Genomic DNA, 115,343 nt, shown 5'->3' on the forward strand with positions numbered 1-115,343 from the left:
ATGTCGAGCACCCGTGCTCGGGCTTCGATGCCGTGATGCTCGTTGGAGGCGAAAACTGATGGATTCATGCTTATGTCCTATCGACCGCTCGAGGTGTTGAAGCTAGGGGTTCGTGTTTGAAGTCGTTTTACGGGTCGCCTTCTTGAGGATTTGCTCTGGCGTTTTGGTCCACACGAATGGCATTGCGCGGGCATTCCAGCCATTGATGAAGGCACGAATCTTGGTGGTGAGATCGGTAACGGACGTGAGACACCGCACCTGCGTGCGATCTCCGAGTTCGAGACTCCGTGCGCACTGAATATCTGTGGCGCAGCGAATATCTGTGGTGGTTAATTTAGGCCGAAGCGTAGGCGGCTGCCGACTCACTAGACGTGTTTGCCTGCGCTCGGTGACGGCTGAATGGCTGTCGGATCGGCAGCCACGTCATAAATTAAGCGAAACTCTGTGATGAGTGACCCCATCTCGTCGTTCGTGATACTGATCGCTGGGCGTCTTGCGCGGAGGTGGCGGACCAGCTCCGTTGTCGGCCACTGTAGTTCCGCGTAGAAGCTCGTGAAGGATTTTTCGCTCCGAATAGCGTACTCGCGTACCTGTGAAATCCAGTCGTCATCGTTGCGGCGAAGCATGTCGATGGCGACGTCCACGTCACCGACGTGGGTGCGACCCGGGTCAAGATAGCTACCGAATACGTAAAGCCGATTCACAGTTAGCAGCTTGCTCGGGTCGGCGTTGTATTGGCCCGCGCGGTCCACGATTTCGTGCACATATTTATCCGCTGTCGCGCGGGTGATTGGTCGGGAGAAAGAAGCCTGCGCCAGGGCGTTGCCTTGAGTTGTAGTGACCCAGAAGTCCTGTCCGTCGGTGGTCGCGCCGGATCGTTCAAGGTAGCCGGCAACGGCCAGGGCGCGGAGGGCGGACATGGCTTCTGCGTCGGTGATACCTAAGACCTCGGCAGCGACCCCGGTGACGTGGGGGACGCGGTACCAGCGTGCCAAGGTGCGGGCTGTGGTGGCGGGTAGTTCGGCGATCTCATCGTTCTTGCTGACACGCACCCGAATACCCTTTCATACCCGATGCCACTTCAAATGCTGTGAGTGACCAACCGGATGGCTGGGATCCTATGCGGCGTGGACGTGCGGATGATGTCGATCGGTTCCGCCTCGGCCGGGGTTGCGATGGGGTTCAGTAGCCGGCGGATGAGGGAGACCAGTTTGAATGCAGCCCACAGGCTCGATCCGACCGCGATCAGGGTCGCTGAGTTAACCACGCCAGGTATGTGGCCGACGCCGAAGACGAGAGCCGCGACGATCAAGGCGAGGTTGATGGCGACGAGGTCGCGGCGTAGAGAAGGCGCGGTTGTACGTGAGCTGTGTGTCATGACGGATCCGTTCGTGGTGAAGGGGCGGCTGGCGCAGGGAACGAAGCAGCTGCCGACTATGTGATGCCGTAGTGCTGTCGAGATCGCCTCTGGCGGCGGCTGTGCCGCTGATGTGTCTGGTCCTGCAACGACAAGTACGGCACCGCGTACATCCACGAAAAAGACCCTGTTCCACTTCCGGTAAAGGAAGCGGAACAGGGTCTTCGGCTCGGCCTGGCCGAAGGTCCGACTACTCGATCAGCGGACGCAGGCCGAGCGCGAGTTCTGCCGCGGCAATGGCCTCGTTCTTGCGGCCTTGCCAATCCGATGGATCACCGGCCTCGATTCGTACAGTGCTGCTCAGTGGGAACTCGTACGGGAGAGTCCCGGCACCGGCCGAGATCCACAGATGAAATCTCCCGCCCGTCTTCCAACTACCGTCGGCCTTGAGATAGGCCGCGCGGTCGTGTGTGGCGTTGACCCACTGCACTTTCCCGATGCCGCCGTCGTCGTAGTCGTAGATCGGACTGACCCGTTTGTCGGGACCCCGTCCTTTGCTATACGCCTCCTCGGGTGTGACTGCGACAGGGAATCCGTCCAGCCAAAATCTGTCGATGTCGGCTGCCTCGTGGTCGTGCAACTGAACCCAGCCGTCGGTGTATACCTTCATGAATTCCTTTCGTTTGTCGTGGTTGATCCGTCGTCGATGATGAGGTCCGGATCGACATCCCCCTGAGCGAGGCCGCCGAAGTTCACGAGCTCGAACAGTTCCCGCTCGGCGTCCATCGAAGCCATGCGACCCTCGCAGACTCCGATGGTGAGGTGTTTGAGGCGGCGCTGCGTCGCAAGGTCCAGGTCGGAGTGGAAGACCCATCCTTCTATCGGACGGCCCGAATCGGCATGGGTGAACCATGCTCCGTCGAGTGAGAACCCCCCGAGAAGAAAACCGGTGATTGCGCTGATGCGCTGCTTGCCATCTACGATCGCGAACCACGCACAGGACTCTCCTCCTGTGTCCGGGAACTCCGCGGAAAGCCGGTCGTTGACGACCAGTGCAGGGATCGGGATCCCCGACAGAAGCGAAAACCACAGTGCGCGTTTACGTTCGAGACCCCAGACCGTACCGCGCTGATAGGGAGGGTTCGTGTCCAGGTGGTCGAGATAGTGCGACAGGAACTCGATGGGTCGATTTGTCACCGTGAGCGAGGCACGTGGCAGGTTGATGGGCATTCGGAGGACCTTTCTGTGCGCAGTGGCGTCGTACAGAGTGGGAACGGTCAGCCGGTTGCGGTATCGGCCTGGTCTGAGGATGCGACCGCTTCCCATTCGGTGGATCGAATCAAGACCTGTCGGGCAGCGGGGCCATGCACGGCTCTCAGAGTAGCGATGTACCCGAGAAGCGCCTCGAAGCCGGACATTTCCCTTCCGGCGCAGTGGTCGGCACCGTCGACGGCAAGATCGGAGATCAACGTCAGTGTTTCGGTCTCATCGAGACTGCGTTGGAAGCGGTGGGCGATCGCGAGGGACCACACGAGCGAACGCCATTGGTGCGCAAGCGCGTCGGCATTACCACCGGTGGCTGTCCATCGGCAGAGGCGAGCGGCTTCGTTGCAGAGAGCTGCGAGTGCGGGCACCTCGGTAGCGACTCCCCAGAGGGGATGGTCGAGCATGTCTGCGAACCACGCCCATCGGCGGACCGGACAGTCGAGGACTTCGGGGAGGTCGACGTGGCCGAGGCTGAGGTCGACGACTAGATCGACGAGCGGGCAACTGTAGTCTCGCAACTTCTCGGCGAAAGTGGGGTGGTGGACGTGCGTGCTGGTCATGGTGGGCCTTCCAAGAGTGAAGTAGGCGCGCATGCGAAGTCAGGCCCTGAGCTCATCGGGAGCAGGGCCGGGGTACATGCGGGGGAGGAGGGCTAGCAGGTCAGAACGGGACTTCGACGGCGGCGTCCGCGAGGCTGATGGAGTGGGCAGCCAGCCGAGAGTTGGCTGTTGAACCGGCGCTCTCGCGTGCATGAAGAAAGCGCAACGACCAGTGGGTGGTGACCATCCGCGCTGTTGTGTCGTCGGACCAGAAGAGCCGGAACGGTGTTCTCTGGCCGCCGTCCGGGCTCCACACGATGAGGGTGGGGATCCCCGCGCGGACCGCTGAGTCGACGCAATCCCAGGTGCCTTTCGACCGGCCGAGCTGCGGGGCTTGATTCCTGGACACGGTCGGCATTGCCAATAGCAGTTTGGGTGCGAGAGCGATCATTGCCGCGTTGCGGCGATGTCCAGCCATAACGCACACGTCGGTGCCGACGTGCCGAGGTGGACACAAGCTGACGCGCTGCTCCGGATCATCGGCAGCGAAGTTCGGCATGGTGAAGATGTGGGTGCCCCACTGGGCAGGGTGGCAGACGGTCTCCCACCCCGGCGTAGCGTCGCCGGCTGCCTTCCACACGGCGGTATCCGCTCCACCGGCACCGCCGTGATCGAGCAGTAGCGGTTGGGAGTCGGAGACGGTGTCATCGTCGAGCAGGATCCGAGCAGCGATCAGTGCTTGTGCGCCGGCGGCAGCCTGGGCTTCACTGGTGGCGTGTCTACATCCCGAGGTCAGTACACGCCGCCGGCCGGCATGTTGCGGGGGAATCGAGTAGATCCGATAGTCGGACATGGGGGCGCTCACTTTCGTCAGGGACGGGTCCTGGCACGTGCGTTGCTTCGTGCTCCTGTGCGTCCTGTCAGCGGCTCTGCCGCTGCGTCGCCGACGGTGAACTGATCTCGTTCTGTCGGAACAGAAACGCCCAGCTCGTCCCACCAGAGATGAGACGAGCTGGGCAACAATCGGCTCAGTCGACTGTCTTCAGGGCGGTGAGTGTCAGAGTCCGCCCAACACAATGGTGAGATCAATGACGGTGTAGCAGACGACCACCGTGAGCAGAATGAGTACCGCGCAGCAACCGACCAGAATCTGGCGTTCACGGCTCGTAGCCCTCAACCGTCGAATTTCTTCGAGCAACAGATGCTCAGCGACGCCAGGCTCGTACTTCTGATCGTGCTCGAGCACAAGGGTTTCCACGGCACTCTCTCGCCGGTTGCGTAGCAGCAGGCCGAGGAGAAGCCAGCCACCGAGAACACCCACCACGACGAGCGCAAGCATCAGTGTCAATGTGGTCGGATTCATCACCAGGGAATTTCCGCTTTCTTCTCGAATGGTTTGGTTTGCAGCGCTTGCGTGTCGGGGGCGTCGATTATGATGGCGAACAGACCGGCTCACCCGTCCCCCCGGGGGAAGTCGGTCGAGTGGCGCAAGCCCTCGAAAGTGGCCGCCCTGAGCCCCCCGCACAGGGCGGCCACTTTCGTCCTCCACGATGAAATCTCAGAGCCGGACACCCGTTCAGGGTGTCCGGCTCTGAGGTATCGAGATCGTTGTCAGGCGAAGGGCCCGTCGGCGTTCTCAGCGGAGGCCTGCTCGACGGGACCGGTTGCTGCCGCGGCAGCATCGGTGCCACCCTCGGTCTCGGCGTTGCGCTTGCGCCGCGCTGCGGTCTCGGCCTTGCTCTCCTCGAGCACCACGTTCTTGATCTCGTTGGTCGCCTCGTAGACGGGCTTGCCACCACGGGTGAAGGACTGCGTGTAGGGCTCGTAGAAGATGCCCACCTTGGATCCGCGCGTGACGTAGCTGTAGACGCCCTCGCCCTTGCCCTGGGGGATGAACCCGGTCAGGTCGACGTAGCGCGGCTTGGCCTCGTCCTCGCTCTTGCGCACGAACTCTTCGGAGTACGCGAGCGTGATCTTGACGGTCTTCGAGCCGTCCTGGTTGTCGAAGAAGACCGGGTCACGGGTCAGGCGGCCGGTGACCTTGGCGAAGTTGTTGGCGTTGATCTGCGTCATGATTTTCTCCTGAGGTGTGTCCAGGGTGGCCCTGGTTCGATTCGGATGGTCGACCCCTGCGACTGGTGTGTCAGTGGGGGCTCACGGCTTCTCCGGCGAAGGCTCTGCCTGTCGCGGTTTGTAGCTCGTGATTGTCCGTGCACTTTCTCTCGAAGTGCATCGGTGCTATCGCATTTTTCTCGCCAGCGGCTTCGCTGCTGGATTTTTGTGAACTGCTCACTTTCCACACCGAGAAACTCTGACTGATACTCTTTCGGCAAGGACACTACGCGCCATCACCGATCTGCACTAGCTCTGACCAGTGTTGATGACCGCGATCGAAGCGCAACGAATGCAGACTGGAGTTTCTCGGTGACTAAATCGACACGCACGATCGCGGCGGCCGCGATGGTCTGTACCGCGATCCTTGCGTCGTCGGGATGCTCGCTTGTGACCACCAGCGGTATCGACTACTCGTCGGCGAGCGCCGAGCAACCCGCGGGCGCGCCCAGGATCGTGGAAATGACGGTGACCACGTCGTGGCCAATGAGGAACGCGAGCAGGATCCGAGGCATGGATACGCTGGCCGACGGGAAGCTAGTGGCGATCGCGGCACCCGACGTTCCGAATGGTGCAGCGGGGGCATTGTTGTCGATCGACACGGAAGTGAGCACCGATGTCGATCCGACGACCTCGCTTCACCCGATCGCCTTCGGTACCGATTACGCAGCAGCTCAGGCGGCGATGATTCAGATCGCCAGAGGGTGGGCCGTTGCGGTGGGGCCGGACGGACACACGGTCATCAGTGCGGGCACTCGCTACGGCGTTCTGGGAGACCTGGGGTTGTCACCAGACGAACCGGGGAACTTCTTCGGGATCGCCACCGACAAACCCGGATCGCCGATAACACCTGTCACGGGAGCATGCTGGTTCCCCGGCATCGGTGACGAGGCCGCCGGCACATTGACCGCAGACGGGTCGAACACGCTGGAGCGTCGTATCGCTTCACCAGCCGGTCCTGGGGACGGGCGACCCTCGCGAGTACTCATGCAGACAGGGCCGCGGCTCGGCCTCCGTGAGGATCAACAATCCATCACCGATCAGAAGGGGCCAGCGGCACCGCCGAGACTGGCTCCCGCGCAGGAACTCCTCGTCGGTGGACTCGCCGATATGGCCTGCTTGGACAGCACGCAGGTCGAGGACCTGCGTAGTGCAGGTGTGACGGAGGGACTGCGGCCCGGGCGCGGTGCTTCGGTGTTGGCGGTCATCGACCGTCAGCTCGCCGACTCGTGGTTCGACAGCGGCGTCGACCTTGCGAAGAAGACGGTCGAGTGGCACCCCGAGGGAACACACAGCAGTGGTGGGTTGGTCGGTGAGGCAACGGCTGCCGGGCCGGATCGGCTCGACGCGGTGGCGATCGACACCGGAACCGGTGTCGCAGTGGCCGGGTTTCACCTTCAGGGCGAGGGTGTTGCCGACGACGCGCAAATCACGAGCCTGACACTCGACAAAAATGATGGTGCCCGAGGTTGGGTGACGATCCAGGGCCAGGACAGACTGTATGAATTCGTTATTGGTGTGAGATAGTCAGCTTGAAACTAGAGAAAGAAACTCCGCATATAGGACATGAGCAGACACACCACCTGCAGTGGCCAACACTTCCGAGCGCTCATGTTGCGGCGGGGGATATACGGAAAGACGAACTGATGACGACGCCGAACGGACCCGATCAGCCGGGCGCACGCCCTGGCCCGCCCTCGCCTGAGCCGCCGTACAACCCTCGGCCCAGCGTGCCTCGGTCCGTGATTCTCGGCGGGGCTGCGGCAGTCGTCGCAGTGATCGTCGTGGTCATCCTGGTGGTGTCGCTCAGCGGCGGTGAAGACGAGAGCCCGAACGGGGCCTCGGACGGGGCCGAAACCAGCATCAGCTCCAATACCGAGACGCCGAGGTTCGCGCCCGTCCTGAGTAACGCAGCATTCACCCGGTCCGGTTGGTACGACAAGGCGACACAGGAGCCTGTCGCCCCGCCTCAACGGATCACGATCACCGGCAGCATCGACCTTCGGGCAGACGTCGAGTCGATCGGCTACGGCCCTGTCGAGCAGAGCATGCCCAAGATCGCGAAGTATGCGGACACCGATTCGAGCTTCCCTCGAAACCCGGCAGTCACACTTCTCGTCGACGACAAAGGGGCGCTTCGGATGTTCTGGTCGTGCGAAACCATGTACGACAAGCCCGTCGGGGCCAACTGTGGCACGCCCTACAACCTGACACTGGACATCTCGGGCACCGAGCCGGTCGTCGTTTCCAAAGCGACCGGCTCCGTGGACTACGGCAGTGAGTCGACCACTTCGTCGCGGGAAGAAGACGGGAACATGTCGGTATCGAATCCCGACCGGCTTCCGTCGTCCACACTGGCCAGTGACGAGAGGACCGGCGCGACAACAGCAATGGTGCTCGGGGCAGTGCAACCGAACGAGAGCCGCAGCAAGGTCTACTTCGTAGTTCCGGATTCGCTCGAACTCTTTATCGGAGAGCTCGAAAGCAGCCGATAGGACCCGGCTGGAAACAGAACCCCGCATCGGATGCCGACGCGGGGTTCTGTTCTTGGCGGTGAAATGAGCGAGCAGGCAGGTCTGCTGAACTTTGTTCAGCCGGCGGTCGGCGCGACGAGATAGTCGGGATCGCCGGGTTCGAGAGCGTGCGCGCCGTTGTGCTGATCTGCCGCGTCCTCGGGGGTCATTCCCCGTGCTCCGGGGCTCAGCGTTCCGGCTGCGATCTGACGCTCGGTCCAGGAACTGATGGCGTCCTTCATGTCGGTCATGGTTGTCCTCTCTCGATGCTGTGTCGAGGGCGCATCCGCCACCGGCTCCGCCGGAGGGCCAGGGTCGACTGGAAGACGATGCCGTGCGCACACAGCCGAGGCCGGCGCACCTGAATGAGAAGTCCAGAAGTTATTGTCGACCGACCCAAGCGAGCGACTATGCGCAGGTGAAGTGCTGTACCGTAAGACGTCATAGCGCGTCGTAGGAAAACTACGACGACATATACGAGAAGGTGGAGCGATCTCAAGTGGCAACCGAAGGCAAAGAGAAGGTGTCCGTCGCTCGCCCTACGATCAGGATGAATCTCCAGACCTACGAACGTGCGAAGTTCTGGGCGAGTCGAGAGGCCGAAGCGGCCGGAACGACGCCGAATTTCAATGACTTCGTGAGCGCGGCGGTGGAAAACGAGATTGCTCGCCGATCGGGCGTCGAGATCGATGCTGACAACATCTTGACCGGCCGTATCAACCAGATGGCCGATGCCGTGAAGTCCATGGAGACACAACTCGATGCCATGAGCTCGATGGTGAGGACGACGTTCTCGACGTTGATCGAGCTCGCTCGCGGCGACAGCATCCTCACCGATGCCACCGACGAGGAGGACGGCGAACTGGACGGGGTGCGGAAATGAGCGCCAGCGAAAGCCAGAACGACGCAACCGCCGACCCGCTGGTGAGCTGGGAGTCCATTCCTGGGGCAGGAGGATCGCGAGCGGAGCAGGACGGAGCCGACACCGAGCATGCAGGCAGCGCGTACGAGCAAGTGCGCGGACTACTCGCCGAGCCAGGACCACGGGTTGGTACCAGCCGACTCAGCGAGAAGATGGCCGAAGAGATGGAGTCGTTCGACCAGCGATGGAGCGAACGACCTGTGTCCTCACTGGTCGCAGCCGGCAAGAAAATGGTCGACACCGGACACACCGCCGGCCTCGATCGCTTGCTGGGGCTGGCCTCACCCCCAGCAAGCGTGCCGGACGGCGTCGACGAGATGGCAGTCGCGACACCCGATGACGAGGACACCGCGGCTGAGCCGTCCACAACGTCAGCGCTCGACGTCGAGGTACCCGATCAGTCGACCCCGCCTCCGGTCGAGCAGGTCGCGAGCCAGGAGCGTTCGACGGTGGCGACCGCGAACCATCGGTTGGCGGCCGCGCAGGAGGCGTACCGATCGCTCAACCCGGTGGAAGTCGAGATCTTTCTCGACGAGGCCGAGTTGCTGCATCGTCAACAAGCGGCGGCCGCAGCCTCACGCTCACAACGACTGGCGCTCGACAGCCTCAACGAGCAGGAGGGTCGCATCCTCGCCCTTCAGCGAGACCTCGAGACAGAGCGTGCCCGAGCCGATGTTGCGACACAGGAGGCAGCGGCCGTCAACGAAGCCCTCGCTGCTCAGGTGGCGATGCTCGAGGGGCGACTCGAACTTGCGGCAGCCGAAATCGAATCGCTGCGTCGTATAGAAGGAGACGATTCCGAGGGCGGCGCGGGACGGCAGTTGATCAAGGGTTCGGACGATCTGCGCCCGGCGGACGCCGACGAGCCGCACAGCTCTGCAGAGACACGCGAGAACGCCGACGCCGACGCTGACGCTGACGAGACAGTGGACGACGCGTACACCGCGCTGCCGATTGAGGTTGCTTCGGAACAGCCCGATGACGTGCTCGCAGCGGACGTGTCGGTCGACATCCCGGACGAGAGCAGCAGTGTCATGCGCGAGGCCCTGCAGCGCCTCGCCAACGGCGAGCACGAGCACTCAACGCAAGAGGCTTTCGGTGAGTAGAGAGACGACAGAACATGAATGAAGCCCAGACTTCTGCTGATCGTCAGCTGCTGCTCGATCGCGCCGGGAAATTGTGGGATCAGTTCGTCAAGGCCGAGCGCATTCTGTTCGACACCGGTTTCAGCGGGTGGAGCGCACCCGAGAACGGTCGGGTGTGGCAGTCGGTCTCCGCCTCTCGGGGACCGCGTTTGATGAAACTGATCAAGGACGTCGATCCCGACCAGCTAGAGAAGGCGATCGATACCTATCTGATGGGAATCGACGAGCTCCACGCGTTGCGCGACCAGATAAGGGCGATCGACAGCGGCGCTGCCGATGCGGACACCAGTCCAGACGGTGACCATGCCGGGGCGCTGGCGACGGAGCTGAGCAAGCGGAGCCAGGAGCGGCTCTCGGGGTCGAAGCCCGGTCTGCTGGTCAGCAAGTTCACGGGCCGGAAAGTGTCCCTCAGTCCGAAGGTTCTTGCGGTCGGGCCGGAAGCGGGAGCCTGCATCGGCGTCAGCGCACCGCGGGCGCAGGCCTTGACCGCAATGGCGGGGTCGGTGAAGAAGGTCGACAGAGTCGACGAAGCCCTACTGGAGTTGCTGCGTGAGCGAGCCAGCGTCTCGATGCGGGCCGCCGGCATCGAGCCCTCCGGCGTCGGAACGGAATTGGGTACGGTCTCGCGCACCGCTGTGGTCACCGCAGCTCTGGCAATGGTCGTACGGGCAGCAGGTGTAACAGGCATTCGCCTCAACGAAGAAGGCGAACTACTGGTCGAACTACTCGGTGACACTGGGGATCTCGCGCGAACGGCGAGCATCGATGCGCGCCTGGCACTGCTCGGGGACCAGCTCGACAGAGTGGAGGCCACAGGCAGAGCCACACACGCCAAAGCGGTCCAGATCGAGAAGCAGGGGTTCCTCACCAACTTGATCGCGAATTTCTCACTGGCCGAACGTCTGCGAGTGGTCCGACCCGGTACCGACAGGCCCGAGACGGAGGTCGACGTTGCGGATCCGAAGGCACTCGGCCTGCTCGACACGATTACAGGTCAGGCGCGACGAGAGTTGACGCGCCGCACTGACGCCAAGGGCCGTCCTGGTCCGAACCGGCCTGGCCACCCGGCCGAGTTGTAATACTTTCAAAACTACTCGACCTATATTATTGGAGCCTCGACGCATGGCGAATCCCCAGGTCCAGTGTGTATAGTCGCAAATCAGAGAATTATTTACCGGGCCAGACGGTTATTCGTCGAGTTTTTTCGACATACTGTGTGACCTATACGATCCGGGCGCGCGTTCCGGGGAAGACACGAGGAGTGGCACATGGGTTCCGATGACACGACGAGGCTCGACGTCAAGCAGTTGCTGGCGGACATCCTGAAGAAGCTCGGGTCTCTCGAGGAGAAGATCGACGGGGAGATCGAGGCCCGCCGTGACCTATCCGAGAGCGCGACCGAGACACTCACGAACTACGGCGCGGCCATCGCGGGCGTTCAACAGGGGACTTTCGCGATGTTGAGCATGCACATCGACATCGTTGGGCCGCGGCGCAAGCATTCCGACCCCGAGGTGGCAGCGGAAGCGGAGACTCACGCGCAGATGGCGATGGAAGCACAGGCATGGGTCGCACCCACCTTGTTCGAGAACCTCTATGGCGTCAGCGCTGAAACGGGCGAGCCGCTTCCCGGCCGCGTGCCCGGCGTCGCTCTCAAGAGCGCTGATGCTGGCGTCGCCCTCGAAAACGTTTGAGCCATGCGGAGTTGCGAGGAATCCAGGGTAGCTGGTAGCCTCGTCTTTACAACCGCAGGTATTCGTACCTGAGAGAAGCCCCCCGGGAAACCGGGGGGCTTTCTTGCGTTCTGGGGTCCACTGGCATCGGAAGGGCAGTGAGTGAGATGTTGGTTGTGGTGGGGTTGGTCCTGTGGGTAGGTATCGGCGCGGCGTTAGGTCTGGTCGCTACCTCCGAGGCCTTCGCAGAGGGATGGTCCGAGGCCTCCACGCAAGACCAAGAGGCCGTACAGAAAAAAGGAGTGGCCGACGATCACAAGGATCGCCGGCCACTGGTGGCGGGGACAGTTGCCGCGGTGGTTGCCGGCGCGATCTCGATGGTGGCGATCACAGGCGAAAGCGTTGTAGGACTGATGGTTTCGATACCTATTGCGGGCATCGGTGCCGCAGTAGTGCTGGTGATCGTGTCGGCGATGAAGCTCGTGCCGAACGACGAGTCCGGTCAGGACCGCAATCAGACACCCTTCGACCAATAGGCGATCCCGGCGCGCTCATGAAGAGCGGCCATCACTGTCTCGTCCGGCATCTCGGCAACGGCGTAACGGAAATCTCGGTCCGCGTCGTACAACACGATCGAGGTCCGCACGTCGAGGTTGCACCGATTGATCAAGTCGGCGTTGATGAACGCGACCATCTGCCCGCGGTTGATCTCCCGGCACATCGGACTCTGTTCGGTGAGCTCGGAGACGATGCGGTCGAGGTCGGCCGAATTCGACTGGGGTAACTCCTGTTCGGGCTTCTGCGCAATCCCGCTTTCCTGATTCTGGATCGTCACGGTGGTTTCCTTTCGAAAGGGAGGCGGTGGTGGTTGACGGTCGTGAACGTGGATCTCGGACGATTCGGTGGCGGCTTCGCTGCCGCGTGTGCCAGGCGACCGAGCCGGCAGGTCGCGACAGAGATTGCAGCGAAGATGGCGCTGTCCGGCGGTGATCGATGAGGCTCAGTCGTCGGCTGGGACCCGCGAGGCATGAGCCGTCTAGAGTGAGTTGTGTGACCGGCGTGGAAGCATTCAGAGAAACAGATGGTGTCGCCGCGAGCGGAATCGTCCAGTGGGGGCCGAGGACACGCACGATCAGCGCCGCAATGCAGTTCCGCGGTGGATGCGTACGTCGGCATCCGCAGGTGTATGACTTCACGATCACAGCTGTGATCAACACTCCGATTTCAGCGCAGGGCGACGAGGGAACGTGCAGTCCCGAAACCCTCGAGAACCTGCTCAGACAAATCGCACAGGCGCTGGGGCATCGCATGCTGTGGTGGCCCGAAGACGAAGACACCGAAGCACTGGGCCGAACGATCCAATGGCCTGCCGGGGTATGTGGACCGATGCTGCCGTTGCTGCAGTGGCAGATTCGACCGAGCGCCGAGAACATAGCGATGTGGGTCGCCGGTCGGCTCAGCTCGCAAATCGAATCGTTCTCACTGGACACCAAACTGGTGGCCCTGGAGTTGCGTGAGTCACCGCATCTCGCCGCGGTGGTTCGTGGGGTGGACATCGCAGACTGCAAGGGGTTCCCCGGGCCGATTGCTCGGATGTGAGGAACGGATCTCGCCGATGACCGGTCGACAGCATGGCACCATCGCTCGGCACGCCCAGGTCGATGTGACCCCGCACAGCCCGGCCGTCGGGTCGGACCCCGCCCGCCGGGCATCGGCATCCGTGTCCGCTGATGTAGCTCCGCTGCTGATGATCGACGGCGCAGGATCACGCGATCGCGACGACGCTGTCACTGCGGTCGCGCTCCCCGGTGGCGGTTGGGCCATCGAGGTACACATCGCAGCGGTAGCCGATGTCGTACGAATGGGTTCTCGCGCGGACGAGCAGGCCTTCTTGCGCGGCGAAACGCGCTACCTGAGAACTCGTACGATCCCGATGCTTGGGCCGACAGCGGAGGCCGCGGCGACACTCACCAGCGACGAGAACCGCACCACCATGTGTGTCAACGCCGTGTGCGGAGCGGATGGGACATGGCGAGAAGTCGACATAGCCCGAGCGTCCGTGCCGGCAGGTCGTTGCGTGGCCATCGACCACGAGTCGGTGAAGGCCGCCCTCGACGCCCCTCGGCATCCGCTGCACACCACAGTGATCGCGGTGCAGGATGCGGCGCACGCCATGCTCGCCGCCAGGCGTGACGCTGGAGCGCTCGCGATCTACGACTTGAGTCGGGGCTGGGCCACAAGCGAGGAGGGTGCTCCCGTGGCAGTGGCGGCCGCAGAGCGCACCGTCGGGTATCTCATCGTCCAGGAGTTCATGATTGCAGCGAACCGGGCCATCGCGTATTGGGCTGCCGGACGGGGCGTGCAGATCCTGTTCCGCACCCACCGACGAAACCCTGTCGAAGACAGCGCATCCGCCGTAGTTCGCGAGTTCATGGCCGCAGCCGGCGATCCGGGATTGTCCGCGCAGCTGCGCGAACGATTGTCGGCCACGGCGCTACCTGCTCGCTACGAAGGAGTTGTGGCAGCCCATCACGGGCTGCGACTCGCCTGCTACACGCACGCCACCTCGCCGCTGCGTCGACTCGCAGATCTGATCACCCAGCGGGCGGTGTTCGCATATCTCGATCGCGACAAACCTCCCTACACCTCGGAGCAGCTCACGCTCATCGGAGACGACCTCGATCGTCGCGCACGCCAGCGGCGGGAAAAAACCGCCGCTCACCACAAGACCGTCGCTCGCGCGGGCATCGAGTCGGACGCTACCGGTGACCTCGCAGCTCTCGACCCCGCTGCGTTTTCCAAGGTGCTTGCGGTTGTGTGCACTCGGCCGCCCCAGGACACTCTCGCTGAGGAGGTCACCGCTCGGGCGAAGACCGAGCGGCTGACCATCGTCGATGTCGTCGCGCTGTTGTCCGCGGATCACACCGAGTGGCGCCCCGTGGCCGCCGACGTCGTACGCATCGTGGCGCAGAGACACCCGCACTGGTCACCGAGCGTCACTTCCGGATGGAATCAGTCCGTCCCGGACGGAGTCGCAGTCGAGCTCGAGGACGATCAGTCCGGACCCGCGCACGCTCCCGAGTTCGCGGCTCGCGGTCGGATCGCAGGCACCTCAGGTGCCTGGACCCTGGCAGCAACGAAAAAACGCGCCAGGCAGGACGCGCTGTGGTCCGCGCTCGAGGCGTACCTGGACGGCATCGACGGCCCTGACGATGCGCCGACCTGGTCGCATGCGGTACCCGTAGAGAGCGCCGTCGCGTCGACCGGCACGCCGCTCACTCCTGCGCACCCCCCTCACGTAGATGAGGGCGCCGCCGCCCGGGTCGCTGACGCCGTCGCCGCCATGAGCGAATCCAGACGAGCGCGAGCGTCCGGCAACCCAGTGGCATGGCTGATGTCGTTCGCCGCGAACACTGGTGTGCCAGCACCTATTTACGACACAACTGCCGACGGCCCCTCCCACGCTCGTCAGTTCGTCACAGCTGCAACCTTCGTCGACCATCACGTCACCGCGAGTGCCGCCGTCAAGAGCGTCTCGCGGACTGCTGCCGCAGATGCCCTCGTGGCCGTTCTGTTGGAACGGTCACTGCCCTCATCCTGATCATCGCGCCGCCCAACAAGCGCTGATTCGCAACCGTCGTCGATCCGACGCTCGCCCGGACGACGGAGACTTCGGGATCCGGACTCTTGTCTGACGAAGCAGGGGCGCATACGCGCCCCTGCGATCAAGGAACGTCCAACTCTGAACCGATGTTGGCATGCCTCCTACTGTTATGCTCAGTTTTAATCGGAAACTAATACAAGGTTTCCCGTTAGAGGCCCGTACCTGCACAAACAAGGCCTTGGTGAGTAAGGGGTAGATATTATGGGAAAAGTCGGAATTCTTACTGAGAAGCCCTCGGCCGCTCGCAACTTCGCGGCTGCGTTGGGAGGGATGAGCGGCACGTTCGACGGGACGGAGTACGTCATCGTCAATGCTCGCGGTCACCTGCTCGAACTGAAGGATCCGTCAGCGATGGTGCCGTCGTCCCTCGCTGAGAAGTACCGGAGCTGGGAGCTCGAACATCTGCCATGGAATGCCAGCGACTTCCGATGGGAACGCGAGGTCCGACGCAAACTGACAAGCGGCAAGCTGGTCACCGATTCCGATGCGAGAAGCTTGCTGCAGGACCTCAACAAGGTGCTTTCAGGCTGCGAGACGGTCTGCAACGCAGCCGATCTCGACCCAACCGGTGAAGGCTCACTCCTGGGCTGGGAGATCGTGGAATACCTGGGCCTGGAGAACAAGAAGCTCGAGCGGATGGAGTTCCTCGACGAGACGCCGGCGTCTCTGCAGAAGGCCTTCAGGACACGTCGAGCGGTCACCGCGATCCAGGCGGAGGGCGACTACCGCAAGGCCGACTTCCGGTCGAAGTGGGACATGCTCTCGATGCAGTTCACCAGGCTCGCGACCAAAACTGCGGGCGCGAGCACCGTACTGCGCAATGGGCGGCTCAAGTCTGCGATGGTCGTGATCGTGGGTGACGGTCTCGATGCGCACAACGGATACGTCAAGAAAGCGTTCTACGAGAACCGCTTTCGAGACGAAAACGGCGTGACGTATTCCGACCCAGAGGTAGATCGATTCGAGAAGAAGGACGATGTCCCCGGCGGCTTGCAGTCGTCAGCGGTGGTCCACGACGAGACGACCCGAAAGAAGACCGGGCCGCCGAAACTGATGGACCTCGCCGGACTGTCATCTCTGTTGTCCAAGAAGAGTTTCGGGGCGAAGAGCGTACTGGACACGTATCAGAAGATGTACGAGGCACAGGTTGTCTCCTACCCGCGCACCGAGGACAAATTCATCTCGATCGAGCAGTTCAACGAGCTGCTTCCACTGGTCGACAAGATCGCAAGGGTGGTCGGCGTAGATCCGGCGGCTCTCAGTCACCGCGGTCCGCGTAAGAGCCACATCAAGTCCGGCGGTGCCCACGGTGCCAACCGCCCGGGGCCCACGGTGCCGGCGAGTCTCGATGCAGTGGAGAAGACCTACGGTGAGCTCGGTAGGGAAATTTACGAACTCCTGGCAAAGAACTATCTGACGATGCTCGCTCCCGACTACGAGTACGACCAACATCGTGGTCATGTCGAGAAGTACCCGAGCTTCGTCGGTTCGCTGAACGTGCCGGCAGTGCTCGGATGGAAAGGCGTGTTTGTCGTCGAGGAAGAGGACGGCGGCGAGCGAGACGAGCAGCCCGCGGATGCGACAGCGCTGGGTACTGTCGCGAACCCGTTCGTTCACGAAGGCTTCCCCGCACGGCCGCCGCATCCGACGATGGGGTGGCTGATGAAACAGCTGGAGAAGCGGAGCGTGGGTACCGGTGCCACCAGGACGAGCACCTATGCCGAGGTGACGAACAACCGCAACGGCAAGGCCCTGATGGTCGAGAAGCGGGGCAAGATCACCCTCAGTGTGATCGGCGAGCTTAACCACCGGATCCTGCCCGGCACGCACATCGGAGATCTGACGATCACAGAGCAGGTGTTCGAACAGATGGCTCAGATCGAGGCGGGGACCGGCGCGGCTCCCGACTATCTGTCTTTGGTGGCAGATCTGGTTCGCCACGACCTCGAGAAGATGAAGGCCAACGCCAGCAGGCTGCCCCGCGAGCTGAAGGAGCGGATGGGCAACGCCGGGGTAACCCGCGAGCCGGTGGAAACCTTCGACCTGCCCGCGGCACTGCAATTCAGCCATGCCGGAACAGTGGTGACACGCGCGAAACGCGTGTTCGGTGGCCATCGATTCACCGAGGCCGAGGTAGCGAAACTGCTCGCCGGTGAGGTCATCGAGATCGTTGCCACCAGTGCAGCGGGAAAACAGTTCGACTGCAAGGGAAAGCTCGAATCGGGCGTGATGGAGAAGAACGGCAAACAGTATCCGTACGTGAGCTTCAAGCCGCAGTTCGAGGAGCGTGTTCCCCGGACCGATCTGGTCAGCGGAGTGTGGAAGGGGAAGCCGGTTTCGTTCAAGGGCAGGGGGTGGGGTGCCAACGAACATTGGCCGGGTAAGGACTTCACCGAACAGGAGCTCGCGAAGTTACTGGCAGGGGAGACCATCGAATTCGATGCCAAGAGCAAGACAGGCAAGACGTATCGAGCCAAAGGTGCGCTGGCCGCAGGGACCTATCAGGGCAGTAAGACGTTCGGGTTCCAGTTGAAGTTCGAGGATCGAAAGACACCGCCCGGCAACAAGAAACGCGCCGTTCGCAAGTAGGAGGACAGCCACCGGACCACTCCTGGTCCGGTGGCTGTATTCGTGGTTCAATGGTGTCAGACTGTCGGATCATCCGACACGCAAAGAGAGAGGGACCCCGGTTGCCATGACCGAATCGAGCACGCTCACCGAGCGCGAATTCGTCGATCTACCCGATGATCTGCACTACTGCACCGAGTACGGGACCGCGACGAGGTTCAACCGGACATGGGCCGGCCACCGATTCACCGACGACGAGGTGACTGCCCTGTGCGCCGGCAAGAGTGTCTCGTTCGTGCTTACGCGCAACGATGGGAGCAGCGAGAGCGTGGTCGGACATCTCGAAGGCAAGATGTTCGAGCCCGACGACGATCCCGATCGGGGACCGATCCCATACGTGGGCTTCACCAAGGAGGCCAACAGCGCCACTCATGCCGAAGGTGTGTGGGCGCGCACCGGAACGAAGGTGAAATTCAGGCGCTCTTTCGGCACCCACACCTTCAGCGAGGGCGAGGTAAGGGCGCTGCTGGCCGACGAATTCGTTGGGTTCACAGCAACATCGAGGGCAGGTAACGAGTACGAGGCCGTCGGTCGACTCCAGCCCCAGACGTTCGAGGCAGGAGACGGCAGGGTCGTGCCGTTCGTGGGATTCAAACCGGATTTCGGAAACTAGTGTTGCCACGGCCATCTCGGTCGAGCGCAGCGACGAGAAAGGAGCGGGGAATTGGCAAAGAGTTCGTACAAGATTCCGGTCAGCATTGATCGAAGTCGACTCGATCACAAGATCACGCTTCAGGCCTTCCAGCTCAAGAGCAAACCGCTCTCGATCAAAATCATCTTGTACTGGGTACTGTTCGTGTTCGTCACGGCGTGGGTCGTGCTTCAGAGCCCGTTGTCCGCCGCGCCGTGGATAGTGCTTGTGTTCCTGGTGATCTGGATGACCGTGACCGCCGCGGTGCTGGGTAAGCAGACGAAGACCGGCGACATGAAGTTCATGCAACTGCCAGCGCTACTGGAGTACATACCGACGCGAAAACGCAAGGTTATGACCCGCACCAACTCGAAGCCGTACGGTTTCCTGTCCATCGTGGGCATCAAGGACGTCGAGGCAAGCGGGATCATTCGGTACGTCAATGGCGATGTGGCGCAGCTGTACTCGATTGTGGGCAGCGCCTCGGCACTGCTGTTCGAGGGAGACAGAAACGCGATCATCCGCAGGGTGGACAACTTCCACCAGAAGATCGATAGCGGGCCGTCGTGGTGCTACATGACGACGAAGGAGTCCCAGCGGGTCTTCCAGCAGATCGCAGCCATCGAGCATCAGAATCGAGAACTGCGGCACCGCGATCCGGAGTTGCTCGCGCTCGAACAGGAGAAGCTCGACGTCCTTGTCAACGATGTCGGCGGGCAGTTCAGTTCACTGCACCAGTACCTGCTGGTCCGAGCCACGAGCATGAAGGAGCTCAAGGCCGCGCATCGAGTACTGCGCGCAGAACGAGAGAACTCATCTCTGATGTTCAGACGCTGCGAGCTGCTCAATGGTCCGGACGGGCTGGAGGTCCTGCGCTCGGTCTACCAGAGCCCCGGTAAGGACAGGATCGAACCGATCAAGTAGGTCGCCGTTGGCGAAAAGGCCGATAGGACAAACGATGTCATCGACAGTAATGGCTCCGGAACCATCCGAGGCCCAATGTAGGATCATCCGCATGGGTAAGCACGCGATCGTCATTGGAGCGGTCGGCCACATCGTGGCCGACAGGCTGGTGAGTCGACGCGCCGACCTGGGCATAACACAGACCGACCTAGCTCTGATCGTCACTGAGGCGGGGCGTCGGATGGGCCGACAGGCGATTGCAGAAATCGAGACCCGGCAGCGTCGTGTCGACGTCGACGATGTGGCGGTTTTGGCGGCCGTTCTCGACACCACCACGGCCTACCTCATGGGTGAGCTCGACGATCCCAACCAGAAGTACACCCCTGCGCGCAGGCGGTAACAACGGTTGACCGCACGCAGGTCAGGCCGGAGCGGCCGGACGGCAGTCGTGATCGAGTCTGGAGGCGGCACGGTGGCGACTACCTCGCGTGCCGGTCGAAGTCAGAACAGCCGCAGCAACACCGGCGGTATCCGACATAGCGACATCAACGGTCGAAACCAACACCGCTGCAAGGAAAAAGAATTCAGGCCGACAGTGTCGGCTACGTCGATCCGCGACGCATCCGTGAGAGGGAAAGTCCGATGGCAGCAGGAGCAGAAGTGATGACGGGGACCGCGCTGGACGTCGACGTCCCGAGGCCCCCGGTCGCGCCCGCGCCGACAACCCCACACCTCACGCTCAGCAACGAGCAACAAGCCGTGATCGACGCCGTCGTGGCCGGCAACGACGTCATCGTCGACGCCAGCATCGGCTCGGGCAAGACCAGCACGATTCAACAACTGTGTGCGCGGCTGAGCCCGAGCAAGAGGATCCTCTACCTGACCTACAGTCGCCTACTCAAGGCGGACGCCCAGGATCGAGTCGGCGGCGCGCGGGTGCAGAACTACCACGGAGTCGTCTACCCACATCTGCTGCGGCTGGGTGTGAACTGCGGGGTAGGAGAGTCGGTGCAGGCCTTCAACGACCACTTCGCAGACATCCGAACGGAGTTCGAGCAGTACGACCTCCTCGTCGTCGACGAGTACCAGGACATCAACACCGAATATGCGGACCTGTTGCGCAACATCAAGAGCACCAATTCTGGCATGCAGGTCGTGCTGGTCGGTGACCTGTCGCAGAAAGTGCGCAGCGACACCACACTCGACGTCCAAGCATTCGCACGCGAGTTCTGCGTCGATCCCACCATGCTTCCCTTCACACAGAGTTTCAGAATGGGCCCGATGATGGGCTCCCTGCTGGGTACGGCATGGAACAAGCCCATCGTGGGCGTCAACGACAACCAGCGGGTACGTGTGCTCGACCATGCGGACGCAATCGAGCTCATCGCCGCCACGGAACCCGGGAATCTGTTGTGCCTCGGTAAGCGGACGGGGGCGATGGTGCACGCACTCAACGAAGCGGAAAAGCTTGCTCCGGAGCGGTACAACAAGTCGACGGTCTTCGCATCGATTCGCGACGGTGACTCCACGATCCGGCCGCAAGACGGAGTTGCCGTCTTCACCACGTTCGACGCCTCCAAGGGCATGGAGCGGCCGGTGTGCGTGATCTTCGACTACAGCCTCGACAACTGGAACATGCGGTGCAAGTTCCCGAACACCGACTACGAGGTACTGCGCAACGTCTTCCTCGTCGCGGCGAGCCGGGGCAAGTCCGACGTGGTTTTCGTGCGTAGCGGCGCGATGCGCAAGAACCCGCTGCCGACCGACCCCGGCGCGGAACCGATGATCGGCCAGCTCCCGATTCGCCGCTTCACCGCGCTTCCGAGCGCAACGCGCCCGCAGTACACCAGACCCTTCGCGGCTGCATCGGCATTTGGGTTCAAATACGCCGAGAACATCGCCGCTGCAATGCAACTGATCAAACGCGAACGTCTCGATGACGGTACAGAGAACGAGATCGTGATCGATCGCGCAGACGGGCTGATCGACCTCTCGCCTGCGGTCGGCGCATACCAGGAGGCCCTGTTCTTCGATCACCACGACGCGACCGCGCAAGCGGTGATGATGCTGCAGACTTCACGTTTGGCCGCGAGCCTGGTGACCGAGATCAAGGGGGAGCCCTGGAAGGACTCCTTGGTCCTGGCGGCGATCGAGACGCAGCAGATGCGCTATCACAACCAGGTGAGCGCGACGATCTCCACGGAGGTCGCGACTGCGCTCGTTCAGCGCCTGAGTCAGCAACTTCCTCGTAACTGCCAGGTCCAGGTCGGCTTGAGTCTGGCCGGCACCGCCCGAGCAGGCAGCACGAACTGGAGTCCGATCACGTTCTCGGGAATCGCCGACGCCATTCATCACCGCCAGATTTTCGAGCTGAAGTTCACCAGCGCCCTCGACCACGAGATGTTTCTGCAGACTGCCCTGTACGTGACCATGGCCCGGTATGCCGGTATCGACATCGATTCAGGGGTGCTGTGGAACACGCGCACCGGTGAGAGATGGTCTGTGCAGGTCCCGAACCCGGCGAGCTTCATGAACGCAGTGGTGAAATGCGTGACCAAGCAGAGTTACCGGCATTTCGACCCAAGCGGGACGGAGCAATCGTGATTCCAGCTGTGGTGAGCGATCCCCGACTCTGCCCCCGACCATGTGGCACCAAGGCGACCGTGCCGTGTGGATCCAGTTCGACTCGGGCGGGATCTGGGAGACCGGATGATCACCATGGACCGAAGGGATGCGAGGAAATCCCTTGTGCCATCAGGAATGAAGTGAAATGCGACATTGTGACACCGAAGGGACGGGACGAGAACATGAGTAGGACGTCGAACGCGGAGCTGGTTCTGCGATGACCACAGTGATGCGAGAGTTGTGGACCAGTCGGCGGACCTTGTTGCTGACGGTAGTGGGGGCCGTTCTGGTTGCGGTGGTCGGTATCGTCGCGCTGCTATGGCTGCTCGGCCGGGGAGCCGACTCGGCCGACGATGCGGCCGAGATCGACAAGATGCTCGATGCGAGACCGGTGAGCGAGGGCATTGCTGCCGCCGGCGGCAGCTGCGAGGCGTCGGGTGCGATCGACCGCCGGAACTGCACCCTGGAGGGAGTGCAGTTCCAGCTCGCAGAGGGAACATGGGTTCGGCAATCAGGAGAACGCGAACGTGAGTGCAGCCAGGGGCAGGCTTCACGCGATACCAAGGTGCTGACCAATCGAAGTTGGATGATCTACGCGGACGACGAAGCACAGCTGGACAAGTTGCGCGGGTTGCTGGCGAGCAACGCCGTGCCCTCGGAAGTCATGGGCTACTGCGACTGGGACCAGTGACTGAGCGGTCGCAGGTGGTCCACCTCCGACCGCGAACATTTCGACTCAGATCGACACAGAGAGCCTCGCTGCATTTTCGCCTGCAGCGAGGCTCTCTGTGTCGTAGCAGGCGGTGTCTCCCACTAGCCGGATCATAGTTCTCGGGATAGTTCGAGAAATTGGACAAGAAAGTATCCAAGTCCCACATTAGGCCTTTGAACAGGTACTACATCGCTTCTTGGGACGGTCGCAAAAAAACTCACCGTGTTAGACTCGACCCAATTATCGACTCTAGGGTGGGATTGCGAAGATGGGCCTGTTCAAGCGGAGGAACGACGCTGACATCGACTACTCCATCTTCGGTATCGAGCCCGACACCGCAGATGAGACCGACGCGGATGTCGACGGTGATCTCTGGGGTGAGTCATGGGGAAAATCGACTCGCGGGCAGGAAAGTCCACTCGGCCAGATCGACGTCGCAGACGATGGAGGCCGCCGTCCGTCAAGCCCAGACACCGAGGACATCGATTTCGAGGACGTTCTCGGTGACGAGATCTTCAATGTCGTCACCGAGGACGTGCAATCTCGGGTGGAGAGCCTGCGCCGCGGAGCGCCGGAGGCGCACGGAGCGTCGCCGAGTCGGCGCTCTGGTCGTTTCAGCACGAGTCGACTCGACGAGATCACCGCAAAGATTGCGGCGGAGCAGGCTGCCAAGGCCGATGACGCCTCCTTCGACGTCGAAAAGATGTCGAAGGAGCAGCGGAAGCTCTACATCGAAGCCCTCGGAGAGTCGCTCGAGCTCTACGCCCATCTGGTGGCCATCAAGCCGCGAGAGCGATACGTGTTCCGATCCGACTACTACGAGATCGACGGTACGGGGGCCGTGGCCTGCGTTCTGGCGCTCTTCCACCGCGACGAAGCTCGCGACGAGTTCCCGAATTTCTGGGGAGTGAGCCGGATCCCCGCTGACCTGCCGGATGGCGTGTCGGCGATTGTGTTCGAGCAGATCGAGCGCAAGGACGAGAAGTGGGTGGAGGGCGCGCTGAAGCGAGCTGACAAGCTCGATCGACTCGAAGAGCGTGAACAGGCTGACGGCGGCACGATGAGCACGAAGCGGACGGCAGCCAAGGCAGCAGACGATCTGTACAGCACGGTGGCCGAACTGCAGGACGGTGCGTCGTACTTGTCGGTTCAGAACCGACTCCTGCTCCATGCGCCGAATCTCGCGGCGTTGGACCTGGCCATCGACAAGTTGGCCCGCCAATACATCGACGCGTTTTCGTCGTTGCACGCCGCGCCGTACCACGGGGAGCAGCGTCAGGAGCTTTCGACATTGTTTGCGCCCAATCAGGACAAGCGAGGCGACGGATTCCACATGACCTCAACGGAGTACGCGGGGTCGTACTCGCTGGTTACCAACGGGCTCAGCGATCCTGCCGGCGAGTTCGTCGGCCAGATGGGCGGGGACTTCAACAACTCGGCAATCCTGTTCGAGGTCGACCGTTGGCGGCATCACGTGGTCCTGGCTGATCAGGGGCTCAACCACGCACTTGACCGCGCCCGGGTGGTCGACATGTGGGGGAGCAAACTCAGCCAGGCCGCACTGTTGAACAACCACCGGGTCGTGCACCTGGTGTTGAACGGGGCCGAGTTGGAAAAGCTCGGGCCACCGCTCGAGAATCTGACCGCGCGGTTGGACATGACGCGCGGTGACGTGAACATGTTCGAGCTGTTCGGATCACGCGAGGATCAACTCAGTCTGTACGGCATCCATCTGACCAAGTTGGTCCTGATGGCCGAACAGGCCTTGGGCGCAGGCGATCCGGCTGCGATCTCGATCATCCGCAGCGAGCTCAAGGATCGATTGACCGAGTTCTATATCGACCAGAAGATGTGGGCACGGTCGGCAGAGAAGAACCAGGAGAAACTTCGGTTGGTCGGCCTCGACCACAACGAGGTCCCCCTACTCCAGCACTTCGTGCCGTACCTCGACACGATGCACAAGAAGCTGCTCCAGCAGGGCAACCAGGACGCAGACGCACAACGCGCGATCAAGACGCTGCAGGGCGTGTTCAAGGACATGCTGCATGCGAACTCGGACTTGTTCAATCAGCCGACGTCCTCAGCGATCAACTCGGCGATCTCAGCGCGCAGAGTGATCTACGACTTCTCCGGACTGGTCAATCGGAGTAAAGGATTGGCGATGGCACAGCTGGTCAACGTGGTGGGGTTCGCCGTCGCCTCGTTGAACGAGGGAGACGTCCTGCTGATCCATGGGGCCGACCAGATTGTCGACGATCAGGTCCAGGAGTACCTGGTGTCACAGTTCGAGCGACTGTTTCGACGGGGAGCTCGTGTCGGATACCTCTACGAGAATCCCGACGCGATGTTGGCGAATCAGCGCTTCAATCAGTTCGAGCGAGCCGACTACACGGTGCTGGGCCCGATGGCGAAGGAGACAATCGCCAACTACGAGATCGCATTGCACACAGCAGTGCCGCGCGAGCTCAAGACACTGCTCGCGGCAACCGACCTGGCGATAAATTACCTACGGCGCGGTGCGGTCAACGTGGTGTTCAGTACGAAACTGAGCCTGGGCCTGAAAATCGCTGCAGGACCCGGCGAGAGCGGCGAGAGCATCGCGGCGCGGGTACGCGAAGTCGATCGAGCCAAGAAAATTGCTGCCAACAGCGAACTCGCAGCACTGGAGCGGGCCGAGGAAGAGCGTGCGAGGGAACGACGTGAGGCGATCGACGGGCACCCCGCCCGTGACGGAGGCAGGCCCTCAGGGCAACTGTCGGCGGATCGGACCAGCAGATGAGAGCGAGTACAGCTGCAGCGCCGGGCGTGCAGGTTCAGGGAAGTGATCGGCGCTCGCGTCGAAGTACAGGGACGACACGACGGGGACGAGGTTTCACGATGGGGGAGGTGACGACATCTCGAGCGTGCGGTCGCAGGCTGCTGGGAGGCCTGGTGGTGGTCTTACTCACCGCCATGGTGGCGGCCGGCCTGATTGCGTCCGCCGGCACGGCCAACGCGGTTCCAGCTGATGCCAGCGCAAAATACGGGCGCGGATACACCGAGCTGGCAGAGAAGAACATCGCCAAACTTTGCCCAGAGAGCGGAGCCGACAGCGGGTCGAGTTCCACCGACGAGGCCACTGCCGATCCTGGACTCGACGAGCCGATCGTCGGTGGGACAGGCTGCTCGATAGAGGACCCGGCGCTCTGGGAGGCGGTCGGTGTCTGCGCGGATCCTGAGAAGAAAGCCGAGCCGGATCCGGCGAAACTCGACGAGGCCGACTTCATCAAGTGCATGGCGGGCAAGGGATTCGGTAAAGAAGAGAAGGAGGCCGAGGACAAGGCTGCGCCCGGCGACGAGGCCGTTGCGAACCTGTCACTCGCTCGTCTGAGCTCGTCTCTGACCAGCTTCTACGTCAACGCGTTGTCGCCACTGGGCGCAGGCAACTCGTCTGGAGATACAGAGGCAGCCGATTCGGAAATCGAAGGTGCGGCCGGTACGGAGACCAAGGAAGGTCTCGACGCATGGGAACCGATTCTGAGCCAGCCCGGCAGCGCCGGATCTTTCGTCGGCAGTCCAGACAGAAGCAAGCAGGAAAGCACGGATTGGCTGTTCAGTGCTGCGGATGCGGCCAATGTGTCCAGCGTGAACTATTCCGCGTTCAACAGAGACAACCCTGAAGCGAGGGGGACAACCGCCGAGACGAACGCACCGGTGGACGGCGGCGTCGAGGGATACCTGCTCTACGGCGCGATGCTCTCGGGCATGGGCTTCGATACGGTGATGGCCGCTGACGGCGGTGCTGCGGCCGGGCGCGGCCTGTCCGGAATGCTGATGATGGCGGGATATGCCGGAGCCGGGTTCGTCGACGTCGCGTTCGATTCGGTGATGTCAGTTCTGCAGTGGACCAACCCTTTCCGGTTCATGGTCGACGCGGTCAGTGACAACACCGACCCCAGCTTCACTGCAGGCATGGAGGGCAGCGCTGAGGAACCACCTGGTGCCTTCGATGGTTTGCGTGAGTTCTTCGGTCAGATCTATGGCGCGATGGTCGAACTCGGCTGGATGGTGACCATCCCGATGTTCATCGCGACAACGGTCGCCGGGATGCTGCTACTACGCAAGTTCGACAGCGGCAGCAAGATGAAGGCTCTGATCATCAGGATCGCCTTCCTCGTCGTCGGCCTCCCGTTGCTGGGAACGAGTTACACCGCAGGTCTGGACGCGATGAAGGGTGCCTCCGGAGACGCCGCCACCGCACAGTCCACGAAGGTCGTCCTGAGCACGTACGTCGATTTCGAGGCCTGGGTCAATGGGCCTCGACTACAGCCACCGACAACCGCTCAGAGTAGGGGTGAGTTCTGGTGGAACGAGGACAACGACGCCCCGAACGGTGCCACCGCTGCGGTGGCTCGCAAACTCGCGTTGAGCATCAACGCCGGAAACAGGCCTGTGTGGGCAACTTTCGGCGAGGACAGCTCCACCTCACCCAACGGAAACGACACGAGTTGGGCGACGTCGGTCAGCGGCAGCAGTCCGACAGGAGGCACCACAGGCTCCGCTGACGTGAGTGATCCGAACGTTTTCACCTCAACCATGGAGTTGCTCAACAAATTTCGCAACGGTGACACCGTCAGCGCCGGCGGATTCGAGTCGAGCATCAAAGCGGGCTTGATCCAGGAGATGGACAAGTACAAAGGGACGCCGCTCGAGCAGGAGACACGAGAGACGATCGCGTCGTGGTTCCAGGACCTGTCGTCGCCGGAGGCTTTGCAGTCGATGACCGGGACCGATGTGGGGAAGATGAAGAACCCGCTCATCGAGGTGGCACCGGGCGCGAGTTTCAAGGCCGAGAGGGACCCGAGCAACGACTACTCGATCATGACATTCGCGAAGGGCGACAGCAGTGGTGCGTGCCTGAATTCGACAGTGGTCAGTCGAGACTGGGATGGCAAGGCGGACAGCGAGGCTCGGACGAAGTGCAACATGTCTCCACTCGCCATGTACAACTACCTGAACACCTCGTTCGGGCCGACTGGCATGCAGGTGTACACGCCAGGTCAGACGACCAGCTCGTGGGCGCGCGAAGCGCATGCCAGCGTCACTGCGATCGGCACTGGACCGGCGCAGTTCATGTATTGGTTCTCGGCGATGACGATGCTCTTGTCGTTCACGATCATCGGCCTGGCCTACGCGATGATGATGATGATCTCGTCCCTCAAGCGAGGTATTCAGCTACTGGGATCGGTACCGTTCGCGACGCTAGGTTTCGTCGCTGGTATCGCGAAGTGCGTTATCTACACCGCCGCGATGTTCTTGGAGATCCTGGGCACGATCTTCATCTACAAGGTCGTCCAGGAGCTCATCGTCGTCGTGCCGACCATCCTCGAACGGCCGCTCGCCGAGAGACTGACAGACGGAGTGTCGGAAGGGACGAAGGTCGCGGCGGGAGCCGGTGCCGCCGGATTGCTGAGCCTCGCTGGAGAGAACAACCTTCACACAGTCGTACTGATCATCACTTTTGTCAGCTCATTGGGCCTGATCATCTTCACAATGATGGCGCTCAAAATCCGGAGGTCGTTGCTCGACGGCGTGGATCAGGCGGTAACCCGGTTGGTCAACAAATTCATGGATACCCAGGCGTCCGGCGGTATGGACCCGGGCCAACCCGGAGCACTGCGCCAGGGCGTTGCCCGCGGGGGCGGTATGGCCGCCACGTCGATGCTGATGGGCGGAGGTGGTTTCGGCGGTGACGGCGGTGACGGCGGCGGCGATGGCGGCGGTGGAGACATAGGCGGAGATTCGGACGGAACAGGACCCGACGGCGGCGGGAACGGTACGCCGGGCAAGCCCGGGGCCGGTGACGGCTCGATGAGCATGGACAAAGACGGAAACCTTGTCGACGGTACGGGCCAGTCGGTCACCGGCAGCGGAGGTCAGCCGCTGACAGCAGCAGACATGATGCCTATCGACGCCAGTACCGGCAACGTCCACGACGGCACGGGTGCACCGATTCTCGGCGAGGACGGCTCGCCGCTGAGCGCGGACGATGTCGCAGGGTTCGACGGACAAGGCCGCATGCTCGGCGACAACGGCGAGGTGCTCACAGACGCCAACGGTCAGGAACTGACGAGCCAGCCCGCTGCTGCAGCGGCATCGCGACTGGCGGGTGACCGAGCCGTAGCAGCGAGTGTGCTCAGTCGCGGGCTCAGCGACTTCCCCAGCGGTGCGCCGGCAGGATCCCCGGCGGGAGCGATTGTTCCTGTGTCCCCGCAGAATCAGCCGGCCGCCTTTGATCAGAGTGGACAGACTCGTCAGGTCGGTGGGCCTCTTCGTTCGGACGTCATCGCCAATGGCGGGGACGGCGGCAACAGTTCGGCCCTCAGCCACACCGCGGCGCTCACCGCGTCCTCGATGGTCTCGCAAAGACTCGCGGGCCCGCCGCGACGTAGGCCGCCGGAGGCCATGGGTCCGTCGGGCAAGGGCGCAGCGCCATCCGGGAACGGCCACGGCGGCGGGGGCGGCGGTCAGACAGGCGGGCAAGCGCCGCAGCGGCGGGGCACGGGTACAGGATCGGCGATGACCACAGCGGCGATGAGCGCGGCAATGCATAACCAACGGGGAGACAATCCAGCACCTCGACCCCCGGCCACCGGCGAACGGGGCGAGGGCCCTCCGACACCGCGGCCGCGGGAGAACTGATCTCGACCTTCTCACGTCGAGCGCCATGGTGCCGGTCCGTTCACCGGGCTACCGCCGTCACGAGTAGGCCGGACCGACACCGCAGGTACATCTCGATAAAGATATTTGTCGAGAGTTATTCTCGACAAGGATATTGACGTCCTCACCTGGACAGAGGGCTGATATAGTTTTTATCAGGGAGTTATACAGGCGCGATCCGAGTCGCCGACACGGATACGTCGGTGACGTCACCAAGACCACAGACACGACCCCGGCACTGCCCGGCGGACAAGGAGAGATCGCGGATGAGCTTCATGCAGATGGTGACTTCGGCCGAGAGTGCTGGATCGACGTTCTTGGCGCAGACCGGCGCAGACGAAACCGGCGGTGGCAGCAGCGGCGGGGACTGGGACCTCATCGAGTTCTTCACCAACGGACAGAGTTACGCAGAAAAGGCCGGCGGCGCGTTCCTGGGCCTGGTCGGCGTGTTCTGCCTCTTGTTTGCCGCATGGAAAGCCTTCCAGAAGCTCACCAACGAGCAGTCCCGGGAGAGCTGGGGCAAGGTCATCGCACTTATCGCACTCGGTGGCGTGCTGCTCTTCGGTGGCTACCAGTTGATTGCCGATCTGGCAGAGGGCGGCAAGGACACCGTCGACAACTTCGGGGACAACGGTGGCGGTGCGATCACCGTCTCCCAGGGTGCCGTCGGGCCGAGCCTGCTCGATCTCGGCACCGGAGTTGTGGCTCAGCTCTAGGTCTGTGACGGAAAGCGAACCCCTGAACTTGCACCCATGTGGACAAGTTCAGGGGTTCGCCTGCTTTGCAGCGGTTCTGCGAGAGCCGCGAAGAGAAGACACTTGAGGGGTGAGTGATGGCCAATTCGACGGAAGACGTTTCTGTCGTCGGCGACGAGACGCGGCTCGAAAGCTTTCGGAGAGTGTGGAAAACGTTCTCCGATCGATTCAAGCTGGGCTCGCACTACACGATCGAACGGTTCGGAGTGATCGTGGCCGCATTGTCGGTGTCCGGTGCGTTGGTTATCGGAATGACGGTGTGGGGCGCTATCAGCGCAGGTAACACAGTTCTTGGCCAAACCGCGCTCTACACAAACAGTTTCGTCGCGTCGCGGACCGGCGTGCAGGGCACCGTGGAACCGGTGTACGTCAACCGGGAGCGCAATAGGGCGCTCGTTCTCATGAAGTTCGAGATCCCCTCCCAGATGAGTTCGGACGCTGCGGACTATTACGTGTACGGGACTGGCATCGAGGGCGGTCCAGCAGGCGGCCCGACCAAGCTCGAGACGCCGTTGGCCGGCGCGGTGTACTCGTTCGCGAACACCGGATACCTGGGAATCATCCTCGAAGCGCCCGATGGTTTCGCCTCGCAGTTGATCAACTTGACGGTGCGTGCGCGCAAAGAACTGATGACACCTCTCAACCGTCCCAAGGCGGCAGGAATGGACAATAGTTTCATCGAGCACGACCAATGGCGGATCGTGGTGAACCCTGGAGCAAGTGGCGCAACTCCTTTGCGCGCGTTGGATTCCGACCGCATACCTGAGCCCGAGGACATCTTCGCCGACGCAGTGACGTGGCGGAACGAACAGGCCAAACGGAAGGTGCTCGACGGCAAGTTGGCGGACATGAAAACACAGCTGACGCGGATCTCGAATTTCACCTCGATGATGGCCCAGACAAGTGTGCCGGTGGGCGACGATCCCAGCGTGCGCCTGCTTCCGCCGGCGCTGCCGTCCTCCATCGACGGCGACTCGATCACGGGTATGTCGTCGACCGAACTGCGCAAGGCGCTCTCCGAAAAGCCCGCCAGCGAGGTCGAGGGTGTCGGATCGAAGACAGAGCGCGCCAGGCTGCTCGACACGTTCTCCAACGGCTACTGGGTCAACGGGTACACCCTGAACTCGCCGGGGGCGATGTCGGGCGGCACCGACTTCGACTGGAGGCAGCGCTCTGTGGCCGACGGCTACTTCGAGACACTCGGTGCCCGGGAGGGCTCGATCGGCGAGTATCTGGCGACGCTGTCGAGCCAGCCGATCCCGTCGATGAGCTCAAGGGATCTGCGGTGGCCGCTGAGCAACGGCCAATCGATCAACGACCTGCGGCCCAAGGACACCGCCTCCAAGCCATTGATCGAGCTGCGGAACAACGCGATGGCCGCCTACGACAACTACTTCACGCTCAAGCGGTCATATCAAACTGTGGATCTGCTCGAGTTGCTCGTGATGGAGCAGACGTTGGACCAAGTGGCATCAGGCTCGACTAAGGCGTCGGGTCCCACAACGGCGAGCTTCCGCTCGTGACCGCGGCGTTGGTGCGCCGATGAGCAAAGGCGATATGCCGCCGGTACAGCCGCGGCGAGACGACCAGGGCTCGGGAGAGGACGACAGCGGAGCCAAAGCGAGTGAGGCTGCGCTGAGTAAAGCGGGCGCGGCCACGGGCAGTGGCGCACTCTCAGGTGCGGGGCTCGCGATGAACGCCGCGCGGGGCGGTTCTCGATGGGTAGGCGCCGGGGTACGCAAACTCGCCATGGCGGGTGTCCAAGCGGGAGCAAAGGTCTCAGGTCTCACCGGCGGGGCGCTCTCGGTAGGCGCAGGCACGGGCGTCGCAGTGGGCGGTAGTGGGTTGATATTGGCTTTGGTGTTGTCTCTGGGCGGACAGGTCATCGATCAGAAGGGACAGCGGCGCGAGTCGCTGAGCGAGATCTGCCAGGAGTTGACCGAGTCTCCCACGACACGGGCACGCAGCGGTGATGCTGCGACCGTCGACGCGAGTATGGAGGAGCAGGCCAAGAAGGTCTACTCGGTTCTGAGCTACGCCGGAATGAACGATCAGAACATCGCTGGGGTGCTCGGCAACTTCCAGACCGAGTCCGGCATCGACCCGACGTCGATCCAGAACATCTTCGACGAGCCGTACAAGGTCGGGCCGAAGAAGCAGAGCAAGATCGATGCGGGTGGATTCGGAGGTAACTCGACTGGTCTGGGTTTGGGCCAATGGACAGGGTCCCGCGCGCAACAGCTGCTCGATTACGCCAAGGACAAGGGCGGTGACTGGCACGACATCGAGATCCAGCTGGCATTCGCGATGAGTGAGGACTCGGGGGCACCGATCTTCAAAGACATGATTGCTGGGAAGAATCCCGGTGCCGACGATCCTGGCGACGCTGCCTTCTACTACCTCGACGAGTGGGAGAACCCAGCAGATCAGGCCCGGGGTGGGGCCAACGATGTCACGCGCCGCGAGCAGGCCGGAATCTGGTACGTGAAAATGAGGAGCTGGTCGGCTGACAGCTCGCTTGGGTCGTCGGTTCTGGCCCTTGCCGGGCAGACCCAGCGAACGGCCGACAACAAAGCGCTCGTGGCGGAACTGCTGAACTGCCCGGGCCTGAGCGGAGGCGGCGGCAGCGCCGGTGGAGGGAACAGTTCAGCGGCCGAAGCGATGGTGTCATTCGCGTGGCCGTTCCTCGACGACAGCCGAGGAAACGACGGCACGGACCTGTACATGTATGTCCACGACCAGGTGTACACGGGTGACCCGTACTACGCCAGCTGCGACCGAGGCGTCGGCTCGGCTGTGCGCTGGAGCGGAACCGACGACGCGTTCCCTCCCGGCCCTGTCAGTGCCCAGGAGCAGTACGTCAACGGAGAGGGCCGGGACAAATGGGAGAAGGTCGGATCCGCGATGAACGAGGCCGATCTCAAGCCCGGTGACGTGCTGATCGCCCCGAACCACATCGAGATGTACGTGGGCGAAGACGCGGTGAAGAAGGTGTGGCCGAACGAGTCGGACCATGAGCCAGACGCCGTCATCGGGCATGCCTCGCTCAATGACAGGTCTCCGGCGCTCGACAGTTTCGGAGCGATCAGCGATGACGGCCGCAGTTTCGTCGCCTACCGGTCCAAGAGCAAAGAGACGGACTCGGAGTTCACCGACGTCAAAGCTCCCGCCGGGATGAAGCCCGGAAAGGGCGACAAAACAGCGGCTTCCACGACGCCGGGACCGTGACAGCAGTGCGGAGCCAGGTGTCGATTCGGTTTATCGTGATATTCTCGTGTCTCGGCCAATAGGCGCTTTCACCTGCATCGATAGCGACTTTTGAAACTAGTCAGAATTACTTTGAAAATACTCCGAATGAGAGGATGTTCTCCATGGACGAGGACACGCCGACCGAAAATCGCGGGACCGAACCTACCGAGAATTCGGGACATCGCCCCGAGGCGGGCATGGCCGATCGCATGCGCAAGGCCCGTGAAGCATCCCAGAGAAGCCGGATCGACGAGGCGCGCCGGCGTGCACCCAAAGCCTCGGTGATTCGATACACCATGGTGGTAGTTCTCGCTGTCGCAAGCCTGGGCATGGTTGTGTACTTCACCGGCACGAGTTCCGCGCACGAGAGCGCCGTGCGCTCGAATCTCGCGGAGATCAGAGAGCTGGAGAAGGCGCTCGCCGAGTCCGAGGTCGCTGCCGAGTCGGTGCCCGATGCAGATGAACTGCGGCCGGCGTTCAGCACTGCAGCGGCCAAGGGCGAGGAACTCGCCACTCTGCAGAACGAGATGGGCGGCCTGAACTTCGAGGTGCGTGACCGCAGTGCGGCTCTCGGGGAATACGGGGGTCTGGTCGACGAGGCAAAGAAGTACTTCACCACCGGCTCTCTTAGCGGCGGCGCTTTCCTTCCGCACGGACAGTGGTATCAGCCGCACGAGCCGGGAAAGAACGAGAAGGGCCAGGCAGCCTGGATACGGGTGTCGGGAGACAGTTGGGAGTGGCGCTCGATTCCGACCAAGACCGTCGATGGCTCGGGCAGCATCACTGCGCTGTGGGAGGCCAGCTTCGTAGGCGGAGAGAACGACGGAATGCTGCTCGCCTGGGTGACCGGCAAATTCGACCCACAGCGTGGCGAGTTCTACGACATGAAGCGCGGCCTCACCACGGAGGGCAATGCGCGGCTCGGGGCAACGACGAGTCCACCGGAAGGAAGCACGGAGAAGTCACTGGTCGCCGCACCGAACGAGAAGGATTTGATCGATGACGCCCTGAGCGCGACGCCGACGACAGGATCGAGCAGGGGCACCGGAACCACCAGCGCCACACCTACTCCTACGCCCACCGGCACGGCGGGCTCGACCACAACTCCGGCGCCGACGGATGCGCAGGACCCCGAGATGGCCGACCCCGGCCTGGACGGAGTGAACTGAGCGATGAGTAACCAGAAGAGCAGAACCGCGGGGAGCTTTCACGCCGACGCGTCGGACTCAAAGCAGGAGCGGTTCCGTAAATTCTTGATGCGCAACGCGCTTGTGATCGTGACGGCGGTGGTCTTCGTGACTGTGTATTTGGTGTTGGGCGGGATCTCATCCGACCGAGACGCCGACCTGGCCAGCCAGAGGTCGGAGATCCTTTCGCTCCAGGGGCAACTCTCGATGAATCAGGACCAGGTGCACAGCGAGCAGGGAGCGGCGGTCGAAGAGGCGACCAACGGCCTCGAGATCGACCACAAGGATGACGACGATCAGACCATCACAGAGTTGATGAAACGTGCCCTGACGTGGAACGGCCTCAGCGAGTACCTCGATCAGCGCGACAAGGTGATGAAAACCTACGGATTCGCCGAAGACAGTCAATTCATGCAGGTGTTCATGCCGGGGGAGGACCAGGGTGCGCAGCGTACGGCCCCATCGGGCAAAACATACGGCGCGTTCGACAAAGACATGAAGAGCGAATTCGTCTCGCTCAACAGCTCGGTGACCAGCATTGCCGGTGATGTGTACGGCTACTTCTCGATCGTCGAGATGCGTGTGGCCTCCGGCTCCGGCGCATCGAGCTCCACCGCCTTCGTGTCACTGAGCTACGACATGATCGACGGCAAGCCAGGAAATCTCGACGCCTACACAATCCCTGGAGGGGTCCAGCGGTCAGGCTAGAAAAGTCTGCAAAGAAAGTCCCGAGTCCGGCAAATTAGGGAAACGCCGCAGGTAGAACTCATGTTCACCTGCGGCTTTCTTGATGATAAGATTTATTCCAGATAATAGTCTGCAAGGTACGCAGGACGGTCTTGGACCGCCGACGAGGGACCGTGGTCCACGCACGGCCACGGGAGGACGAGGTAGGAACATGACCGCGAAGAACAAACGCAGAGACGCCGGAACCGGAGCGAGCGACGCTCGTGCTGAGATCGGTGTCGCGCTCGGTGAGATTCGTCAGAGCGTGGCGCGGAACGCTGCCGCGAGGCAGGAGGACCTGGGCCCCCTCGGCCTCGCGGTGGTAGACGCGGGTGCCCCGGAGTGGACCGTGCGCGCACACAATCGTCTGGGACACGTCGGCGGTTTCATCTTGTTCGTGTGCCTGATGGTGATCGGATGGCCGCTGCTCGTGGTGTTGGCGAGCACGCTAGTGCGCATCGTAGGCGTCAACGTGATCACCCGGATTCCAGCGTCAGTGCTCGGCGAACTAGGTGTTCCGGTCGAACTGGCGGCCAGCACCAGCGACCGCTTCTTGTTCACCTGGGTAATTCCCGTGGTCTTCTTCGTGCTGGTACTTGCGGGGTTGACGTGCCTCGCCCTTCGACGCGTGGTGCTGTGGTCGTGGGAATGGACCCGTCGACTCGCACTCGGTCTGTTCGCCGGATACGGCACCAGCGTGCCCGCGGACAGACGTGATCGCCGCGCGCAGAAGATCGACAGCGACAGCGCGAAGGCCGCAGGTCGGAGACAGCGAGCAGGGGACGACAAGGCGCACGCGGCCAGGGACACTGCCGCTACCGCAAACAGGTGATCGGGGGCGGTGCGCCCGTCGACCAGGCCGGAAACCTTCTGAAGTCAGCCTTTACGAGGAGTACGCAGTATGGACAAGCCCATCAAGCTCGCAGGATTTTCGGCAGCGACGCCTTTGGCCAGGCAGCTGGTTGCCGCGAACCCTGCCGGCATGATCAGCCTCGAGCAGATCCCCATGCTCGCTGTGTTCACATTGCAATCGACGACGTTCGACTATGTCGGTCACCAGCACGTACCTCAGCTTCGCCTCATCGGTCGTTTGGACCGACTCATTCCGGAAAATCCACAGGAGATGCCCTACAACATCGGTGAGATCGGGCTCAACGAAGAAGAGTCGATCAGGATTGTCGGGGACTACCCGTTCAACGCGGAACAGCTTGCGACGCTGCTCGACAAGGGTATGTACATGGACGGTTTCGGTCCGCCGGAGAAGTTGGTGGGCCTGCCGTTCGAGGTCGACACCCGGATCGATCTTCGGATCCTGCCGCCGAACCAGGAAGGCGCGCCGCCGTTGGCGATCGCGGACCTGGGACCGATGCGCTTTTTCGATATGCGTTTCGAGACGTCGGGATACGAACTCGCTGAACAGTTCCCGGACCATCGAGGCCCGCTGATCGAGGCCGGCAAGATCACGGGGCACGAGGTATTGGGCGTTGATCAGGAATTGACCTCGGAACAGGCTGACCTGGCCGACTTCTCCTTTGGCAGGGCAGGAGAGGCAGGCGATCCGAGGATGACTGCCGGCTCTGCGAGCAAGAACCTCGTCGAGCGGCTCACAGCACTGTTGGACGTCGACCTGGATGCGCCGAGGGCGTTGCGCGGATTGCGTGAGGATATGCGGGCGGTGCGGTCACGGTCCGATCGTGTTCGCGCGAATCTGTTGTCTCCCGGACTGGCCGACGATTCTATCGAGAGTACCCCGCCGGCGACCGACAGGTCGACCACGAACGACGATGAATTGGGCAGGGCCGCAGCGCAGTTGCAGAACATCGACCTCGACGACCTCGATTTGAGCGGCTTCTCACTCGAGGACGACTCGCAGGATGACGACACCTCGCTGCCCACGCTCACGCTGTCCACACAGGACCCAATCGTTGCGTCACTGATTGCAGAGCACGAGGACAACGGATTCTCTTTCGGCGAAGCAGCAGAGGATGATTCGGCGATCAAGGCTCGTAAGGCGCGACAGGCCCGCGAGGCGTCGGCGCGTCGGGCCCGTCAGAATCAGCAGACCGAGGCGACACATCACTTGTCCGAAGGAAACGCCCCTCGGACGACGGACCACGACGGCCCGCAGCTAGGCGGCTGAGTGCCCGAACGGGGCTGACACCGAGCATATTTCGGTAGCAGCCCCGTTCTTAGTAGCGAAGGACACTGATGGTGACACTGAAGCAGTCGATCATCGTGGTCAACGAATACACGATCAAGACCGATACCGACAAGACCAGCGGCACCCGTGGAGGTAGCCCTGGTGCCTATGTCACGCGGTACATGGCGCGAGAGCTGGCGACCGAGCCGATTGCGCCTGTGCAGCGCGCGAGTCTGGATAACTTCGTCACCAAATACATGGCGAGGGCGGATGCGGTCGAATCCATGCTTGCCGACCACCGAACAGGCGAAGCGAGTATTGCCGGCGCGGAACGTACCTCAGGATACGACGCACCGACGCTCTCAGGGCGACGCATCCAGCGCAGCGCCCGCAGAGCGATGGAGAAGGTGCGACGGGCAGTCACCGGAACGGGGAGAGAGCAGGTGGGCCCGGCCGAATTGAAGTCGGAGTTCGCTGCAGCGCAGGGCGACGGCGGTGTTGCCTTCGGACACAACGGAGTTTCCCTCAGCCACGAGCGCCTTCACGGCGACGCCAAGCAGATCCAGGAGCTGTTCGACACCGGCCACACCGTGATGAAAACCGTCCTGAGCTTCGATCACGATTACCTGCTCGAACACGGGCTGGTTCCGGCGAGCATGGAAGTCGATGCCAGCACGGGAACTGCGCGCAGAGGGGCGTATCGAGGTCAGCTCGACCAACTCAAACTGCGGCTCGCGGTTATGGAAGGGCTTACCCGAATGTGCCGGGTAGGGGACTTTTCGGACCTCAAGTATGTCGGGGTCATTCAGGTCGACACCGCTCACGTGCACGTCCACCTGGCGATGGCGGATGCGGGTGCCGGTCGCCGCGCGGGCGACGGCACGCAGAAAGGAAAACTCACTGCGCGGGAGATGGGGCTGCTGCGCAGTGGGCTACATTCGTCCCTCGATCGCCATCGCAGGATCGAACACCTCTCGAGCGCCGTCGGATACCAGCGCCGCAGTGTCAGTGCGTTCGTGCGCCGATGGGCGTACGAGTCCCTGAGCGTGAGCGCCCGGGCACAGTTCGTTCTCGCGTGCCTTCCCGAGAACCGAGCACTGTGGCGAGCTTCGACAAACAGCAAGGAAATGTCGAAGGCCAACAGGCTCGTTCGCGAGTTGGTCGAGGACAACCTCGCACAGCCGGGTTCGCCCATGCCGGAGGCACTGACGCAGATTCGAGAATACGCAGAGCAACGACGGACGAAAGAGGGGCTGAGCCGAGCCGAGCACGACCGACTCGTGGCCAATGGCCGCGAACGGATCGTGCTCCAGGCAATGAACGGGGTCTACTCGGTGCTCTCGGCCGTAGCCGATGACGAACTGAGCGTGCAGACGCCGATGATGCTCTCGATGAGCGAGGACTTGGGTCAGTTGGTCGAGCAGATCTCCGCAGAGCAGCTCGACGCGACGGCCTCGGGCCGCCAGGTTGCAATGAGCGCCGGGCACTTTGCACTGCGGCTGCGCGCATACACCGAGAGATTGGACCGACACAGCACGCTTCGGGAGCAGATGCTGCTCAAGGCGCGGTCCTGGGAAGAAGCTTCCGCGGTCGGCCGCACCGCGCCAGGGTCAGAGGCGATGCATCGCTTCTATCTCACCGAGGCCGACTATCACGGGCGATGCGTGAGCAAGTACCAGCACTACCTGGACATGGGAGGTGCGCGGTTCTCGGAATGGTCGCAGCAGTGGCAAAAGGTCGAGGCGTACGGACGCAAGCTCACGGGTTTGCGGGCGCTTCGCGCGGATAGATCGATCCCCAAGATGAACGACCCACACGCGGCCGAGAAGGTAGGCCGCGAGCTGTACGGACAGGGCGGCGGCGCTCGCTTGGCCCAGAAGGGGGCCGAAGGCAAAGCTGGACGGGCCGTCATCGACGGACGCCTGGAGCTGATGGCCCGTCGTTACTCGACGATGGTCGACGATCTGGTGGAGTCATGGCGCGTCAGCGGGTCGGCGATTCGCGTAGCGACCGTGGAGCCGGGCACTGTCGCCGAAGCCGGCCAGATGCTGCTCACGGGCGGCGCGCCCGATGGGCCTGCCCTCGACATACATGAACCAGGAGCTCACGTGGTGGTCTCGGCCCTTCCCGAGCACCGATTCGAGCTGGTCAAAGGTGTCGATATGCACGAGCTGGGACTTGATTGGAACAAGGACCAGAAGGTCGGTCCGCGCACGGCCGCCCGATTCGGCAATGTGGCCGAGTCTCGCAGCATCGTTGTCGAGGCTGCCGAGGAATGGATGATCGCTTCGGGACAGAGCGCCGAGGTCGCAGCCGAGCTCGGTACTGCCATGTCGGACATCGGCTCTATGCGTGAGCACGCTCGACAGATCCGTTCGAGCGGTCTACTGCCGTCGCTGCTGGCGACGGCAGCCGACAAGACCCGCAGACTTCGACGACGTATCCGAGCGGAAGTCGATGCAGTTACTGCCGCCGAGAACAACACCGCGGGCCGCGATGCCGATCAGGAGGCTGCCGCGAACGAACGAGTTCGTAGCGATCTCGAGACGCTGCTCGTAGAGCAGTCCCGGGGCCGCAAACCCAAACGCAGAGGCACGACAACACGGATCGACACCGGGCTCGGCGGCGCGATCAACGCGTCGATGGAGGTCGCGGTACGCGAGTATCGGCTAGACCACACCGACGACGGCCGGGATCCGCAACTGTGATCGGCGATGACACCGAAAAGCTCTGTGCCGCTGCGGTGGACAAGGTTCCCGATCCACAGCGGAGTGACCGTCGACATCGACTGTCGACGCGGACTGAGGGACCGACCGGTCCCGGCAAGTGTCGAGTGAGGGAGGCGTACAAGTGGCGCGAGTGAAACAGACCGTGGTGGCCGTGGTGCACGGCAACGACGACGGCAGCGGTGTCGATGTGGAGGTGTACCCCTACGCCACTGAGTCCGCGACCGGCCGAAGAGCACAGCAACTGCTCCAGTCGTGGCGACCACAGCCTGGAGAGCTCGACGACTCGTCGCGGGTGGGGCGGCGTATCCATGCGCTTCAGACCGCACCGGGCCATAGCCGCAATCCACAGGACCGCGCAGCAATGGGCTTTTTGACGCGTGCCGTCGAACCGGACTTGGCGTGGGCTCGAGCGATGTCCGGCTCGACGAACGCCCCTGTGTACGACGCCGGCTACGAGTACGAAGTCGGCGAGGTTCTGCTGTTCGACGCGGAGGTCGACACCGAGCGTCTGGAGATCGATTGGAGTACCGCTGTCCCTCATCCCTCCACGAGCCCAGAGACGATCCCGTATTCAGGCCAGGTGGAGCGCGTCGATGGAATTGTCATCGACCCCGAGGCGTGCCGGGAGCGACGGCATCTGGTGACGATGACAGACGAAGGCACTCTGTGTCCGTTCAACGAGGCAGGACAGCTCGTCGTCGGCCTCAGCGATGAGGAGAAGTACAACTACGAGGTAGCGGATCGCTCGCAGATCCCGCACAGGGGTCCGCTGCTGGTTACGGTCGATTTCGGCAGGCCCGTAGGGGCGAACCCGCGGCTGCGGGCCGAGCCGGCCGATGCTGCCATCGGGAGGGGCGCACTCGAGAGATTGGAGCCGACCGACGGGGTCCGTTTTCGACCCGCCGATCTGGAGGCGCTGCGCCTGGCGGCCGGAGATCAGCAGGTACACATCACCGATCCCACAGGTGCAACGGTGGGCGCGGTGTACCTGGTGGAGGCCGACTACGGCACGGAGCTCGTGAACGGCTCGGTGATCTTCGACGGATTGGGTGCGTCCAATGCTGCGGACAGCGGACTTCGCGTGAACTTGAGCGGAGTTCGCTTTGCGAATCACGCTCAGGCTGTTGGGGATACGACTCGTGGATCGGCGTTCCTCGGCGGAAGTGTGTCGAGCAGTCGACGTCAGGGAGCAGGCGCGGTGTACTCGCATACGACGATCGGCCGCCGGGAGGAAAGTCTGGAATCGGCGCTCGACCTCGCGAGCCCGAATCGGACAGCCGACTCGAAGTCCGGTGGTCGTAAAGCGCTCGCGGCGGTCCAGTCCCGTACTGCTTCTCTGGTGCGAGCACATGGCCCGACAGTAGTGGCGGCCACCCGATCGAAGCTGAAGGATCCGGCTGTTCAGGCGGTGCTGCGGAATACGTTGATGACCGCGGTGGAGATCGGACTGGCGGGTAAAGGCGGCAGCTCGATGAGAATCGCACAGGCTGCAAGCACGGCTATGCGAGTAGGAGACATGGTCGCGACAGCACAGACGAATCATGGCGGAAGTAGCGCGGGATTGTCGAGATGACCGAACGCATGCCAATTTGATTCTCTCGCAACGCTGCTCCGAGCCATGGACCGATAAAGTTTATCGGACTATGCTATTAGTATAGAGCAGCCTAAACCGAGAGGGATCGCCCGCGGCACCTCTGTCCGGGTGACAAGTCTCGACATCGAGGGGACATCAGACATGGCATATCTGCGAGGCGGTTCCACCAAGAGCGTGGTTTTGGTCGGGAAGCTGTACGACAACGCAGCGTTCGAGGGCAAGCCCAAGGACGACGGCACGGCGACCAAGAGCGGTCAGTTCGTCGATTTCGAGATCGCGCGCTTCGTCGACGCGAACGACAAGAAGGTCAACGACAACCAACCACCCCAGTTTCAACCCAGCCTGCGCAATACCAAGTCGAAGACTCGCGAGAACACCTTCGACAGGGGCGTGGCGTACAACCAGGACGAGTTGGCGAGTTTCCTCGCGGCGGCCGGACCGAACGTCGAAAACATCCTCAACCACAACACGGGCGCGCAGGTCGGCAAACTTATTGTGCTGCAGGCCGACTTGTTGCCGAGCAAGGCCAACGACGGTCAGTCGTACCTTCGTGTCAACCACAAGAGCGCCGTACCGATCAGCGGAATCGAACTCCCGGAGAACGTCCGTGAGGCCCAGTTCGAGGGGATCCAGAACGACATCGCCGGTCTGCAGGCCGAGAAGAAGGCCAAAGACGATGCATCCAAGGCCCCCGAGACCGAAGCAGCCGTGAGCGCACCGGCGGCCGAAAAAGACGCCGTTCCGAGCTTCTGATTCGTCTACATCTCCCGACAACGGGCACGACACAGGCGCGGTGAGGGCAATCCCACCGCGCCTGTGTCGTTGATTCCGAAGATTTCACAGAACGAAAGCGAGGAACACCGATGGCACCAGCAGCAGTCGCTCTACCGCTGATCGGCAAGGGGGTGGCGGCAGGCGTGGCCAGTTTCGGGGCAAGCAAGGTCCTCGGAAAGATGTTCGGCGACGACGAAGACGAGACTCCGACACCCGCCGCGCCGGCACCCGCTCCCTACGGGCAGCAGTACGAAGGACCGAACCCGTACCAGCAGGGATCACCGGCAGGGCAGATGAGCCCTGCCGGTCTGCAGCAGCCCGCGGCAGCAGGTATGGCGGGGGCGGGCGGAGCGATGATCACAGCCGCGTCGCCCGTCACTGCGCCTGCCACCGGAACGCCCGGTACCGAAACCCGAGAGCAGGAAGACGGGTTCCTCGAATCCGCAGGCAAGGTCCTTCTGGCCGCAGGTGCCGGTGGCATCGCGGGCTTCGCGCTCAAGAACAAGGAAGCTCAGGAGGACGGTCTCGAAGGTGGAGCGAAATTCGCCGAGATCGCCAAGGGCGTTCTCGCCGGAGCCGGATCCGGCGCGTTCACCAAGATGGGGTACGACGCGATCCAGGAGGAAGGCGGTGGATTGAAGGCCGGTCTGAATGGCGGTATTGCCGGAATGCTGGCCTCGACACTCAAGGACGGCGGGCCCGGATTGGGAGCGAGTTTCGCAACGGCGTTCGGTGCTGGCGCGGTGAGCAATCTGGCCCACGACAAGCTCGAAGAGCACGGCAGCAGCAAACTCGCCGACGCGGTCGCAGGTGGCGGTGTGGCCACCGGTTTGGGATATATCGGCCTCGGCGACGGCAAGGCCGCAGGTCTGCTCGGACTTGGTGGTGCCGGCGTGGGCACCGCACTGGGCGCGCTCGGCGATTCCGGAGGCATGTCCGGCATGGTCACGGAGGACGGCCCCTTGGACAAGTTGAAGGATCTCATCGGAAACGATGCTGAGCCGCAGAAGAATTCAGAACAACAGCTCGACTGAACGACTCTCGACAGATGCGGGTGGCGCACTGACACCCGCCCGCAAAGCCCGACACACAATCACAAGGTCACTGACACAAGGAGAATGACATGGGACTTCCCAATCCGATCACCGCGGTCGGCACAGGACTGGAAAATATCGGCAAAGGCTTCGGCGGTGCCGTGACCTCGAGCAACGATTGGCTCGAAGATCGCGCCAAGGATGTCGTGCGCGGCGATACCTTCGGCATCCAACGCCGCGAAAGCGATGAGCTGCGTAGAACTTTCGACGAAAAGCTGGGCGAGAGCAATTCAACGCTCGCAGATCTGCGTGAGCAGATCGAGAAGACCGGGCTCACCGGCAAGACCGGAGGGGCGGAGATGACCAATGCCGCCACGTCGTCCGTACACGGGGAGACCTCGTCCACCGGTGCATTGGCAAAGAGCCTCGACGCCTCGTACACGGTCGCCGATGGCGACACACTGTCGGGGATCGCCGAGGGCAAAGGCAAAAGCGTGGAGGAGCTGCTGGGGCTCAATCCCGAACTGGGCGATGGAAACCTCATCCATGCGGGACAGGAGATCAAACTCGACGGCCTTGTGGCCCAGGAGTCCCCGGCAGCGCAGCCCGAGCCTGCACCGGCTCCCGCTGCCCCTGCTCACGAGGTCGGCTTCCAGACGTAGCACTGGCGTACGGCGTGTGGCCGTAGTACCGACTCACTCAACACCCCAGCGGGGCGAACCGCTGGGGTGTTGTGCGTTGTTGTACGACACACCAGTGGTGACGTCACAGGCCTGTCATGACGGGGGTCGAGACCTCATTAGTTCCACCCTTAGGAAGTCCCTGAATAACGCGCTAGACTATCCAAAAGGCACGAATTGCCGCGTCACAGGGCCTGTTTGCAGGTTCTGAATAAACTGTGGGGACTATCATGCGAGACATTTCAGAACAGGATCTGCGGTCGTGAACAGTGACAGTTCCGGGTTGCCGAGCGACATCGGCACCGACCAGACCGCACGTCTTGGCGAACCTGTGGCGTCGAACTCCAATCGTTGGGGACGGGCCGGGGAAGAGACACCTGGAGGCGTTGCGATCCTGGAAGACGGGTCGATCAATACCGAGCGGTTCTCGGAGGGGCCAGACACCGAACTGGAAGTTTCATGGTGGAACAAGCGGATGCTGTGGCAGGTGCGGCGTGAACCAACCGGACATCGTGTCGTGGTTGCTCGTGTGGTGGAGAACATCTGGCGTATCCACATCATGGTCGCAGGAGCGATCACCGTGCTCGCCGTGTTCGGCATGGTGATCATCGGAGGCCTGCCGCTGCTCTACGCTGCTGTGCTCGGTGTCGTGATGGCTTTGATCGGCTACGGGGCGCTGGCGTGGGAACGTCGCGCCGGCGACGAGAATGCCGGGATCGAGGAGATCATCGAGATGGACTCGGTGATGTGGGTCGGGGTGAGAAACAAGGTTCGCTCGGAGTACATCGCGTTCACCGAGGAAGGTCAAAAGCGCAGTTACAAGGAGGCGGTTGCTCACGCACGCACTCTGTACGAACGCAAATACGCCGACCCAGCGACTGGCAAGGTCGGCAAGACCTACGCCGCCGGCGGCAAAGTCCTTCCGGTGAAGAAGTTCGTGGTGCCGAAGCAGATCACCGACGAATTCCTTGACAAGAGAACGCGTCTCGGACCTGACACGGTCGTAGACAAGATCAAGGGTCATTTGGTGCCCGCCCGTTTGGAGGGACACCGGAGGACCTTGCTGACGAGATACCGGCGCGAGCCCAAGCTCGTCGAAGCCATGGGGCGCGGCGTCCTGCGTTGCGAGTGCGCTGCGTGCGTGGTGCAGGCCGAACTGGGCATTGTTCCCGAATTGTCGGGGGCCGAGGCATCGCGGCGTCGAGCCGCGGCGGCGGCGGCGGCGAAGCAGGCCGATGCTCGCCCTGCCGATCCGGCCACGCGATTGGAGCAGCTACGTCAGGCGGCCGGACTTCTGCGCGGGACGGATCGTCAGAGCCCCGAGCCTGGAGTGAGCGCGGACGTCGCCAGGGCGCGCGAGGCGCTGGCGAAGACGGAAGAGACTTCTCGTAGACGCGAGCAGGATGAAGCCGCGCAGGAAGAGAAAGGGCTCGAGCGCGAGCGACGGGACGCTTCGCGCGCTCGAGTATCAGGGCGGGCCAAGGAGACCACGGGGCAGAACGAGGGTGGAATCGCCGACCGTCCGATCAAAAAGAAGAAGGGCAAGGCCGCAGTCCTCACGGTGGCGGGGGTGGTCAGCGTGATCGTTGTGGCACTGGTGGCGGCCATCATGCTGTCAGGCCAGCCGGATGAGACAGAGGTACCGACGATCTTGTTGCCCGAATCGTCAAGGCCCTCAGCTGCTCCGACTACGACACAACCGTCCCCGTCGACACCGGCGGCACTACCGACAAACGGCGAGGTGGTCGGCGTTGCGGTTCCGGCCGGGCCCGAGGACCCCGGTAGCCAGAAGGGCGGCGCAGCGGTGATCGCTGCATACGACTACGCCTACTACGTCAAGCGCTCCGGCACGGAGGCTGTCGCGATGTATGCGCCAGGCGCTCGCCCCGACGCTGGATTGGCACAGAACGCGATCGACGCCAACCCCGAAGGGACGCGCTATCAGCTCGCAATCACCCCGGTCGTCGTCGGCAAGGAATACGACGTCGTGTTGAAGGTCATGTGGCCGGGCCTACCGGAGACAGAAGCCCGCCAAAAATTCTTCACGACATATTCGGATGGAAAGTACTTTCTTTTGCGCCAAGCCTCCTGAAGGCCCTCGGAGCTGCGGCGATACGGTTTCCGACGTAACTCTCCAGAAGCATATAAAGTTTGTCCTTATGCTATTCTCGACCTCGGGTCTGGGTGCGCAACCGCGTACCGAAACGTAGTGGTATTGCCGGGGTTGGTTGATCTCGGCGTTCAGCGGGAGGAAACAGAAGATGAACGAAGCCGGAAACTCCGAGGCGCGGCCGAACCGCCACGCTCGGCGAGCTGCTGGCCAACGGGGGATGCACCGATTGAGTGCACCGCCTCGTCGAACCACTCTTGGTCTGGTCGGATTCGGAACGGCGTTAGCTGTCATGGCTGGCGGCGCAGGCACCGCCGGTGCAGACCCAATGTTCAACCCGGTTCCGCCGAGCGCGAGCAACCCGATGCCAGGAACCTCGAACCCCACGCCGCCGCCCACTGCTGATGTTGGTCCGGGAGCGATCGCGGATCCGCCGAGTGAGTCCGGATGGCGTCCGAACCCGTACTCGAACAACAAGCCCACCTATGTTCCGATCCAGAACTGGGCACCGGCACCCCAGCCCACATTCATTGGACCGGTTCAACTTCCGCCTCCGCCGCCCATGATCATGCCCGAACCCGGCATGGTGCGAGTCGGTAAGTACCAAGAGGTCAAGCCTCCGTGGATGACCATGGCCGAGATGAATTCGATCAACCGCTGGGCGGCCTACACCGAGTCTCGAGTGGCACAGTTCTGGCTCAGTCAGGGCTTCTCCGCAGAAGAGGCGGATCGCCGGGCCGCGTCGATGACCGTCGGTGGAATCATCGGCGGAGGAGTCGGCGGCGCTGCAGGCTTCGCTGTCGGCGTGGTCCCTGGAGCGCTTGTCGGGGCAGGCGTCGGCGCTCTCGGCGGCCTGGCAGCAGGTGCGGGCACCGCGGCTGCATTGGGTCTTCCGCTCAACGCGTTGTTCCCGGTAGCGGGTACAGGTCTTTACGGCTCGTTCATTGGCGTCGGCGCTCTCGCGGGAGCCGGAATCGGCACCGCAGTAGGAGCATTGGCGGGCGGTGTAGCAGGTGGTCTTCTCGTCGGAGTTCCCGCTGCAGCTGCGGGTGTGGGCCTGGGTTCGTTGTTCGGCGGCGGAGACCCGAATGTCCCGATCGATCAGCCTTGGACCTATCGCGACGGGCAGGGTGTCATCACGCCCAAGGCAAACGCCCTCGAATTCGATTGGGATGCAACGAAGTCGAATATGCTTCCGGGCGGCTGGGTTCTGCCGGAAGAGGCACACGTCAATGTCCAGATCAAGGACGACAACACCTACGTTCTCAAGCTCGGCGAAGAGCGGTGGCTCGGCGCAACCGAGGAACAGCGTGACCAGTTCTTCTACGGCGAGATGGACAAGACGCTGCCGGGTGCCGGCGACGTGGTCAAGGACTTCCTCGAAAACGAGAACGGGCCGGTCCAGAACGGCCTTCGAGCGGTGTTCGGTCAAATTGCCGGGGGTGACCCCGCGACCGCGCAGTACAACCCCGATGGCGACATTGCAGATCAGTCGGTGCGTGCCGAACGGACTCCATATCCGACCAGCTCGACACCCGATCCCTGGGATGAGCCGAACCGCGAGGGCGTGGACCAGCAGAACGAGATCAACCGAGTTGGCGAGCCGCTGCCGGGGCTCGGCGTAGCGCCGACAGTCGTTGCGGCACAGTCGACTCCCGAGATCGCCACCGTACCGGCATCGAAGGCCGTGAGCGCACCGGTTTCCGTGCTGCCACAGCCGGCACAGGCGGCACTGGACACGGCCCCCGAGCCCGTCCGTCAGGCAGTCAACGATGCACAGGCTGCACTCGGCGATCTGATTCCGGGAATCCTCGGCGCCTGAGTACCAACCCCGCACCAGCAGGACAGCCCCGCAGCGCGATCGCTGCGGGGCTGTCCTGCTTCGACAGGGCGAACACGAGAAAGACGAGATGACATGACCGCACGTACTGCCGAACGCACACAGTTCCTGTCGAGCCTTCTGAGCTGTGCAATCGAGAGCGGCCTTGATAAGTGGGCGGAGGTTCACGAGTACCGATGCGGTGGTCTCGATACAACAACCGGACCTACGGCCACGATCCACGAGACGGTGTCGGACTGGTCGAACATGGCGGCGCGCGGAAGAGGTTCGGGCCGTGGGACTGTCGCACGGTACGAGGTCGGTCACGAGCTCGACATCGACATCGTGGCCAGGGGTATTCGTCTCATCGCATCGGGCAGGGTGAAGTACACCAACCCTGAATACCCGGCGGATCGCGACACTGAGGCGGTTCGGGGCCATGCACGTTTGCGTTGTCAGAACAGCTCCAATGGAGCGGATTGCGAGTTCGGAGGCTATGACGCCGCCGATGCCGACGCGATCGTGCAAGCAGGGCTGTTCGATGAACTGAAGTACAGGTGAACCGAGTCGTCAACGCTGCTCGTGAGAACCGAATCCAATTATTGCCGGAGATTCTCTGAAGGAGTATCTAGCCTGTTCAGAGCCGGTGTTAGGGTGACCGATAAGTAATTGGGTCCATATACTCCGAAGAAAAGAGAGACGATGGTCGAGGCTATGACTTCGAGCAGAGTGATCGACCCGGGGGCGTATCCGTTGCTGGCGAAATACACTGCGGCTCTGCTACCGCCGGTCGGCCGAATCATCGGCCGTGAGGACGAGCGTCAACAGGTGCTGGCTTCGCTCAGCCGCCCTCGGCTGTCCAACATCCTGCTGCTGGCTCCGGCCGGCGCGGGAAAGACAGTCCTGGTCCAGGACACGATGCTCCACGACCCGGATCGGATCTATCTCGAAGTCGATTTGGCACGAATGAACGGTGGAGTGGGTCTTGCCGATCACATGGCCGGAGAGATCAAAGGACTCTTCGACGAGGCGGAAGCCTACGTTATGGCCGAGAGTCGGGAGCTGGTTCTCTTCATCGACGAGTTTCACCAGATCGTGCAGATGTCTCCCGCAGCCGTAGAAGCACTCAAACCTGTACTCGCAGCATCGGGTTCGCGAGGGTTGAAGATCATCGCAGCGACGACGTTCGAGGAGTGGATCGAGCACATACGGCCGAACAAACCACTCGACGAACGCCTGCAGCGCGTCAATCTGACACCGGCCAGTCGGGACATGACGATCGAAATCCTGCGCAGTTTCGCGGAAGAAGCGGGAGTGTCCGCCCAGTTCGCTCGCAACGACGGGCTCTTCGGAGAGATCCACGACGTCACCAACAGATACATTCCGTCCTCGGTGCAGCCACGTAAGGCGATCGGCATTCTCGACGGCATGATCGGGTGGCATAGGCAGACCCGTGCACCGATGTCCCTGGCGTTGATGTCGAAGGTCCTTCGTCAGTCGACCGGCGTGAACCTCGAGTTCGCGATCGACGGATCGTCGATCAAGGCCGGCCTGGACGAGAAGGTATATGCCCAGGACCTGGCGACAACGATCGTGTCGGACCAGTTGCAGCTGGTTGTGGCGGGACTGCACGACCGCAAACGGCCGAAGGGGCGATTCCTCTTGACGGGCAGCACTGGTGTCGGGAAGACCGAATTGACCAAGCAGCTGGTGGATCTATTGTTCGCAGACGACCTCAACCGGCTCATCCGGTTCGACATGTCCGAATTCGCGCTGGACTCATCGATGGACCTGTTTCGGTCCGAATTGACCAAGAAGGTCGTGTCGATGGGTGACGCGGTGATTTTGCTCGATGAGATCGAGAAGGCATCCCGCATGGTGCTGCGACTGATGTTGCAGGTTCTCGACGACGGACGGCTCAGTGACGATTCCGGTCGGCAGGTGAGCTTCTTGGACTGCTACATCGTTCTGACGACAAATGCCGGCAGCGAAGTGTTCAACACGATCAGTGACTACGCCTCCGACGACACGGGTTCGGGCGAGGGTCTTCAGGACTACATGAAGGCCATCGAAAACTCGATACGCAGTGCGAACGACTTCCCGCCGGAGCTGCTCGGACGTTTGGACCGGATCGTCCCGTTCCAACCGCTGTCGGACGCCACCAAACGAAAGATTCTGCAGCGCGGCCTGGACGAACTGCAGAGGGACGTGTGGAACAAGCATGACGTGAAGCTCGGCATCCATCCTCGGGTGATCGAGTATCTGGCTATCGACGTGGGGGAGGCATCCGCGGACGCCGGAGGTGCGCGCGAATCGATGCGGGCCTTGCAGGGGCAGATCAAGGTCGAGGTGGCGAAATACATCAACGCTCATCCGAAGGACAAGATCCTGTTGCTCGAGATCCACGGTGAGATGCGGGCCGAGAACCTCGAACTCCGTAAGTCCAAGGCACGCCCCAGGGTTCGGGCCGATCAGCGAGGCCGGTGACCGGCGCGGATCACGAACCTAACAGAGAATTAGTGTCGGATCTTCCGACATATCAGTGTAATATTTCAGCAGGTGCTCGATAGGGCCGTTCGCAGGTGTCAGCAGGGTCCGGGTCGACCCTTCACACGGAGATCAGAGGTTTTCAATGGATGACGAAATCGACTTTTTCAGTGACGTCCGCATCGACGAACCAGAGGAAGCGACAGGGGCGGAGTCCGACGCGAGTGCAAGCCGTGGCATCAAATCCACGGTCGGACGCGTGGTCGGAGGGGCACGACTGCGGCTCTCGCGAGGTGACGGGACTGGCGATCTCCTCTCCTCGGACGCCCGGCTGGCCTCGGTGGTCAACGAATCGACGCCGGGTGCAGCACTTGAGTTGCTGCGCCTCAACACAGCTTTCGCGTTTCCGGACCTCAATGCCTATGTCCTGCTTGTGCTTCCCACGGTCGGCGAGTTCGGTGGCCTCAGCCGTAGGAGCAAGGACGAAGCTCGCGGCACGATCATCAACCTGATTGCAGCCGACAATATCCATGCAGTCGTCACCGCGGAACTGCTCGCCGACGATGCACTCGGCATCGTGCCGGATGCGCAGTCGCTGGCACGCATGGACGAGATCGCCCTTCTCACAGAGGCGCGTTACCTGTATGCCGTCGCGTGCGAGGACGTGGACACAGGTGAAGTCAAAGTGTTCGTGGTACCACCGATCTCGGAGGAAACCGCGGTCAGCGGCCAGCTCTACGCGCAGGTCGTAGAGATCGCGGAGGGCCGACTCGACCTCTCGTCAGTGCTCGACAAGACGCTCATCGCCTCGATGCTGACGATCTATCGATCGGCTGAAAGCACTGCGTCTGGAGCCGGAGCGCTGAACAAGGCCGAAGAGATAAACATGGAGTACCTGGCCGGCGCGTTCCAGCAGGGGCGGTATCCGACAGCATCGGAATTGGTGGACAACCTTGCCCGCGAATTCGCCGAACTGGCCGCATACTCGGACGGTCCGAGTGTGGGCGGCAGACACAGTGCGGTTGCTGAGGAGTCGACTGCAACAACCACGGACGAGGACGACAACACGGAGACCGTCGGCGTCGAGGACTTCACCGACTTCGAGATGGGTGAGGACAATGCTGCTGCCGATCTGGTCGACTTCGAGCATGAACTCCACGAAGTCGAGTTCGACAGCGATTCCGCCGATGACGACGCTGTCAGTGTTGACACGGCACCAGATTTCGCGGAATCGGTGGTCGGCGATGAACCCCTGTGGTCGGAACCCGACTTCGCTGACGTACCCCCGAGCGGAAATGTTGACCCCGACCGTTTGACGCAAGCGGTAATCAAGGCGACCGAGGGGCAGATCGATTCTCTGCGTACCGATCTCACGGGTTTGCTTGCAGAGATGCAGAAGACGATTGCTCCCGCACGGCGTTCCACCGAGGGTGGCGTTCCGATAGCCGATGGCGTGGACCGATCAGCGTCGATTGCTGTCGAGCCGGGTGCCGAGTTCACGTATGACCAGGCACTGGAAGCGGCCGGTCGCGAATACAGAGACGACGATCTTGGGCTGGTGGTGGATCCACAGCCATTCAAGGAACGACTGGTTTCGCCGGTCCCACAAGTTCCGGTTCCCAAGGGTTCTCACACCCCATGGTTGGGCGAGCAAGCGGAGACGATGGCCGCAGTGTTCAACGAGCAGCTGCGCAAGCTGCACGTTGACAACGAGCGCCTGCTTTACCGGCAATTCATGCACCTGGCCGACCTTGCGGCCAAGGAGATCAGCTGGGAGTTCGATCCGCAGCGCAATCCCGGTTCCCGTTGGGGCAAAGTGCATTCGGCGATCCAATCGGATCGGGAAAAGATCGCAGAGCGTGCCGCGCCGGCAAAGATGCGAGCAGAAGATGCGGTGCGGGCGATGTGGGAGGGACGAGCGGAGTTGTTCGTCTCCGACGCCGCCGCTCGCGCTCGGCAGGAGTACGAACACCGCAACGGCGCTCATATCGAGGCCGACGTCCGCAAGGCCGGCGAGCAAGTGCTCGCGGATCTCGAAGCGATGGGCATGATGAATCTGGCTGAACTCAACGAGAGTAGAAGCGCTGCAGCCCGTTTGATGATGGACGAGAAGCTCTCCGACATCCTGCATTCGCTTGAGAGCAAAGCCCTCGAACAGCAGGCCAATGAGGCAGTGGCGTTCGAGGCTGCGCTCACCGCGGTGACGTCTTACGTCGAGGACCACCGCAAGGACGACCTTCTCCAGTCGGACGTGGCTGCGCGCAAGCTCGAAACCGACGCGCGGTACGCGCAACTGATGTCCGAGGCGCAGGCCCAGATCGCCGCCGCACGAACCGAGGCGGACACCCGGATCGAGATGATGCGGGTCGAGATGGTGCAGCAGAGCGCCGCTCACCAGCGCGGCCTCGAGCTCAAAACCAGCAACTTCGACCTGGAGATGAGTAATCAGAACCAGCGGGAGCAACACCTGCAGCGCCGTCTCGACCAGAGTCTGGCCGATCGCGACAGCGAACTGCAGGAGGTGGCGAGCATGGCCAACGCGCGCGTGGAGATGGCCGAGAGGGCGCGGGACGAGGCCATCGCCGACAAGGAGACCATGCGCGAGCGCGATTCGCGCATGAACACCGCAGCACTGGTGCTCATCGTTCTGGGGGCGATCGTTCTGGTCAGCCTGGGCATCTTGGCCGGGGCATTTTTGATCTGACCGCCCACCGGACGGGAACGCAGACGAGCCCGTCCGGTCCTCGTGTCACGCGACGAGCTGAACCAGCGGCACTAAGAAGAAACGGAAACTGGCATATGAACGCCAAGAGCAGGCCGGGACGTAACTCGGACATCGACACCGCGCCGTCGAAGAAATACAAGGCGTCCAAGGGTAGTGGCAAGCTCGGTCCCAAGGCCTCGTCCTGGGATCGGATCCGCAACCGGAGCACCAAGGACACCATCGCGAACCGCGACGTGCACGGCGCACAGCAGCTCGAACGCGGTGAGATCGGACGTGTTCGTGGCGAAGGTCTGCCCAAGACGGCCGCCATCGTCATCGGGATCCTCGCTGCCATCCTTGCCTGGTCCGTGTGGGGTCTGGCAGGGGTGCTCACGGGCACCGTGAGCAACCTGACCGACAGAGGGAGCTCGCAGTTCGAGGCAGAACTCAAGCAGGCCAAGGAGCTCGGCGTTCAGCCGTACTTCCGAGTACAGCAGCGCGGTCAGGACAGCGCGGTGGAGAAGACGTGCTATCTGCTTCTCGACCCGAACGGACAGCCTGTCGACAACGACTGCAATTCAGCGTTGGACGAGATCGAGCGCCCACAATGGCACGTAGATGCAACCCAGGCCGCCCGTGAGAGTGCCGGGGCACCGACACCACAGGTAGAGAAGAGCGACGCCTCAGTGGCCTCATGGCTCGGCGGCGGGCACGTGAGTCTGATTCGGCTACTGGCGACTCTCCTGGCAGGGCTTGCTGCCTGGAGCGGCACGAAGGTGTGGCTGCTCCGCAAGCTCGATGCGCAGAATCTGATGTACGAGACCTCTGACATCAACCAGTACGACGACGACCAGCACATCGCTGTGCCCGAAGAAGTGATCAGGCAGTACGGGATCTTCCCTGATGTCGGGGCACACTCCTTCAGCGCACCGTCGTCTCTTCTCGGTCACGCGATGCTGTCGAGCAGAGGGGCGAAGAAAGTCCGGCTGCTGCAGCGATACGAGTCCGACGTAATCGACGAGAACGGAGAAACGCTGCACTACAAGGGTGAGGTGATCCGCGACGAGAACGGTCACGCACTCTTCGATCAGGTGCCGATTCTTGATGAAGCGTTCGCGCACAAGCTGTTCGACGCCTCGGACCTCCCCGCAGACAAGTCGCTGCGCAAGTTCTTCAATCCACAGAACATCCCGTACAACCCGGGTGGTGTGAATCGGGACAAGCAGGGCAGTCAGGCCACCATCGCCAAGCGCATCGACGAGGACTGGGTCTTCCCCGAGTACGAACCACAGCGGCCGGCCGGAGTCTATTTCGTGGACGAAGCGCCTGTGAACACGATGGTGCTGGCGATGACCCGAGCCGGTAAGGGACAGACCTACATCGAGCCGATGCTGGACATGTGGCAGCGCGAACGGCGACCCAACAACATGGTGATCAACGACCCGAAGGGTGAGTTGCTGGTCAAGAACTATGTGCGAGCTAGTGTTCGGGGTTTCCAAGTCGTTCAGTTCAACTTGATCAACGCACTCAAGACCGACATCTACAATCCCCTGGGCATGGCCGCCGAAGCCGCCCGCGAGGGCAACAGCACGGCCTGCGCCCTGTACGTGGAGAACATCGCAGAAGTCTTCTTTCCTGTCGACAACGCTGACGATCCTGTGTGGCCGAACGCCGCAAACAATGCGTTCAAGCGAACCGCGTACGGCATGATCGATTTCTACCTCGAGGAAGAGCGGCAGATGCGCAAGCAGGCCGCTGCCGAGGGGTGGGACCTGAAGGTGCTCGAGACCAAGCTCGATGAGAGCTGGGGCAAGGTCACTCTCTACAACTGCTATCAGCTGTTCGTCCAGCTTTCGGCCAAGAAGCTCAAGGACCCGATCACCAGGCTCAATGCCGAGGTGACTGCCGGCGCATTCGGAGACCTCGAGAACGATCTCGATGCCCAGGCAGCCTTCAACGAGGCCAACGAGCGTGCGAAAGAGCTCATGCCGATGTGGAACGGCGAGCAGGAGGTCGACATGCTGACCCTGTTCTTCAACGCCACGGACAAGCTGCCGGTCAACTCGATGCGGACTCTGGTGGGCAACTCGGACAAAGCACTTCGCGCAATGGGCGGTGCCGAGAAGATGCTTGCTTCGGTGTATGGCATCGCGATCACCGCTATGTCGTTTTTCGTCGACCCGACGATCTCCACACTGACCTCTGGGACGCTGAGCCAGAACATCGACCTGGGGGGAATGAGCTTCCCTCGCCGCTTCGGCGTCCGTTTCGATCAAAATTACGTGCGCCGGTACAACCTCATCGGTATGCAGGCAAAGTGGGATTCGTTCACCGACGCGAATTTCGAGGAGCCACTCGGAAAGGACTACGAGCACGAGGACACCGTCAGTCGAGAGGGTTGGGCACGGGCGTTCTTCGAGGGCATCTACCCGAACGACATTGCATACCTGCGTCTGCGCTTGCTCAACACCGAGTCGGGCACTCTGGTCAAGACGTTCTACTTCCGGTTCACCAAGAGCTATCAGACCGACCTCAAGGGCCGGATCTACATCAAGGATCCGGTGCTGGAGACGAAGATCGTCAAGAACGGTCTGCTGGCGGAGATGGTGCCGGCGGCCGAGTCCAAGATGGTCGTTGGCTCGACGACGTTCGAGCAGGAAGTGCTCAACATCGACCAGCTCACCCTCGATCAGATCAACTCCGGCGACAACGACCTGATCAAGAAGGTCAGGGGCCGTCGCCACGCGGTGCTCAGCACTCAGGTCCACTACTCGGAGAAGCCGAAGGCAGTCTTCCTGGTGACACCGCCACACTTGATGAAGTACGCGAAACTGATCCTGATCCTGCTCAAGCAGCTGGTTGACCTCAATTTCGACAAGTCGTACATGACGAAGTCGACCCAGAAGCCGTTGTACAAGACGCGCTACATGCTCGACGAGCTGGGCAACCTGCAATCCGAGGGACACGGCATCGCCGGGTTCGAGACCATGCTCTCTATCGGCCTCGGCCAGGAGCAGCAGTTCACACTGATCCTGCAGACGTTGCAACAGCTCCGTGATGTGTATGGCGAGTCCGTGGACAAGATCGTGCAGGGCAATGCGGCGAATCTGGTGTTCCTCAAGTCCACGGATGATTCGATGCTCGACACGCTGCAGAAGATGAGCGGTACCCGGCACCAGGTGTACCGAGATTCCAAGTCGGTCACCAAGAACGCAGAGAAGGTCGCGTTCAAGACAGCGGGCACGGTGACGTACAACATGACGGCCAAAGAGATTCCGGTCATCAGCTACAACGATCTGGCATTTCTACCGCCACGAAACTCGATTGTCTTCTCGGCTGGCGCTCCGCCGATCTGGAATCGCAACGAGACGATCCTGCCGATGAGTTTTGCCTTGTTCGGCAACACGATTGCGCAACCTGGCAAGGACTATTCGTTGCAGACCATCCCGACGCTGAGTTCAGCGCGGGACTTCGACGTGCGGCTGAACCAGCCGAACTTCTTCCAGATGGTCGAGAAGCGCATGGCACAGGCCGCAGTGGCACCTGCGGCAGAAGATCTGTACCGCAATGCCTACGGGTACAGCGATTTCGACATGACACGTCTGGATCCCGATGTATCGAGCAACGAGGTTATGGACATCAATGACGTGATCCTCGGTCGCAAGTTGTACGAGAAGGCGCGCGAGAGGAAGGCCGCAACCGACGTCTCGGCGGAAGCCGCGGAACTGGCGGCGATCTTCGGTGAAATGGAGCCACCGGCACCGCCAGTGGAGGATGCAGTGTTCGGCTTCGCAGAGCAGGAGGCGATGTTCGAGGCTGCGGCCGAAGCGACAGTCAGGGCTGCTACCGACGACGTGGAACTCGAACAAGAGCTGATCAGGCTCGAAGCGGACCGTACTGCGAGTGCACAGAAAATCTACGCGGAGGGATGGGTCAGCAAAGACATGCTGATCGACCCGATCGGAGGCCGGGTGTACGAAGCGCTCGACAAGGAGTTGGCCGCAGCGTACGCGGAATGCTGGCGCGACTTCGATCGCGACGAGCTCTTCGCGCTCATGGGAGACAACTTGGTGCTCCGGAGTACCGGTGCACCGATGATCACTGCGCGCAGCGAGTCAGCAGCGATGCGTGATGCTGCACGCGCGGCTGCAGACGAGGGCTCACGAGTTCACATGGAGCAGGAGCCGGACCCCGACTCGATGGCGGCTCTGTCCGCGTACCGGATTCACCCTGAGTTCAAGAAGGTGCTCTCGGAGCAGTCCTCGTGGCGAGGGATCGCCGACGGGCACTTCGAGGCGGAGATGGCGAAGCAGATGAGTATCTCCGAGAATTAACTCGGAGTATTTTCTCGACAAAGGCCGGGGCGGCGAGAACGCCCCGGCCTTCCGCATGTCACGGGGGTGTATCGGTAGTTGTGGAGAATCCGCCGACTTGGTCGTATGTACTACTATAAGAATAGATCCGGTCGAACTGGCTCGTTCGACACACTTCATGAGACGGGGTTCTCCGTGGACGTCAAGGCTCGCGGCATTGGTCGCTACTTAAACGAATACACTTTCCACAGAGCTATCTCGGAGTATCCGAAGTGGCGCACGGCGCGGGGCGAGCAGGTGCCTGCGCTCCGGGCGAGCCAGGGTCGCGAAGCACGCCGTCGACTGGACGTAGCACTCGAACGCAGGGGTGCCACCATCGACAGGCTCGGCGAGGGTGGCCCCTCCGTCTTGATGGAGTCGATCGACGAAGCACTCGGTTCTATGTTCGAGGAGTACACCCCGCTGTTCCCGGACGCCGAGAGAGGCGCGGACCAAGTCAGCTACGCCAAGATCAAGGCGAGCTTCGGTACTTTCATCGGTGCCGGCGGCCAGACTCCAGCAGGTGGGGTGCGGCTCCCCGTGAGCCCATTCGATCCGCGCTGGAGCCGACGCGAGACGGTTCTCGGCCATGGCACACACCTCCTGTCCATCTCCGACGATGACGTACGCAGCGAGATCGGAGATGCAGCAACGGGTTTCGATCGGCTCGATCGTCTCGGACCGCTGGGGGCATTCATGCTGCAGACGCTGGAGTCGGACCCCGAACGCGGTGAACCCCGCCAGGTAGGGGCCGCGATTACCGAGGCCGACGTGACCGGCCTGAGTGCGCTACGTCCGTACATGAGCGCGGCCGAGTACCGCGACCTCGCTCCGTGGGTGCTGGCCGGGGCACGAGAGAAGGGTCCGATGGGCCCAGCGGCACTGGAGCGTTCGCTCGCGATTCTCGATCACTTGGGCGAGTCGGGTACGAGCTACCGAATGGTCAAAGACCGGAACCCCGGCCAGATCGCAGCGTCGATCGTGGGGAGCAAAGCATCGGTGCGAATCGCTGATGTGGCGGCGAACGACGTGTGGGTCGGTCGTGTGTACGACGACGGCATTGCGACCTACTACTCCGACAAGAAGGGGAAGGGTGCAGCAATTCACGCGGCCTCTCCTGAAGAGGCCGTGTCGCTGCTGCGGTTCGCTCTCGGAGAGCAGGTACAGCGACTCGACGGGCAGGGGACCATCGGTGTCGTCGGGCCACGTGACCGGTCGGCACCCCGTCAGCGACAGAACAGCTATCACGTCGGATCGAAGAACGAGTCGATGCTCGAAACACGACAGGGTCTGTGGATACGACGAGATGCGAAGGTAGTCAGCCAGCGCACGACGTGGTTCGAGAGCCCCGAAGCCGCCGAGGAATATCTTCGTGACGCGGTTGCGTCGGCCGCCGAGGGCGTCAGCGCGGCCATCGACGTGGAAGGCCTGATCTCCGAGGCAAGAGCGAACGCCGGGAATCCGGACTACGTGCCGGACTTCTCCGGTGCGCCGGAAGATGTTGTCGCACTGGCACAGGACTACTGGCGACTGTTGACCGATCCCGACTCGGGCGTACTACTACTCGACCCGGGCGCGACGGCCGCGGACTATGCGCAGGCTGTCGCCGACGGTGACGATGCGGCTGCCGCCGCGGTCAGCTCGGCCATGGATGCAGGGCCGCATCCGCAGGACAAGGTGCGTGCTCATGCAGAGCTAGTCGCGACGTCGATGGTCGGTAGCTACGAGATCGGTGACGACGGAAAGCGATTCGATCCGGTACGGGTCGCACAGTTCATGGCAACCGAACACAACATGTGGCGCAACAACGACGACATCGTCGAAGCCTGCGCCAAGGCCGGGATTCCAGCGGAGCAGCTGCGCGGCGACGGCTACTACAACAAGATGGTCGCCGACAACCTCATCAAATTCGACGCGGAGACCGCGGTCGACGTCGAGGAACATCCATCGGCACTGATGCGTGCGATGGGTGCGCGAGTGAAGGCAGCAATCGAGCGCGGTGCCGCCGAGGTGACCAGCGTGCAGGTTGACGACAACGGGATCATGGTGTGGCAGGCCGAGCGACGAGTCGGAGAGGACGACAACCGTTCGATCGGTGCAACCGGCGAAGAGGTCAACCGCAAGAAGCGGTACGTCACAGGCACCATCGGTCAGATCTTCGATCGCGGAGCCAACAACGAGGTCGTCACGAAGTTCGCCGGCGGCGACAACTTCCTGTTCATGCCCGGATTCGAGGCGTCCGTGGTCTCGCAGAAGCCGGGAGAGAACCTGAGCCTAGAACAGCGCACGCGAGTCAAAGGCTACGAGCAGGTGCTCGGTGAAACGATCGAAGCGACCATCGCCAAGGACATCGCGAATCCGCGCAGTGAGGTCGGCCGTGCAACGTCTCTGAACTCGACGATCCGTCGACTTGCGACGAACCGTCACCAGGTCGACTTCTTCGAGCGCTCAGCCGAAGAAGGGCTGTCCGAGCAGTGGCGCGACGCGATTCTGTCCACCGAGGCGCGGCGCGTGCGGTACCCCACCGAGCTGGCCAAGGGCTCGAACGCACTCAAGCACCGTCAGGCGCAGAACGATCCGAAGTTCGACGAGCTCAACGACAACGGGCGTGATCCGCTGATCCTGACGGGCATGAGGAACATGAGTGTCCTCGATCGTGACGCGGGATCCGGAATCTTCGATCCGATGATGACCGGTATGGCCGAGAACCAGGGCGTCGTGCGCTATCTGACTCCCGGTGCCACCATCACCGCGGACGGGTCTCTGCTTCCCAGTCCGACGCCGGAGGCTCGAGTACCGATCGCGGCGCACGAGGGCGCATGGGCGATGGGGTTCGATCCCCACGATCGACAGAACATGACCTTCTCCAACGTCATGCAGGCCTCTGCGGTCGTCGAAGGTGCGAAGACGGCGATGGCGCAGATCGGCGGTTGGAACTTCGAGGACGGCATTGTCGTGTCGCAGGACTTCGCCAGGGAGCATCTGATCCGAGACACCACCGGACAGATGAGGCCTCTGACCATCGGCGACAAGCTCAGCGACTTCCACGGCAACAAGGGCGTGATCAGCCTGATCGTAGATCGCGAGATGGACCTGCAGACGTCCGCGGAGCTCGGACTGACGGAGCAGGTCGAGATGTTCCGGGCCAATCCGGACCTCGACGTCGTCATGAGCCCGTTCTCACCGATCAGCCGTTTCAACGGCGGCACCGCACGCGAGTTGATGCAGTCGCCTGCGGATCTGTTCGTTCGCGATGAGCAGGGCGAGATGACCGCGATCCCCGCAGCGATGGGCGAGCTGAACCTGATCGTCACCCACATGGCGGTCGACGCGAAGACGAACGTGTACGACGCCGAAGCGATGGCTCAGGGCAAGGGCCGCAAAGCGTCCTCACAGCTGGCATGGGCGTTGCAGAGCCAGGGCGCGTACGAGGTAATGCGGCAGTTCTACGGGGACAACACTTCCGGCCTCGCCAATGTCCGCGAGTACATGTTGGTGTTGGGTCTCGACGTCGAGCCGGACGGATCACTCAGGTCCGAGCCGACTCCGCAGGCGCTTGCCGAGCGCAAAGTGTTCGAGATCCCGGCCCCGATCAGATTCGCCCGCAGCAAGTCGTTGCCCGAGGATCAGCTACCGCGCATCAACAACGCGGCGATGGGTGAGGCCTTCGGTGAAGCGATCAGCCGTAGTGGCGGTCTGATGGAGCTACCGTTCGCACTCAAGCTCGCCAGTGGCGGTGCCACCCAAGTCTCGCCGGTGAACGCCGGCCGGTGGGTGTTGCCGGTGCTGAGTTCACGGCTGCGCAGCGAGCAGGACATGGTGGACGGCACGGTCAGTCGGCACGACCACACCAAGCTGTACATGTCGATTTCGGAAAGCGCGACGGCCTACCTCGAGGCGGAACGTCTGCGTGACGAGGCACTCGCCAAAGGCGACACCACCGGAGCTGCACGCCAGAGCGAGGAGATGGGAGCACGCCAGGCCGACGCCCAGCGTTCCTACAACTCGATCTCGGCTGACGTCATCTCTCGCCGTGTCGAATCCAAGAAGAACATGTTCAAGGAATCGATCATGTCCAATCGGCTCTCGCACTCGGCGACGGCGGTGTGGACCGGAGATCCGCGGCTCGAGGTGGATCAGGTCGCGATGAACTCGGCGATGGCTGTCGAGCTCGGAGTTCCGATGATGACCCGGGAGGATGCAGCCGAGACAGGAGTCGAGTACACCCCCGGAACGCCGCGTGACGATGGCTACGTGCTCGTGTGGCGCGATCCAGTTCTACGCGACGGCGGTGTCCGGTACCTGCGGGTGAGCATCGACGACTCGCTCACCGGTGTCGCGGTCAACCCCGTGTCGGTCAAGTCGATGGACGGCGACTTCGACGGTGACTCCGTCGGCCTGGTCGGAAATCTGAGTCCGTACGCGCACTTCGAAGCGCTCGACAAGCTGACGGTCGAAGCCAACCTGCTGGACAAGGGTGCCCGAACCACGATCGGTGTGTGGGAGCGCGACGATCAGGGTCTGATGAGGCGCACGGGCGAGCGTGAGGTCTACCCGCTGAGCTTGCACACCTCGCTCGATGTCGAAGTTGCTTGCTACGAGAACGTCGAGCGCAGAGCCGATCTGGAAGGTTTGATCGGCGAGGCCAACGACAACGAGCAGGCCCGTCGTGACGGTCGAATGAGCGCCGAAGAATTCTGCGACGCCAATCGTGCCGTGATGGCCGCTCTCAGCGAGTCGGTTTACGGAGAAGGCATGGCGGACACCAAGAACCGGGTTGTGCTGCGATTCGGTGACCTCGGTGACCACCTGGAATCGGTGAAGGGTTGCTACGAGCGCGGCGGTAAGGGCAGCGTCTCGAAACTGCGCGAGTATGCCCAGTATCTCGGTACCGATCTCGACATCGCGGACGACGGGACCATCGCACGTTGCGCCGATGTCGGTATTCCCGATCCGAAGGTATTCGATGAGAAGTATCGAGGCTCGCAGGCTGCGACCGCGTTCAAGTCGCAGATCACGGGGATCGCGGGTTCGATCAGCCAGAGCGCGATCCAGCTTGCGAGGGCACAGGGACTGGTCACTGCGGCGTGCGAAATAAGTTATCCCGCAACCCAATCCGTTCTGCAGGCCAAACACGACCCTGTCGACGCGGCATATCGCGCGGACATCATCAGCGGTGCTGCCAAGGATCTGTGGCGTGGCAACAAGATGAGGGCGACACCGGACGAGAACGGGCGACACCGCTGGGAGGTTCTCCGTGACGAACGGGGCCAGCCCTTACAGGCGACGTCGAAGCAGTGGACCGAGCAGTTCATGAGCATGTATGCCGACAAGGCCGGTATGGGTGTGTCCATCGTGCGTGAGCACGTGGAGGCGATGGCTGCGGCACTCAGCGATACGACGGGAACGATGTTCCGCACGGACCGCCAGTCGTGGGAGGACTGGCCTGACGACGCCAGACCACTGACTCTGGATGCGCTCGCATACGGCGGCAAGTTCGACGATCTGCTCGAAGCAGCGCAGGCCCGCGGCAAACTGTTCGAGGGTGTGAACGCGTCGTTCGCGCCGACCACAGTGCTCGACAACATCGAGCTCGATGCCCAGCTGCAGGCTGCCGGCGTCGAACGATCGGATTCGGTGGAGTACGCGGCCATCGGACGAGCCGACACGTACCTCGAACACCGCCCGAAGCTGCTGCGTTCGGAGTGGACCGCTCGGACACGCAGTGCAGCCATGGGTCACTCGTCACGACCGGATCCGTTCCTGAAGCAGAGCGCGAAGGATGCTCGCGCAACACGGCCGGGCATCGACCCAGCTGCCCCCGCAGTGGGGTCGGTGACCACACACACGGCAGTCACGAAGCCCGTGGTCCCGGCCGGTGGCAACACGAAGGACGGACGTTCTGCGACACCGTGGAACAAGCTCGCGGCCGAGGCTGACGCGATCGCAGCAGGATCGGCGGCCCGCAGGATGGAACACGAAGGAATGGGAGCGTAACGGCGTGGCAGTCGATTTCAGCGCCGAACCGAGCCCCGAAGGGCTGGAGCTCGCAGCCCGATTGCGACGGGAAAGGCGGCAACGGGACAAGGCCGCTGAGGACAGACTTGCAGCAGCAGAGGAACAGGCACTGCTGGACGAGGGGCGGGTCAGCGAAATACCCTCCGCTTCCCGAGTGGCAACGGAGTCAGACACCGAGGACGACGACGTCGATCGGGATAGGCCGGATGAGCCGCGGAGGCCCACGCCGTCGGTCCCCAACGAACGGATCGTGGAACCGGTGGCCGGGCCATCCATTCAAGCTCGGCTCGACGAGTTGGCGGCGGTCTCACATGCCATGTCGCGCAAGCGAACCGCTGACAGACAGCGCTGACCGAGGGCAAATCAGGCACGCGAGTACAGATCAGGCGAACACGAACTCAGAAAGAGCGACACCGGGCGCACGGGTGTCCCTGCGAGAAATGGGGAAGCAACGATGACCGCACCGATAGGCTCGCCGAGCCCGATACCGAGACAAGCGCCGGAGCCGACTCCGGCAGCGCAGCCAGGGCTCAAGAAGCGCCAACCACGCGGAATCGAAAAGGCTCGGGCGGAAGCGGAACCCGCCCGAGAGCCGGCGTTGGCAGAGGAAGAGCCGATCGACGGTGTCGACCTCGCGGACCAGGTCTTCGCGGACGTCATTCCCGGACCTCCTGCCCCGAATACCCAGCCAGCCACCGACGAATCGAAAGCAGCCGTCGCGCGAGAAGCTACGGCCAGACGTCAGGCAGTGACGAAAGGCTTGCGAGACGAGGCGGTCAGGAACCGGCTCTTTTCTGGAGAGAACGCCAAGCGCAGCCCGAAGGAGAAGGCCGGCCTACTAAGCGAGCGGCACGACCAGTACACGCAACTGATGGCACTGAACTGCATCAAACCCATGGCGCAGGGGATAGATGCGAGCACATTGACGGAGGCAGTGTCGACCGCCGCTGTGATGTGGGCCCTGAGCCCCCGCTTCCGTGAGCTGATGGCCGACTACAACACCAAGATCAACGACGCACTACGTGTGACTCGATCGAAGAATCTCGACAACAACACGCGGGTTCCACTGGGGAGCAGCCGGGAGACGGTCGAGGCGGCGCAAACGACGGCGCAGCGCGAAGACAAGGCGATGCTCGATCAAGTCGCGGCAGTACTGAAAGGCGCGGAGTCGGTACCGTTCTCCACCGAAGCCGCCGCGATGTCCTTGCTGCAGATCCACGAAGACGCCTACGTCGCGATGCGCGAAGGCGAAGATCCCGACGCGGTCACGGCGAGCCTGAAGGAGACGGTCGACGAGCTCAACGACATTTGGAAGTCGCAGAAGCTCGACCCACAGTTGGTCACCGCGACCGCGCGCACCCTGGCAGGGCGGACCGACGGGGTGGAAGATCTGCGCCTGGCGCAGTTCGTCGAGACTGCTGGCGGCAGCGTCCGCCCGAGTCAGCAGAGCGTGGTTACCGGGAGTGGAGGCGCTGCGGTCGCTTCGTGGGGCGGGCAGTGGTCGATGGCCGCAGGCAAGCTCCTCGACAGTGCCAGGTCGCGCATGTTCGAGGTGCGCAGAGTCGCCGATGCACGGAGCCACCAGGATTCGCTGAGCACGTTGGTCTTTCAGGATCTAGCTCTGGCATCGAAAGCAGGTCCGGCCGAGCTACGCAAAGCGGTGATCGGGCACCTGGCGTCGTGGGAACTGCGGGACTACAACCTCGATCCCAGCGGAATCGGTGGTGCATCGAGGGACAGGTCTGTTGCCTGCGCACAGCGCAGCCGAGTTGCGTACGCAGCGATGGCCGACGACGGCATCGACGAAGGAATTCGCCAGACGGTCGCCTCCAATGCACTGATGAACGGGATGAAAGCCTTCGAGACAGCCGAACCCGAGGCGGTTGCTCTCATGTCGAAGCAGTTCGGGGACAGTCACAGTGAGGCTGTGGCTGAATTGGTGGCGCGGGGGAGGGAGCGAGGCAAACACGTCCCTGTGCGCCCCCTGATCTTCGAGCCGGTCAATCGCGAGCACGCAGCAAAGATGGTCGGGCAGCCTGCAGCGCCGTCGGAACAAGCACGCGAGTTGGGTACCGAGGCCCCTCGACCCAGTGCGCTGGCTCCGTGGGGTCCACGGGCACATCCCGATGTTCTGGCGGCAGAGCGGACGAATCGTCAAGGAAGCGAGGCTCTCGCCCCACGACGTGTCGTCAACGTTGCACGGCCGCAATCGGTTCGGCGCGGAGTCGACAGACGAGAGCCGCTGGACCGAACTAGTGTGGCGACACCCGGGCGGAGTGTCGGTACAGAAAGGCAGGATCAAGCTCCGACACGATCGGAGTCCCCGGGAACGCCGATACCGGAGCACCCTCGTCAGGGGCGGACGAGTGAACCAATCCGAGCCGAGCCCACTGTGGGCCGCCACGCCCGCCGCGACGAGGCCAGCGCCGGGGTTCGAGCGCCGGCATGGACCCCGCCAACATCGAGCGCCCCGCGGTCACCGTGGGAGCCCGGCCCTGATGTCGCAGGTGTAGGGAAAGGTCTTCGGCCACAGCCGGAAAAGCGTGCGACACCACACGCTCTCGGGGGAAATGCTGCAAAGGCAACCAACCGAGAGATGGGGCCTGAGCCGACTACCTGACCGCCAAAGCGACGTAAACCAAGACCAAGAAGCTGATGTCCGAAACAGAAGAACGAGGGGAACACAATGGGAATCTTGAGCAACATGGTCTCTGAGGGAATGGGCACACCCAAGACCGAAGCCGAATCCGCCAGGCAGCAGCGCGCGGCCGCGGCGACAAAGCTCGGCGGGGACGGTATCGAGCGGGCGCTCGCGATGAAAGAGCGCACTCTGTCTCAGCTCGAAGCCGCCGGTGTTCGGGACACAAGCCGTGATGCGCAGAAGCGTGACGAAGAGGAGGCCGGCTCGGCATCTCCGCGAGCGCAGGTGACCTACAGCATGGACCTGACGGGCAACCTCGCGAGGCAGCATGCACGGGACAACGGCTACGAACTCTGACGACGTGAAATACAGCCTATCGATCGCGAGACAAAAGACCCGCGCAGCCTATCGGCTGCGCGGGTTCGATGTTTGTCGAGAAATATAGTCTGCGTCCGTCGGGCCAGGTACAGGCCCTGATTTGATAGGCTCGCGAGAAAGTACAGTTATTTGGGGCGACAATGTCGAGCACTCCGGTCGACAGATGAGGTGGGAGATGTGATGGCGGCTCGTTCGAGACTGAAGCTCGGTATGACCCGAGCGTTGGCGACACTGAGTGTCATGACGGTCGTCGCCGCGGGAAGTGCTGTTACGGGCCTCCAGACGGCAGCAGCCCAGACCCTCGGCGAGGGATGCACGGAATACATGGCCTACATGGTTCCTGGCACGACCGAAACGACCATCGATGCGGATCCGAGCAAGCCGGCTGGGATGCTGGCCAAGGTCGGGACGAAGCTCGAGCAGAAATTCGGCCAGAAGATCACCGTCGTCTATGTCAACTACTCTGCGAGCGCGTTCGACAAGGGCATGACGTACGAGGCCAGCGAAAGCAACGGCGTGCAGGCGACCGCCGGACTGATGGCGAAGTGCCCGACGTCGAAGATCGTCCTCGCAGGCTACAGCCAAGGCGCGCAGGTCGCCGGTGACGTCGCCTGGCACATCGGCCAGGGCCAAGGGCCGGTGCCGGCTGCCTCGGTTCGCGGTGTGGCACTTCTCGCAGATCCCAAGCGCGGATCCGAGAAGTTGGTCGGAGTGAAGCTGGCTGGCAAAGGTGTTGCTGGAGAACGCCCGGGCGGCTACGGCTCCCTCGAAGGGCGCATCAAATGGGTCTGCGACGAGGACGACATGTACTGCAACACCGACTCTTCGAACCCGTTCGTCGGGATCATGGGCAAGGCGGTCACCGGGGCGACCGACGAAACTGTTCCTCCACTCGACGGAACTGTCGGGCCGAGTGCTGGTGGCTTCGAAAACCTGGTCTCGGACTTCGGCGACACGGATCTGACAGCGGTGGGGGACAAAGCATCCGAGCTGAAGAACCGGACAGAGGCGCTCACCCGTGAGGGTGCAGGTCTGCCGAGCAAGGCACAGCTCGACAAGATCGGACAGCTGGCGGGGAGTCTGAACAACACGTACAGCTCCACGGCGGACATCAAGAACTTCGCCGATACCAGCGGCACCCGTGAGTTGCTCGGGGCAGAGAAGACGGGCACACCCGGCGCTCAGACCTCGGACGTGCTCTCCACTCTCGACGGGGTCGATCTCGGTGGTCTGATCTCGAACACGGCGTCCATTGCGGAAACGGTGGCCGGACTGACGTCGGGTGACACCAGCACTACCAACCTCGCCGGCGGCGGAGAGGCTCTCAAGTCTCTGGCGACGATGGGTCTGAACGTGGCCTCGCAGGGTGAGGCCCTGAGCAGCATGGACCGGTCCAACCTGACTGCCGCCACGGGAGTTCTCGGTGAGCTCAAGATCTCGACAGTGGTCGACACGGCGATGATGACGCTCACCACGGTGCTGTCGACCGATTTCGCGGCCATCGCCGCGAAGGTCAATCAGCTCGGGACCCAGCTCGCAGCCATGGACGCCAAGGGTGCACACGCCAGTGCCGGCGACCTGAACAACATGCTCGCACCTTGGGTCGATCTTGCCGCTGCTGGTAACACCAATGTCATGCCTATGGCTGCGAGCATGGTCGAACTGATTCCGGATCCGTCCGGTGGTACCAAGATCGCCGCCGAGGTGATGCGCATCCTCGCGAAGGTCGATGTCAAGAGGCTGGCCGACAATGTCGGTCAGGCCCAAGAGGTGGCATGGTCTGTTGTGGAAGGTAACGCGGCCGAGGCTGTCAAATTGGTGCCGATCGGCATAGACATTGGCATGGTCGGCCTGCAGTCGGTGCTCGGTGGAGTGATGGGCACTCCAGTTGAGAAGACCGGCACCAGCGCGGTCAGCGCCGGCGGGGGCGATCTGGTCTCGATGACATCTCAGCTCGTCAACAGCGTCGGTGGAGCAGGCGGTATCGACACCATCGGCAAGTTCGCGGGAGACATGATGGACTTCGGTTCGTTCATCGCCAGCGGCGTCCATACAAGCGCGTACACGTCGAAGACGTTGGTGGGCAACCTGAATTCGGTCGATTACATGGCCGAGTACTTCATAGTTCAGCTCGGCGGCAAGTCCGACACGAAGACGACGACGACCCCGCGGACGACTGCACCGGCCACCACTACATCGGGCAGCAGTGGCCGATGACGGTGCCACTCGGGTAATCGATACAGCAGAAAGCAACACCCCGTCCGGCTCGCGTGAGCTGGGCGGGGTGTTGTCGTATGTCCGTCTTTCTCTCTTGACCCCAGCAGGGGACCTGTCAGAAAGGAGGCTCTTCGTCCGAGCCGCCGCCGAAGGATCCGCCAGCAGGCGCATTGCTCCAGGGATCGTCATTCGCACCACCGCCGCTGCCCGAGCCGGTGCCGCCACTGCTCCCGCCGCCTCGGTAGGCGCCGCCTCCACCCCCGCCGCCACGAGATGCCTTGTTCACCTTCGCGGTGGCGTAGCGCAGAGAAGGCCCGATCTCATCGACTTCGAGTTCGACGACAGTTCGCTTCTCACCTTCACGTGTCTCGTACGAGCGCTGCTTGAGTCGACCGGACACAACCACCCGCGCACCCTTGGTGAGGGACTCGGCGACGTTTTCGGCGGCCTCACGCCAGATGTTGCAGCGCATGAATAGCGCATCCCCGTCTTTCCACTCGCTGGTCTGACGGTCGAAGGTGCGGGGCGTCGACGCCACAGTGAAGTTGGCGACCGCGGCCCCGGCCGGAGTGAACCGGAGTTCTGGGTCCGCTGTGAGGTTCCCAATGACGGTGATGACGGTGTCGCCTGCCATGTATAAACTCCCTGGATTCGGTTGTGCGAGTGCACTGATCGTAGCTGCTTTCTGCGTGGGTCGACAGGTACACCACCAAGCACTGAACTGTGTTGTCCAGAAACGCGATTCGCTCAGAACTACGTTTCGGCAGTATCCGTGTCGCGTCGTGCCGATCGGCGAGAATGTCTGCCGCTGTTGACGATATGTTCTGTGTCAGCGGATCGAGATACCTGTGTTGGTGCGCACTATCGTGACGACGGTACTCGGGCCGGGATCCCCGACTTCGTGCCGCAGTTCCCCCGAGAACTCGGACATGTCCGCGATGAGGATCTCATCGCTGTCACCGTCGGCGTAGTCGACGGCGACGGTGTCGTCGTAGAAGTAGCCGTTGTCCCATAGATCGGAGGTGATTTCGACTCGCCGAACAGTGCGGCCGGTCTTCTCCTCGATGTACGCGACGATCCGGTCCTGAACCTGTTGGAACGGATACTGGTCGGAGAAGTCGAGAGCTGCGACAACGTCGAGTTCGATCGTGTCCAGGTGTCGTTCCCACGCGCTGGAGTCGCCCGTCGGCAGCCGGTGCAGCATCGCGATCAGACTCGGTGCGATGTCTGCATCCACCGATAGCTTCTTCTCAATTCCGTCGACGTCGCACGCGACAGCGTCTCCGATGCACAGGTCACGAATGATGACCCGAGTCGCGGCGGGATACTGGGCTGTTGCCAGACGAGCGACTGTGTACGCCATGACCTTTCGCTCCTCATCGAGCAGCGAGTCGATCTCGTATTCGAGGTTGTGTGTGTGGCTGCGGATCAGTTGGCGTGTGGCTTCGGTGAACGGCATTGCCGAGGTGGTCGCGGGTGCGGACATGGGTGTACTCCAGTTCGTGTGGTGGGGTGCGGGCCGAAGTTCCCGACCACGCTTCCTTGATTGCTGTGCGGCTTGGATCAGCTATGGGCATGGCGAGCACCGCCCCCCAGCGCTGGGTCAGGGCGCTGAGGGGCGGGCGTTGTGGGGTGCGGGACGGACATGGACGCACCGAGGAGGAGGTCAGAAGGGCGATTCGGGCCGGTCGGTCGCGGCGATGAGAGCTGCGGTTACCTCACGGGCGGAAACGATTTCGGCTATGCGTTCGTCGCGGGTGAGATTGTTCCACCGATCGCATTCACTGCAGTCGTCGCTGTAGCTCTCGCAATCAGGGCAGTTCACGCCGAGGACCGCGTAGGAGTACGACATTCCGCCCGCACCCTCTCTGATCGAATTGCACGAGCACCGAAGCTGTTCTCTGGGTGTGTATTCCATGTCCGACAGGTCCGATTCGGTGATGTCGAGAGTCATTTGCTCCCCTCCACGCGGTAGCCGGCCTTTCGCATGATGTCGGCGATGCTGTCGAGGGTTTCGGGTGTCCAGGTGACACCGTCCATCAGTTCCTGGATTGCCAGTAGTGCAGCGTCTGAATTCATCGGTGAGTCCTCGTTGATGGTGGGCGACGAGCCAAGGGTGCGGCGGTCAATTCAAGATCAGGGCGATGGCCGTGGCCACTGGCCAGGCGCGCAGGTGACGGTGTTCATCAGCGAACTGGACTGCCATCTCGTTGACGCCGATGATGACGCCCGACACTGCGAAGATTTGTTCGTGGTGAGCAAAGAACACCGTCGCACTCACCGCTCCGAACCCGACAGTCAGCCGGGACGAGATCAGCTTTGCGACAACGTGTGGAGCACTGTGACCGTTAACGGCGCGGGCGATCGCGGCGGCAGAGGAGACGATTTGATCGAGAGCGGAGTCGAGCGAGACTGCGGCGGCCGAGTAGGGGCCGAATGCCGGGATGGCCCGTTCGGTGACCAGGCCTGCAGGTTCACGTGTCATGAGGTCCATCGGTGACTCCTTGGGATATCGGTCCAGTGAGAGGGGTGCGGCGGGCTTCCGACACGTACGCAGTCGAGGTGCGTTCAGCATCGGGGCTGCTATCAGCCACGCGTTTCTACGTGCACGTCCGGCCTGGGCGTTGCCCTGGCGGCTCTTCCGGCGATGGCATCTGTGCGCTCGTCCGGTCAGGCTCTCTTGCGGGGATTACCGGGGCTGCTGTCGGTTCTGACCGCCCGCTCGCGACTCTGCGCCTCCAAGGTCTGTTGCCCAGATGTGCTGTCAGAGTGCGCTATCGAGCACCGCAAGGAGCCGTTCGAGGATGGCGTCGGCTCGGTTTTCGATGTCGTCGAGTGTCGAAGTGACATCGGTCAGTGCTTCATGCGCCCGTCGGCGGGCCTCGATACCGGCCTCGTAGTGTCGATCGTCCAGCACTACCTCGGGGTACACGATCGGCTCGTATGCCGGGGCGTCATCGGTCCTGCGCGCAGTCCTGCGATGCGGGTGATGCGTGGCCGCTTGGCCATTCACGTGTGCAGCGAAGACTCGCGCGATCGATTGTGCCGATAGGACCGATTTTCCGAAGGGCGTGTGTCCCCAGCGGTCGATGGGCGTGAACAGCGGATCCGCCTGATGTTTGGCTGTGCGTTGTTCGGCAGCCTCGCTTGGCGGATAGCTGGTCGGCAAGGTGTCGGTGTCGAGACGGTCCGCGAGTAGTCGGGTGGAGGGGGCTCGGTCCTGGAACGCGAGGATCTCCGACCACTGTTGGTAGATCTGCGCAGGTGAGAGCGAACCGGGTAGATGGAACGGGGGGAGAGTGAGGGTGTGAATGCTTTCGACAACGAGGGTGTCATCGTCGATATGCAGGTCACAGCGACGTAGAGCGCTGATGTGCTCGAAGCTCAGGCCGGAGACGGCGAGAAGTAGAAGCAACCCGTCGCGTCGGCCGAACAGTCCCGCTGTCCATCCTGCGGTGGGCAAGTGATCGACGATCTCGGAGATTGTCGATCGAAGTTCCGACAATCGTTGCGCCCGAACCCGTCCGATCATCCGACGGATCGTGTCCGCATTGCCCGGCGCTGGCAGATCCGCGCTGCGATGCACGGTGTTCACAACAGTGATGCGGCGGCGCTGTGTGGCGAGAGCCGCGGGGTTCTCGGCGATGAACGCGCCAAGAGTGAACGGATCGGCGGGGAGGGCCACCATGTCGGCACCGGCGCACCAATCGTCGAACAGCGTCCATACGGGCCGGTCCTTCGTTCCGAGAGCGGGGACAGGACCCATCAGAGACCGATCTCGTTGACGGCGTTGTTCATGAGCGGAGCGTTCTCACGGGCGTAGACCTCGAGCATGTCGGTCGACTTGTGACCTGTCTGGCGCATGATCGAGTGAGCGTCGGCCCCGTTGCGAAAGGCCTGAGTGACGAACCCTGCACGCAGCGAGTGCCCGCCGAGGGAAGCAACCAGGTCTTCGTTGTATCCAGCGGCGCCGGCTCGACGCCGCACAGCGGCGTGAACGCTCGCACCGGACAGCGCGGTGGACGAGAGGTTTCCGTTCTTGGCGATGGATCGGAAGAACGGAGAGGATGCAGGGGTTCGCGGGCCAGTCGTTCGGCAGAGATGTTCGGTGAAGTCGGAGGGTCCGCGTAGGAGCCTGATCACCGCCGGCCGACCGCCGCGTTCGTGGGCAGCAACGACCTCCCACCATCGCATCGCGGCGCACGGCGGGCAGCTCTGGTGGGTGACAGTGAACGGCAGAGCTTTGACAGTGCCGCGCCCGCTCTGGTCGGTCTTGGATTTGCGCAGATGGACATGAAGTCCGTCGAGACGGTTGACGGAGACGTCGGCGCACCGTAGGTCCGCAAGCTCGCTGCGACGAAATGCGCCGGCGAACCCCATCAGCAGGAGAGCACTGTCGCGGCGCTCGAGTACTTCGCTCGCCCAGCCGGCGATGGTCTCGCGGGCGATCCCCACCATCGTCACGATGTCGGTGACGAGTAGTGGGGCCATCTGCTTGCGGGGGCGGTCGCCAGCAGAGGCATAGGTGCGGCGAATTCCCGACAGAGTCGCACGGACGGCCTCGTGGTCGGTAGGGCTGATGTGTCCGTTCGTGCGGTGGGTGTGCGCGATCGCGGCCATCCACTTCGAGAGTGTCGCAAGAGCGAAGACGCGGTCACCGTCGGAAGTGAAGGTGTCTGATGCCTCGACGAGGTAGGCGGCGACGGTGACCGGATGCGCGGGGAGCGCGATGTGCCCGTTGGTGCGGCACCAATCGTCGAATCGTCGCCAGGCCGAGGTGTAGGCCTTCAGCGTCCCGGCCGAGCGCGAGGCGGCCATCGACTGCACGATTCTCGCGGCCACGGCGTCAGACAGCTGCGGGGGGACGGCCGCAGAGACCTCGTTGGTCACGCTGACAGGGGCCGGTACTTCAGGTCGAGACGCCATAAGCCCACCGTACAGAGCCCCACCGACACTCTGTTATGGGAAAAGTGTGCTGAGGTGGGGTTTTGCAGGAGACGCTGCGGGAAACAAAATTCTCCTTAGTGAGCGCGCTTGAAACAGGAGTGACAACCAAGCGCCGATCGGAGGCACGATTTCGGGGGCTTATGCGATGTCGTGATTGTGAAGTGACACGCTAGTTGTCTACTTGACAGCCTTTCTGTCCAATCGTGACTGGAGTTTGTCCAACGCCTGCTCCGCTGGTCAGGCAGTTCCGGTCACGGAGTCGTACCGCCGGAAGGTCTCTAGCCAGTGGACTGTTGTTGTTGCAATAGAATTGACTGTGGCTTCGGTTATAACGAGGTCGAGCCCGCTTGGTCACCTGCAAAGCACCGTTCAGCGATGGTCAGGCCTGGCCTGCACGTACCGCAACGAGCGCGACCTCGACCCGGTTGCGTGCGCCTGTGGCCCTCAAGATCGAAGTCATGTGCGTCTTGACCGTGGCCTCGGCCATGAACAGGTCGGCAGCGATCTCCGCGTTCGAGCAGCCCCTGCCAACCAGTCGGATCACGTCCTGCTCACGAGCGGTCAGCCGGTCGAACAGCGTCCGGGCCTGCTGGGCCTGACCGAACCCGGCGAGCTGGCCTTCTTCCAAAACCCGGCGGACCACAGCTGGAGAGAAGAACGCGCCACCGGAGGCTGCAGCGTGGACGGCCATGAGCAGCTCGCGCGGACTTCCTGCCTTAAGAACGAACCCGTCGGCCCCGAGCACGATGGCCTGAGAGACGTATTCGTCCTCGCCGAACGTCGTGACGAACACGTACCGCCCACCGAGGCCCTCGCGCCGGGCCTGGGCCAAGGCCTCCAGGCCCGAGGTTCCAGGCATCCGCACGTCCAACAGAGCGACGTCGACACGGCGGGAGCGCAGAACGTCCAGGGCCTGCTGACCGTCGCCGGCCTGCGCGACAACTTCGATGCCGGGGTCGGTGACCAGCAGACCGACAATCCCTGCTCGCACCAGAGGCTCGTCGTCAGCTACCAGGACGCGCACAGCAGTATTCTCCACAACACTCATCGTCCTTGACCGGCCAGCAGCGCAGTCGAGGCCAGGCGGTCTCCAACGAAGCAGACTCGGTAGACGTCGCCGGACTGGTCTGCCAGCCAGTCAGTTTCCACGGCGTAGTCGTGGCACTCGGCCCCTGCCGGAGAGGACGGAACAGGCAGGAGCTCGTGGTCGGGCAGTAAAGCTTGAGCGTCCGAGCGAGACATGCCCTGATTTAAACGGGCGTAGTCCTCGGCAGTCAGCAGAGCGCGACGTGCCTCGGCCTGGGCGAAGAGCTGTAGCCCACCGAGCACAACCACCGAGCACACCACCAGGCCGGCCGCGATGAGCATCGTGCGCCGTCCGACCTTGACGGGAGGCCGCTCTGGCTCTGGGGCGACTGCCCGGTGATCGACGGGCGGCACCAGAGCCTCCATTCGAAACACGTCGTCCCGCAATCCAGCCTCGAGAGCACCGCCGACGTCCTTGAGAACCTGCTTGAGGGCACTCAGCCCGGTACCAGACCCCGTACCGGGCTCCGATCCTGCAGCGGCCACTGGGTTGGTCACCTTCACTCGTGCGGTCCCGTCGGCCGTGGTCTCGATATTCACGGTGATCGCGGCACCCGGAGCGTGCTTGGCCGCGTTCGTCAGCGCCTCACGGACCACCCTCACGACCCTGGACTCGTCGGCACCGGAGCCGGTGCGGCCTTCGAGAACGACCGACGCCCCCGCGGCCCGGAACTGGTCGATTACGCCTGCCAGATCTGCCTCGCTCTGAGGGGCCAGACCGGGCACCTGCCCGCTGCGGAGCATTCGCACGGAGGCCCCCAGCCGGCCGACCGCGTCGGTGAGTTGCTCGCGCGCAGTCTCCACGGTCTTCCGTGCGGCATCATGTTGAGATTCATCCAGCTCGAGCTTCCCCAGGTTCAATGCGACCAGGCTCAGCGCGTGCCCCAGGTCGTCGTGCAGGATCCCTGCCAACGCCAGCCGCTCTGCGTCCCGCTCCCGCTGCTTCCGTTCACGGCGCTGCTGCCGTTCCTGTTGCGCCTGCTCCGCTGCCTGGGCCCGGACCTGAGAACGTAGCCGCCACGCAAGGCCAGCCAACCACGGCAGGCCCACCCAGGCCAGTGCAAACACCAGCTCCCGCGCCCCTTCCGCCCACGAGGAGAGCCCGGCCGCCGCGAGCAGCGCCGTCCCGGTCGTTCCGGCGACTGCCGCCGTCATCAGCCAGCGAGTCCCGTGCTGACCGGCGCCCAACACGAGAGCGGCCAGGATCGCTAGCAGCGTCGTCCACGGACCCGGTGCGTGGAGCGTGAGGACAGCGGCTACAACGATCGCGCCCAGCAGGCTGAGCGCGGTGCGCGTAGAGGAGGTCATGCCATCCATCCTGCTGGGTCTCGTCCGCATCCGGATCAGCCTCGGGTACGACGCCTGCATAACCCGCCTACGACCCAGGTCGTAGAGAACAGTCACCGTGGGCCTGATTCGCGAGGATTAGCGGGATTTTAGCGTCGAAGACATGCCTCAGAACTCGCCGCCCGTCCTCGCCCGGGCCCTTCCCATTGCCGTGCTCTTTGCCCTGTTAGCCGTGTTGGCCTGGCCGGTACGTGCAGACTTATACCTCGCCGTCGCCCCGGCTGTCGCGGGCTCTGCTGCAGCCTCGGTTGTCGCGGACGTAGCTTCTTACGGGCTGCTCGCGCTGGTTGCCCTGGCCGGGCTTCTTGCCCTCTGGTCCCTGGTGCGCGACCGTGCCGCGTTTTGGCGGCTGGTGTGCGGAGGCGTCGGCGCGATCAGCGCCTACGCGATCAGCGAGGCTGTGAAGCTGCTGGTGAGCGAGGAACGCCCCTGCCGCGTGTGGGACGTGGCCACAGCTTTGGCCTGCCCCGAGGTCGGGGACTGGTCCTGGCCCTCGAATCACTCCGTCCTGGCGGCCGCGTTCGCCACCGCCTGCATCGTCTCCGTGCCCCGCACCGCCTGGTTCGCGGTCCCTGCCGCGCTGCTGGTCGGTGTCTCCCGCCTGGCCGCAGGCGTCCACTATCTGCACGACGTCGCCTCCGGGTTCGCCCTGGCCGTCCTGCTCGTGTCCCTGTTCGTCGCGCTCTTGCGTGCGGCCGTCGGTCGTCTGCCGCGCACCTGGACGTCCCCTCGACTCCGCGACCACGAGTCGTAGTGATCGTGCACCCGCAGCCTTCTATGCTCTGCGTGACCTACATACCGAGCGGGCCGCGGGACGACGACTTTCATTCCTGAACAAGTTGCGGCCCCAGCAACAGTGTCGGACAGGCGAGAGATCGCCCCCGCGACCGGAGGACTCCCCCATGACCGAGAGCTCGACCACGCTGGTTGGGACGTCCTCGCTGCAGGCCCGGTCTCTGGCCACGCGGACGGAGGACGGCTTGGATGCCGTGCAGTGGCGTCGCCATGACGGTGCCGTCCGCATGGCGCGTCCCTCGCCGGAACTGCTGCATGAGCGGCTGTGGGAGAACGAGCCAATCCGCCGGGGCGTGCAGTACCAGAACCGACTCAACCAGCACGGCCTCTACTACTGGCCGCGGACCGGGCGGCATCTCTGGTACGAATCTGCGCTCGAATTGGCCTGCCTGGTCGACCTCGACCACCAAGGGGAAGCGGTCCAGGTTGCAACTCAGCCGTTCCGGCTGCTGTTCCGGCGCGGGGCCGAGGCGGTCTACCACGACCCGGACTTCTTCGCCGTCAACGAGAACGGTGATCAGGTGGTCTACGACGTGAAGCCAGCTGCACGGATCAATGAGAAGGCGCGGCAGCAGTTCGCCGCGACGGCCCTGGTCTGCGCTGACGTCGGCTGGCGATACGAGGTGCTGTCGGAGGCCAACCCAACGAGGACAATCAACTTGGGCTTCCTTCGTGCGGCCCGGTTGACGCGCTGTCACCCGTCCTGGGAGGTGTTCGTGCGGTTGCTCGACATCTTCGAGGCCGGACGATTCCTCGGAGAGGGAGCGGCAATGGTGAACCGGCGTCACCCGGCGTTGGCGATGCCGTACCTCAAGCACCTGATCTGGCACCGCCACCTGAGCGTGGACCTCGACCAGCCTCTCGACTTCGATACCACCGCCACCACGACTTCGGAGGGTGAACCGTGCTGCGGCTGAGCCTGGGTGACCTGATCGAGTGGCACGATGTGGAGTACGTCATCGCAGCAGCCACCGCCTCGGGGACACTGGTGCAACGGCTCGTGGATGGGCAGCGGGTCTGGATCGACCTGCCCACTCTCTCGGCACGCGGCGAAATCAAGGTCACTGGGAAACAGAGATCCACCGACGACGACAAGCCCGCCGAGTTCGCCGCATTCACTTGCGAGGAAGTGGAACGTGCCCGCTGGTGGGAGCCGCACCTGAACGAAGTCATGTACGGCGTCCCCGACCCCCACGACGACACCTCAACGCGCCGAACGGGATACGACGACCCGAGCAAGATGAAGCGACGCGAGTTGAAGGCACAGGAACTCGCGGCAGCGGGTATCAACGTCACCATCCGCACACTCGGCCGCAAGGAGAAGCAGTACCTCGCCCACGGCGTCCACGGCCTCATCGATCGCCGCATCACCGGCCATAAGACGGTCGCCCCGAATGTCGACCACAGGGTGGCCGAGGCGGTGATCGGTGTCCTGGAAGACACTAAGACCGAGAGCACCGTCTCGGTCGCCACGCTCATCAACCGTGTCCGAGCACGGCTTCGGATGCGACACCAGGACGAGGGCATCGAGATACCGTCGGCCCGGACACTGCGCAGGCTCATCGACGCCTACGACACCCGTGGCTTGGCCCGTGGGAAGGCCACCACTCGCCGTTCTGTGGGCAACCGCCCGGACCGGAGTGCGGCGCCCATCTCGGCCACGTCTCCCGGCGAGGTGGTGGAGATCGACTCGACCCCGGTGAACGTGCTGTGCCTGATGCCGGACGGCAAGGTCGGCAGGCCGGATTTGACGGTGTCGACGGATGTGGCGACCCGCAGTATTTTAGGGTTCTCGATGGTGCCCACCGGTGCCTCCGGGGTGGAGCACGCCGACCTGTTGGCCCGCATGCTGCGGCCCCGGCAGTGCCGCCCCGATGCGCCGGCGTGGATGCGCCTGGAGGCCTCCGAGGTACTGCCGCACGAGCAAATGACCGCGCTCGACGAACGTCAGCGGGGTGCCCTCGCGGTGCCGTACATCGTGCCGGAGTCGATCACCACGGACCGAGGCGCGGACTACCTGGGGCCGACGTTCGTCTCGGCCTGCCGGCACTTCGGGATCAGCGTCCGGCAGGCCCCGCCGCAGTCGCCGACGTACAAGACCCACATCGAAAGACTGCTCGGATCGATCGACACGCTGTGGATGCAGAAGCAACCCGGCTACGTTGGCAACAGCCCGGTCAACCGGGGTCAGATCTCCCACGACGGGCTGCTGACGCTACGGGAGTTGGCGGACTCGTTCGAACAGTGGTGGGTGCAGGTGTGGCAGAACCGCCCCCACGACGGGCTGCGGGACCGTGACGTACCCTCGCGGAAGTTCACACCGAACCAGATGTACGCCGCCATGTTCGACGCCAGCGCGGGCATACCGGTGCCGATCGACGAACACACCTACATCGCCCTGATGCCCGTGCATCGCCGGGTGTTGCAACCCGGCGCCGGGTTCAAAATCAACAACCTCACCTACCGGTCCGGCGATCTCCAGCCGCTGATGAAGATGCGGCCCGGCACGAAGGACGGAAAGTGGGAGGTCCGCTGCGATCCCTACGACCCCGACCGCGCCTGGGTGGCCCACCCCGACACCGGACACTGGATCGAGTGTGTCTCGGACTCCTACCGGCTCGAGGTGTACCCGTTCGCCTCCGCGCTGCGCCGCCTCCGCAACACCGCCGAGGCCGGCGGCGACGTGCAGGACGAGTGGGCTGAGCAGACCCTGGCGAACCAGCCGACCGGATTGTCGACCAAGCGCGCCGCGAGGAAGAAGGCCGTGTCCGAACAGCGCACACGCGACAACGAACCGCGACCGGCACCGATCGCCGACCCGGCACCGCCCCAGCCCGCCAGAACAGCAACCGTGGCTGACGAGTTCCGACTGGTGTCCCCGGACGAGGAGTTGTGGAATGCGACCTGACCCCAAGAGCACCCTGTCGGGTCTGCGCCAGCGACTCGACCACCGATTCACCCAGCCCGACCGACTGGACCGCGCCGCCTACCAGGCGCTCGATCGGGACGATCGGTGGAGCTACGACAGTCTCCGCCTGCAGTGGTTCGGCGCCGGATTCTGGTTGAAGACCGCCGACACGATGAACCTGCTGCGGTCGGTCAAAGGCTACCTGCGCACCACCCACGAGTACGCGGTCGGCGAACGCAACATCGTGCTGGACGGTCCCGCGAACGTCGGGAAGACCACCATGCTGCTGCGGCTGGCCAGGGAGGTGGAGATGGCCCAGGCCCGGATGAACCCCGACTACCGCCGACACGGCCACGTCCCGGTGGTCTACATCGAGGCCGCACCGCGCTCGACACCGAAGATGATCGCCGCCGCGATCCTCGACTTCTTCGGCACACCGGTCGGAGAACGCCGCACCCAGCGGGAACTGGTGGGCAACGCCACCGACCTCATGATCGCCCGAGGAACCCGGTTGCTGATCGTGGACGAGCTGCAGATGCTCCGCCTCCACGGACCGCACGGGGACGACGCAATGGACACACTCAAGTCGATCATCAACAACGCCGGCGTCGTCACCGTCCTCTCCGGCATCGACCTCACCAGCAAACTCGCCTCCCGCGCCGCCGAGCAAATCATGGGCCGCGGCGAAATCCTGCCCCTGCGTCCGTTTTCCTACGCCTCCGATACCGACCGCGACCGCTGGGCCGCGCTACTGCTGCGGTTCAGCGAGGAGATGCACCTCGTAGACGACGAGCCGGACCGGCTGCTGGAATTCGCCGACCCACTCCACGCGCTGACCGCGGGCCGGATCGGGAACCTTCGCCGCGTGCTTTCGCGCGCACTGTCAGTGGCGATCGACGAGAAGCCCACCCCCGATGCACCCGAGGTGATCGTCGAGGAGCACATCTTCGGGGCGGCCGGCGCTGGCGCGGTACTTCCAGAGTCCGGCAGGAAGAAGCGCCGCAGCGCAGTCGCGTGACTCCCCTCGCCTTCAAACCCCAGCTGGTGTACGTGCGCCCGCACCACTTCGAGACGCCGCATTCCTACCTGGACCGACTGTGCGCGGTGAACATGATCGACCGCCCCCTGGTGAACTCAGTGATCCGCAAGCGCCGCAACAAAACCGGGCGAAAGCACCACCTGGCGCGCGCGATCGACGAACTCGGCGGCCCGCACGCCACCCACTTCGTCCGCTCGTATCTCCGTGCCACCCGCACGCCGCAGGGCGCCGCCGACACTCTCCTCACCGAGACCTACCGCAAGCGCAGCACCGGCATCCGTTATGCCTGCACCTACTGCACCGCAGGGCATTCGGTGCCCACGTTCGACCACCACCAGTTCTCGATCTGTCTCAAGCATGGACGCTGGCTCGCACCAGACCACGGTCACGAGTTCCAGCGGCAGGTACCCGGCGACGGCGAGTGGGTGCGGGCGGAGCGCCGGTATCGGCGTGCGATCTCGACCGGTCTGCTCACCCGGCACCTCGTGGACGCCACCTGGCGGATCGTCCGCGACCAGGCCACGGTCCTCGGGCCGCCCTCCTGGACCGGACATCTGAGCGCCGCCGAAGCCCGGCCCGGGTTCGTGGACGGGGTCGATGACCGGCTCGCCCTCTACCCGCAGACCACACGAGTGCTGCACCTACTGTCGAGGCCCCGCACCTGGGAGGCCATCGACGCCCTGTTCCGCAGCCCCGAACACCTCCGTGCGTACCTGCGCCGTGAACTTGTCTGGGTCACCGGTGCGCAGTGGGTGCTGATCGAAGCCCTGACCGAAGAGGTGATTCGTTCCCGAAGTGCGCGGCTACAGCAACTCGGAATGCTGCTCCGTCCGCACCTGGAAGACAATTTACGACGTCACTCTTCCTTCGCGACAATATGATCCGAACTCTCGACGTCCGCGAGTAGCCGATCGGCCCACTGGCACTGGGCATTGACGTCGCGGGCAGATAGTGGGTATCGCGTGGCTTCCCGCGTCCACTCCGCCGCCTCCTGCGGGTGCGTGGTCGCCAGGTCGTTGACTCCGGGCCGCGTCCGCTCTCCCGTGCACACCGGACAGTCCGCACCCTTGCGCGCCCTCCGCGACGGAGACTCTTGCCACGAGTGCCCGCACGGTCCGAGCCACCACACCAACCGGCTACTCGAGAGCTGCGCCTGCGACGGCACCAGGCCACGATTGAGCGTCGGATGCCACTGCTGCGCGAGGTAAGGTGCCACCGATTCGACACTGTCGATGTCGGATTCGGTCATCGGTCGCTCCTTCTCGTGGCTGCAACACGCGCATTGTCGGTCACGAATACATCGGCGGCCTCCCCAGCGGCGGGCGGAGCGCTCGGAGCACCGACAGTTGCAGCATGCGAGGTCAGACCCGATCGGCCAACAAGGACACCCCGCGAGATCCTCCCGCCGTTATCGCCTGGGCTCGTCAGCATGCGGCTTACCGGCGATTCGTCTCCTCGGACACCAAGCGGTAGATGACATAGCCGGAGAACCACAGCACCATGCCTACGCAGAGCGCGAGGAGGATGTCGAAAAATATCACCATGGATGTTCCTATCCCAGAAAGTTTCTCCACGTGGAGAGGGTAGGTTCACGTTAACCTCTCCACATGGAGAAGTCCACGCGAGAATCCCTGCTCGACGCCGGTTTGGAACTACTCGGTAGTGTCGGGTTCCGAGGCTGGTCGATGCGAGGTGTCGAAGACGAGGCCGGCGTCCCTCATGGCAGCGCGCGGCACCATTTCACGAACCAGCGTGGTCTGGTCCTGGAGATGGTTCGCCATCTGCTCGAATCAGACTTACCGTCAGCGGATGAGACCCCCAGCCAGCAGATCGCGCGGTGGCTCGACTCAGAGGCCGGTCGAACCCGGGCTCGCTACGAACTTGTCGTCGCCTCATTTCACGACGCGGAGCTTGCCGAGGAACTGATTCGTGGCCGAGACCGCCTCGTCGCGATTCTGTGTGAACGCGGTTTGACACTGTCCGATGCCGCCGCGCTTGCAGCCGCGCTCGACGGAATGGTGCTCGACGCCCTTCTTCGGCGACTCCCGTCCCACTCGGTCGACCCACAGCGCCTTATCGATCGATTCCGCACGAGTACGTAGCAAGATGGCCCGTTCACCGGGGACCTGCCACGAGGGCAGACCTGATCGGCCAGTCCTACGCGTTGGACAATTTCAATGGCACAACGTGCGCGAAGACCGACGAATCTCGATCATTGGACAGGATAGTTGGCACACCGACCCACACTCCAGCCGCAAATCGTTGGACAACTACCTGGTTCGATTGGCCAACTTCAAAGGCACTTCACAGTGATGCACGACGATTGCCCAGCGACGCACTATCTGCTGTAACCACGCGTCACCTGCAGGAACGCACACCGAAGATGCGTGCGGCAGTTATTTGTCGGGTCGGCCTTGTAGGAAGTGTCGCGAGCACCCTTGGTAGCTTCGTCTGGTCGATCGCCGATCGACGTTGGGGCCTTGACCAGGATCGCGACGCGATTCGCCCCCTCGCGGTCTGCGTCGATTGCGACCTTGAGAAAAGATGAGCGATCGGAGAGCGGCAGTGCCGGACGAAGTCATCAAACGATTGGATCCAACAAAAGACACACTGGCGATTGTGTACCTCTACTCAGGGAACCAATGCGCGTTTCCGGACTGCGGTGTCGCAATGTTCCAGGATGGCAAGTACGTCGGCGAACTCTGCCATATAGAGGCGGCGTTGGAGAAAGGCGAACGCTTCAACTCGAACTCGACGAATGACGAACGTCGGCAGGAGTCGAATCTGATGCTGATGTGTGGACCTCACCATCGTATTACGGACGATGTCGATGAGTATCCGGTCGAGCGGATGCGCCAGCTCAAAGCTGATCACGAGCGACCGTTTCGTGAGGGCTTCAACAACTTGCTCCTGCAAGAGATCCGCGACCACTCTGCGGCCGATGTTCTCGTGCCGGCGAAGACTGCTGCCGCGCTGTCCGATTTCTACTTGTTGGGGCTCAGTCCCGAACAGACACAGGCCGAGGTGGAGTACTGGCGTCAGTTCGGTGAGGTCCTAGCTGGTGTGACCAGATATGCCCGCGTGCTGCTCGCTATCGCAATCAAGCATGCCCACCGGAATCGGGACTGGGGGTTGACCGTTCCGGAATTGAGTCGACGAACACAAGAGTCGGAAACGCGGATCGCTGAGTTGGCGCTGGAGCTGGAGCACAGTGGAATTGCGTATGTGAATTTCGATCCCGAGTGGTACGAACACACATTTCCTATGTTCGTCATCGGTGCAAAGTTCGACGAACAGCTGGGGACGTTGGAGGGCTATGCGACTGGTGTCGGTATCGATCTGACAGAGATTCTCGTCGCACTCCGGTTCGATCTGCTCGACTCCAAGGACGGCTACGAGTAGTCGCCAATCTGTACCAATCTGACTGACCGTCACACAGACGAAAAACGGGGCCTGTCCGTTGTTCCGGACAGGCCCCGCCTTCGGTAACGCGATCAGGATCCGATCAGCAACTGCTGTACTTGCCACCTGTTGCGGCCCGCACGATCCACGGAGACTTGCAGGCGACACCAACGACGTAGTTGACGATGGACCTACCCCACGAGGTGCTCTGGAGAACCCACGTCGTCGGGCAGTAGCCCACAACGAAGGCGAGCACCTGCCACTGCTTGGCGTTGAGAAGACCCACACACCCGTAGGCGTTGTAGTTCGACGCCAGCTGAATGTCACCGGCACCGACTGTCCGGATCGACGGCGCAGCATCGACGGTCTTGCTCGTCGATGCGTCGATGGTCTGCTCAGCGGCGATCTGCGGCGACGCAGATTCGTTCAGCGTCGAGACGCCGGACGATCCGAACAGTGCCGTGGCAGCGATCGCTGCCACGACCGTTGCGGTCACCACGAGCAACCAGAGTTGAGTTTTGACGGCTGAAATGACGGTGTTCATCGTGTGTCCCTCCGCGTTGGCCGGTCGGGTTGACCAGCGCATGAGAAGCTTTACAGACGTCGCGCAGTAGCAAAACCCAAGTCGGCGATATGTACATTCGAAGTCCGCGAGTATCCATAACGATGTCGTAGGTTGGAGTAGGTATGAGTCAGGTATCCAGGGCTTCTTCGGCAGGACGAAGAGACAGTTCCACGGCGATAGACCGCCGAAAGGAGCGAACCCTCCGCGACATCTACACCTGCGCAGCGCGACTCGCGGCGAGTGAGCAGCTGGACGGCATGAGCATGAAGGACTTCGCTGCAGCGGTGGGAGTGGCGGTCAACACGGTCAAGCGGAACGGCTTCGAGCACGTGTCGGACGTCGCTGAATCATTGGTCGAGAACCCCGAGGTCATCGACATAGCGTTGACACCGGCCGCAATTGACCATCTCAAGGTAGCCGGCCGACAGAGCGCCGCTCGATCGAAGAGGGCCGCCGTCCATCGAGCCCAGCAGATCGCCTCCGACATCAAGGGGAGGGTCCAGCACGGACACCACAACGTCGGGTCGGCTATAGGGAAGCTCGAACGTGAACATGCACGGCTGGCCCGTGATCACGCCGACGAGGGTGCCGTGCTGGCTGAAATGAGCAATGTTCTCGCCGAGCTGCACCTCGACCAAGCCACCGCCGATTCGACCGGAGAATCCTTCGGTAAGGCCTACTCCTGGGTCGACTCCGGCATCAGGGAGTTTCAGAACGACAGTCGCTCCAGAAACTTCACTCTGGGAGTGAAGCTGACCCAGAACGGATTGAGGGCGATTCGCGGCTTGATCGACCAGATCAACAGGGGCCTGCCCGCTGAGCCGTCGGAGAGCGACATCAAGGAAGCCCGCCTTGCAGTGGCACCCCATTTTTCGAAGGTCGCGCTGTTGATGGCAACCGAGCAGAGGTACTGCACGAAGCTCAATCATCCTGTCGGAGCCGCGAATGCAGAATTTCACCGCAGACGCGCCGAGGCTCTTCTCGTCGGCGGCGACGCCGGGGAGCGCGAGGAGATCGGCGCAGTTTTCGAGATGGGCCGAGTGTTGCGACGTACGACCACACGCATTCCCGATGACGTGCTGAGAACGTTCCTGCCGAGACTGTGTGCAACGCAGGTGGCCTATCCGGACAGAATGGTTGCCGAGGAGCACAAGGAGCTTGATTCCATACGCAGGCATCTCGTCGATGCAATCGACGGAGAGAAGTCGAAAGCAATGAAGCGCGCAATACAGACGTTGTTTGCCTTAGCGGAGGTCGATCTCGGCAGATGCGAGGCTGCCAGCGAACGCCCGCCCGACCATCTGTCGGATCTCGTTGTTGTCACCACGTTCGGAGCTATCGGTCGAGTGCTCGTTGCGGATCATCTCCTGCGTGCAGCCGAGACGGCCGGTACGCAGAATGCGCTGTACGAGGAAAGCGATTTTCTGTCGATCAGTGGGCATGACTTTCGCCGAGCTGCCCGGTACTGGTATCGGAAAGCTCCGAGGAACATGAATGTCAGCGGAGCGTCATTCAAACTCTCCGAACGTGCCCGGGACTCGTTGCACTCGAGTGGCCTGGCGAGCGAGAGCGAACCGGATCGGTGGGCGATCCTCGACGAGGACTCGGATGGATTGAATATGTACTTCCTCAAGCAGCTGGCGGTCGGGGCTGTCACCAGCAAACCGCCGACCAAGAAGCAGGCGGAGAACCTTCTGGACGAACTCGAGCCGTTCCTCACCGTTCTTCGCTCGATAAGCCAGGGCACAACCGAACCAGCATTCAGGTGACGACAGTGGTACCTACTGACGGTCACAAGTGCCGTGGTCCGGTCCAGGAAAGAAGAACGCCGCCTCGTGGGATGCGAGGCGGCGTTCTGGTTGGGAATCGAGCGATGGTCGATGTTCGATCAGAGTGGAGGTAGGGCGTCGTGACCGACGATGGTGCCTGCGTCGCGTGGTTCGCGTGGTTCGTCGCGGAGGATTCGGTAGATCACGGCTCCTGCAGCTGAGACGAGGCCGAGCATGCCGCCGGTGAGGACGACGGTCCAGGTCATGATGAAGGTGTTGCTGGGGTTGTTGCGGTTACTCCAGAACCCGAACGAGGTGATGATGATTCCGACGATCAGGAGCAGTAAGGACCACCTCGCGGCTCTGGTCTGACCCTCGGTGCGGAATGCGTACGACGCGATGGTGGCAATGATGATGACGCTCAGTCCGACGGCATGAATGGCCATGTGGCGTAGCTCCTTACGTTGCGCAGATCCAGCGTGTGGTCCTGTACGAAAAACGCCGCCTCGTGACGATACGAGGCGGCGTTCTGTGCGCATGGGCGCTGGGGAGAGTTCGACTAGCGGGGAGTGAGCGTGTTGTTGCCGATCACGAAGGGGCCGAAGAATGTCTCTCCGCCGATGTACAAGCGCTGGAAGCCGTCGTCGATGAATCCGCCGACAGGGAGGTCTTTGATCGTGTGCGTGATCGGTCCGATGGGCGAGAAGAGGGTGAGTTTGTCACCGTCTACTCGGGCCGGGGACGTCGACGGAATACCGAAGGCCGTCGTGGTGAAGGTGTAGTCACCGGAGGGGACGGCGGCCGAGGCGGCCGGCGCTGCGATGACCGAGCCGACGATGGCGGCACCGGTAGCTGCAACGGTGACTCCCACGGCGGCGATCCGGCGTGTGAACTTGTTCATGATCGTGTCCTCCCGACATATCGGCGACGACTCGGAACGGTTGCTCCGGGCGGTCGGTGCCGACTTCTAGTAAGAGGGTATATCGATAGTCCGCCAGATACTCCACGAGAAACTCCGAACGGGTCGAACTACGGGTTCGCAGGGCCGCTGGGCGCTCCGAGAAGACCGGCCGCGTCGAGGATCTCGAACGGGTATCCGCAGGCCTCTGGTGAGTCGATGCTGGGCTCGGTGATCGCGGCATCCGGAGTTGTGACTCCGAGTTGACCCCGCTCGCCATACTCCGACACCTTCAGAACTGCAGCGATCTGCTCGGGTGTCAGGCCTGCCCGGTTCTGGTCGAGTACGAAGTCGGTGTAGGGCAGGCATAGCCACTGAGTCACGGCGCTGGGGGCATCGTCCTGCCCGGCGACCGTTCGATCGAAAGCGGAGAGCAGAGCCCACCCTGCTGCCATAGCGACGAGAAAGACGACGAGGAGGACTGCCGTCAGGGTGGCCGTCACAGTTTGCGCGAGAGTGCTCTTGGGGCGTGAGGTCGGCTGGGCTTTGGTCGATTCAGGAATCATCGGTGTCTTTCGTGAGGGCCGGTTTCCGGCATCGGGGGCGGGAACGATTCGGGCCCCGGAGCGAGTGCTCCGAGGCCCGGTGATTGGTTGTGTGGCAATTAGTGATCGAAATGTCAGTCGCCGAACTCCGGTGACTTCTTCGGGGAGGCAGGGAAGCGATCGTTCGGCAAGTTGAGGAGCTTTGTTGCGATGGTGTCGCGATCGGCTCGCAAGAGCTCGTCGAGACTTACTCCCGATGGACGCCCGAGCCGTTGCCCGGTCAAGTGGTAGACCGAGCCGAGTTCGCGCTCACCGAGCTGGATCACCTCTCGAATGGGAGTTCCGCCGGCTTCATCGGCGGGACGTTCTCTCCAGACGAGTCGGTACTTGGGTTTCGAGTCGGGGTCTGTCTGGATGTAGACCTTGTTGCAGTCCGACAGATCGGGGTAGGAACCCATTCGTTCGAGAGGCCGCACGGGGATCTCCCCGTCGCGAATTGCCGCGAGTGCACTGAGAGTGACGGTGAGCAGGCGGCGGGATTCGCCTGTTGGATTACGGGCCGCGGCGGTCGCAAGGCTCTGGAGATCGCGCTCGAAGGCCGGATGCAGCGCGAGCTCGAAGGGTGACCCGGCCATGATCAGTCCTGGTTGGTTCGGGTCTGCTTGTCGGCCCAGTCTTCGCCGACCTCACCGAGCGTTCGCGCGAAGGCCTCGAGATCGGTCGTCGCGATGGTGGTGTCCGAGTCGTTCAGACGCCGATCGAGCTCGGAGTAGAACAGGTCTTCGGAGTCGAGTACTCGACGGTCGTACTCTCGCAGACGGAGAAGGTCGGCGATGGGAATCAAGGCGGCGACAGGCTTGTCGTTGGCACCGATGATCATAGGCTCCGGCAGACCTTCGGCGAAGCGGCCGATCATCCGCAGAACTAGGCCAGGGGCCTGCGCCAAAGGTATGAGGTTGAAAGGTTCATCAGTATTCTGACTCTGAGCGTCGGGCATGGTGTTCTCTTTCGGTGTCGTGTCGCAACCTGAATCTGAAGTAGTGAAACTGGCTTCGCGGTTCCTCTCCGACGGGCTGCAAAAATCCTAGACCTGCTGGTATCCGACAAGGGGCATGTCATCTCCGGCCGTGGGGCCATCCGGGTCGATGAGAGTCCCTGCTTGGGTCAGATCGGCGGCTGGCTGAGTGTAGTGCTTACCACTTCCCTCCGACCGGTATATCAAGGTCAGCTCACTGATTGGCCGATAATTATTTGTATCCTCCATTACGTCTTCCTAATAATGTGTGACAGGTCACAAGTGGGCTGGTGGGTTTTATGAGAATTCGGGCTGGAGCCGATCAATCTGATTTTGCAGCCGCGCATTCTTTGCGTGGGGGCCTTGTGCAACTGACCAGAAGAAGATCAACTCCGGGGCGGTCGATTGGACCGCCCCGGAGTTGATGGTGAACAGACTCTGCATTTCAGGAACGATCACGCTCACCGATCAAAATGGTGTCTCCTGCCCGTCTCCGGCGACCGTGGACGCCGACACGGGTACTCGTGTGTCTATACCGACCTCGATGCCGAGCGCATTGATCTGATCGACGACATCACCTGTGACCAGGTCCGCCTCAGCGACCTCCACAATGCCGATCTCGTCATCACTCGGAGCTGCTGCGTTCTCGACCTCTCTTCGACGCAGAGCGTCGACCACAGCTTCGTAGTCGGTCTCGATCCGAGGCTTTGCGGTAGAAACACCCGCGAGGATGACCTCGTCCATCTTGGCCCGAGTCAGCGCCACGTACAGGAGGCGCTTGTACGACTCGTCCTTGCGACTGTTCGAGGTCTCGGGCTGCAGCACGACCACCACGTGGTCGAACTCCATTCCCTTGACACCGTGGACGGTCGAGACCATGAGCTTGGGGTCACGAGCGGCCATCTCCTCTTTGCGGATTGCGTTCTTCTGACCGGTCAGCGAATTCCGGATCGCGTTGTTACGAATTTCGTAGTCCAGAATCGACTTTCGCAGGTACAGGAAGAAGTTGGCATCGGTCATCATTCCCGAGGCCACCATGGCAAGCCATCCCTGGCACGGACCATTGGTCTGCTTCCACCAATCGACCAACGCATCGGTGAGGATGCGCTCGGCGATCTCGGTGTTACGAGGCTCCAGGGAGCTGATCTGCGTGCGGATCTGCTGATGGAACGTGAACGGAGCGACAGCAGGTTCGACACAGGTCACCTGATCCCAGTGACGCGCAATGAAGGTGGAGAAGGTCTTCATGCTGTACGCGCGATCGCTGACGAGGTTGTGGACAGCCTCGTCCGGGAACATCTCGACGAGAACCTCCTGAGCCATCTTGGCGTGACGGCGGGTCTGGCACAGTACGACAGTGGTGTCGCGGGCCGCGAGATTGTTCGTGAAGTACTCCGTGAGTTTCTCGCCGCGCAGATACTGCTTGAGATTCTGATCGAAAGCCTTCTGTGTTCCGCAGGACTTGCTCATCAGACGCACCGAAGCCGTGAAGCTATCCACCGTCGACGTCACGACGGAGTTGGCCTGCAACTGGATGTTGGTGAACCGATTGGCTTCGATGTCGCTCAGATGGATATTGGCGAAGTCGAGGATTTCCTGAGCCGATCTGTAGTTCGTGGACAGTTTGCAGACCGTGAATACCCCGGAGGCCTCCAGCGCGGACAGTGCCTTCGGATTCGCCGCCCGAAACTCGTAGAGGGTCTGGCTGGCGTCGCCGACCATGTACAGCGCGCACTGATGCTTTGCTGCATAACGCATGGCGTAGACGAACTGGAAGGCGCTGTTGTCCTGCACCTCGTCGATGATCAGGTAGGCGGGGCTGGCGTACGGCTCCACAAGCCTGTCGATGAGAAGGTACGACAGAATGATCTCGAGTTCGAGAGTCGTCTGACCGATTGTGTTGAGGATGGTCACGACCTCGCTGGTGTAGCGCTCGATGAACGCACTCATCGCGATGATGTCCGCGTTCGTCTCCTTGGTGATCGAGTTGCTCACCAACCGGTAGAATTCGCTGAGGACTTCGTCGGTGTGGACCTTCGCTCCGAAGTAGATGCCCAGCGAGTTCCTGATTGTCTCCATTGTGGAGAGCTCTTGGTCGGCGAAGTTCGTCGTGTAGATCTCGTGGATCATTCTGGCGATCGTCTTGGACTCGACGCCGGGATTGCGATCTCGGATCTCGTCCGCCGCGGCGTTCGTGAAGGACAGCGTCAGAATCGAGCTGGCCGGAACGGAGCAGCCTTGGGTGAGCATCTTGATGCGTTCGGTGATCGTCCAGGTCTTCCCCGCGCCCGCGCCGGCCACCACCATCACCAGCGGATCGGTCGTCTGCACGGCCTCACGCTGCTGAATCGAGGCGTAGTCCGGAATGGTGTACCGCGCAGGATCGACGGGGCCCGGTACTGGCAGTAGATGTTTGACGGCATTGAGGCGTTGCAGTTCAGCGTTCTGCTTGAGCTGCATGTTGCGTGAGATCAGGGCCGACGAGATCGGCCCCGAGCCGTCCAGTTCGAGCAGCCCCGCATAGATCGCGGTGTAGGCCTCCAACGGAGTGGCGAAGTTGTCCAGGAACGCCAGCTCGCGGCCAGCGGAATCCATCTCGACCACCTCGACGCTCGTGCCGCGCGCCGTTGCAAGCCAGTTAGCTGCGGAGTAGAGCCGGTTGATGAAGGACATGATGGGTTCGACGACGAGCTCGGTTTGAAAGAGCTCGGCCGCGCTGCACAGGCGGTCGTAGACCGAGTAGTGATCGAGCGACCAGGAGACGAAGCCTTTCTTGTCGAAAGCCGGCAGGGACACCGAACGACCCGCCAGATAGCCCACTGTGGACTCGATCATCTCGGCCAGCGTCTCGGGGACGTTGAACGAATAGTTGATCGACACGAACGATTCGACGCCTTCGAACCTCAGCGGATCATGGGTCACGACGTCAGTGACAGCGGCGATCTCGCTGATCGACGGAGCAGTAACAGGATGGCCGTCGGAATCGAGAAGCACTGTGGTGCCGTCGACTTCGTACAGCTCGTCGGTGTGCTCACCTTCTGCGATCACGTACAGCTCCACCCGGTACCGAATGTGGGTGGTCTTGGTCCAGGCGTTCTTACCGGTGCTGACGTCCATGATGCCGCGGTCACGCAACACCACGAGCTGCGGTTCGAGGTTGAGCCACAGGCGGAAACCGGGTACACCGCCGCCGAGGGCCTTGCTCACGTCGAACATGTCCTCGACGAGACGGACCGAGACCTTCTTGCCCTTCTTCTCTTCCTCGAAGTGGGCGGTGGGCGGCACTGGGAAACGGTAGAGGTACGGGGCGGCGTCGAGCTCGGCGGCCGTCTGGCCCGCTTGGGAACGGGCGACGTCGATCGCGTACACGCGCTGCAGCGCTTCTTCGAAGTGCAGCTCGAGCAATGGCTGAGTGACGAGAGTGCGAACAGAGGTCTCGCCGTCGATCTGCTCCTTGGTCGGAGCATCGACCTTCGGTATGGGGTCGTAGCTCAGGTCGGGATTGGCCGGATGCACGGAGATGTCGATGCGGCCACGGTTGCCACCGGTTCCGCTGATGTCCTTGTGGAAATCTTTCGGGGTGTACTTCGGTTCGAGGTTCTGACCTGAAAGGTCGTCTTCGATGATGAGCGGCTGGATCGGCATGCCGGTCTCCTTTTCACGTGGTCAGTGGTGGCGTCTGTGGTGGTCCAGCTCGCTGAAGTCCCGCGATCCAGCCGGCACTCAGCCCGGCTGGTGAGCTGTCTCTGACTCCCTCCGGCGCGCCCGATGGGCGCGCGCACTGCGCTCTGCAGTCCGATCAAGGCGATGAGCCACCCCATACCGACCCGAATGGATCCTCTCGGCGAAATATCGCGACCGGGGCAGCAGCAAGCCGCCCCGGTCGGAAGGTGGTCTCAGGTCAGAACTGATCCAGCGCGAGCAGGGAGAGAATCCGGTCCTCTTCGTCGGCCCCCTCGGGCAACCAGTTGCCGATAACAGCCGTCTCGGGACGACCGCGGTCAGGCTTGGCGGTTCCGACGCCGAACAGCGAGAGTGGCGAGGTGGTGACCGAATCGGCGCGCTGATCTTCGTGGATCTGCACCGCTTGGTCGACGAGAAGAGTCAGAGCGTGCTCGAAGGTGAACAGACCGCCGTTCTCGATGGCCCAGACCAGAGCGTCGGTGGCAGACTCGCCACTGTCCTGATGGATGTTCTCGCACGAAATCACCGTGGTTGCGGCTGCTTCGGTGAGATTTTGTGCGTAGGCGCTCGGGGCCAGTTGCAGGAAAGTCATGATGTCTCCTCGTTGGTGTCCCCGTGAGTGGGGTGGGTGGGTGTCGGTCAGATGGCCGTGAGCCGTCGCGCTCATCGGCGGATGGCCCATAATTGGGCCGAACGTGCGGCCCAGATCAGTTGTCGCCGTAGTGATTTGCGACTTAGTCGTCGATCTCGGCCTCGATCGCCGAGGCTGCACCGGGGTCTACGAGATGCGGAGCGATGGCCAGCCGGTAGCTCGATCTCAAGTCGTCTATGAGCTCGAAGACCAGTTCCTTGGTGTCGAGGTCGGCGAGTCCTCGTATGGCCTGATCGAGATCGCTGATGATCTCGTCGGGGCTGCGGGTTTCGAAAGGCGTGGTCATGGTTGTGTCTCTTCTCGGGTGGGCGGGCCTGCCCCGTCTAGAGCGCGCAGGGGCCTCGCGAGTCGCGAGACCCCTGCGCTGTGCGGGTGAATTACTAGCTGGGATCGAGAATCTCCTCGATCCAGTTCCGGACCGTCGGCTCGGCCGGCCGCGCGCCCTGGGCGGCCACGTAGCTGCTGTCGATGAAGTCGGCGATCTGGTCGTCGCTCAGCTCCTCGGGCAGTGACGCAGCCAAGAACGGGTTGGTTTTCTCGATCTCGGCACGAAGGCGCACGAATGCAGCAGCGAGCACTTTCCCGTACGTCTGCTCCGAGATCAGGTCGAAGGCGACAATCCAGGAGAACCTGCCCAGCAGCTCGGGCTCGAAACCGCCTCCACCACCATGTGTTTCGGTGAGCGCCTTCGTCAGCTGCTCTCGTGTCAAGGAGTTCGCTCCCGCCGGCGACGTCGAGCTGAAGCCCAGCGACATTCCACCCTTGGAGATCGCGTCACGACCAGCGTTGGTGGTGGCGATGATCAGAGCCTTGGAGAAGTCGACCGTTTTGCCAGACGCCATGCGCACCGTGCCTTCCTGCAACGCTGCCAGGAAGATCCGCTGCACGTCGCGGTGGGCCTTCTCGAACTCGTCGAGGACGATCACCTGTCGCGGGTTGGCGTCCAACGGGTCGAAGGGCATCTCTTTGTTCGAGTCCGACCCGACGTACCCGGGAGCGGATCCGAGCAGTCGCGTGATCGACATAGATTCGGAGTACTCGGCCATGTTGAAGATGATCGGCTCGGTACCCATGATCGAATGCGCGATCTGCCGGGCAACCTCGGTCTTACCGACACCAGAGGTACCGGCGAACATCCAGCCCATGGGCTGACGGCGCGGGAAGATCCCGCGAGCGTCCCTGCGCAGGAGTGTGATTGCTCTGGCACACACCAGCTCCTGACCCTCGATGCGGGCGAGTGCTTCCGTCAGAGCAGATTCGTCGAATCCGCGAGCGACGGCGTCGGAGCCGTGCATGCTTTCCGCGGTCTCTTTGATCACTGCTCGGGTCAATGGAAGTGCGTCCGTGGGAGCCATCAGCGCAGCGATGTCCGGCTTGTGCCTCTTGATCGTGAGCTTGGCCAGCGACCTGTCCAGGAGGGTCAGGGCACTGTCCGGGCGGTGGAGGGTGGTGAGGTGCTCGTCGGCAAGGGTGATGACGTGATCGAGAACGGTCTCGTCCGCCGACACAGACTTCTTGTAGTGGGTCAACAGACCCGGCAGGACTGTGCGCAGGACCTGCAGAGTTTGATCCTGGTTGAGCTCGGAGACCCCGATCCGGGTGAAGCGACGCGCGAACGCCGGATCCGACGTCAGACGGCGGCCCTCTTGATCGGTGGTGGCTCCGATGACCCGGAGATCGCCGCGAGCGAGAGCCGGTTTGAGCGATTGTGCGAGTTCTTCGTGCGAAGTGGAGCCGTGGCCGTCAGCGGGAACGAGCTGGTGGATCTCGTCGATGAAGAGGATGACGCCGTTCTTCGGCTCCTTCGCGAACGCGATGAGCGCCTCGAGCTTCTGCTCCATCATGCCGCGGTACATCGTCCCGGCCATCAGCGACGACAGATTCAGTTCGTAGATCGTCTTGTTCTTCAGTCGCGGCGGAACCGACGGGTCCTTGGTAGCGATCCGACGAGCCAACTCCTCGACGATGCGGGTTTTGCCGACACCGGCTGGGCCCAGAAGGATCGCGCTGGGCTTGTTCTTGCTGATGAGGGCTGCTGCCGTGCGGTCGATCACTTCGTCCCGGTACTCGGCCGGCAGCGCGGAGGCGAACTTTTCGTTGTAGTCGGTGAGCATGGACTTGGCGACGTCGTCGGGGTCCTCGGGTGCCGCCCCGCCGGGCAGAAATCCGCCCATGAGCGCACCGAGTGCACTACCCGACATCGGGGTGGCCGATCCGGGACCGGCGCCGGATCCCGTCTTGTCGTCGTCGGAGAAGTCGTGCATGTCCTTGGCTACAACCGTGAATCCGTTGTCGCGCAGAGCAGTGTGGTGTGTCATGGGTGAGATGTCCTCTCTCGGAATGGATCAGCAGCGCGGCGGTGGCCACGAGGTCTATGGGGAAGTTCGACTGGCGAAGGGGAGACGAGAGTGAAGATCCCGTCTCCCCGTGTCGGTCAGCGGTTGTCGAGCGCCGCCCCCGCATAGCCCATGCCGAGGATCTTGGCGTCGATGTTCGGATCGAGCGGGCGCATCGAGTTGATGAAATTGGCGCAGTTGTACTTGACCGAATCCCAGCTGTGCACGTTCGAGCGGTCGAATGCCGGGAGGTAGACGACGTTCTCCGGGTGGGTGAACATGTGCGAGGAGTTCGCGACCCAGCCGAAGTCGGTGGCGACGACGTTGAGCCGACGGCGACGGTCCACGCTGGCCTGGACGAAGTCGTAGATCAGGGTGAAGTTGTTGCCGCCCCCGACTTTTGGCACTGCGGCAATCAGTTTTCTCATCTGGTCGATCGACTTGCCTTTGACCGGCAACAAAATCTCCGGAGCGAGCAGGTGGCTGTGCGAGCTGAAATAGAAGTTCATGTCGAACTTCTTGGCCATCATCATCAGGAACAGGGCGCCGTCCATGTAGTCCTCGAGGCTCATCGAGCCGGAGGTGTCCGGGTAGTAGTGAATGTCGGGCATGAACTCCTTGCGCAGGGTGGTGCCCGGTACGTCTGGGCTGTCGGGTCGACGGCGGTTGGCCCGGGAGAAGGTTTTCTGCCGGTAGAGCCGGACGTTCTCCGACTTGTTGACTTTCGCCATGCGGTCGAGCTTGAGCCGCAGGTCCATCAGGATCTGCTTCGGCGGTGGGGCCGAGTCGAAGAAGTCACCTGCCTGGGTATCTCGGCGAGTCTTTTCTTCGAGTTGACTACGTGAGTTGACAGCCGTTCGCTGGGCATTTCGCAGCCGGTTGGCGGCTGCGCCGAGGCGGGTGATCGTCCTCATCGACATGATTTTCAAACCACTGTTGAGCTGCTTGGTCACCCACGTCCACTGAGCCCTGATGTCGGACGGAACGCGTCGGGCGTGGGCGTCGAGATTGACGAAGACAATGGTCTCGGGGCAGATCAGTTCGCTGAGGTCGAAGGGCATCAGCGCCGCATGCGCAGGCACGGCATCTGCTGCTGCCGTTGCCCGTTCGCTCTTGACGAAGGTGAAGAGCGAGTGCACGACCAGTCGGGCGAACGAGTAGTCCTCGGTGGGTGTGCCGGCGCGCGAACGCAGACGGAGAGTCTCGGTGAGATCGTTCAGGTCGATGGCTGCACACTGACGGCACTTGTCGAGAACATCCGAGGAGATCTTGCTGCTGGCGTGCAGGGCCGTCGCCACCATCATCAGATGTTCGCCGAAGCGCTCGAAGGTGTCCGGGCCGAGCATCGCGACGCCGAGGGTCGGGGGACGGAAAGTCGCCGCCAGAGCGACGAAGAACTGCGTCCATGCGGTGTCTCCCTCGTCATATGCGGTCGGTGATGCGCCGGCACCGATGAGTGCGAGCAGCTCCTTCGCTGCGGGTGAGACGGAGTTCTCGGCCGAGTAGATCACCCGTCCCGGTTCCGGGGCCGGCATTCCAAGTTCGCCCAGGCCCTGATTCAGGAAAACGTGACGAACGTAGGGATGCGACGTACGCGAGATCGCAGATGTCGTCTGTGCCAGCAGATCCAGAGCAGCGGCATTGCTCTCCGGTGTGTCGCCGCGGGTCTCGCCGGTGAAGGCGTCGACGAGAATCGGAGTGGCCAGGACCGTTCCGAGAGCTTCTGATGAGATCGGGTTGCCCGACACCGAGTCCACGGCGGTCGCCGGCACGCTGGGGACCAGCGGCGAGAGCAGATGCGAGAAGGCAAATTTCGAGAGCACCGCGGTGGGGTCGTACTCGATGCCGGGATCGGCCGAGTCGGTGACGAGTGGCGGCGGGAAGTCGAATGCGCTGAGACGGTGAGGCGTCTGCCCCGAGATGACGATTGCCATGGGAATGGCCCTTTCTTGGTGTGCGAGAAGTGGTCTCGGATGTGTGTCGAACCATCTCCGGGAACGCCGAAGCCCCGGATCGCAGCGAAGCGATCCGGGGCCGTGGTGTCAAACGGTCAGGCTGCGAGGAAGTCGTGAATCCGCGACAGCGACAGGACCAGTGGGGCGTTGGACTTGTCCAGGAAGTAGCTCACCGATGCGGGGTTGAGCGCATTGGACGTTGCTCGGTTCAGCAGGGCGCTCTGCTGATCTTTCGTGAGCGAGGAGAGCGCGCCGTCGTCGACGATCCGATCGAGAACCTTCTTGGTGAGATCGTTCTCTGCCTTGGTTGTCAGGGCGAAGATGAGCACGTCGGCCTGCTTGTCCGTGGTCAGAGAGGACACGATCTGTTCGATCTGGTTCTGGGTCGTCGCTGCACGCAGCTTGTCCCAGGCCGCCGGGCGGGCGATGGTCATCGACCCCGGTCCTGAGCTCGCGGCGGGTGCCAGCAAGGACACCAGCAGTTTGGCGTGGACTTCGTTCGTGAACGCGGTGTTGCCGGTGTGAGCAAGCATGCCGAGCATCAGCTCGGTGGTCGCCTGCCCGTCGGGACCGACAGCTTCCTCGACGGCTAGTTCCGCCATGACCGTGGCACCGAGCTCGTTCATCCAGAGATTGAGCCCCTCGATGGTGCGCGGTGCCGTGTACTGACTCATGTCTTGCGAGTCGTCCATCTGGGTGGAGAACTCCGCCATCTGCCGATCGGAGACGGCCCCTGCACTGACGCTGGGATCATCGTCGTCGTCCGGAGTGGCGACGATCAGCCCGGCCGGGACTGGGCTCTGAAGAACCCAGTCCGGATGCTCGGTGAGCACCTGCCGGATAGCCGGCTGCATGTCGTCGCCGAGCAGATCCAAGAGGACCTTCGCATCGGGACGCACGGGGTACAGCGCGAAGCGCGTGAGCGAGGCCGAGTCGAGCATGGAGATGTTGCCCTTGTCGTTGCCGGTGACGATGAATCGGATGTTGTCGGCGAGCTTCAGATTGCCGCATCGACGAGAGGTCAGCAGTGTCAGTGCGGCAGAGGTGACGTCGGCGCTGGTGCGGTTGATCTCGTCGAGCAAGATGATGACCAGAGTGTCGGGATTGGCCTCGGCATGATCGTTGGCCTCCTGAATCGTGTAGTGCGGGAAAAAGATCTGCACGAAACGATTGGGGTTCTTCGGATCCGGAACGGTCCGTACGCCGGTCAGATCGGCTGCGTCGGAGAGTGTGTTGACGTCGATGGAGAACACTGCGAAGTCGCCGTTCTTGGCCAGCGCGTTGACTGCCATCGTCTTGCCGATCGCGGGCGGCCCGAGAAGGCAGGGCGCGACCCGCGTATTGCGCAGGTCCGGCCGGAGGTGGCGCAGGATGAATTCTTCGTTCAGGAGGAAGGTCATGTCTGGGATCTCTTTCGTGTCGGTGTGGTGTCGTAAGAGGGGCTGTGTTCGGTCGAGAGGGGTCGTTCGCCCTCGGGGCAGACACCTCGCTCGGACAACCTCCGGTCGCGCCTTCGGCGTCGCCGCCGTCGTTGCACGTCGAACACTCCCGCCAGCACTCCTCTCTCAACCCACCACTTGCTCTTCAGCTTTGGGTATCGAGATGATTCAGCGCTTCGGCGCAGCGTTTGAGCAGGTAGGAGGCACCGGATCGGCGTTCGTCGTGCTTCGCCCGAGGAGGGAGGGTGCGGCGAGCGACGTGGTGCACGACCCGCAGAACTTGCTGAGCGGTCTGTTCCGAAGTGGCCGTGGAGGTTCCGGTGATCCGGTCGATCGAATGCCTGACATGAAGTTTGGCGTGTGCGATCGCAGCAATCCGGATCAGCCGGGACATCTCCCAACGGGAGGTGTCCCCACCGAAGTCGTCGTCGAGATCCCGGGCGCTCTCGTGCCCCAGGCTTTCGATCACTGTGTGGACGACCTCGAATTCCATCGGTGTCAGATCGGGGCCGTCGGCCAGTGCGAGCATCTGGTCGTACTGCCCGGACGTTCCTTCGTTGGCGGCTTCGCCGCCCGGCGCGATCTCGATCAACTGCCCGAACACGCCTTCCCATGTCAGCATCTCGCCCGTTGGTTCGGCTGCCGCAGCAGAGAGCCGTTGCGAGGGAATCTGCCTGCGGGTGAACGTCGTCCAGTGGTAAAGCAGAACCTCGTACCAACGTTGCGGGTGCTGAAGCTTGGTCGCGCGCGCCGCCCGCGGGAACGACGCGATGTTCGACGGCACCGGCAGCAGCACGTGGTATCCACGCCCTGATCCCGATACCTCCGCATAGAGGGCTGCCGGCTCGGGCGACGCGGTGTTTCCGGTCACCAGACGAAGTAGCTGATCGACGACCCCAGTGGGGCACTCGGGTTCGATGTCGAGAACCATCAACCCACTCGATCGCCAGTCCAGATGAGTAGCGACGTTGCTCGCGTTCGGGAGCGCTGAGGTGAGCTCGTCGAGGGTCAGTAGCTGAGCGTCGGCCTTCGAGAGCTGAGCGCCGTGAACCTCGGAGCAGTCGGCTCTGCCGCAGCGTGAACACTGCGAAACGTCGAGGGCCGCGACGATGTCCACGGGACGTTTGTTCGCATCGGAGACTGTCCAGAGTCGTTGAGCAGCAAGCGATGAACGGATGTGCGGGTTCGTGTAGAACTCCGGAAAGGTCGAGGACGGGTGCGGGTGTGTGCCCATGAGTGGAATCGGCCCTTCTGTTCGTGAGTGGTCGGTGTGGGCGGAAAAAGCACAGGGCCGCGAGACCCTCTTTCGAGGAGCCCGCGGCCCTGTGGTGGTCGGATCCGAAGATCTGTGACCGGAGGAAAAGCTCAGGCCGGAAGTTGGATTCCCGCGCCGCCCCAGCTGGGAGAAGGCGTACCGGCGAAGGGATCGTCGGGATTCCCTGCAGGCGCACCCGGGGCTGCTACCTGGTAAGCGGCGGCCACGGGAACGATCGGCTGTACCGGAGCCATCGGCTGTACCGGAGCCATCGGCGCAGCGGGAGCGACCGGTGCGGAAGGTGCCGCGGGCTGTGCGGCTGCGGCCGGCTGGATGGGTGCCACCGGAGCTGCAGGAGCCAGGGGCGCACTCGGAGCTGCGGGAGCTGCCGGCGCGACGGGAGCGGGGGCAGCTACCGGCTGGACCGGAGCTGAAGGTGCCACGGGCGCCGCCGGCAGGCCCGATGCGTCGGTCCCGACGATCTCGTTGGGAACGTCGGTTTCGACGCCGTTGGTGGCGACCAGAGGCGTCGAGAACGTGATTCCGTAGGAGCTGAGATCGAGATTGCGCGCACCGGACTTCGGCGCGTACGGCACCTCTGGGGTCGAGAGGATGATCGCTTCCAGACCGAGACCGAGCTTCTGGTACTCCCGCCCTTTCTTGTCCTTCGACTGGAAGGTCGTGACGACGATCCGGACGATGGTGTCCCTGGCGATTTCACCTTCGACGTCGACGACCTGACGGTACGAGCCGGGGTTCTCCGGGTCCACCGTGAGCAGGACCGGAAGACTCTTCGTGACGTTCTTCGCCTCGAATCCGAGTCCCTTCTCAGGGTTCTTCTTGTGCTCGAAGAACAGGCTCTGCACATACGCCTCTTCCCAGCTCAGCTGAACCGGGTTGGCGGGCACGATCTCGGCCTTGGACAGAACCATCAACGTGTGTGGACTGTCGGTCGGATACTGGCTCTTGGCGTTGGCAACACGACGCTGCAGTTCGACACCGTCGATCAGGCTCGCGGTACGTGCGAAGGAGATAGCTCCCTGGACGACGATGACCTGTCCAGGACGGATGTTCTCGGCGGTGGGTGTGGTCGGTGCGGTCATGATGACTTCTTCCTGTGCGTGGTGTGGTCGGTGCGGTCGGTTTCAATGTCCCGACTCGGCGTATGCGCACGAGCGGTGTTTACGTGTGCCAGTCGGGACTCACATGCGTGAGCACGGCGCGCCCCGACAGGGGCTGGCAGCTCGGAGATTTCTTTGCAAGAGGTAGTGGCCGGGCGCGGGCGCTCGACCTGTCTCAATCGGTATTCGGGGGTGGGCGTCCATCAGGTGAGCCACCCTGGCGCAGTCCTGTTCTTTCAGTCCGCGCCAGGGTGGCTCAACCCCACTGGAGATGACGGGCCTTCCACAGCTCGTTGTTCTCCACTTTTCACAGACACACCGCAACCCTTCCTGCGGGCGCCTCCGGCGCGCGCGGCGGTAACGAATGGTTTCGAACACGGCTCTTTTTTCGCAGAAGTGTCTTCACTGCCCGAACCGTCAAAAACTACAGATTTTCCTATACAAACCACAGATTTCTTAGTGATCCAGGTCATGTTTTGATGGCACATCATATAGTTGCCAAGTTTTTCCTCGATAAAAACTTTGTCCCTCCCACACGCGCCTGACCTGTGCAAAGAGAATATCCAGACCGCATCCATGTAATATTCGAGATTAATGAGGCCGGCATGGTGTGGTGGCACAGTGACACAAGGGTGAGGTTGCACGCTGATGACGATCAAGGAATCGACGACGGTCTACAGTGACGCCACGGGTGAGGTGGTCGAGAACTGGTACCGGGTGGGTGTCGTGTTCGACAACGCCATTTGGGTCGTCGACGTAGACCGAGACAAGCTGGAAGACGAGCTGAAGGCGATCACCGTCTACGACGTGGTCAAGAAGGGTCGCCGAGTCAAGAAAGTCGGTCGCAACGCCCACGGGTCATTGAACGCTGCCATGCATCACGAAGCCAGGCTGTGGGCCAAGGCCAACGGTATCGATGTAGGCGATCGCGGGATGGTCAGCAAGGAGATCATCACCAAGTACCACGAGGCCAAAGGCATCGGACCTATCAGCTTGCTGGATCCCGCACACAGCGAGTAACACCGTTTGACGGCATAAAACACACCCCCGCACCGTCCGGTGCGGGGGTGTGTTCGCTTCTATCGACTCGAATTGGCCTCGGCGATGGCACCGGCCATCGCCGTCTTGAACTCGGACCGAGTTGCCTGCATCAGACGCTGCTGACTGGCCTGTTTGTCCGACAGAGCGCCGGGCATCGCCATGTCGATGGTCCCCTCGGTCAAGATCGTATGCACGACAACCGGTTTGCTCTGACCGAGACGATTGAGCCGGGCCGGGGTCTGTCCGAAGTGTTCGTTCGAGTCCGGCAGGGTCGTCCAGATCAGCGTGTGACCACCGAACTGCAGATTGAGTCCGTGCCCGGCACTGGCCGGATGGACGAGCATGATCGGAATCTCACCTCTGTTCCAGGCCTTCTTGGTGTCGGGCATGCCGTTGTACGCACGAGCACCGGGATACCCGGCGCGTTGCAGACGGTGGAGCAGAATCGTCTTCTCGAAGTCGAATCGATAGGCGATCAGGATCGATCCACCATCCCCGCCAGCGAAGTGGCGGTCGCAGATCTCGATCACTCGGTCGAACTTGGCCGAGTGCAGTCGCAATGTCGGCCGAGTGGTCAGTTCGGTCGCCCCGGCGTAGCCGTCGGTGTCCTTGTCGATGTCGAGATAGACCGCACCAGAGGCGAACTGGAGCAGCTTGTTTCGTAGCACACCGCCGTTGACTGCCTCGATGTAGAAGGCGGAGGCGTCATCGAGAGTTACCGCATCGTGTGCGACCTGCGCACGGGTGCGATCCCCGGTGGTCTCGACAGCTCGGCACCTGGCTGCGGCAACAAGGGTGTCGATCTCGTCCTTGCCCACGCCATTCCTGACTGCCTGCATTCGCGCAGCATCATCGGCGGCGGTGACTGCGTACATGTCCGCTGTGGCCTCCATGGCCTCGTCGTACGCGCGGAGTCGTAGTTCGGCGAGACCGGTCAGCAGGACTGACAACAGCGCGTCTCGCCCGAACGTTTCGTAGGCACCGAGTAAGTCCGAGGTCATCGGCACGACGTGGGTGACCGGTGGCGCGAATCCGATGAGCTCGAGTTCGGTGTTCTCCGCAGAGATAGCCAGATGCGAAATCGCTCGATGCAACTGGGTTTCGTTGTGGCGACTGATTTCCCACCGAGTCACTTGATTCCGAACGACTTGCTCCGGGGTGAACCAGGTTGCGAGGTGGTCGGTGTAACTTGTGCCGAACGTGAGGCCCCGATCGAGGAGGAAGATTTGGGGCCAAATTTCGTGCGCCCCCTCGGGCGTCGGTGTGCCGGACAGTTCGATGATGCGCCGGATGTGCGGTCGCACCGCGGCCATTGCCTTCCAGCGCAAGGATTGGGGGTTTTTGAACCCCTGGGCCTCGTCGATGATGACCGTCGGGAACGGCCACAGCGAGTAGTCGGCCTTGGCCACATGAGCGGCGACCCTGAACTTGCGGCCGGTGACATCGGTGATCACCGCGGCGAGGTCTTCGCGCACTTGCTCGGAGCGAAGCAGTTTCGCCGATGCCGGATCACTGTGTGCAACAACTACTGTCGGCGGGCCACCGGAGGCAGTGGCAGGTTTGAGCTTGGTCAAGCTGGCCTCGCTGAAGGCCTTTCCGATTGCCCGATAGTGGCCCTCGATCGCGACCCTTTCATCGTCGGGTGAACCTTCGATTCGAGACAGAAGCAGTGAGGCAAAGTGGCGCTCGATCTCATCCCGTGCATCTCGCACGGCGTCGAGATCGATGACATCGTCGTCGCGTGTAGCACCGACCGGTCGTACCCGAGGCTCGCCCGCATAGATGATCCGTCTGACCAACTCGGTGAAGCGGTCCGAGCCGACAGTGTAGAGACCGGCGGCGTCGGTTCCCAGGTTGTCCACGAGCGCTCGGAACTCCTCGGGCTTGAGGTTTCGCTGCCTTTTGCTGGGTCGTCCACTCTTGCTTCGCATCCCCGGCGGGGTGATGTTCAGCGAGGTCACGCGCAGAGGGATGTTCCAATCGAAGATCTCCTCCGGCCAAGTATCGACAGCAATGTTCCGAGGGGCCACGACCAGGATATGGCCGGGCTCGCGCAGGTAGGACAGGGCAGAGAGTGTGACCAGGGTCTTGCCGCTACCCATGGTCATCCACACCGCCGATGCCGGCCGGGTGAGGATGAATTCGCGTACCCGCTTCTGAAAGGGCTTGAGACTGTCCTCGATCTTTTGCATCCAGGCAGGCACTGCTGACTGAAGTGCGGCGGATGTCTCGGCCACGGTGGGAAGTACGGCGGTCATCGTCATCTCCAGACGTGAAATCGGGTCAGTGAAGCGGGGGAGTGGACTCAGAGCGTGAAATGTCGAGCAGGGTGCTCGATGCCGAGAGGGGCTGCGGCGCTGCTGCACGAGAGACCTGTTCGTTGGGGCAGTCGGAATGACTCGCCGCGAGTGCTGCGAAGACATCCGGTCGGATGAAGGGGCAGCTTTGACCCGGTTCGATTGCGGAACCGAGGTCGGCGACGTACAGATCGACCGATGGGAGATCGAGGGAGTCTTCGAGATCGCGCAGACGTGAGCGGATCGCTTTGACGGCGAGCTGGGCGAGATCGGAACTGAACCCGCTGAAGTAGGTCGGTGTCGTGAACGTGTTGTGTATCAGCACGATTGGAGTCTGCGCGACGTGAAGTTCACCGTGGAAGAGCTGGTAGGCGTCGGGCTCGTCATCGAGTGGGGCAGCGACTACCGGGATTTTTGCGGCCTTGAACAAGGTCTTGAGTCGGTCACAGTTCGGGCAGTGCGGCAGGGTGTACATCACGGCGTGGGGGAGCAAGGGGTGCAAGGGTGCGAGTCCGCTGAGGTCTGGTCCTTGTGCGGTCAGTTCGGAATCGGAAACGCTGCTCAATGGAGAGATCATTTGGGTGTTGCCTCTTTTCGTGGTGGTTGTCGATGATCGGCACTGCTGCTGGCCTATCGGGGAAGAGAGTCGGCCGCCGGCGATGTGCTCGCCATGTGCCCGCGTGCGAGCGACGTGGATTTTTGGTTGGCGCGCACGGTATTTCTGGGACGTGTGAGTTCTAGACACCATCGAAGCGCGACGGCCGATTGTGATGCCGGTTGAGCGTGTGGTCGACGAATGAGGAACGACCCTGTTGTAGATCGGCGGGCGTGATCTCGAACAGCTCGGCCGCAGGGTCCGGCGGGAACGCCGATTCCCATGTCGACCGTAGTGTTTGCTGCTGCGCGCAGCGACGGAACCCCATCGAGAGCAACGCACGACGAGAGTGCTCGTTGTCGCTGTCGACGAAGGCCTCGACCAGCTGGACCCCCTCGGACGAGAAAGCGTGGTCGAGCGCAAGAGCCAGAGCTGCTGATCCGACACCGTGACCGGTGAACCTGTGACCTATCCAGGCACCCACCCGCACTGCGCGGGTGGGTGCCTGGGTCAGCCCCGTCAATTCCATTTGACCGGCGAACCGGTTGTCGACTTCGACGACCCACGACCAGCCCAGCCCGAGCTCGATGCGCTGCATGGCAGTGCGGTGCACAGTCATCCAGTTGTCCGGACGGTTCTGCTCGGCCCATCGGGCCGCATCGTCGACCGGAACGAGCCCTTCGATGCGAGCAGCTAGACGCTCGGCATCGGCCAAGCGCAACCGCGACCACGCGAGCCCATCCAAGGGGGAGGGCTCGCGTAGTCGCAATCGACCGGATCCGATGATGATCGGACCGACCTCGGGAATACGAACTCGATTCGTCATCGGACTCCTTCGTGGGGATGAGGTCGAAACATCGAGCTTGGTCATCGTGATGCGTTGCGCCAGTTCTCTTCGTAGGAGCTGGCGGCCATCGCGATGTAGGCCTCGGTGTCGATCGAGGCCAACAAGTGCTCGAGTAGAGCAGTATCCGGGTGATCGGCGATCGTGTGGTTGAACACCAGCATCGGTGTCGACGGGTCCACTCCGCTGTGTCGAGCCAGGATGAGATCTCGAGTTCGGCCCTGATGCGCCGAATCTTCACCAGCGACTGTGAGGAGGTGCTCAGCGATCGGATCGACACCATTGGGGTTCGTCGGTCGTAGACCCTTGTCCTCACGTGAGGCCCAGGTGCTCGCGCTGACGACCCGTGCTTTCGCCGCGGCGATCACGAGCGGATCACCGAACAGATTCCGATCGACCGTGTCGGGTCGCACCAGAAATACCCGAGTGAAATGCCCCAACAGCTGCACCTCTGTTGCCTTCGGATGCCGATTCAAGGTGCCACCCTCACGCAAGAGCTCATCGTTGTCGGTGACGTTGCGCGGGTCACCCGGGAAGGTGAGATGCGCAGTGGCGGTGGCGTCGATGACTGCTCCGGACTCAGGGTCGACCCGATACGGCGCAGCGTAGAGATAGCTGCCCGCGGACGGTGAAGAAGCCAGCAGATTCTGATAGAGCTTGAGCAGGTCGCGAACACCGAGCTGACGGTGCAGCTCGCGTAACACTTCACGCACTGCTGCGGTGTCCATGGACTCGAAGATCGAGACCGGTCCGGTCAGTGCGTACGGAACGGGCCGCTGCTCTGGGGTGTACGCACCGGCGACGAGCTTGAAGTACTCCAGAAGCAGTCGATCGACCATTGCCGGGTGAGCCAGCGCTTTGCGCGGACTCGGCCCAGCCCAGCAGGCGAGAGTCCCGCCACCCGCAGAAGCGACGACGCGGTACCACGGCTTGCCGGCGATTTCCTCGGGTCGATACTGCGGTTCCCCGCGGCTGTCGTCGGTCAGGATCTCGAAGGACTCTTCGGCCGTCAGAAACTCGACACGGTTGTTGGAGTCCTTCGACACCAGGGTCAGCGACTCTGGTTCGATCTCGACACCGATGGCTGCAGTGTGCTGATCGAGTACCTTCTGGTTGGTCTCGGAATCGAGTGTGGAGTAGAGACCGTCCGTGTTCGTCGACACGATGCGGCCGCCGGCGAACGTTTGCGCCTGTCCGATCCGCCAGCTGAAGAGCTGCCCGATGATTCGCATGGTGATGATCATGTTGTTCATCAGGATCGGCGTGTCGTGGCGCGCGTCTGCCGCACCGGACGCCGCGTTGAGGATCAGCTTGGTCCCCTCACGTAGGACGCTGAAGTTCTCACGTTCGGCGGTAGTGAGCGACTTGTCCTTACGCAATTTCCCGTATCGCTCCTTGTCGCCGAAAATCTGGCTGTACTTGTCAGGAGCAGGTTGTCCCGGTTCAGCCAGGTCTGGGTTGGTGAAGGCCGCCAGATTGACCAACATCAGAGGGTAGTAGCTGGTGAAGTCCTCATGGATGACGTCGGCCACGGAGGTGAACCGGTACTTCGGGTCGAGCTTGTTGTCATCGTGAGTGGTGCCGGCCGGGAACAACGGGAACTCCTTGCTCTCACGCGCAGTGAACAGCTCCACCCCCCGGTCGCCCTTTGGACGATCACGCAGGATCGGGTTGCTCGACTTGGATCCAGATTTGAGCATGTCCCCCCACTCGACGGTGACGATCTGATCCGTCGATGGGTCGACCACGTCGATGCGAAGCTTCTTACGGAACCACCACGCAGCCATAGCCAGACGTTCGCCTGAGTAGTTCACACCGGCTGCGTCCACGATGGGCGGCATCGAGGCCGCATTGTCGGCCACCCACTCGGTACCCGTGCGGACGATGACCTCTGTCTTCGCATCGAGAGGTTCCCCGCCGGCCGTCCAGTCCTCCATGACGTGTGCCGCCTGCAGAAACTGCTCTGCCGCCGTGTCGAGCGCGGCGCGAAAAAGTGCCCACCGACCCCGAGAGGCATTTCGTTCGACGGCGAAGGCACCGAGGTCCGCTTCTGCTCCATGGATCCCACCCGTGGAGAAAGTCGCGAAGCAGCTCGTCGGTTCACCGGCGCTGTCGAAATACGGGATGTTGCACGGCAGCTTGCCGATCGATGCGAGTTCGTAGGACACGTTGGTCGCGTGATTTCGGTCGTTGCGCCATTCGATGAGGGTCTCACTGAACGACGCAGGCCGATCCGCTGGCCAGTAGGGCTGAGCGGCATCTGCCCGGGCAAGGACGATGATCTTGAGACGATCAATGTCTGCGATCAGTTCCTTGTGCGCGATCTCCGACGAACTGTGTGTGTTCGCCCATGCGATGAGCGCCTTGCTCAGTGCCGCGAAGGTGCCGAGCGTGAAGCGACGAGGACCGTCGCCGGCGGCCGACGATGCGCCGCCGAACAGTTCGAGAAACCGCTCCGACAAGTCAGCGGTCGAGACGACGTCGCGACCGCCGACCGATTCACGAGCCGCGGCCGCCTCTAGTTGCGCCGAGATACGGCCGGTGATCACCACCGGAGCGAACTCCTTGTGCTGTGCATCGTCGAAGTTGAGACCTTCGATACGCCGGTAGTACCGGTAGATGTTCTCGAAGGCCTGATGCGCGGCCAAGCCCGACGCGGTGTCGGCCGGGACAGTCTCGAAGAAGAAGTCTCGGGTCGCGGTGAGAACGTTGGTTGCGGCACCGATGTTTGATCCGTTGTGTCCCAACGGATCAGGGTAGCGGTACGAGACAACAGGTAGATCGGCAATGTGTCCGGGAATGGCTCGCAGATCTCGGTAGGGTGCGAGGATCCTCCCAGCGAATTGCGCTGAGGAAGTGTCCGTCGTCAGACGGGGTCGCGGCCAAGTCAGGACCTGTGCCGTGTCCAGGACGGGAGTTCTGTAGTCGCCGTTGTGGTTGAAGACTGTCTCGGGATAGGTTCGTAGTAGACCCGACCGCAGGTCGAAGCTGCCCGTATACGTGTTGTCGTCGAACAGCAGCGCTGTGCCGACGGTGTCTGAGATGTTGTATGCGGCCAGCTCGAAGAAGTCCTCGAGAGAATCGAGCCGCGCGTTTGGTCCGGCCAGCCTTTCCGATTCGAGTATCTGATGACCGAGCATCCCCAGCAACCGCTTCAGCGCGACTTTCTGCTGAAGCTCGTTCAGCCTGGCGACATCGAGATGGCGACCCGACGACAACCAGTTGCTCCTGATTTGAGCCGCTCGACGGTTGCCACAATGAGATAGGTACCGAGACATCGAAGGACGGTCTCCACTCTTGTGGAGGGCGAACATGTCGTTGTTGTGCGCCCTCATCTGCGCAGCCGTCACGCGATGGGGCCTGTAGTGCTCGTCGAAGCGAAGGGAAAAATACAGAGCGAGCATCGTCGTGTCGTACTGGTTCGAGTTGTACCCGGCGACGAACGCGTGGTCGGGTAGCCGATGGTCGTAGTCAGGGTGTGTATCGCAGACGATCGCGGACCTGCTGATCGGGCATTCGCTGCGCAGGTGCACGTCGCCTTTGTCCACGATGCCGCCGAGCAGCCGGGCCAAGGACCGGGCATTGCTGTCGTTCGCCAAATCCAGGAACTTGACGATGCGACCAGGCACGCTCCCTGGAGTCTCGCGTTGCCGCGCCAGCAGTGCCGGATTTGAGCGATACAGTCGAGTCATGAGCTCACCCGACGGGTCAGCAACTGCATTGCGGACCGCGTGCGACGTCAGACCGATACTCGGGTCCTCGTCGATGAGGTAGTAGACCACGGCTGCGGCTTCGGAGGTGCGATAGAGCGCGACGGTGAAGGCGTTGTTCAGTGACTCGATGTCGTAAAACAGAAACGCCGACTCGGCGGCGGTAGCCGGAGCCTTACGGGCGTACGGGGTCGGTGTCATGATCGACGTCTCCTTGTGTCTGGTCGGCCAGCGGGGGCGTGATGCGGTCAGCGTGGATTGCTCGACGGGGGGTGGGTGTACAGGGTCTTTAGGTGCAGTCCAGGGCAACCGCATCAGCGATAATCTGAAGGGTCTGCAGGATTGGGTTCGCAACTGACAGTTAGGGTTCCGTCGCCAAATCGCCACCGGTCAGGGGCACGCCGTGCCGCTGAGGGGGTGCTTCTGTGGATCTGAGCTACGGAACGTTTGTCATAAACGTTGTTCTCAGCGCAGGCGTGATTGTCGTTCGCTGCGCCGGCACGACGCAGATCAAACGACTGCAGCAAATCGAATGCGCTGCCCGACGGTGGCTCCGATCACCGTGTCGATGAAGAATGCGTCTACCCAGGCTGACTACCCTCATGCAGACAAATACGGTTCAGCGTAGGAATGTCTCGATGAAAGGTCTTCGACTATGGCCAGACAAGAAATAGTTCAACTGATTGACGACATCGACGGTTCGGACATCGACGGGGCATCCGGCGAGACGATTGAATTCGCTGTGAATGGGGTCGAATACTCGATTGATCTGAAAGCGAAGAACGCCAACGAGTTTCACAAGAAGCTTGACTACTACATCGGACACGCCACGCGAATTGGTGGGCGCAAGCGCAAACCCACTCCCGCTGTAGCCGCAACGACAGCAACAGCAGGGACGCCAGGAAGGCGCGGGCCGGAGCAAACACGGGCGATCAGGCAGTGGGCCTTCGACAAGGGGTACGAGATCAGCGATCGCGGCAGAATTCCGGCACATATCGAAGCGAAATTTGAGGCGGCCCACCGCAGTCGCTGAGCTGCTAGCGAACCCGAAGGGTGGACTGCGGTAGCAGAAATGCATTGGCTGAATATGGTTGTTTACCAGGGTGTTTCGAAGTCCAGACGTTCGCGGTCGTACCGCTTGCACGCGGCAATTGCCGCTGCTGCTGCGTCATCGGATCCCCAGATGTAGCGGTAGAGCGGCGTGGCCACGTCAGGTAACTCCAGGCCTCTTCCGACGGCTGTCGGGAGCCAAGGCCGGCGGGAGTGAGTGTTGACGGTCTTCTTGCTCATGCCGAGCGTTTTTGCTGTTTCGGTTTGACTGAGGCCGCTCAGAAGCGCGGTCTTGACCAGGGCTTGGTCGACGTAGCTGTCGGCAAGGTAGGCGACCTGTTGAACGAAGCGGCGTGATCGCTGGCGTTGCTCGGCGAGTGCATCGATGTCGGGCGTCTCAGTCATACTCACAGTATTGCGGTACACGTCGAGTACCGCAATACCGGAGGGTTGCGATGGCGCGAGGACGTCGACCAAGATGCGGTCGGCAGCTATTGCGCCCCTGCAACCGCGACGGGGTGGTGGACTTCGAGATCGTCGGCGACCGTGGGTATCCAACGCAGACCCCCCTCACCGAACATGGGTGCGGCCAGGGTGTGGCGGCCGGTCCGATGCGGCGTGCCGCGACCGTGCACAGTCGTCTCGAGAGTGATGGACTTGATCCGACCCCTGCCCTGTTCGATGCCTCCGTAGCCACAGACGGTGGAGGAAACGGTCAGATCAATGCCGGGCATGCGCCCATCCGACAAGATCAAGATGCTGGCATGCTTTCGGTTGCGCGCGAGCAAAGCCCTTGCGCGCGTGGGTGGTACATCTCGACCGTGCACGGTCGTTACGACCAAATCCAACCCGTCCAGACAAATCGAGGCGGCATCGAGAGGGTCGGTGTTTCCAGGATCGACAAGATGTACTTTTGAGAGATTGCCGCCGTGCTCGTGGACGGCAAGCAGGCTCAGGCGTGGTTGGCCGATCAGAGCGACGTGGTGACCGGCCGCGGACGCTTCGGCGACGATAGCGATGAGCATTGATCCAGCCCCGGTGACGGTCACTGCAGTTCCACGAGCCAGTGCCCCGCGCGGGAGTAGTGCGGCGAGTGGCGGTGGCGCGGGCATCGTCCGAAGGGTTGTGCCGCGTGCAGCGGCGATGAGGGGTGCTGGATCGTCGGCGGCGGCGATGGGCGCGGATGGTGCTGGTGGTTCAGGTGCCGTGATGGTGGGCAGGTCGGCGGGCGCGTGGTCACGCCGGCCGCCGGGCACGGTAGCCAGGCGTCGACGGAGGACTTCTAGCTGAGTGGCCTTGTCGAGTCCGGTGAGGTCTTCGATTGCATCGACGTTGGCCATGAGGGGCGACCTTTCGCCGGTCCGGTAGGAACTATCGACACCCTATCGAACGAGCGTTCGACTGGCCAATTCGCCCGCGAGCCGATTCAGCTAGACATGTGGTCCGCGTGGAGGGTCTTTTGAGGCGAGAGTCGGGTCGATGCGTTCGGTATCGGCCAGCGCTCGCGACGTGGTCGGGCGGGGTCAGCAATTCCTTTGCGCGGCTCCGACCGTGGTTCTAATGCGCTTGAGGTCGGCGGCGGGGCTGCGGTTCCAGACGATATAGCTGTTAGCGGCGGCGACGGCGAAGACACCGAGTATTTCGATGGTGAGGTTGCCGATTGTTGTGCCGAAGGCAAGAAGAAAATAGACGCCGACTGCGACGGCAGCGAGATTGATTGCAGTACAGACAAGTTTCAATGTGGTGCGGCGGGTGTCGTAAAAGGTGGTGGCTACCGCAAAGTACTTGCTCACGCGCTGATCGCTGCAGTCGGTACGGAGCAGTTCGCGGGCTCTTTGGTGTTGTCTCGCTGCGGTGATGACGTTCATGGTCCCCCCATGTGTGTCGTGATTATGGATGCGATGATGCCAGGTGTGACCGACATGTCGATATTGTCGAACCCATGTGAGCCTGGTGCCAGCTGGTGAGTTGGCTGCACGAGTGTGTTCCGTCGGCGGCCTTATCAGTTATGGCGACGGTCCTCCTCGACGCCGTGAAGCCGATCGAGTTCGGCGCGTTGCAGCGAAATTTCTTCACGTAAGTCCGCAGCGATCATCTTCTGTTCGTCGATGCGTTCGTTGTAGTCGCGGCGAAGCTCGGCCTCACGTTTGACGGCGTCGTTGCGCTGATCGGCGAGTGCTGCTGCGTGTGTTCGATTGTTGTCTTGATGTGCGGCGCGTTCGGCCGCCAGATCGGCGCGCAGGGCCTTCGCCTCGGTGCGTACCTCGGCCAGGTCGGCTTCGAGGCGGCGTTCTTTTTCGTCGTAGCGGTCGATCGCTTCGCGATGACTGGTGGTGAGCGAGGCCACGATGGAGTCGTGGTTGTCCTGCAGGGCAGTCATTTCCGAGCGTTGGCGTGCGTCGAGCTCGTCGAGGGTGCGCTGATGTGCTGCTTTCTGTTCCTCGAGGTCTGCGCGGGCCTGCTCGGCAGCGGTCTCTGCTGCCTCTGTGTGCTGCCATGCGTCGGCTGCGTCGGTGCGGAGCTCGTCGTTCTCGACGTCGAGTGCATCGGCGCGGACGGTCGCAGCATGCGCTGCCGCTTCGGCAGCCGCGGCGCGTTCTTCGGCGGCGGAGACAGTGCGTGCGGTTTCAGCGCGCATCAGCTCGAGACGCTGATCGAGCGCTTTGGGGTCCGCGACGGTCCCTATTGCGGATTCGACCCGTTGGACCAGCACGGTGAACTGTTCGGCCTGTGTGGCGAGCGCGGGGAGAACAGCAGCGAGGGATGCGACCGCAAGTTCGGGTGTTGCGGTCTCAGGCTTGTCAACTGCCGCCGCCTTGGCTGCTTTCTCAGCCGCTTTAGCGCGATGGGCTCGAACCTTGTCGGACGGGCTGGCGTGAATACGGGGTCGGCCGGGCTTGCGGGGTGGCTCGACTGAGGTCATGTCGAGACTCTAGCATTTAGTTTCGTTTCATGTAACGAAACGAAACGAAACTAAATTCTTAATCAGGTGCAGTGCGCACGGAGGGGTAGCTACTGTTCGCGGCTAGTTCATGCACCAGAAGGACGCGACCGGGATGGCCGTGTCTGGCACTCCCGCACACCAGAGGCAGGTGCTGTCGTGCGCCAGGCGACTGAGCACCCCTTTGGCTTCTTCAATGAGGATGGGTAGCTCCAGGACCCGAGCGAGGGCGAGTGCTTCGATGGCCCATGGAACGGCTCGGGGATCGGCGGCGGATGCAACGGCGGCAGCCCCGATCAGGCCCGTAATTCTCTTGTGATCGTTCATGACTGGGACCTTTCTGAGTGTCGGATGGAGAGGTCCCAGTCGGACCTGCCATGTGTGTCAGCGTGGATAGTCTCCCAGAAACACAGATGCCGCAGTCCTGGTGTGCACCAGGATCTGCGGCGAGTAGTGGGAAACGTCAGAAGTAAGTAATCGGGGCCTTGGTGGGTCCCTGAAGGTGCGTGTCGAAGCTATTTCGTCAGGGTGAACGACAGCACCGGGATCGGGCTGTCGAACGCCGTGAAGTACATCCGGCCGTTCAAGCGGTTCGGGTCGTTCGCGTCCGGAGTCACTTCGTCGTGCACGAACATGCCGAGCTCGGGCGAAAGCACGCGGTAGTCGATGTGCGTCACCGGCGAGCCGTCATAGATAGACGGGCCGGCATAGACGTCGGCGGGGAAGCGATCCAACCCGTTGAGGCGGTTGATCACAGAGGTACCACCGCCGGAGATCGTCTTGCCCTCCCAAACCGGCACTTGGGTACCTTCCACCGTTCCGAGGTAGACCCCATCGGGCACTGCATCTGCGGCGGCAACGCCAGCTCCCAGGATTGCAACGGCAGCCAGGGTTGCGCCGAGCCCTGCTGCACGGGTGACCGTTCTGTTCATATCTCTCCAGGTGTGATGAGGTGCGCACGCTCCAAGGATTTCAGCGTGCGGGGGCAGGTCGAGGCTCGGTGAACCGAGCCCTCAGTAGGTTGGTTCGTGGGACATATCGGAGTTCTGCAAACCCCGGTGCTGTTGCGCCTCACGGAGGGCCTGCAGAGCCGAAAGCCGTTGCGGCCGCGGCGTCTGATAGTC

Annotated in this window: 95 protein-coding genes (2 of these 95 only partly in view); 49 read left to right on the forward strand and 46 right to left on the reverse strand. The window is 62.5% G+C overall.

The annotated features are described in order from the left end of the window. The 9 genes from AB0366_RS22065 to AB0366_RS22105 all read right to left on the reverse strand — a co-directional run. Positions 1-68 carry the 5' portion of a hypothetical protein gene (locus AB0366_RS22065; RefSeq protein WP_366245819.1) on the reverse strand. The gene continues 337 nt to the left of window position 1, outside the view, so 68 of the gene's 405 nt are visible here — the first part of the coding sequence; it begins with the start codon at positions 66-68; its stop codon lies off the left edge, out of view. Between the two features lie 297 nt (positions 69-365). Next, a complete protein-coding gene (locus AB0366_RS22070) occupies positions 366-1,052 on the reverse strand; it encodes a hypothetical protein (RefSeq protein ID WP_366245820.1) in 687 nt (228 codons plus the stop codon). 29 nt (positions 1,053-1,081) lie between these two features. Then, the gene (locus AB0366_RS22075) at positions 1,082-1,378 is read right to left on the reverse strand and encodes a hypothetical protein (RefSeq protein ID WP_366245822.1); all 297 of its coding nucleotides are present in this window, start codon (positions 1,376-1,378) and stop codon (positions 1,082-1,084) included. A 229-nt stretch (positions 1,379-1,607) separates the two neighbouring features. After that, positions 1,608-2,027, reverse strand: coding sequence for a hypothetical protein (locus AB0366_RS22080; protein WP_366245823.1), 420 nt, complete (start codon positions 2,025-2,027; stop codon positions 1,608-1,610). After that, positions 2,024-2,587 carry a DUF262 domain-containing protein gene (locus AB0366_RS22085; RefSeq protein WP_366245825.1) on the reverse strand — a complete coding sequence of 188 codons (564 nt, stop codon included), beginning with the start codon at positions 2,585-2,587 and terminating at the stop codon, positions 2,024-2,026. Before AB0366_RS22085 ends, AB0366_RS22080 begins: the two co-directional genes overlap by 4 nt. Before the next feature lie 47 nt (positions 2,588-2,634). Then, entirely contained in the window at positions 2,635-3,183 is a 549-nt protein-coding gene (locus tag AB0366_RS22090; RefSeq protein WP_366245827.1) for a hypothetical protein, read from the reverse strand. A 100-nt stretch (positions 3,184-3,283) separates the two neighbouring features. Next, complete coding sequence (locus tag AB0366_RS22095; RefSeq protein ID WP_366245829.1) at positions 3,284-4,015, reverse strand: hypothetical protein; 732 nt, start codon at positions 4,013-4,015, stop codon at positions 3,284-3,286. Between the two features lie 204 nt (positions 4,016-4,219). After that, positions 4,220-4,525 carry a hypothetical protein gene (locus tag AB0366_RS22100; protein WP_209912198.1) on the reverse strand — a complete coding sequence of 102 codons (306 nt, stop codon included), beginning with the start codon at positions 4,523-4,525 and terminating at the stop codon, positions 4,220-4,222. Positions 4,526-4,773: 248 nt separating this feature from the next. Continuing rightward, positions 4,774-5,235, reverse strand: a complete 462-nt coding sequence (locus AB0366_RS22105; protein ID WP_032373222.1) for a single-stranded DNA-binding protein — start codon at positions 5,233-5,235, stop codon at positions 4,774-4,776. A gap of 351 nt (positions 5,236-5,586) precedes the next feature. On the opposite strand from AB0366_RS22105, the gene AB0366_RS22110 reads away from it, so the two are divergent. Together AB0366_RS22110 and AB0366_RS22115 are read left to right on the forward strand one after the other, a co-directional pair. Next, positions 5,587-6,801, forward strand: a complete 1,215-nt coding sequence (locus AB0366_RS22110) for a hypothetical protein (RefSeq protein ID WP_366245830.1) — start codon at positions 5,587-5,589, stop codon at positions 6,799-6,801. A gap of 119 nt (positions 6,802-6,920) precedes the next feature. Then, the gene (locus tag AB0366_RS22115) at positions 6,921-7,769 is read left to right on the forward strand and encodes a hypothetical protein (protein WP_366245831.1); all 849 of its coding nucleotides are present in this window, start codon (positions 6,921-6,923) and stop codon (positions 7,767-7,769) included. Between the two features lie 95 nt (positions 7,770-7,864). On the opposite strand, the gene AB0366_RS22120 is transcribed toward AB0366_RS22115, so the two are convergent. Further along, a complete protein-coding gene (locus AB0366_RS22120) occupies positions 7,865-8,038 on the reverse strand; it encodes a hypothetical protein (RefSeq protein WP_155288619.1) in 174 nt (57 codons plus the stop codon). A 248-nt stretch (positions 8,039-8,286) separates the two neighbouring features. Between AB0366_RS22120 and AB0366_RS22125 the strand changes: the two genes are divergently transcribed. The 5 genes from AB0366_RS22125 (at position 8,287) to AB0366_RS22145 (ending at position 12,063) form a co-directional block, all read left to right on the forward strand. Then, positions 8,287-8,670: a hypothetical protein gene (locus AB0366_RS22125; protein WP_032373219.1), complete on the forward strand. Its 384-nt coding sequence runs from the start codon at positions 8,287-8,289 to the stop codon at positions 8,668-8,670. Next, on the forward strand, positions 8,667-9,815 hold the full coding sequence (locus tag AB0366_RS22130; RefSeq protein ID WP_366245832.1) for a hypothetical protein: 1,149 nt from the start codon (positions 8,667-8,669) through the stop codon (positions 9,813-9,815). The genes AB0366_RS22125 and AB0366_RS22130 overlap by 4 nt, the downstream gene beginning before the upstream one ends. A 14-nt stretch (positions 9,816-9,829) precedes the next feature. Then, entirely contained in the window at positions 9,830-10,933 is a 1,104-nt protein-coding gene (locus AB0366_RS22135; RefSeq protein WP_366245833.1) for a hypothetical protein, read from the forward strand. 189 nt (positions 10,934-11,122) lie between these two features. Further along, positions 11,123-11,548: a hypothetical protein gene (locus AB0366_RS22140; protein WP_032399751.1), complete on the forward strand. Its 426-nt coding sequence runs from the start codon at positions 11,123-11,125 to the stop codon at positions 11,546-11,548. 137 nt (positions 11,549-11,685) lie between these two features. Continuing rightward, complete coding sequence (locus tag AB0366_RS22145) at positions 11,686-12,063, forward strand: hypothetical protein (RefSeq protein WP_366245834.1); 378 nt, start codon at positions 11,686-11,688, stop codon at positions 12,061-12,063. Here the strand turns inward: AB0366_RS22145 and AB0366_RS22150 are convergent. After that, the gene (locus tag AB0366_RS22150) at positions 12,042-12,362 is read right to left on the reverse strand and encodes a hypothetical protein (protein WP_366245835.1); all 321 of its coding nucleotides are present in this window, start codon (positions 12,360-12,362) and stop codon (positions 12,042-12,044) included. The two genes, AB0366_RS22145 and AB0366_RS22150, sit on opposite strands and share 22 nt — an antisense overlap. Before the next feature lie 308 nt (positions 12,363-12,670). On the opposite strand from AB0366_RS22150, the gene AB0366_RS22155 reads away from it, so the two are divergent. The 32 genes from AB0366_RS22155 (at position 12,671) to AB0366_RS22310 (ending at position 68,983) form a co-directional block, all read left to right on the forward strand. Further along, positions 12,671-13,126 carry a 6-carboxytetrahydropterin synthase gene (locus AB0366_RS22155; RefSeq protein WP_032373214.1) on the forward strand — a complete coding sequence of 152 codons (456 nt, stop codon included), beginning with the start codon at positions 12,671-12,673 and terminating at the stop codon, positions 13,124-13,126. 16 nt (positions 13,127-13,142) lie between these two features. Further along, positions 13,143-15,128, forward strand: a complete 1,986-nt coding sequence (locus tag AB0366_RS22160; RefSeq protein WP_366245836.1) for an RNB domain-containing ribonuclease — start codon at positions 13,143-13,145, stop codon at positions 15,126-15,128. 264 nt (positions 15,129-15,392) lie between these two features. Next, positions 15,393-17,780, forward strand: coding sequence for a DNA topoisomerase (locus AB0366_RS22165; RefSeq protein ID WP_366245837.1), 2,388 nt, complete (start codon positions 15,393-15,395; stop codon positions 17,778-17,780). Between the two features lie 106 nt (positions 17,781-17,886). Next, positions 17,887-18,432, forward strand: a complete 546-nt coding sequence (locus AB0366_RS22170; RefSeq protein ID WP_366238665.1) for a hypothetical protein — start codon at positions 17,887-17,889, stop codon at positions 18,430-18,432. Positions 18,433-18,483: 51 nt separating this feature from the next. Then, the gene (locus AB0366_RS22175) at positions 18,484-19,374 is read left to right on the forward strand and encodes a hypothetical protein (RefSeq protein WP_032373211.1); all 891 of its coding nucleotides are present in this window, start codon (positions 18,484-18,486) and stop codon (positions 19,372-19,374) included. 91 nt (positions 19,375-19,465) lie between these two features. Further along, on the forward strand, positions 19,466-19,753 hold the full coding sequence (locus AB0366_RS22180; RefSeq protein ID WP_057473009.1) for a helix-turn-helix domain-containing protein: 288 nt from the start codon (positions 19,466-19,468) through the stop codon (positions 19,751-19,753). A 242-nt stretch (positions 19,754-19,995) separates the two neighbouring features. After that, on the forward strand, positions 19,996-21,957 hold the full coding sequence (locus AB0366_RS22185) for an AAA family ATPase (protein WP_366245838.1): 1,962 nt from the start codon (positions 19,996-19,998) through the stop codon (positions 21,955-21,957). Positions 21,958-22,195: 238 nt separating this feature from the next. Continuing rightward, complete coding sequence (locus AB0366_RS22190; RefSeq protein WP_209912181.1) at positions 22,196-22,669, forward strand: hypothetical protein; 474 nt, start codon at positions 22,196-22,198, stop codon at positions 22,667-22,669. Between the two features lie 289 nt (positions 22,670-22,958). Then, entirely contained in the window at positions 22,959-25,469 is a 2,511-nt protein-coding gene (locus AB0366_RS22195; RefSeq protein WP_366245840.1) for a hypothetical protein, read from the forward strand. Positions 25,470-25,576: 107 nt separating this feature from the next. Next, positions 25,577-29,371 (forward strand): hypothetical protein, encoded by a 3,795-nt coding sequence (locus AB0366_RS22200; protein WP_366245841.1) that lies wholly within the window; start codon positions 25,577-25,579, stop codon positions 29,369-29,371. Positions 29,372-29,655: 284 nt separating this feature from the next. Beyond that, complete coding sequence (locus AB0366_RS22205) at positions 29,656-30,105, forward strand: hypothetical protein (RefSeq protein ID WP_032373207.1); 450 nt, start codon at positions 29,656-29,658, stop codon at positions 30,103-30,105. A gap of 116 nt (positions 30,106-30,221) precedes the next feature. After that, entirely contained in the window at positions 30,222-31,667 is a 1,446-nt protein-coding gene (locus tag AB0366_RS22210; RefSeq protein WP_032373206.1) for a hypothetical protein, read from the forward strand. Between the two features lie 19 nt (positions 31,668-31,686). Continuing rightward, positions 31,687-33,372, forward strand: coding sequence for a phage tail tip lysozyme (locus AB0366_RS22215; RefSeq protein ID WP_366238992.1), 1,686 nt, complete (start codon positions 31,687-31,689; stop codon positions 33,370-33,372). A gap of 143 nt (positions 33,373-33,515) precedes the next feature. Further along, positions 33,516-34,562, forward strand: a complete 1,047-nt coding sequence (locus AB0366_RS22220; RefSeq protein WP_366245843.1) for a hypothetical protein — start codon at positions 33,516-33,518, stop codon at positions 34,560-34,562. Between the two features lie 3 nt (positions 34,563-34,565). Beyond that, on the forward strand, positions 34,566-35,288 hold the full coding sequence (locus AB0366_RS22225) for a hypothetical protein (RefSeq protein WP_155288614.1): 723 nt from the start codon (positions 34,566-34,568) through the stop codon (positions 35,286-35,288). A 190-nt stretch (positions 35,289-35,478) separates the two neighbouring features. After that, the gene (locus AB0366_RS22230; protein WP_366245845.1) at positions 35,479-36,138 is read left to right on the forward strand and encodes a hypothetical protein; all 660 of its coding nucleotides are present in this window, start codon (positions 35,479-35,481) and stop codon (positions 36,136-36,138) included. A 69-nt stretch (positions 36,139-36,207) separates the two neighbouring features. Further along, positions 36,208-37,446: a hypothetical protein gene (locus tag AB0366_RS22235; RefSeq protein WP_366245846.1), complete on the forward strand. Its 1,239-nt coding sequence runs from the start codon at positions 36,208-36,210 to the stop codon at positions 37,444-37,446. Between the two features lie 68 nt (positions 37,447-37,514). Then, complete coding sequence (gene mobL, locus AB0366_RS22240; RefSeq protein WP_366245847.1) at positions 37,515-40,154, forward strand: relaxase MobL; 2,640 nt, start codon at positions 37,515-37,517, stop codon at positions 40,152-40,154. A gap of 142 nt (positions 40,155-40,296) precedes the next feature. Then, a complete protein-coding gene (locus AB0366_RS22245; protein ID WP_366245848.1) occupies positions 40,297-41,748 on the forward strand; it encodes a hypothetical protein in 1,452 nt (483 codons plus the stop codon). A 162-nt stretch (positions 41,749-41,910) separates the two neighbouring features. Beyond that, positions 41,911-42,522, forward strand: coding sequence for a hypothetical protein (locus AB0366_RS22250; RefSeq protein ID WP_032373201.1), 612 nt, complete (start codon positions 41,911-41,913; stop codon positions 42,520-42,522). Between the two features lie 110 nt (positions 42,523-42,632). Beyond that, the gene (locus tag AB0366_RS22255) at positions 42,633-43,577 is read left to right on the forward strand and encodes a hypothetical protein (protein WP_366245849.1); all 945 of its coding nucleotides are present in this window, start codon (positions 42,633-42,635) and stop codon (positions 43,575-43,577) included. Between the two features lie 89 nt (positions 43,578-43,666). Continuing rightward, positions 43,667-44,239 carry a LysM peptidoglycan-binding domain-containing protein gene (locus tag AB0366_RS22260; protein ID WP_032373200.1) on the forward strand — a complete coding sequence of 191 codons (573 nt, stop codon included), beginning with the start codon at positions 43,667-43,669 and terminating at the stop codon, positions 44,237-44,239. Between the two features lie 301 nt (positions 44,240-44,540). Next, the gene (locus AB0366_RS22265) at positions 44,541-46,349 is read left to right on the forward strand and encodes a hypothetical protein (protein ID WP_366245850.1); all 1,809 of its coding nucleotides are present in this window, start codon (positions 44,541-44,543) and stop codon (positions 46,347-46,349) included. Between the two features lie 310 nt (positions 46,350-46,659). Continuing rightward, on the forward strand, positions 46,660-48,189 hold the full coding sequence (locus tag AB0366_RS22270; protein WP_052061382.1) for a hypothetical protein: 1,530 nt from the start codon (positions 46,660-46,662) through the stop codon (positions 48,187-48,189). 93 nt (positions 48,190-48,282) lie between these two features. Beyond that, positions 48,283-48,747, forward strand: coding sequence for a hypothetical protein (locus tag AB0366_RS22275; protein WP_366245851.1), 465 nt, complete (start codon positions 48,283-48,285; stop codon positions 48,745-48,747). Positions 48,748-48,900: 153 nt separating this feature from the next. Then, a complete protein-coding gene (locus tag AB0366_RS22280) occupies positions 48,901-50,673 on the forward strand; it encodes an AAA family ATPase (RefSeq protein ID WP_230593401.1) in 1,773 nt (590 codons plus the stop codon). 340 nt (positions 50,674-51,013) lie between these two features. Beyond that, positions 51,014-53,377 (forward strand): hypothetical protein, encoded by a 2,364-nt coding sequence (locus tag AB0366_RS22285; protein WP_366245853.1) that lies wholly within the window; start codon positions 51,014-51,016, stop codon positions 53,375-53,377. 95 nt (positions 53,378-53,472) lie between these two features. Continuing rightward, positions 53,473-57,711: a type IV secretory system conjugative DNA transfer family protein gene (locus tag AB0366_RS22290; RefSeq protein WP_032373195.1), complete on the forward strand. Its 4,239-nt coding sequence runs from the start codon at positions 53,473-53,475 to the stop codon at positions 57,709-57,711. Positions 57,712-57,987: 276 nt separating this feature from the next. Then, positions 57,988-63,726, forward strand: coding sequence for a hypothetical protein (locus AB0366_RS22295; protein WP_366245855.1), 5,739 nt, complete (start codon positions 57,988-57,990; stop codon positions 63,724-63,726). A gap of 475 nt (positions 63,727-64,201) precedes the next feature. Next, entirely contained in the window at positions 64,202-66,367 is a 2,166-nt protein-coding gene (locus AB0366_RS22300; protein ID WP_155288610.1) for a hypothetical protein, read from the forward strand. Between the two features lie 84 nt (positions 66,368-66,451). Then, entirely contained in the window at positions 66,452-66,745 is a 294-nt protein-coding gene (locus AB0366_RS22305) for a hypothetical protein (protein ID WP_366245856.1), read from the forward strand. Between the two features lie 201 nt (positions 66,746-66,946). After that, positions 66,947-68,983 carry a cutinase family protein gene (locus AB0366_RS22310; protein WP_209912162.1) on the forward strand — a complete coding sequence of 679 codons (2,037 nt, stop codon included), beginning with the start codon at positions 66,947-66,949 and terminating at the stop codon, positions 68,981-68,983. Positions 68,984-69,098: 115 nt separating this feature from the next. Here the strand turns inward: AB0366_RS22310 and AB0366_RS22315 are convergent, their stop codons facing one another. The 9 genes from AB0366_RS22315 to AB0366_RS22355 form a co-directional block, all read right to left on the reverse strand. Next, positions 69,099-69,617 carry a single-stranded DNA-binding protein gene (locus AB0366_RS22315; protein WP_366238810.1) on the reverse strand — a complete coding sequence of 173 codons (519 nt, stop codon included), beginning with the start codon at positions 69,615-69,617 and terminating at the stop codon, positions 69,099-69,101. A gap of 195 nt (positions 69,618-69,812) precedes the next feature. Continuing rightward, the gene (locus AB0366_RS22320; protein WP_366245857.1) at positions 69,813-70,469 is read right to left on the reverse strand and encodes a hypothetical protein; all 657 of its coding nucleotides are present in this window, start codon (positions 70,467-70,469) and stop codon (positions 69,813-69,815) included. A gap of 180 nt (positions 70,470-70,649) precedes the next feature. Beyond that, positions 70,650-70,937 (reverse strand): hypothetical protein, encoded by a 288-nt coding sequence (locus tag AB0366_RS22325; RefSeq protein ID WP_366245858.1) that lies wholly within the window; start codon positions 70,935-70,937, stop codon positions 70,650-70,652. Next, positions 70,934-71,062 (reverse strand): hypothetical protein, encoded by a 129-nt coding sequence (locus AB0366_RS22330; RefSeq protein WP_268793668.1) that lies wholly within the window; start codon positions 71,060-71,062, stop codon positions 70,934-70,936. Before AB0366_RS22330 ends, AB0366_RS22325 begins: the two co-directional genes overlap by 4 nt. A gap of 46 nt (positions 71,063-71,108) precedes the next feature. Continuing rightward, positions 71,109-71,477: a hypothetical protein gene (locus AB0366_RS22335; RefSeq protein WP_366245859.1), complete on the reverse strand. Its 369-nt coding sequence runs from the start codon at positions 71,475-71,477 to the stop codon at positions 71,109-71,111. Between the two features lie 270 nt (positions 71,478-71,747). Continuing rightward, entirely contained in the window at positions 71,748-72,749 is a 1,002-nt protein-coding gene (locus tag AB0366_RS22340) for a recombinase (protein ID WP_366245860.1), read from the reverse strand. Continuing rightward, complete coding sequence (locus tag AB0366_RS22345) at positions 72,749-73,909, reverse strand: site-specific integrase (RefSeq protein WP_057473034.1); 1,161 nt, start codon at positions 73,907-73,909, stop codon at positions 72,749-72,751. Before AB0366_RS22345 ends, AB0366_RS22340 begins: the two co-directional genes overlap by 1 nt. A gap of 400 nt (positions 73,910-74,309) precedes the next feature. Continuing rightward, positions 74,310-74,954 carry a response regulator transcription factor gene (locus tag AB0366_RS22350; RefSeq protein ID WP_366245861.1) on the reverse strand — a complete coding sequence of 215 codons (645 nt, stop codon included), beginning with the start codon at positions 74,952-74,954 and terminating at the stop codon, positions 74,310-74,312. 20 nt (positions 74,955-74,974) lie between these two features. Then, entirely contained in the window at positions 74,975-76,324 is a 1,350-nt protein-coding gene (locus AB0366_RS22355; RefSeq protein ID WP_366245862.1) for an ATP-binding protein, read from the reverse strand. Between the two features lie 142 nt (positions 76,325-76,466). Here AB0366_RS22355 and AB0366_RS22360 point away from each other — a divergent pair, with 142 nt between their 5' ends. The 5 genes from AB0366_RS22360 (at position 76,467) to AB0366_RS22380 (ending at position 81,986) form a co-directional block, all read left to right on the forward strand. Continuing rightward, positions 76,467-77,117, forward strand: a complete 651-nt coding sequence (locus AB0366_RS22360) for a phosphatase PAP2 family protein (protein ID WP_366245864.1) — start codon at positions 76,467-76,469, stop codon at positions 77,115-77,117. A gap of 148 nt (positions 77,118-77,265) precedes the next feature. After that, on the forward strand, positions 77,266-78,075 hold the full coding sequence (locus AB0366_RS22365; protein ID WP_366245866.1) for a TnsA-like heteromeric transposase endonuclease subunit: 810 nt from the start codon (positions 77,266-77,268) through the stop codon (positions 78,073-78,075). Further along, positions 78,063-80,066, forward strand: a complete 2,004-nt coding sequence (locus AB0366_RS22370) for a Mu transposase C-terminal domain-containing protein (RefSeq protein ID WP_366245867.1) — start codon at positions 78,063-78,065, stop codon at positions 80,064-80,066. Before AB0366_RS22365 ends, AB0366_RS22370 begins: the two co-directional genes overlap by 13 nt. Then, positions 80,056-81,084, forward strand: coding sequence for an ATP-binding protein (locus AB0366_RS22375; protein WP_366245868.1), 1,029 nt, complete (start codon positions 80,056-80,058; stop codon positions 81,082-81,084). Before AB0366_RS22370 ends, AB0366_RS22375 begins: the two co-directional genes overlap by 11 nt. Continuing rightward, positions 81,081-81,986: a hypothetical protein gene (locus tag AB0366_RS22380; protein ID WP_366245870.1), complete on the forward strand. Its 906-nt coding sequence runs from the start codon at positions 81,081-81,083 to the stop codon at positions 81,984-81,986. The genes AB0366_RS22375 and AB0366_RS22380 overlap by 4 nt, the downstream gene beginning before the upstream one ends. Here the strand turns inward: AB0366_RS22380 and AB0366_RS22385 are convergent. Next, positions 81,962-82,354, reverse strand: a complete 393-nt coding sequence (locus AB0366_RS22385) for a zinc-ribbon domain-containing protein (protein ID WP_366245872.1) — start codon at positions 82,352-82,354, stop codon at positions 81,962-81,964. The genes AB0366_RS22380 and AB0366_RS22385 overlap by 25 nt on opposite strands. A 358-nt stretch (positions 82,355-82,712) precedes the next feature. Here AB0366_RS22385 and AB0366_RS22390 point away from each other — a divergent pair, with 358 nt between their 5' ends. Then, positions 82,713-83,207, forward strand: a complete 495-nt coding sequence (locus AB0366_RS22390; RefSeq protein ID WP_366245873.1) for a TetR/AcrR family transcriptional regulator — start codon at positions 82,713-82,715, stop codon at positions 83,205-83,207. 463 nt (positions 83,208-83,670) lie between these two features. Beyond that, positions 83,671-84,507 (forward strand): hypothetical protein, encoded by an 837-nt coding sequence (locus AB0366_RS22395; RefSeq protein WP_366245875.1) that lies wholly within the window; start codon positions 83,671-83,673, stop codon positions 84,505-84,507. A 103-nt stretch (positions 84,508-84,610) separates the two neighbouring features. Here the strand turns inward: AB0366_RS22395 and AB0366_RS22400 are convergent, their stop codons facing one another. After that, the gene (locus AB0366_RS22400; protein WP_366245876.1) at positions 84,611-85,051 is read right to left on the reverse strand and encodes a hypothetical protein; all 441 of its coding nucleotides are present in this window, start codon (positions 85,049-85,051) and stop codon (positions 84,611-84,613) included. 143 nt (positions 85,052-85,194) lie between these two features. On the opposite strand from AB0366_RS22400, the gene AB0366_RS22405 reads away from it, so the two are divergent. Further along, a complete protein-coding gene (locus AB0366_RS22405) occupies positions 85,195-86,841 on the forward strand; it encodes a hypothetical protein (protein WP_366245877.1) in 1,647 nt (548 codons plus the stop codon). Positions 86,842-86,960: 119 nt separating this feature from the next. On the opposite strand, the gene AB0366_RS22410 is transcribed toward AB0366_RS22405, so the two are convergent. The 13 genes from AB0366_RS22410 to AB0366_RS22470 form a co-directional block, all read right to left on the reverse strand. After that, positions 86,961-87,287 (reverse strand): hypothetical protein, encoded by a 327-nt coding sequence (locus AB0366_RS22410; protein WP_057473038.1) that lies wholly within the window; start codon positions 87,285-87,287, stop codon positions 86,961-86,963. Positions 87,288-87,400: 113 nt separating this feature from the next. After that, a complete protein-coding gene (locus AB0366_RS22415; protein WP_057473039.1) occupies positions 87,401-87,742 on the reverse strand; it encodes a hypothetical protein in 342 nt (113 codons plus the stop codon). Positions 87,743-87,870: 128 nt separating this feature from the next. Continuing rightward, positions 87,871-88,305, reverse strand: a complete 435-nt coding sequence (locus AB0366_RS22420; RefSeq protein WP_366245878.1) for a hypothetical protein — start codon at positions 88,303-88,305, stop codon at positions 87,871-87,873. Between the two features lie 113 nt (positions 88,306-88,418). Beyond that, entirely contained in the window at positions 88,419-88,919 is a 501-nt protein-coding gene (locus tag AB0366_RS22425) for a hypothetical protein (protein ID WP_032373175.1), read from the reverse strand. 2 nt (positions 88,920-88,921) lie between these two features. Further along, the gene (locus tag AB0366_RS22430) at positions 88,922-89,200 is read right to left on the reverse strand and encodes a hypothetical protein (RefSeq protein ID WP_209912151.1); all 279 of its coding nucleotides are present in this window, start codon (positions 89,198-89,200) and stop codon (positions 88,922-88,924) included. Between the two features lie 567 nt (positions 89,201-89,767). Continuing rightward, a complete protein-coding gene (locus tag AB0366_RS22435) occupies positions 89,768-92,944 on the reverse strand; it encodes an ATP-dependent helicase (RefSeq protein ID WP_366245879.1) in 3,177 nt (1,058 codons plus the stop codon). A 256-nt stretch (positions 92,945-93,200) separates the two neighbouring features. Next, positions 93,201-93,575, reverse strand: coding sequence for a hypothetical protein (locus AB0366_RS22440; protein WP_032373173.1), 375 nt, complete (start codon positions 93,573-93,575; stop codon positions 93,201-93,203). A 142-nt stretch (positions 93,576-93,717) separates the two neighbouring features. Next, entirely contained in the window at positions 93,718-93,921 is a 204-nt protein-coding gene (locus AB0366_RS22445; protein WP_366245880.1) for a hypothetical protein, read from the reverse strand. A gap of 94 nt (positions 93,922-94,015) precedes the next feature. Continuing rightward, the gene (locus AB0366_RS22450; protein WP_052061377.1) at positions 94,016-95,953 is read right to left on the reverse strand and encodes an AAA family ATPase; all 1,938 of its coding nucleotides are present in this window, start codon (positions 95,951-95,953) and stop codon (positions 94,016-94,018) included. Between the two features lie 116 nt (positions 95,954-96,069). Continuing rightward, the gene (locus tag AB0366_RS22455) at positions 96,070-97,905 is read right to left on the reverse strand and encodes a hypothetical protein (RefSeq protein ID WP_366245881.1); all 1,836 of its coding nucleotides are present in this window, start codon (positions 97,903-97,905) and stop codon (positions 96,070-96,072) included. A 116-nt stretch (positions 97,906-98,021) separates the two neighbouring features. After that, complete coding sequence (locus tag AB0366_RS22460) at positions 98,022-99,326, reverse strand: AAA family ATPase (RefSeq protein ID WP_052062899.1); 1,305 nt, start codon at positions 99,324-99,326, stop codon at positions 98,022-98,024. A gap of 184 nt (positions 99,327-99,510) precedes the next feature. Next, the gene (locus tag AB0366_RS22465) at positions 99,511-100,482 is read right to left on the reverse strand and encodes a hypothetical protein (protein ID WP_366245882.1); all 972 of its coding nucleotides are present in this window, start codon (positions 100,480-100,482) and stop codon (positions 99,511-99,513) included. A 248-nt stretch (positions 100,483-100,730) separates the two neighbouring features. Beyond that, entirely contained in the window at positions 100,731-101,723 is a 993-nt protein-coding gene (locus tag AB0366_RS22470) for a hypothetical protein (RefSeq protein WP_366245883.1), read from the reverse strand. 666 nt (positions 101,724-102,389) lie between these two features. Between AB0366_RS22470 and AB0366_RS22475 the strand changes: the two genes are divergently transcribed. Next, entirely contained in the window at positions 102,390-102,761 is a 372-nt protein-coding gene (locus tag AB0366_RS22475; protein WP_032373169.1) for a histone-like nucleoid-structuring protein Lsr2, read from the forward strand. A 59-nt stretch (positions 102,762-102,820) separates the two neighbouring features. Here AB0366_RS22475 and AB0366_RS22480 read toward each other — a convergent pair whose 3' ends face one another. The 4 genes from AB0366_RS22480 to AB0366_RS22495 form a co-directional block, all read right to left on the reverse strand. Next, complete coding sequence (locus tag AB0366_RS22480; RefSeq protein WP_366245884.1) at positions 102,821-105,040, reverse strand: SNF2-related protein; 2,220 nt, start codon at positions 105,038-105,040, stop codon at positions 102,821-102,823. A gap of 25 nt (positions 105,041-105,065) precedes the next feature. Further along, entirely contained in the window at positions 105,066-105,656 is a 591-nt protein-coding gene (locus AB0366_RS22485) for a glutaredoxin domain-containing protein (protein WP_057473047.1), read from the reverse strand. Between the two features lie 160 nt (positions 105,657-105,816). Further along, the gene (locus tag AB0366_RS22490; protein ID WP_366245886.1) at positions 105,817-106,500 is read right to left on the reverse strand and encodes a GNAT family N-acetyltransferase; all 684 of its coding nucleotides are present in this window, start codon (positions 106,498-106,500) and stop codon (positions 105,817-105,819) included. Between the two features lie 41 nt (positions 106,501-106,541). After that, entirely contained in the window at positions 106,542-110,429 is a 3,888-nt protein-coding gene (locus AB0366_RS22495; RefSeq protein ID WP_366245888.1) for a hypothetical protein, read from the reverse strand. 454 nt (positions 110,430-110,883) lie between these two features. Here AB0366_RS22495 and AB0366_RS22500 point away from each other — a divergent pair, with 454 nt between their 5' ends. Further along, positions 110,884-111,261 (forward strand): Lsr2 family protein, encoded by a 378-nt coding sequence (locus AB0366_RS22500; protein ID WP_032373166.1) that lies wholly within the window; start codon positions 110,884-110,886, stop codon positions 111,259-111,261. Positions 111,262-111,323: 62 nt separating this feature from the next. Here AB0366_RS22500 and AB0366_RS22505 read toward each other — a convergent pair whose 3' ends face one another. The 7 genes from AB0366_RS22505 to AB0366_RS22535 all read right to left on the reverse strand — a co-directional run. Beyond that, a complete protein-coding gene (locus AB0366_RS22505) occupies positions 111,324-111,683 on the reverse strand; it encodes a hypothetical protein (RefSeq protein WP_032373263.1) in 360 nt (119 codons plus the stop codon). An 86-nt stretch (positions 111,684-111,769) separates the two neighbouring features. Beyond that, positions 111,770-112,618, reverse strand: a complete 849-nt coding sequence (locus tag AB0366_RS22510) for a hypothetical protein (protein WP_366245890.1) — start codon at positions 112,616-112,618, stop codon at positions 111,770-111,772. 183 nt (positions 112,619-112,801) lie between these two features. Then, positions 112,802-113,146 (reverse strand): hypothetical protein, encoded by a 345-nt coding sequence (locus AB0366_RS22515; RefSeq protein ID WP_366245891.1) that lies wholly within the window; start codon positions 113,144-113,146, stop codon positions 112,802-112,804. Between the two features lie 134 nt (positions 113,147-113,280). Next, positions 113,281-114,201, reverse strand: coding sequence for a hypothetical protein (locus AB0366_RS22520; protein WP_366245892.1), 921 nt, complete (start codon positions 114,199-114,201; stop codon positions 113,281-113,283). Between the two features lie 102 nt (positions 114,202-114,303). Beyond that, positions 114,304-114,546 carry a hypothetical protein gene (locus tag AB0366_RS22525; RefSeq protein WP_366245894.1) on the reverse strand — a complete coding sequence of 81 codons (243 nt, stop codon included), beginning with the start codon at positions 114,544-114,546 and terminating at the stop codon, positions 114,304-114,306. 188 nt (positions 114,547-114,734) lie between these two features. Beyond that, positions 114,735-115,151, reverse strand: a complete 417-nt coding sequence (locus AB0366_RS22530; RefSeq protein ID WP_366245895.1) for a hypothetical protein — start codon at positions 115,149-115,151, stop codon at positions 114,735-114,737. Between the two features lie 81 nt (positions 115,152-115,232). Continuing rightward, positions 115,233-115,343, reverse strand: the 3' end of a protein-coding gene (locus AB0366_RS22535) for a hypothetical protein (protein ID WP_032373161.1). The gene runs 402 nt beyond the window's last position; only the last 111 of its 513 coding nucleotides appear in the window; its start codon lies off the right edge, out of view — the gene reads right to left on this strand; it ends in the stop codon at positions 115,233-115,235.

Source organism: Rhodococcus sp. NPDC076796 (assembly GCF_040702765.1).
In the GTDB taxonomy this organism is placed as follows: Bacteria; Actinomycetota; Actinomycetes; order Mycobacteriales; family Mycobacteriaceae; genus Rhodococcoides.

Bases quoted from the DNA above. Each gene is read 5' to 3' on its own strand.
- AB0366_RS22075 (WP_366245822.1), bottom strand. From the start codon at position 1,378: ATGACACACAGCTCACGTACAACCGCGCCTTCTCTACGCCGCGACCTC.
- AB0366_RS22080 (WP_366245823.1), bottom strand. From the start codon at position 2,027: ATGAAGGTATACACCGACGGCTGGGTTCAGTTGCACGACCACGAGGCA.
- AB0366_RS22085 (WP_366245825.1), bottom strand. From the start codon at position 2,587: ATGCCCATCAACCTGCCACGTGCCTCGCTCACGGTGACAAATCGACCC.
- AB0366_RS22090 (WP_366245827.1), bottom strand. From the start codon at position 3,183: ATGACCAGCACGCACGTCCACCACCCCACTTTCGCCGAGAAGTTGCGA.
- AB0366_RS22095 (WP_366245829.1), bottom strand. From the start codon at position 4,015: ATGTCCGACTATCGGATCTACTCGATTCCCCCGCAACATGCCGGCCGG.
- AB0366_RS22100 (WP_209912198.1), bottom strand. From the start codon at position 4,525: ATGAATCCGACCACATTGACACTGATGCTTGCGCTCGTCGTGGTGGGT.
- AB0366_RS22105 (WP_032373222.1), bottom strand. From the start codon at position 5,235: ATGACGCAGATCAACGCCAACAACTTCGCCAAGGTCACCGGCCGCCTG.
- AB0366_RS22115 (WP_366245831.1), top strand. From the start codon at position 6,921: ATGACGACGCCGAACGGACCCGATCAGCCGGGCGCACGCCCTGGCCCG.
- AB0366_RS22120 (WP_155288619.1), bottom strand. From the start codon at position 8,038: ATGACCGACATGAAGGACGCCATCAGTTCCTGGACCGAGCGTCAGATC.
- AB0366_RS22130 (WP_366245832.1), top strand. From the start codon at position 8,667: ATGAGCGCCAGCGAAAGCCAGAACGACGCAACCGCCGACCCGCTGGTG.
- AB0366_RS22135 (WP_366245833.1), top strand. From the start codon at position 9,830: ATGAATGAAGCCCAGACTTCTGCTGATCGTCAGCTGCTGCTCGATCGC.
- AB0366_RS22140 (WP_032399751.1), top strand. From the start codon at position 11,123: ATGGGTTCCGATGACACGACGAGGCTCGACGTCAAGCAGTTGCTGGCG.
- AB0366_RS22155 (WP_032373214.1), top strand. From the start codon at position 12,671: ATGCAGTTCCGCGGTGGATGCGTACGTCGGCATCCGCAGGTGTATGAC.
- AB0366_RS22160 (WP_366245836.1), top strand. From the start codon at position 13,143: ATGACCGGTCGACAGCATGGCACCATCGCTCGGCACGCCCAGGTCGAT.
- AB0366_RS22165 (WP_366245837.1), top strand. From the start codon at position 15,393: ATGGGAAAAGTCGGAATTCTTACTGAGAAGCCCTCGGCCGCTCGCAAC.
- AB0366_RS22170 (WP_366238665.1), top strand. From the start codon at position 17,887: ATGACCGAATCGAGCACGCTCACCGAGCGCGAATTCGTCGATCTACCC.
- AB0366_RS22180 (WP_057473009.1), top strand. From the start codon at position 19,466: ATGGGTAAGCACGCGATCGTCATTGGAGCGGTCGGCCACATCGTGGCC.
- AB0366_RS22185 (WP_366245838.1), top strand. From the start codon at position 19,996: ATGGCAGCAGGAGCAGAAGTGATGACGGGGACCGCGCTGGACGTCGAC.
- AB0366_RS22190 (WP_209912181.1), top strand. From the start codon at position 22,196: ATGACCACAGTGATGCGAGAGTTGTGGACCAGTCGGCGGACCTTGTTG.
- AB0366_RS22195 (WP_366245840.1), top strand. From the start codon at position 22,959: ATGGGCCTGTTCAAGCGGAGGAACGACGCTGACATCGACTACTCCATC.
- AB0366_RS22205 (WP_032373207.1), top strand. From the start codon at position 29,656: ATGAGCTTCATGCAGATGGTGACTTCGGCCGAGAGTGCTGGATCGACG.
- AB0366_RS22210 (WP_032373206.1), top strand. From the start codon at position 30,222: ATGGCCAATTCGACGGAAGACGTTTCTGTCGTCGGCGACGAGACGCGG.
- AB0366_RS22215 (WP_366238992.1), top strand. From the start codon at position 31,687: ATGAGCAAAGGCGATATGCCGCCGGTACAGCCGCGGCGAGACGACCAG.
- AB0366_RS22220 (WP_366245843.1), top strand. From the start codon at position 33,516: ATGGACGAGGACACGCCGACCGAAAATCGCGGGACCGAACCTACCGAG.
- AB0366_RS22225 (WP_155288614.1), top strand. From the start codon at position 34,566: ATGAGTAACCAGAAGAGCAGAACCGCGGGGAGCTTTCACGCCGACGCG.
- AB0366_RS22230 (WP_366245845.1), top strand. From the start codon at position 35,479: ATGACCGCGAAGAACAAACGCAGAGACGCCGGAACCGGAGCGAGCGAC.
- AB0366_RS22235 (WP_366245846.1), top strand. From the start codon at position 36,208: ATGGACAAGCCCATCAAGCTCGCAGGATTTTCGGCAGCGACGCCTTTG.
- mobL (WP_366245847.1), top strand. From the start codon at position 37,515: ATGGTGACACTGAAGCAGTCGATCATCGTGGTCAACGAATACACGATC.
- AB0366_RS22250 (WP_032373201.1), top strand. From the start codon at position 41,911: ATGGCATATCTGCGAGGCGGTTCCACCAAGAGCGTGGTTTTGGTCGGG.
- AB0366_RS22255 (WP_366245849.1), top strand. From the start codon at position 42,633: ATGGCACCAGCAGCAGTCGCTCTACCGCTGATCGGCAAGGGGGTGGCG.
- AB0366_RS22260 (WP_032373200.1), top strand. From the start codon at position 43,667: ATGGGACTTCCCAATCCGATCACCGCGGTCGGCACAGGACTGGAAAAT.
- AB0366_RS22270 (WP_052061382.1), top strand. From the start codon at position 46,660: ATGGCTGGCGGCGCAGGCACCGCCGGTGCAGACCCAATGTTCAACCCG.
- AB0366_RS22275 (WP_366245851.1), top strand. From the start codon at position 48,283: ATGACCGCACGTACTGCCGAACGCACACAGTTCCTGTCGAGCCTTCTG.
- AB0366_RS22280 (WP_230593401.1), top strand. From the start codon at position 48,901: ATGACTTCGAGCAGAGTGATCGACCCGGGGGCGTATCCGTTGCTGGCG.
- AB0366_RS22290 (WP_032373195.1), top strand. From the start codon at position 53,473: ATGAACGCCAAGAGCAGGCCGGGACGTAACTCGGACATCGACACCGCG.
- AB0366_RS22300 (WP_155288610.1), top strand. From the start codon at position 64,202: ATGACCGCACCGATAGGCTCGCCGAGCCCGATACCGAGACAAGCGCCG.
- AB0366_RS22305 (WP_366245856.1), top strand. From the start codon at position 66,452: ATGGTCTCTGAGGGAATGGGCACACCCAAGACCGAAGCCGAATCCGCC.
- AB0366_RS22310 (WP_209912162.1), top strand. From the start codon at position 66,947: ATGGCGGCTCGTTCGAGACTGAAGCTCGGTATGACCCGAGCGTTGGCG.
- AB0366_RS22315 (WP_366238810.1), bottom strand. From the start codon at position 69,617: ATGGCAGGCGACACCGTCATCACCGTCATTGGGAACCTCACAGCGGAC.
- AB0366_RS22320 (WP_366245857.1), bottom strand. From the start codon at position 70,469: ATGTCCGCACCCGCGACCACCTCGGCAATGCCGTTCACCGAAGCCACA.
- AB0366_RS22325 (WP_366245858.1), bottom strand. From the start codon at position 70,937: ATGACTCTCGACATCACCGAATCGGACCTGTCGGACATGGAATACACA.
- AB0366_RS22330 (WP_268793668.1), bottom strand. From the start codon at position 71,062: ATGAATTCAGACGCTGCACTACTGGCAATCCAGGAACTGATGGACGGT.
- AB0366_RS22335 (WP_366245859.1), bottom strand. From the start codon at position 71,477: ATGGACCTCATGACACGTGAACCTGCAGGCCTGGTCACCGAACGGGCC.
- AB0366_RS22340 (WP_366245860.1), bottom strand. From the start codon at position 72,749: ATGGGTCCTGTCCCCGCTCTCGGAACGAAGGACCGGCCCGTATGGACG.
- AB0366_RS22345 (WP_057473034.1), bottom strand. From the start codon at position 73,909: ATGGCGTCTCGACCTGAAGTACCGGCCCCTGTCAGCGTGACCAACGAG.
- AB0366_RS22355 (WP_366245862.1), bottom strand. From the start codon at position 76,324: ATGACCTCCTCTACGCGCACCGCGCTCAGCCTGCTGGGCGCGATCGTT.
- AB0366_RS22360 (WP_366245864.1), top strand. From the start codon at position 76,467: ATGCCTCAGAACTCGCCGCCCGTCCTCGCCCGGGCCCTTCCCATTGCC.
- AB0366_RS22365 (WP_366245866.1), top strand. From the start codon at position 77,266: ATGACCGAGAGCTCGACCACGCTGGTTGGGACGTCCTCGCTGCAGGCC.
- AB0366_RS22375 (WP_366245868.1), top strand. From the start codon at position 80,056: ATGCGACCTGACCCCAAGAGCACCCTGTCGGGTCTGCGCCAGCGACTC.
- AB0366_RS22385 (WP_366245872.1), bottom strand. From the start codon at position 82,354: ATGACCGAATCCGACATCGACAGTGTCGAATCGGTGGCACCTTACCTC.
- AB0366_RS22390 (WP_366245873.1), top strand. From the start codon at position 82,713: ATGGAGAAGTCCACGCGAGAATCCCTGCTCGACGCCGGTTTGGAACTA.
- AB0366_RS22400 (WP_366245876.1), bottom strand. From the start codon at position 85,051: ATGAACACCGTCATTTCAGCCGTCAAAACTCAACTCTGGTTGCTCGTG.
- AB0366_RS22405 (WP_366245877.1), top strand. From the start codon at position 85,195: ATGAGTCAGGTATCCAGGGCTTCTTCGGCAGGACGAAGAGACAGTTCC.
- AB0366_RS22410 (WP_057473038.1), bottom strand. From the start codon at position 87,287: ATGGCCATTCATGCCGTCGGACTGAGCGTCATCATCATTGCCACCATC.
- AB0366_RS22415 (WP_057473039.1), bottom strand. From the start codon at position 87,742: ATGAACAAGTTCACACGCCGGATCGCCGCCGTGGGAGTCACCGTTGCA.
- AB0366_RS22420 (WP_366245878.1), bottom strand. From the start codon at position 88,305: ATGATTCCTGAATCGACCAAAGCCCAGCCGACCTCACGCCCCAAGAGC.
- AB0366_RS22425 (WP_032373175.1), bottom strand. From the start codon at position 88,919: ATGGCCGGGTCACCCTTCGAGCTCGCGCTGCATCCGGCCTTCGAGCGC.
- AB0366_RS22430 (WP_209912151.1), bottom strand. From the start codon at position 89,200: ATGATCGGCCGCTTCGCCGAAGGTCTGCCGGAGCCTATGATCATCGGT.
- AB0366_RS22435 (WP_366245879.1), bottom strand. From the start codon at position 92,944: ATGCCGATCCAGCCGCTCATCATCGAAGACGACCTTTCAGGTCAGAAC.
- AB0366_RS22440 (WP_032373173.1), bottom strand. From the start codon at position 93,575: ATGACTTTCCTGCAACTGGCCCCGAGCGCCTACGCACAAAATCTCACC.
- AB0366_RS22445 (WP_366245880.1), bottom strand. From the start codon at position 93,921: ATGACCACGCCTTTCGAAACCCGCAGCCCCGACGAGATCATCAGCGAT.
- AB0366_RS22450 (WP_052061377.1), bottom strand. From the start codon at position 95,953: ATGACACACCACACTGCTCTGCGCGACAACGGATTCACGGTTGTAGCC.
- AB0366_RS22455 (WP_366245881.1), bottom strand. From the start codon at position 97,905: ATGGCAATCGTCATCTCGGGGCAGACGCCTCACCGTCTCAGCGCATTC.
- AB0366_RS22460 (WP_052062899.1), bottom strand. From the start codon at position 99,326: ATGACCTTCCTCCTGAACGAAGAATTCATCCTGCGCCACCTCCGGCCG.
- AB0366_RS22470 (WP_366245883.1), bottom strand. From the start codon at position 101,723: ATGACCGCACCGACCACACCCACCGCCGAGAACATCCGTCCTGGACAG.
- AB0366_RS22475 (WP_032373169.1), top strand. From the start codon at position 102,390: ATGACGATCAAGGAATCGACGACGGTCTACAGTGACGCCACGGGTGAG.
- AB0366_RS22480 (WP_366245884.1), bottom strand. From the start codon at position 105,040: ATGACCGCCGTACTTCCCACCGTGGCCGAGACATCCGCCGCACTTCAG.
- AB0366_RS22485 (WP_057473047.1), bottom strand. From the start codon at position 105,656: ATGATCTCTCCATTGAGCAGCGTTTCCGATTCCGAACTGACCGCACAA.
- AB0366_RS22490 (WP_366245886.1), bottom strand. From the start codon at position 106,500: ATGACGAATCGAGTTCGTATTCCCGAGGTCGGTCCGATCATCATCGGA.
- AB0366_RS22495 (WP_366245888.1), bottom strand. From the start codon at position 110,429: ATGACACCGACCCCGTACGCCCGTAAGGCTCCGGCTACCGCCGCCGAG.
- AB0366_RS22500 (WP_032373166.1), top strand. From the start codon at position 110,884: ATGGCCAGACAAGAAATAGTTCAACTGATTGACGACATCGACGGTTCG.
- AB0366_RS22505 (WP_032373263.1), bottom strand. From the start codon at position 111,683: ATGACTGAGACGCCCGACATCGATGCACTCGCCGAGCAACGCCAGCGA.
- AB0366_RS22510 (WP_366245890.1), bottom strand. From the start codon at position 112,618: ATGGCCAACGTCGATGCAATCGAAGACCTCACCGGACTCGACAAGGCC.
- AB0366_RS22515 (WP_366245891.1), bottom strand. From the start codon at position 113,146: ATGAACGTCATCACCGCAGCGAGACAACACCAAAGAGCCCGCGAACTG.
- AB0366_RS22520 (WP_366245892.1), bottom strand. From the start codon at position 114,201: ATGACCTCAGTCGAGCCACCCCGCAAGCCCGGCCGACCCCGTATTCAC.
- AB0366_RS22525 (WP_366245894.1), bottom strand. From the start codon at position 114,546: ATGAACGATCACAAGAGAATTACGGGCCTGATCGGGGCTGCCGCCGTT.
- AB0366_RS22530 (WP_366245895.1), bottom strand. From the start codon at position 115,151: ATGAACAGAACGGTCACCCGTGCAGCAGGGCTCGGCGCAACCCTGGCT.